The sequence below is a fragment of the Yersinia alsatica genome (genome assembly GCF_025133195.1).
GTDB lineage: Bacteria > Pseudomonadota > Gammaproteobacteria > Enterobacterales > Enterobacteriaceae > Yersinia > Yersinia alsatica.
This window is the reverse complement of sequence record NZ_CP104006.1, coordinates 4,374,238-4,489,580: the sequence shown is the minus strand read 5'-3', so window position 1 is coordinate 4,489,580 and position 115,343 is coordinate 4,374,238. Positions and strand designations below refer to the sequence as shown.

Below are 115,343 nucleotides of genomic sequence, written 5' to 3'. Positions count from 1 at the left end.
ATCGACTTCCTGCTGCAACACTTCTTGCAGGGCGAAGTTGCTCTGTAACTGATAATAAACCGATGCGACTGAGCTGGTGAGCGTCAGAGCAGCTTGCTGCTGTTCTGCACGGGCTGCATTAACCTGCGCATTGGCGGCATTAACCCGATTGCGGTATTTGCCCCACCAATCAAACTCATAGCTGAGATTCAGGCCAAGTGTATTGGCGGTCTCATACAGCGGTTTGCTTGGATAAGCCTGCAAGAAGGGTTGCAGCGTATTTTGTGCGATTTTTTCCCGCGTACTGCTAGCGGCTAAATCAATATTAGGGCCATTAGCCGCATCGGCCTGGCCCATCACACTTTGTGCTTCCCGCACTCGCGCTGCTGCTTGCTTGAGTGACGGTGATGTCTGCAAACTTTGCGACATCAAAGCATCCAGTTGGGGATCTTCCAGTACCCGCCACCACTGAGGACTTAACGCCAACGAACTGACCTTGGGTTGTGCCAATTGTAGTTGTTGGTTATCCAGCATTTGAGACTGAGGAGCAATATTATCGCTTGAGGCACAGCCCGCCAGTAAAAATACGACGGACAAGGGCGTGAGTCTCCAGCTATGTGGGGATGACATAGTTATTTACCTGGACAGCTATTTATCTGGATAGAAACAGTGGAATTACTGTTCCGGTATTTCTATTTGGTCCAAACGTGCCAATAACTTACGCGTCAGCGTTTCAAGCTGTTGCTGTTCGTCGGCGTCAAGTGTTGACCAAAGAAAATGCAGACACTTATGTTGTGGGGGTAGCAGCTGATTTAAAAACTCAACGCCAGCCTCGGTCAGATGCAAATGCAAGCAACGGCGGTCATTGTGGCTTTCACGGCGTTCAATCCAGCCTTTCTTTTCCAGCTCGTCAGCAATACGCGTGGCATTAGTACGCGAAGAACCCAGTGCAGCACTTAATTCCGACGGTTGGATACTCCGGCTTTCCTGCGCATCCAGCGTAATTAATGCCATAAACAGGGTCTCGTTAATCCCTTGCGCTTTCAGCATTTTGTTGCGGTTTTCTAGCAACTTACTGTGCATATGCATACACAGGCGCGTCAGCAGAATTTCCTGATAAGGGAAATCTTTCTGGCGTTTTGCACGAAAATTAAGCATCTGTTCGATGGGACTAAACGAACTTTCCATTATAAGGAGCCTCATTAATTTCAAATGGTACAGTAACGATAGTGACTAATAATGTAAACGTTATAATTACAGAAAAATTTAGCAATTCGTGTTATTCAGTCACTGTTTGTAAGTAGTTAGTATCACTAAATGTAAGGATATTGTGTGTTAGCTCACGATTCAGGCAAATTGTTACGCCAAAATCATTAGTAGTTTGAATGTCAGGCCGTAGCTGAGTGCGCCGAGTAAGGTGGCGAAGATAATGCTGTTGGTTTTATAAAAGCATCCACAGATAACCAAAAAACCAATAAGTGTAGGAATTAATTTCTGTGGGTTATGCATGATTTCCGGCGTACTGGAAACCACCAATAAGGCACAAATAGAAGCGATACCGATGCTGTCTAGCAGCAGGGACATTTTGCCCCGTTGCAGGCCTACTTGTTTACGTGCTGGCCCTAGCCGCAGCGGCAAATAACGAAACAGATAATTTACGGTTCCTACCACTAAACCAATCACCAGAACATCAGTATTCACGGTGTCTGCTCCTGTTCATTATTCTCATTCGGTTCTGTAGTCACTTCTGGTGCGGGTTGGAGCAGCGCCGCCAAACATCCGCCTCCAATGCCAGCTAAGATAGCGACCGGAATGGAGAACAACAGTACGCCGAGCAAAGCACCCATCAGTGAGGCGATAACCGTCAGGCTGTATTGGCGTTTAAATGCTGCTAATAGGAAGCTGAGGAACAACGCGGGCAGCATAAAGGAAAGGGAAGCTTCAATGGCGGGATAATTTTCCAGCGGGCCATTGCCAAACATTGCGCCGATGGCGGTACCTACCACCCAAGATAGCCAAGAGGTGAACGCGATGCCGAGCATCCAGTTCTCGCTCCAGCGGCGCTGGTCTTTCATTAACTTGGTCGTTGCGGCGGCAAACACTTCATCGGTCAAGCCAAAGGCCCATAGCGCGGTTTTTTTACCGGACAGCTTTGCCAGAATGCGGTGCTTAAGTGCGGGGCCGTACAAAATATGGCGGATATCCATCGCCATGACCGTCAGGGCGGAAACCCACAATGACATCCCTGCGCTGAGTAGGGCGGTGATAACGAATTGGCTGGCTCCAGCATAAATAATGCAAGAGAAGAAAATAGCTTCCAGCGGAGTGAAGCCAAGTTTTACCGAACTTAAACCAAAGGCAAAAGCCACCGGCAAGTAGCCAATAACAATGGGCAGGCTATCAGTTATGCCTTCTACGAAGGTGGCTGTCGACTTGGTCGCCGTAGGCGCGTCGGTGATTTGGCTTTGCATAAAGTCAGCTTTGGGTTGCAGGGTAAAATAACAAGTTAGGTAACATTACCAGAGTAGTAATTGTCTTAATACCCTATAACCCAATTTTATATCTAGATTGATTAGTAGTTAGCTAATTAACAACCTAGGGTAATATCTTTCTAAATATCTAATAGCCCTGCATCTTAAAAGAGGCAGGGTATGTTAGAAATCACTCGACAGGCTGGTTTGCGGGAGGATCAAATCGTTTGCCCGCTAACCAGGTGGTAATATTCAAGATACACAACACTAAGCCGGCGATTGCCACGCCATACCAGCCTGCATGTTGATATGCTGCGGCTGATATCAGTGAACCCAAAGCCCCACCAATGAAGTAGCTGGTCATATAGCCTGCGGTTAACCGATTTCTGGCTTCCGGCATCATGCGGTATATCACGCTCTGATTGGTGACATGAACCCCTTGAACCGCCAAGTCCAACACAATTATCCCGATAATCAGCGCAAGAATTGAGTGTTGCCCCAAGGCGATGGGTATCCACGACAGCAGCAGCAATACCAAGCCGACGCTGGTGGTAATGCGTGCTTTACCTTTATCAGCTAACTGACCTGCTTTGGTCGCCATCAATGCTCCCGCAGCCCCGACCAAACCAAATAACCCGATAGCCGCTTCTGAATAGCCATACGGCGGTGAGGCCAGCAAAAAGGCCATTGAGGTCCACAACACACTGAAGTTAGCGAAAGATAGCGCGCCAAGTAAGGCGCGGGTGCGCAGTACTGGGGTACGGATAAAGAGAGAGAATATCGAGCTGAGCAACTGGCCGTAATTCAGGCCAGTATGCTGCTTATAGCGCGGCAGATAGCGCCATAATGTCAGAGCCATGATTATCATTAATACGCTGGCGACCCAATAGATGGTGCGCCAGCCGCCAATGGATGCCAATGCCCCCGCCACCGTCCGTGCCAGCAAGATGCCCAGTAACAGGCCGCTCATGATTATGCCGACCACTTTACCGCGCTTTTCCGGTGCAGCCAGTGTAGCCGCCAATGGCACCAGTAATTGCGCCACGACAGAGAACAGGCCGGTGAGGGCGGTGCCGACAATCATCATGGTGAGGTTTTGCGACAAAGCGGTAATCAACATGCCACCCGCAGCCAGCAAAGTCATGCCGACAATTAATCCGCGGCGTTCAAACATATCTCCTAGTGGAACCAGGAACATCAACCCGACGGCGTAGCCCAACTGGGCTGCTGTCACGATAAAACCGGCCTGATTGACCGAAAGATTAAAAGCTTGGGCGATGGTTTCCAGCAGTGGCTGGGCATAATAGTTGCTGGCAACCGCCAGTCCGGTGGCGACTGACATCAATACAATCAATGCTGGGCTTAAACCGGGGATTTCGGTTTTTTGTGTCATGGGAAATTATTCTGAATTGAAAAGTGTGACAGTATTAGATAAATGGGAATGATAAACCAATGGATAATTTTCAAGTGATTAATTTCGGATCGGGTTTCGGTTGATAATCGTTCGGCAGTTATCTGTTTCCCGCCATCTCAACCGAAACCCGAGCCGATAGTAAATTCTGAACATAAGAATTGAATCAACTCCCTGATTCCAAAAGCCCCTTTGGTAAAAAACTACTCTGAAATCAAACTCACATGTGCTGCCACAATCCGCCAGCCGCAGGGCAACTTAACCCACGTCTGCATTTGCCTGCCAACCCGTGAACTGCCTTCGCGATAAAACTCGGTGCTGGCTACTGCCATATCCTCACCAAAAGTGGTGATTACGGTATTCTCTAACCGGCGATCCAAACTTTGTGAAGGGCGTTTTTGGCGAAATTCCCTGATGGCATCAATGCCAAACAGATCCTCTCCAGCACCAAAACGCACGGTGCGGTCGTCGTGCCAAAACAGTTCGTCCAAAACAGGAATATCGTTACTGATCAATGCTTGTTCATAGCGATAAAATGCCGCATTCACTTGCGCAAGGATCGCCGGGCGATCAATAAACTCATTTTTCATTGTCTTATTCTCATCGGAAAAAGTTCTTATTAGATGACGGAGCTGACTGGCGCGCTAACCAATCCTTGTTGTTCTAATGCATAAGCAGCCCGTAAACAGAGGTCTTCTCGCCATGGTGCTGCAATCAGTTGAATACCTATCGGCAACCCTTCCGCGGTTTTCAGGGGCACGGTGACGACGGGCAGGCCGAGGAAAGAAATAGGTTGAGTCAGCATCCCCATACTGGCGCGAATAGGTAAGTCGCTACCATTAATATGCATGATTTCCTGACCAATCAGTGTGGCGCTACAAGGGGTGGCGGGGGCAATCAAGATATCCCAGTGCTCAAATAGTGGCAGAATTTTTTGCCGGAAATGATGGCGAAAACGCTGGGCTTGAACATACCAACTTGCGGGTAGCATGGCTCCCGCTAATAGTCGCTCACGGGATAGTGGTTCAAAGCGCTGAGGGGATTTTCTCAGTGCCGGTAGATACTGATTTCCGCCCTCGGCAGCACTGATAATGAATGCGGCTGAACGAGCTAAATCACTCTGTGGCATCTCGATTTCAGCACTGGCTTCTAACCCTTTGGCTACAGCTTGTAGCGCAGCTTTAGCATCATCGTCGCACCATTGATGGAAATAGCCCCCCAAAACAGCACTTCTCAAACCTTGTTGCCCGCGTGGCAGTTGGCTAAGACAGGGCGTAACGGGTTTCTCCGATTGAAAACTGTCATTTATATCCGTGCCTTGCATGGCATCATAGACTGCCGCCAGATCTTGCGTGCAGCGCGCCATCGGGCCGATATGGTCCAAACTGGCGACAAATGGATGAGTACCCGTGCGTGATAGCCGGCCAAAGGTCGGTTTCAACCCAAAAATGCCACACAATGAGGCTGGCACCCGAATCGAGCCATTGGTATCGCTGCCAAGTGAAAAATTCACTAGCCCTGCGGCAACCGCTGCCGCCGAGCCTCCTGAGGAGCCACCCGCGATGCGGCTGAGATCCCGAGGGTTGCGAGTGGCACCATAGTGGCTGTTTTCGGTAGTAAAACCATAGGCATAGGCATCCATATTCAACATGCCGGAGAGCATCGCTCCTTGGCGGGCCAAACGCGAAATAACCGCCGCATCTTGTTGGGCTGGTGCCCGTTCGCAAAACAGGCTGGCACCGGCCAGTGTCGTTTGTCCCTCAACATCAAACAGATTTTTCACGGCATAAGGGATAGCCGCCAGTGCCGGTAAGCTTTGGCCTTTGGCGCGCAAAGTATCGAGCCGATAAGCTTCGCTGAGCATGCGGTCTGCAGTGACTTGGGTATAGGCATTGATGGCAGGATTGGCTGCGCTGATGGTATCGAGTGTCTGTAGCGCAATCTCCTGTGCAGAGAGTTCGCCGCGATTTAGGGCCTGTTGGATCTCGCTGATGGTCAGGGTTGGAATCTGTTTCATAGCCGATATACCCCGGCTATCTCTTGTTTTTCATCCAGGGGCACTGCCATTAATGGGCCAGCCATGGCGGCAATACGTTCAAATTGCACTAGCAATGCGGCGCGGCGGGTGTCATCCAGCTCTAATGCCAACAAGACTTCCATTTGCTGAATATAAGCAGCCCAATCCATTGCGGCTTTTTCTGATGTTTTCTTCATAACAATTCCTGTTCTAAATTGTGGTGAAATCAATAACCGGCGGCGCTGCCATTACTGCGCGGATCAAATGCGCCTTCCAACATGCCGTTGCTGTGGCGCACGATGGCACCCGCGTGGCCGACAGCCTCACTGAAGTCGGGTAACAGCTCAACTTGATGCCCGCGTTGGCGCAGGTAGGTGAGAGTTTCTGCTCCGATGCGCGCTTCTAATTTCAGTGAGTCTGAACTTTCTCCCCAAGTGCGGCCCAGCAGCCAGCGTGGTGCGGTGATGGCTTGTTGCAACGAGAGTCCTTGTACTATGTGGCGAACAAATACCGCCGCCTGAGTTTGTGGCTGACCATCGCCGCCCATGGCGCCATACACCAGTGTTCGGCCATCAGTTAGCCGTGCGGCAGCAGGATTGAGTGTATGAAATGGTTGCTTGCCCGGAGCTAACGCTAACAGATGCTGTGGATCAAGACTGAAAGATGCCCCACGGTTTTGCCAAACAATACCGGTTGTTGGCAGTAATACTCCGCTGCCAAATTCATGATAAATACTCTGGATGAAAGAGACTGCCAGACCGTTGTTATCAATGACGCCGAGCCACACGGTATCACCCGGCCCACGGCCATGGCCCCAATCGGCAGCCTGTTCATCATTGATATAAGCCGCCAGCTGGTCCAATGGTTCTTTTTCCAGTAATGACTGCGGGCAATGCTCCATCCACAGCGGATCGGTAATCACTTGATCACGTAGGCTAAAAGCTAATTTGGTCGCTTCCACGAGAGTGTGAATGGTTTGGCCTTCACTCATTTGGGCGACTGGTTTGCGGTCAGCTAGCCCGAGGATCGCCAGTGATACCAGCCCTTGGGTCGGCGGCGTCAGGTTGAATATCTCACCTTGTTGGTGCTGTAACCGCAGTGGCGTGCGGCGTTTGGCACGATACTCCGCCAGATCTTGTGCGGTTATCGGCATTCCAGCGGCAGTCATATCCATGATGATTTTTTCGCCCAGTGGGCCGCGATAGAAACTGCTCAACCCCTGTTCAGCCAGCGCAGTTAGAGTTTGACCTAACTGTGGCTGCACAAAACGTTCGCCAGCATGGGGAATTTTGCCCTGTGGCATAAAGACATCGGCGAAATGACGAAAGTGAGCCAGCTCATGATATTTGGTCTGAGTGGCGGCGGCTTGTGATGGTGTGACCGGGATGCCCCGCGTTGCATAGCTAATGGCATCAGCTAACAGACGGTGCAGTGGCAAAGTATTATTGCTCAGTTCGCTGGCGACATTCAGAGCTTCTTCCCAGCCGCCGACAGTACCGGCAACCGTCAATGCAGCGGCGGGGCCACGGTGTGGGATCTGTTGATATTTACTGTAGCGCTCTAAGGTGGCGAGCGATCCCGCGGATCCGCTGGCATCAATAGCAATCGGCTCCCCTTGCGCGGGAACAATAAGCCAGAAGCCATCGCCGCCCAATCCATTCATATGCGGGTAAACCACGGCAATGGTGGCAGCGGCCGCGACCATCGCTTCAATAGCATTACCGCCTTCACGTAGCACCGCCAAAGCACTTTCACTGGCTAAATGATGCGGGGTGACCGCCATTCCTTGCGGTGCCATATTGCTGTTGATCATCTGGCTTTCCTTCTTATTCATTTACTGAAACAGAAAAACTGCGGTAGCAGAAGCTAAGCAAGAGGCGTTCCAGAATGTCGGGTTTGCTGCTGAGAATGAAAATTCTCATATTATCCGCGAGGGCTTATGTGCTATGTTCCGCAAAAATAGCTATGCTGAAACGATAGTTTCATCGGCTGGAGAAAGGTGTGAAACAGATTGATGAGCGCTTGCGGGCGCATTATGCGCAATTAACCCCGCAGGAACAGCGCGTTACCGATTTTATCTTTGACCATTTTGATGATCTGATCAGTTATAACAGTGCCGAGCTGGCGCGGCTGAGCGGCGTGTCTAAGGCCACGGTCAGCCGGTTGTTTAAGCGGCTGGGCTACAGCAGCTATCGCGAGATGCGGGACGAGGTGCGCACCTTACGCCAAAGCGGCATGCCATTGACTGATAACCGTGATGCTGTGCAGGGGAATACTTTGCTGGCGCGCCATTATAAGCAGGAGATGGCGAATCTGACTCACTGGGTCAATCAATTAGATAGCCAGCAATTTGGTGAGGTCATCAGCGCGCTGGTGCAAGCACCGCGCATCCTGTTGTTGGGGTTGCGTAATAGCTATCCGGTGGCGCTACATTTGCGTCAGCAACTGCTGCAAGTCCGTCCGCATGTCCAGCTCATACCGCAAGTGGCGCAGACATTGTCTGAGGAACTGGTGGATATCAGTCAGCGCGACGTGGTCATTGTGGTGGCCTTCCGCCGACGGCCTACAGTTATTCGCGAGATTCTACTGCACATGCAGGTGCTGGGTGTGCCAACACTGCTGATTTGTGAGCCGCAGGCCCAGTCTTTGCTGCCGCTAGCGCGCTGGCGCTTGACCACGCCACTCGACAGTGTTTCTGCTTTTGATAGCTACTCTTCGGCAATGAGTTTGGCCAATTTACTGAGTAATGCGTTATTGCATGAGATACTGGCACAAGGGCGACAGAGAATTCATCAAATTGCTGATCTGTATGACTCTTTTGGTGAATTAGAACAGCGCTAATCTCTTGTCTCTGGCGATACAGTAGGTTTCTTCCTCTTGGGTGACCTGATGCTCTTTTATGGTGCATTTTGATGATTGATTTGCACCTTTGTTGTGATTCTCCTTCCTTTATTAATTCCCTTAATTCTAGCTAACCCGGCTAAATATCGGCCATTTCGCCTCAATGATCATTGGCACAGTAGTTGCAACGATGGTTTCAGTAAATCAACTCTAAGAATCTATCGTTTCATTACTGACTTATCGGAGATATGCTATGAACATGAAAAAGCGGATGTTGGCCTGGTTGGGTGCTGCATTGATATTGGTTCAGGCACCTGCTGTTTTAGCCGATCAATTAGAACAAATTCAGCAACGTGGCGTATTACGTGTCGCGGTTCCGCAAGATTTTCCCCCTTTTGGTTCTGTGGGGACCGACCTTCAGCCCCAGGGCTATGACATCGATATGGCCCATTATCTGGCCGATAAGATGAAACTAAAGTTGCAACTGGTGCCAGTGACCAGTGCGAATCGGGTGCCCTATCTGCAAACCGATAAAGTGGATTTAGTGATTTCAAGCTTGGGCAAAAACCCGGAGCGAGAAAAAGCCATCGCCTTTAGCCGGGCTTACGCGCCGTTTTTCCTTGGGGTATTTGGTGCGAAAGACGATGCGCTAAAACAACCTGAGCAATTGGCGGGGAAAACAGTCGGCGTCACCCGCGGGGCGGTTGAAGACATGGTGCTGAGTGAGTTAGCGCCCAAAGAGGCTCAAATAAAGCGCTATGAGGATAACAACACCACATTGTCAGCTTATTTGTCGGGCCAGGTTGATTATCTGGCGACCGGCAATCTGGTGGTCAGTGCATTAGCTCGCCAGAACCCGGCTCATGCGCCAGTGGCAAAATTTATGCTGAAAGATTCGCCTTGCTATATCGGCTTACGCCAAGGTGAACCGGCACTGAAAGCGAAAGTGGATGCCCTGATTGAGGAAGCATTGCAGGACCAGACGCTCAACGGCTTGTCAGAAAAATGGTTAAAGGCTCCGTTACCTGCTGCTCTTGGCGCATAACAGGAGCGGGCTATGACCTATCAGCTGAATTTCTCTGCTCTGTGGCCTTACTTACCCGAATTATTGTCGGGCCTGTTGACCACCATTGAGCTAACGGCCATGGCGACGATTGGCGGCATGGCACTGGGGATTGTCGGTGCGGCGATCCGCTGTAGTGACAATAATGCGAGCGGTAGTGTCATCTTGCGGCGTGTGTGGGGCGGTTATGTGGAAATAGTGCGTAATACCCCATTTGTTGTGCAGCTATTTTTTATTGTTTTCGGTTTACCGGTGCTAGGGCTAAAGCTCAGTGCCGGGCAAGCCGCTGTGCTGGCGATGATAATAAATTTGGGCGCTTACAGTACCGAAATTATCCGCGCTGGGATTCAGGCCAGTGCTAAAGGCCAATGGGAAGCCGGACGGGTGCTGGGGTTGAGCCGCAGTCAGACATTTTTCCGCGTGATCTTGCCGCCATCTCTACAGCGGATTTATCCGGCGCTCGTTAGCCAGTGCATTATTGTCATGCTCGGTTCTGCGGTGGTATCGCAAGTGGCATTTGAAGAGCTGACCTTTGCCGCTAACCTGATTCAGTCGCGCACATTTCTCAGTTTTGAGGTCTATCTGGTGACCACATTGCTGTACTTGCTGTTGTCCATTGCGATGCGCCAATTGCTACTGGCGGCCGGGCGTCGCTTCTTTGGGAGCCATGCCTCATGATGTTTACTGACTGGGATATCATCCGCAACCTGCTACTGGCGGCCCGCTGGACACTGTTGCTGTCACTGACCGCCTTTATTGGCGGCACTCTGGTGACACTGCCGCTGATGTTAATGCGCTTGAGCCGTTGGCGTTGGTTGGCACGTTTTGTTCGTGGTTATACCGAATTATTTCAAGGCACGCCCTTGCTGATGCAGCTATTTCTGGCCTTTTTCGGTTTGGCACTGTTTGGCATTGATGTGAGTCCGTGGACGGCGGCGGCGATGGCATTGACCTTATTTACCAGCGCATTTCTGGTGGATATCTGGTGCGGCAGTATTGATGCGTTGCCAAAAGGTCAGTGGGAAGCCTCTCGCTGTTTGGGGCTGAGCTTCAGTCAAACACTGCTGCGGGTCATTGCTCCGCAGGCGCTGCGCATTGCCATTGCACCTACCGTGGGGTTTTCAGTGCAAGTGATTAAAGGTACGGCGCTGGCATCAATCATTGGTTTTGTTGAACTGACCAAAGCGGGCACCATGCTCAATAATGTTACTTATCAGCCTTTTAAAGTCTTCGGGCTGGTGGCGCTAGGCTATTTCCTGATGTGTTACCCCTTATCGCGCTATAGCCACTATCTGGAGAGGAAATTCCATGCCGCTGATCACCATTAATCAGGTTCAAAAATACTATGGTCAGAACCATGTGCTGAAAGGCGTGGATCTGGATATCGAGATGGGGGAGGTTATCTCGATCATTGGCCGCAGCGGTTCCGGTAAAAGTACTTTACTGCGGTGTATCAATGGCCTGGAGGAGTATCAGGACGGCAGTATCAAACTGGGCGGGATGACGGTGACTCATCGAGACTCTCAGGCACGGGAGATTAGCCGCTCAGTCGGGATGGTATTCCAGAGCTTCAATTTATTCCCTCATATGACGGCGCTGGAAAATGTGATGCTGGCGCCGCGTCGGGTATTGAAAAAGAGTGCCGCCGCGTGCCGCGAACTGGCAACCGAGATGTTGACCAAAGTCGGGCTGGCAGATCGGATGGATTACTACCCGGCCAATCTTTCTGGCGGCCAGCAGCAGCGGGTGGCGATTGCTCGGGCGCTGGCAATGCAGCCCAAAGTATTGCTGTGTGATGAGATAACCTCCGCGCTGGACCCAGAACTGGTGGGTGAAGTATTGAAAGTCCTTGAACAGTTGGCAGCGGAGGGGATGACGCTGATTCTGGTGACCCATGAGATGAATTTTGCACGCGAAGTGGGTGACCGAGTGGTGTTTATGCATCAGGGGCAGGTATGGGAGCAGGGCGAAAGTCGCGCCCTATTTGCCAATCCGCAGACAGCAGAATTGCAGCAGTTTGTTGCGTCGGTTCGCGGTTTATAAAAAACTTTACTGATTTAGAAAAAATGGAGATTCATTATGTCAGTGCTCAGTCATAACTCGCTGTTTAGTCAGATTAATCCGCCGGCACGGTTGCTGATGGGGCCGGGGCCGATCAATGCTGATCCGCGGGTGCTGCGCGCGATGTCCAGCCAATTGATCGGGCAATACGATCCGGCAATGACTGACTATATGAATCAGGTCATGGCGCTGTACCGCGGGGTTTTCCGCACTGAAAACCCATGGACAATGTTAGTGGATGGTACATCTCGTGCCGGTATCGAGGCGATTTTGCTGTCGGCCATTCGCCCCGGCGATAAAGTGCTGGTGCCGGTTTTTGGTCGATTTGGTCATCTGCTGTGCGAAATTGCCCGCCGTTGCCGCGCCGAGGTGCATACCATTGAAGTGCCGTGGGGCGAAGTTTTCAGCCCGGACATGATTGAAGATGCTATCAAACAGGTGCGACCGCGCTTGTTACTGACAGTGCATGGCGACACCTCGACCACCATGTTGCAGCCGTTGGCCGAATTGGGCGAGATTTGCCGTCGCCATCAAGTATTGTTCTATACCGATGCCACGGCTTCACTGGGCGGAAATATTTTGGAAACTGATGCTTGGGGGCTGGATGCTGTTTCGGCGGGATTGCAAAAGTGCCTCGGTGGGCCATCAGGCAGCTCTCCAGTGACCCTCAGTCCACAATTCGCTGAACAAATTCGTCGTCGTAAATGTATCGAGCAGGGCATCCGCACTGAGGATCACGCTGACGGCGACGAAGAGATGATTTACTCCAATTATTTTGATTTGGGCATGATCATGGATTATTGGGGGCCAGAGCGGCTCAATCATCACACTGAAGCCACCAGTATGCTTTTTGCGGCGCGAGAATGCGCGCGGGTGATGCTGGAAGAGGGGTTGGATCATGGGATTGCCCGTCATGCTTTACATGGCTCGGCGCTACTGGCGGGTATTCAGGGCATGGGGCTGGCGGTGTTTGGTGACTTAAAACATCGGATGAACAATGTGCTGGGTGTGGTGATTCCAACCGGAATTGCTGGGGAACAAGTACGCCAACTGATGCTAAATGACTTTGGTATCGAGATTGGCACCTCATTTGGCCCGTTGAATGGCAAAATTTGGCGCATCGGGACCATGGGATATAACGCCCGCAAAGATTGCGTGATGCAAACGCTGGTGGCATTGGAGGCGGTATTGAACCGTCTGGGATTTGCCACTGTTCAGGGGGCGGGCTTGCAAGCAGCCTGGAATATTTATCAGGCCGACAGTAATAAGCCGGTTACTGACCAATCCTGTGGAGCAAGATAATGGCCGTTACCCTGCCTGATGCCGAGGCAGAGCAAGCCGCATTACGGGTTTTGGCCCGTTGTGATGTGCTGGCGGCAATCAGTGAGTCGGCGGAGATGCTAACGCGGGTGTATCTGTCTCCTGAACATTTGCGAGCAAATCAGCAAGTGGGGGAATGGATGCAAGCCGTCGGCATGCGGGTCTGGCAAGACTCTGTGGGTAATATTTGTGGCCGTTATGAAGGTTTGCAATCCGATGCACCCGCCATATTGCTGGGCTCCCATCTTGATACTGTGCGCAATGCGGGCCGCTATGATGGCATGCTCGGGGTATTAAGTGCATTGGAAGTGGTGGGATATCTGCATCAACAGCAGCGGCGGTTACCGGTTGCCATTGAAGTCATTGGTTTTGCTGATGAAGAGGGAACACGCTTTGGTATCACTTTGCTGGGCAGCAAAGGCATTACCGGGTGTTGGCCAGCTGACTGGCTAAGTAAAACGGATGCCGAGGGTATCAGTGTGGCGCAGGGATTGGAAAATGCCGGTTTTGACCCGGCGGCGGTGGGGGCATCACAGCGGGCAGTTAGCGATTTCTGTGCTTACCTTGAGCTGCATATAGAGCAAGGCCCCTGTTTGGAAAACGCTGATTTAGCCTTGGGGGTGGTGACTGCCATTAATGGTGCTCGCCGCTTAAATTGCCAATTTACCGGGCTGGCGGGCCATGCCGGAACGGTGCCCATGGGCCAGCGACAGGATGCATTAGCCGGTGCTGCTGCCTGGATTTGCGCTGTTGAAAATTTGGCTGAGAGTTACGGCGAGCATTTAGTCGCGACCGTAGGGACGCTGACATGCTTACCCGGCGCGGTAAATGTCATTCCGGGGGCGGTGAAGCTGACACTGGATATTCGTGGCCCGCAGGATAGCGGCGTAAGCCATTTGTTAGCCCGCTTATTGGCTGAAGCCGAAGTGATAGCCGCCCGCCGTGGTCTGACTTTCTCGGCCGAAGAGTTTTACCGTATCAATGCAACCCGCTGTGACGATAATTTACAGCAACGTATCAGTGACAGTGTGCGCCAGACACAAGGGCGTTCGTTAGCCCTGCCGAGCGGCGCAGGCCATGATGCGATTGCCGTTGGCGAATGTTGGCCGGTGGGAATGTTGTTTGTTCGCTGCAAAGGTGGCGTGAGCCATCATCCAGATGAATCAGTGGCTAGCAATGATATAGCCAGAGGCATCCAGGCATATCTGGAAACGGTATTGTCATGGGCTGAGTGAATCATTTGGCTGAGTCATCGGGTTAACGTGCCCTGCGGCACGCTTTCCCATCTACAGTAATAAAAACTTATCGGCATCATGGTAAGCAGGGAAGGCTTCACGATAACTTTGCAGTGTTTCCAGCGATAACTCAGCATCCAATTGTGCCGCTTGCCCGGGGGCGGCTTGTGCTAAAACCTCACCTTGTGCATCCAGAATCAGGCTATCACCTTGATAGTGATGGCCATTATCATCATCACCAACACGATTACAGCCAGCAACGTAAGCTTGATTTTCTATCGCACGGGCTGCCAGCAAGGTTTGCCAGTGCTTGGCACGCGCCGCAGGCCAGTTAGCCACATACAGGGCTAAATCATAATCCTGCTGATTACGTGACCACACAGGAAAGCGCAGGTCATAACAGACTTGCGGCAGAATGCGCCAGCCACGCCATTCCACAACTTTGCGCTCTTTCCCCGCCTGATAATGATGGTGTTCACCTGCCATGCGGAATAAGTGGCGCTTATCATAACGATGGATTTTTCCACTGGGTTCAACCAGCAGAAAACGGTTAACGGCCCCCTCTGCGGTACTTAGCGCCACACTGCCACCGATGAGGGCATCGGTGCGCGCCGACCAATGGCGCAGCCAGTCAATGACTTCAGTTTCCGGCAAGGCATTTTCTGCCGCGTTCATGGCAAAACCGGTGGTAAACATCTCCGGTAGCACAATCACATCTCGCTGCGGCAAAGATTCCAACAGCATGTCGAAGTGACGCAGATTAGCCTGTGCATCCAACCACACCAGCGGCTGTTGCAGTAGAGTCAGTTTTAAAGTTGACACAATCGCTCCGCAGCGGCGTCCAGCGTAGCATCCTGTTTGGCGAAGCACAGCCGGATAAGTTTATGGGGGAAGGGGCCTTCACAGAATACGGATAAAGGTATTGCTGCTACGCCCACATGCTCGGTCAGCCATTTGCAAAACTCCACATCATCAAGATCTGAAATCGCACTGTAATCAGCCAGTAGGAAATAGGTTCCCTCGCTGGGTAGGATTTTCAGACGGCTGGCAGACAATGCATTGACGAAACGGTCACGGCGAGCGCGGTAAAACTCTGGCAATTGCTGCCAATGCTCCGGCTCAGCATTCAGCATATCCGCCAGTGCCAGCTGCACCGGAGTGCATACCGAAAAGGTCAGATATTGGTGGATTTTTCGCACTTCAGCACTGATAGCGGCAGGGGCGATGCAATAACCCGCTTTCCAGCCAGTCATGTGGAAAGTTTTGCCAAAAGAGGAAACGGCGATAGCCCGCTCCCGCAACTGTGGATGGGCTAATACACTGGCATGGCCGGCGGCGCTAAAGCAGATGTGTTCGTACACTTCATCACTGAGCACATAAATATTGCGCTCAGCAATCACTTGCCACAATTGTTCAAAATCATCAGCGCGCCACACGGTGGCCGAAGGATTATGCGGCGTATTCACAATGACCAGACGGGTGCGCTCAGAAACCAGATCGGCAAATTCGGCCCAGTCAGTGGCGAATGCTGGCGGTTTGAGTGCGATGCGTTTGAGTACGCCGCCCGCCAGTTTGACCACTGGCGCATAGCTGTCATAGCTGGGATCAAAGCAGATCACTTCGTCGCCGGGGCGAACCAAAGCAGTAATTGCCGCAAATAAGGCTTCGCTGGCCCCGGTGGTGACAGTGACTTCGCTGTCTGCATCGGGCTGCCAGCCGTAGATTTTAGCGGTTTTCTCTGCAATGGCATGGCGCAGCGGAGCTACACCGGTCATTGGGGCATATTGGTTAGCACCTTGGCTGACGTGATAGGCCAATTGTTGCTTTAGATAATCAGGGCCATCGAAATCCGGGAAGCCCTGCGACAGGTTAATCGCTTGGTGTTTTTGCGCCAATGCACTCATTTGCGTAAAGATTGTGGTGCCTTGTGCAGGCAATTTACTGTCTGGAATAAAAGATAAAGTGCTCATGGCAGGTGAATACTCCTGGCGCTGTATGTTGCCGTCAATATAACACGATGTTAATATTTGGCAATCAAGACGCTTAGATGTTTAAACGGCTAAATGACGTAATTTGCTAAGCATAGATGAAATTGTGCTAACAATAATTGTTAGGCCGATAGCGGTGGCAACATGCCATGGCAACCAACACCACAACAGGGATATGCAATGTCAGAAAATGTACAACTCGGCGCGCTGTTAGCTGCCTGCCACTGGATCGGAGAGAAGGGCTGGTGCCCGGCGACCGGCGGTAATATGTCCCTGCGTCTGGACTCAACGCAATGTTTGGTGACGGAATCTGGCAAAGATAAAGGCAGCCTGACTGCCGATGACTTTTTGCTGGTGGAAACTGCCAGTAATCATGTCCCGAGTGGCCGAACACCGTCGGCAGAGACTGGCCTGCATACCTTACTTTATCGCCTGTACCCTGAAATCAATGCGGTTTTACATACTCACTCGGTCAATGCCACGGTGCTGTCACGGGTAGAGCGCAGTCATGAATTGGTATTGCAAGGTTATGAGATGCAGAAATCACTATCAGGGCAGCGTAGCCACCTTGATTCTGTGGTGATCCCTATCTTCGATAATGATCAGGACATTCCGGCGCTGGCACAGCGGGTTGCCGCGTTGGCGGATAACTACCCACTGCGTTATGGCTTTTTAGTTCGTGGCCACGGCCTATATTGCTGGGGGAATAGCGTGTCTGAAGCCCGCCGTCATTTGGAAGGGCTGGAATTCCTGTTCCAGTGTGAGCTGCAACGGCGTTTGTTTGACGTAAACCCTTAAGGCTGGAGGCCACATGATTCAGGCAATTGTTACCGATATTGAAGGCACCACCACTGACATTCGTTTTGTTCATCAAGTGCTGTTTCCTTATGCCAGAGAGCGGCTGACGCCATTTCTACATGAACATCAACAAGATGAAGAGGTTGCCGCCGCTCTGGCTGATTTACGCCGCGAGATTGAGCAACCCGAAGCGGATATCGAAAGCTTGATTGCCGCTTTGCACCGTTTTATGGATGAAGACCGCAAATCTACTGCCTTGAAAGCTATTCAGGGCATTATTTGGTGCAGCGGTTATCTGCACGGGGATTTTCGTGGCCATTTGTACCCGGAAGTGGCCGGGCAACTGGCTGACTGGCAACAGCAAGGGTTGGGTCTGTATGTCTATTCCTCTGGCTCGGTCGATGCGCAGAAATTGCTATTCGGTTACAGCGATGCCGGGGATTTACGCCCACTATTCAGTGGCTATTTCGATACCCACGTAGGGGCCAAGCGCGAAGTGAGTGCTTACCAGAATATTGCCAGCCAGTTGGCGATCGCGCCGCAAACATTGTTATTTTTGTCTGATATTCGCCAAGAATTAGATGCTGCACAGCTGGCTGGCTGGCATACCTGCCAGCTGATTCGTGACCTTCCTGATAACGAAAGTCGTCATTTACAAGTAAACCGCTTTGATCAGATAGATTTAGCGCGTTTTAAATAAAAACTGAGGATTTTACAGTATGAGCGGATTAACTATTTTCAGTGAAAAACAGCCGGAACAGCCGCTGTGGCAAAGCTTCAATGCTGATGAAATCCAACAACAATTGACGGCCATTGGGGTGCGTTTTGAACGCTGGCAAGCCGATCGTGAGCTAGGCGAAAATCCACAACCTGAAGCAGTGATTGCCGCTTATCAGCATGAAATTGACCGGCTAGTGGCTGAGAAAGGCTATCAGAGCTGGGATGTGATCAGCATGCGCCCCGATAATGCGCAGCGTGAAATCTTGCGCGAGAAATTTTTATCGGAACATACCCACGGTGAAGATGAAGTGCGTTTCTTCGTGGAGGGAAGCGGGCTATTTTGTTTACATTTGAATGGCAAAATTTATCAAATTCTGTGTGAAAAGAATGATTTGATATCCGTCCCTGCCAATACGCGCCATTGGTTTGATATGGGTTCTGCACCCAATTTCACTGCTATTAGAGTATTTGATAATCCAGAAGGTTGGGTGGCGCATTTTACCGGCGATAAGATTGCTGATGCTTATCCTCGACTGAATTAAACGGTGGTCAACCTCAGGCGGCAGTACCGCGACCTGAGGTTCATTTCTAATTCTGCGGTTGGAAAAAACCGGCTGCAACTTGCTCAGGCGTGATAACGCCACTGTCTAACACCCAGCCACTGATTAATGCCGCCGGGGTGACATCAAACGCCGGGTTATACACTCTCGCATCCTGTGGCGCCCATTGGCAATGCCCAAAACTCCCTGATACTCCGGTGACTTCACTGGCCGCACGCTGCTCTATTGGGATGGCGACACCATTAGGACAAGCTGGATCATGGGTGGTATGGGGGGCCGCAACATAGAATGGAATGCGATGATAATGCGCCAATACAGCCAAGTTATAGGTGCCAATTTTATTGGCGACATCACCGTTGGCGGCAATGCGATCTGCACCGACCCAGATGGCATCTACCTGACCTTGGGCCATCAGGCTGGCGGCCATTGAATCACAAATCAATTGATATGGAATACCCAGTTCCCCGAGTTCCCATGCGGTTAAGCGACCACCTTGCAGCAAAGGGCGGGTTTCATCGACCCACACTTGGCGGATTTTGCCTTGCTGATGAGCGCGCAATAATACGCCGATAGCGGTACCGATACCCGCCGTCGCCAGACCGCCGGTATTGCAGTGAGTCAGCAAATTACTGCCGGGTTTCACCAATGCCGCACCATGCTGGGCAATACGCTCACATAATTCGCGGTCTTCCTCTACCAGACGCAATGCTTCGCGGGTCATGGCTTCAACCCAGTTGGCTTGCAATAACGCCTGCTGCATCCGCGCCAAATTATTCATCAGATTAACCGCGGTTGGCCGTGATTCCCGCAGGGCCATGAGCGCTTGCTCAAGTTGAGCTTGCGATAAACCCCGTTCAGCTAGCAACGCCAACAAAAGACTGGCAGATAAGCCAATCAGCGGCGCACCGCGTACCCGTAGCGCTTGAATATGCTCAATCAGCAACTCCACGGTATCCGCTGACAACCATTCCTGGCGCTGTGGCAAAGCTTGCTGGTCAAGGATCCACAGCTGCTTATCAATGATTTTTAAGCTGGTGGTCTGTAAGTCGAGCGTGTTAAAGGTCTGCATTGTCAGTTAAATCCATGTTGCGTTATTGCATCTGGTTTCTTATTCTGCCAACATATCTTACGGATGTGTAGACGTCTATATGGTTTTACGCCTAAATACGGAATTTTTTTGCTCTAACAGGGAATAATTTCACAGCTAAGCAAATGGTTGGCGGTGAGTGAATCAGAATCAGATAAAGAATAAAGAGGTTGAAAATGTCGCGCTACCATACATTTACTGCTGCGGATGCTGTTGAATATGCTCGCCAATTTGGCCAGGTGGCCGACCCACTGACATTAATATCAGCGGATGAAATTGGTGATGGAAATCTCAATCTGGTATTTAAAATCCGTGATGCAGCGGGCGTTAGCCGGGTGATTGTCAAACAAGCGCTACCTTATGTGCGGTGTGTCGGAGAGTCTTGGCCCTTAACCTTGGATCGTGCCAGAATTGAAGCTGAAACTTTGCTGACACACAGCCAATTCTGCCCACAGCATACTGTCAAGATATTGCACCACGATGCAGAGCTGGCAGTAATGGTGCAAGAGGATTTATCTGATCACCATATTTGGCGCAGTGAGTTGCTGGCAGGAAAATACTATCCGCAGGCTGCTGGGCAACTGGCTGAATATTTGGCGCAAACCTTATTCCACACTTCAGATTTTTATCAGTCAGCACAAGCTAAAAAAGCGGCAGTAAGCCAATATACCAATCCGGAATTATGCCAAATAACGGAAGATTTATTCTTTACTGATCCTTATATCGACCATGAGCGTAACAATTTTGATCCGGCGCTATTATCGGATGTGCTGGCACTACGCCAAGATAATGCACTTAAACTGGCGGTGGCTTCACTGAAGCACGGCTTTCTGAGTAAAGCAGAGGCATTACTTCATGGCGATATTCATAGCGGCTCAATTTTTGTCGCTGATGGTCGCTTGAAAGCTATTGATGCGGAATTTGGCTTCTATGGCCCGATTGGCTTTGATATAGGAACTGCACTGGGCAATTTACTGCTGAACTATTGCGGTTTACCGGGGTTGGCAGGTCCGCGAGATGCTGCTGCCGGTCGGGAGCTGCGACTGAATGATATCCATGTTCTCTGGGAAACTTTCGCCAAGCGCTTCTTGGCATTAAGCCTGGAAAAAACGCAAGACTCCGTTCTGGCAACTGAGGGTTACGCGCAGCTGTTTCTACAACATGTTTGGCAAGATGCCATCGGTTATTGCGGCAGTGAGTTAATCCGGCGCACCATTGGTTTAGCACATGTTGCTGATCTGGATAGCATTACTGATGATGAGATGCGTAGAGCATGTCAGCGCCATGCGTTGAGTTTAGGACAAACATTGATATTGGCAGCACCACACATTGGTACGGTTGATGATTTGATTGCTCGTATCAGACAAAATGGATAATTAAAGTTATTCTCGGATCTGCATTTTAATCATTCCCATCAAAAAATAGAAACCCCGCAGAGTTATGCGGGGTTTTATCTTATTTAAAATATAATTGATGCTAATATGATATTTACTTTTATATAAATAGAGTTGTTTCTGTTAGTGTAATTTAATCTGTTTTTGTTTTTTTTAATTACTTATTTGTATATTGGAATAATATTCCTAGTCTTACTTTAATTGGTTTGTTTTTTTAATTTATATTTTTCATGTTGTTATGGGTTTACTTTGTTATTTATATATTTATATATAACATATAAAAATTATTATTTTTTATAACTTACTATTATTTTGAGTTGAATATCACCATTTTAGCAAAAAAAACTATTTGTGAGAAAGATATCGCTCCTACTAGGCTGTTTCAATAATGTGTGGATAGTGTTCTGGTAACAAACATACGTTTTGGTTATTGCTTATGTTTTCTATTTTTCTTTAACTGTTACTAGTGAATAATAAGTTACGTGATGATGAAAATAATTAACCCTGCGATCCAGTTTTAAATAATGAGCATTGTTGTTATTTTTTGCTGGAGTCATCCCTATTTAAATGGGCATACTTTATGCGACATTTTTATTATTTAGTAGCATCATTAGGCCAATCAAAGATAAATTCAACCTTGTTTATTGCTTGTTCTTACTCCGTACTGTTTTACATTTCACCCCTTATTGCAGCGCCTAAAATAAAGAATGTACCCAATGCCGGTGCTATTGGTAATGAAATTAGGCAAACAATAATAGAGCCGCAGTTTGTACCGCGTGAAGCAGAAATTCAACTACCCAAATTAGCCCCGCCAGCGTCAGAACGCTCGGTCGCATCGGGTTATATTACCTTACGAGAAGTGAAGCTCGAGGGGGAAAGCAGCATCCTGAATAGCAATAATAAGGATCTGCAAGCTATTTTAAATCCTTGGCTCGATCGGTCATTAACATTTTCTGATTTGCAGAATATGACGCTGGCGATAACACGTTTCTATCGAAATCAAGGATGGGTAGCTGCTCAGGCAATATTACCACCGCAAACTGTTCATGATGGAATTATTCTAATTAAGGTTATTGCTGGCAGATTAGATAAACCAGAAGTGAATAACCAGAGTCGGCTGAATACTCAATTCGCGATAGCTATGATTGAAAGTAATAGTTGTAGTAAAGAAGTTGGGATCTTCGGGGGAAAAGAGTGTTCTGCTTCCCCAGCGGAGTTATCCCGTTTGGAACGTACTGCTCTTATTCTTAATGAAATTCCTGGTATTGACGCTTCTCTGGCATTAAAGCCAGGTTCCCAAACAGGAATGACGCGGATTTATGCTGATATAACCCCGGGGCAGTTAGCAACAGGGTATCTCGGTGTTGATAACCAAGGTAATGATTACTCTGGGCATAATAGGCTATTAGCGGATGGTACACTTAATAACCTGACGGGCTGGGGCGATCAATTACGAGCAGATTTAATTTTATCCAGCTCGACAGATGTTTTTAGTGGCCTACTCGATTACAGCTTTCCAATTAACAGCTATGGTACTCGCGCAGCAATTAATTATAGCCACTTGAATTATACCTTGACTGGTCCATTTGAGGTGCTGGATGCCCATGGGCATTCTGACACTTGGGGCATTGATTTACGTCATCCGTGGATACGTAATTCTCAGGTTCGGATTAATGCTAATACTGCCTATTATCAGGCCAGAATGCGTGATTCCCTCATTATGTTGCCAAAGCAAAAGAGAAATCTGGATGCTGCTGAATTGGGCATTGATGGTGGGTTTAGCGCATTACCTGGCGGGCTTAGTCATTTCAATTTTCTCGGCACTGCGGGGCATCTCTCGCTGGATGATGAATTTAGTCAAAGCATCAATACTCTTACTGGAATTAGCGGCTCTTTTGCCCGCTTTAACTATCGTGCTGGTCATGATCAGGGTATTGGCCCCTATTTTTCATTCTTTAATCAATTTACTGGTCAAATGGCCAGTAAGAATCTTGATAGTTCGCAAAAGTTATTACTGGGAGGGCCGTTGGCGGTTCGCGCTTATGGCATCGGTGATGGTGCGGTGGATAAAGGCACCATTTTTACCTCGGAGTTACGTACTCATTGGCAGCCGATATTTCCTGTATGGGCAGGCGTGGGGAATCAAATCACGGTAGCTGTATTCTTTGATCAAGGATGGGGCGCTTATTCTCGCCAGCCGATTGAGGGATTGTCGGGAAATAATATCAACACATCTGGCTTTGGCGCTTATATCACATTCGCTCGTCCGGCAGATTACTCCTTAAATATGACTTGGGCACATCGTACAGGTCAGACAATAACGCGCAATCAGAATAACGATCAACTGTGGCTCAGCGCTTATAAGATGTTTTAGCACTTTCCGACATATTTGTTAGATTTAATGGACGTGAATAATGAACAGTAAATTATACAAACTTGTTTTTTGTCATCGGTTGGGATGCTTGATTGCTGTGGGCGAATTTACCCGAGCCTATGGTAAATCCTGTTCAACTACCGGTCGGAAAATAATTAAAGGGAACCCTGCCAGAGTATTAAATTGTCTAGCCATTATGACTGGGTTAGCTCTTGGCACTCTCCCCTTATTAGTCTTAGCCCATCCTTCATTACCGGTTAACGGCAAAATTGTGATCGGCCAAGGTGCGCTGGATATCAATAACACCACTCTGACGGTGACACAGCAAAGCGATAAATTAGCGATAAATTGGCGCAGTTTTGATATCGCACAGGGGAGTAGTGTTATTTATAACCAGCCCGGAGCCCAAAGCATCGCACTGAATCGTGTGTTAGGGCGTAATGCATCTGAAATATATGGCAGCCTCAAGGCAAACGGTCAGATATTCCTGCTTAATCCGAATGGTGTTCTGTTTGGTCGAGGGGCAGAGGTTAATGTCGGGGGATTGGTGGCCACCACTAAATCAATGTCTGATCAGGACTTTTTTAATGGGCGCTATACACTGACAAGCCCGAAACAGGAAGGTCGCGTAATTAATCAGGCCAATTTACGTGCTGCTCCGGGAGGTTATATTGCGCTAGTGGGGCAGCAGGTTAATAACCAGAATTCTGGTGCCATTAACGCCCCTAAGGGGAGGGTAATATTAGCGGGTGGGCAACGTGTCACACTTAATTTAGATCACGGACAATTGCTAGGTGTGCAAGTTCGTGGGGAGCAGGTTGCTGCCCTAATACAAAATGGTGGCCTGATTCAGGCTGACGGTGGCGTTATCCAATTGACGGTTCGTGGCAAAGATATGTTGATGAATACCGTAATTGATAATACCGGTATTTTGCAGGCTAACGGGCTGTCGGAAAAGAATGGTGTTATCCAGCTTGATGGTGGTGATGACGGTGTTATAAGACAGCAAGGAGTGGTTAATGTTGCTCATCCACAGGGACGTGGCGGGGATGTTACCCTCCAAGGTAAAAATATTCATTTGGTTGCAGGCAGTAAAATAGATGCGCGCGGCGCTGACAGTGGCGGCCAAATATTGGTCGGTGGCGGCTGGCAGGGTAAAAATAAGCAGATAAGAAATGCCCATTCAGTTGTTATGGATAAAGGTGCTGAGATTGATGCGTCCGCTACCGGCAAAGGGCATGGTGGTAGCGTGGTGCTGTGGTCGGAAAATTACACCGGTTTCTATGGTGATATTAAAACCAGAGGAGGGCCAGAGTCAGGGAGTGGCGGAAAAGTTGAAACATCCAGTAAGCGCAATTTACAAGCTTTTGGTCAGGTTGATGCTACCGCTATTGGTGGAGATCCTGGGGTATGGCTACTGGATCCGGCAGAGGTAAATATTGTTGGCAGTGGTGATGGACGTGATTCAATGCTTCAAACGGGGGATATCCCTGCTGGATATGTAACCAATGCACAGATTTTTATTCCAACAGCCAATATTGCACAAATATTAAATAGCAGTATCAATTCCCAGCTTGATAGCGGCACAAATGTGACTATTACTACCAGCAATAGTAGTTTATTGAGTTGCCGGTGGTGCAATATTACACTGCAAGCCGATATCAATAAAACGGCAGGGGCAGATGCAACTCTGACATTGCATGCTGATGGCAATATTGTCGCTAACAATAATATTACAGCCAACGCCGGAAAACTGAATCTTAACTTATTGTCGGGTAATCTAACGGTAGACTCAGTTATTACTTTAAATAACAGTGAGGTGCTATTAAATGGTGGGGGTTTAGTTGCAAGACATGCAAATGAAAATAATACAGCGCGTATCAGTATAATTGGAGGGCGCTACAATGTTGGCAATCTAACATTGGAAGGTAATACGGGAGTTGCTTCACTGGTAGGGGTAAATATCAGTAATGCTGCCAATATAACAGTAGCAGGTGAAACTCGTATATCTGGTGAGAGCAGTAATTCTAATGGGCAAGGGTGGCGTAGTATTGAAATTTCCGGTAATTCAACCCTTGTCGGAAAGGGAAATATAACCTTTACTCTGATTTCTAACTCTAAGACTGCATGGATGGGATCTTTCTCGAATACAATAATTACCAGTGATAACAATATATTATTCCAAGCTAATGGTACGGCATCGGGCGGGCTGGCTTTTAATTCGAGTAAATTAACCTCATCATCAGGTAATGTCGCTATTAACTTAAATGGCACTATTATTACGGCATCAAGTCAAGGTATTAATTTTAATAATGGCTCACTGGTCAGTGGACAACATGTTAATGTTGAAAGTCATATTACTGGTGCTGATAGTTTTTTATTGGCTAACAGCCGTATTGTCGCCACTGCGGGTGATATAAATGCTAATAGTACTACAACCAATAAGGGGATGTGGATCTCAGGAAATAGCCGTTTAAATGCCAGCGGCAATGTTGTCTTGCAGGGAGTCACCACTGGGGCACTTGCGGGAGCTGATGGTATTAAAATTAGTGGTAATTCCACTGATTATGCCAATATTACTGCGGGTGGCAATATCTCAATGAATGGGCGTCATTTAGGTAAAGAAGCTGGAATGAGCATCATTGTTGATTATGCCAAGATAGAAAGCCTAAATGGCGATTATAATTTAAATATCACTGGGACCAAAACAAGCAATATTACCAACTCAAACATTAGTGCTAATAACATTATTCTCGATGGAAATATTACTGCTAGTGATGCTTTAATATTAACCAATGTGTTTTTAGCTGCTAAATCAGGGAATATAAGCGCTAACTTAAGCTCGGTGTATAAAAGTCTGTGGTTCAAAGGTAGCAGTGGAATGACGGCAAGCCAGAATATTATTTTGCATGGTAACAGCACCAAAAGTACAACAGCCAGTACCAGTGGGGGGATTGATGCTATAAAAATGAGTGGAATTTCAGGAGATAATAGAATTAATATCATGGCGGGGAATAATATATTTATAACTGCAAATAATAATGCTACCGCCGCAGGGACTAATATTAATATTGAAAATGTCGATATCAAAGCGAATAACGGAAGCTTTAACACCAATACAAGCGGACTTAAAAGTACATGGTTTACCAATACAAATATCACTGCAAATGATATTGAAATGACTTCAGATCCTGCTGGCTTGGGCGGAGTAGTGTTATCAGGGGCTAATGTAACCTCGACTGTTGGCGATGTTAATATTAATACAATAGCGACAAATAAAGGGATTTGGATTAAAGCCAACTCATCATTGAATTCTAACCGAGATATTACATTGAATGGGGAGGTAAATAGTGCAGGGGAGGGGGTTGTTATTCAAGGTGTTTCAAATTCTTCCCGCAATGTTATTACAGCCAAACGGAATATTACCTTAAAAGGAAATAATAGTAATGCTAGTGCTCAGAACCCATCAATTAATTTAAGCAATGTTAATCTAGAATCAGAAACTGGCGACATTGCCATTAATGGCACTGGGTTGGGAAATGTGAACTTTACTAACGTTGAGCTAAATGCTACTGCGGGTAATATGGCTGTCTATGCTGAGACAGCAGCAGCTTTAACTTCAGCGGCAAGCTCAGCATTAAGTCTGGGGGGTAATAATACCATAAAGGCGCAGAAAGGCATGGTGGTTGGTAAAGCGTTAAATACCACCCAAGGCGCGGGTATTGGTTTTAGAGAAAATAATATTTTATCCGTTGAAGGTAATATTGCTTTTCAGGGTGAAACGGAAGGTACAGGAGTTACCAGAAAAGGTATTGATTTTTATGGTGCAAATACACTTAATATCGCCAAAGGAAGCCAACTCTCTTTAGTTGGCGAAAATAAAGGTGCGCAAGATACCGTCGGTGGCAATGGTATCACCCACTCAGGTCCGGTAAATCTCGCTATTAATAATAATGGCTCTTTAATAATGGAGGGTCGTTCAACCAGTGGTTCGGGAATTAACTTCCCAAGTGGTAATAATACAGTAATATTAAATGGTGAAGGTGACACGCTGATTAAAGGCAATAGTACCACTGGTAGCGGGGTGGCTATTTCCGGGGTGGTAAATAACAGTACCGGCCCAGTCACAATAGAAGGTATTAGCAGTGATGGTTCTGGGGTTCACCTTTTCAGCGCTGAACATCAAATTAATAAAATTAGTATTACTGGGAATTCTACCCACGCCGAGGGGCTGAGAATTAGTGGTAATGCGACAATTACGGATACCAAGCTTAATGGCAGCTCAATTAATGGCAGTGGTGTGAAGATTGACTCACTCCCCAGCTCTAATGTTGCCACCCGTACGGTATTGGATAATGCAACACTCAGTGGCATCAGCACTAATGGCAAAGGGGTAGAAATAACCAGTGAGGTGAAGGGCATTCACCACAGCACCGTCAATGGAACAATTAATGGTACTGGTTATGCTCTTGATATTGCTGAAAATGTAAATGTGACGGGCACCAGTGAAACTGATTTACTTACCCTAAAAGGTGCAGCGACGACCGGGACAGGCACGGGTATAAAACTTAATGGTAATAATGACTTAAGCAATACTAGCTTAAATGGTTCTGCTGTAGATGGTATTGCATTAGATATCGGTGGCCCACTGACCAACAGTGGTTATACAGCATTAAATGGCACAGCTTCCGGTATCGGTACTGGTGTGTATATTAACGGGGCGCTAAATAACTATGTGGTTAATGGCACTTCAGCCAGTGGCATTGGTGTGAATATTAATGGCTCGCTTATCGATAGTCGTATTAATGGAACTTCAGCTAGCGGCAATGGAGTGAAAGTTGATGGGGATACGGTTCTCAATAATACCGCACTGGTGGGTAATAGCACTGACGGTAAAGGGGTGGAAATTGCAGGTAATCTGACTGGTAACCAGACCAGCCAGGTGCGGGGTGATTCAGTTAATGGCATAGCCGTGATGATTAATAATGACGTCTCTCTCATTGGTGGCGGGGCTGGCGATCCACTGGCAATCAGCGGCAATGCCAGCGGAGATAAAGGCACCGGTATACAACTGGAGGGCAATAATACCCTCGATAACACTTCGTTAGCGGGCAATACCACCGATGGGTATGGCGTAGAGATCACTGGGCCAGTGACCAATAAGGGTAATAGCACCATTACGGGGAATGCCTCTAACAATGGCTATGGGGTGCATGTTGATGGTCCGGTCACAGGTGGTGTGATAAATGGCACTTCCGGCAATAACCACGGTGTTTTCCTTGATGATGATGCTGAACTGACTGAGCTTGCGGTTATTGGCGCAGGTAAAGCGCCGGTGCATATAACATCACCAGAACTTATCCGTGAGAATGTCACGATTAACGGTAAATTGGTCGATAAAAACACACCTTTAAACCTTCGGGGACGTGACGACGAAAATCCAAATACCACGAAAACCAGACCAGACCCTATATCAGGTGGAAAAATAACAATCGTTCCGCCACCTAGCAGAGAGCCGGAGTCGCTGTTGATTAAACGTGAACAAATTCTCAGCTCCCTTGAAGAATATCCATTAACCCCATCTATCGTGGCCGAGTCTGAAAAAGCTATGACCGCCAATATCAGTATCTCGCTTTGTATACCGCAGGATGTTTCTCCTGAACTGCAACCTTGTGACGAGCATCTTTTGGGGCGATGGGTGCCAGCGACTCAAACCGAACAGTAGAAAGAGTCAATTGCCAGGGAGAGCAGGTGATGGTGAAAAAAACGAGTGAAATAACACCGCGAGCCGAGGATGCCACGGTATTTTCACTGCCTTATTTTGAGTTTTTAGTCTGTACCCGTCGTTATGAGGAAGCGGGGCGCATATTAATACTCATGCTGGAACAATTAGATACCCATTATGGTCGTTGGGATGTTTTTTCACTGAATAAACCGTCAATACGGCAGCAAGAACATTATTGTAATAGGTTGGCTGCCGCCATTGGGAATCTATTCTCCGATCCCGGATTTGTGCTCTCGGAAAAAGGATTTTTGCAGTTAATCAATTTCCATCGCTGGATCGCTTTGATCTTTGCCGCCTCACCTTTTGGTCATGCCGATCATGTTATTACTAACCTCAACCAGGCAGGGGAGGGTTGTGCCCATCCTCTGCGATTTGAGCGAAATAATTTTCTTAAATTCTGTGTCATGTATTTGCCTGAATCAGAGATTCCTCTTCAGCCCGATATATTGTGGCAATTTAATCCGCATGCTGCAGCGGCACTATTTTTGGCTTTATTATCACCGCGGATTTTACCCAGCGCAGTCGGGCACGCAAAACGTGAACTGCTCTTGGCGTGGTTACCAGAAAAGCTGTTAACGCTGGATAGTCTTGAACACTTACCGGAACGAATTCTGCACGATGTTTATATGCATTGCAGTTATGCCGATATGACACAAAAACATGCCATAAAGCGCAGCATTAACTTTCACCTGCGCAAGACTCTGCTGCACAATGGATTATCTGATAACCACTTGCCAGCGCCGCCACGCCATAAACCATTGATGCTGGTTATCCTTGAGTGGTTTAACAGTGGCCATTCTATTTATCGCACCCACTCCAGCACATTGCGCGCAGCGCGTGAGCATTTTTCTACCCATGGCGTCACGATTATTGAAGCAACTGATGCAATAACGCGCGAGGTATTTGACGATTTCACCGCGGTTAATCGCGCCGGAGCTGTCGAGGCGATCGTGACGTTAGCTCAGCAACTGCTTCCCGATGTGATTTATTTCCCCAGTGTTGGCATGTTCCCACTGACCATCGCGCTGACCAACTTGCGTTTGGCTCCGCTACAGATAATGGCATTAGGCCATCCGGCGACGACGCACTCAGATTATATTGATGCGGTTTTGGTGGAAGAGGATTACTTGGGGAATATTGCGTGTTTTTCCGAGCCGGTGGTTTCATTACCCAAAGACTGTCTGCCCTATGTCCCCCCCGCCAATATCAGTCAACCGGAACCTATATTGCATTTTGATGAGCGGCCAGCGGTGCATATTGCTGTCTGCGCATCAGCAATGAAGATCAATCCGCGCTTTCTCACTACCTGCGCTGAAATAGCTCAACGGGCGTCGACACCGGTGGTATTTCATTTTCTGGTCGGTTTTTGCTGGGGTATCACCCACCGAGTAATGGAAAAAGCGGTCAATGACTGCATTGCCCAAGCCAAAATCTATGAACATTTGGGCTATCTGGAATATTTACAGGTTATTAATCAATGTGACCTATTCATCAATCCGTTTCCTTTCGGCAATACCAATGGCATCGTAGACACTGTGCGTCAGGGGTTGCCCGGTGTGTGCCTGAGTGGGGCAGAAGTCCATGAACATATTGATGAAGGGCTGTTTCGCCGCTTGGGATTGGCTGAAGAGCTGATTGCGTATAATTTGGCTGAATATATCGCGGTGACAGTCCGGCTGATTGACGATAAAAAGTGGCGTGATAGTTTGCGCCGCCAGCTACTACAGACTCAACCTGATAATGTTTTGTTTACGGGCAAGCCTGAGCAGTTTGGCGTGATTGTTCGCCGCTTGTTGGCGGATAAAAAAAGCCTCCAGTAATTGGAGGCTTGGGGAGTAGACACTCACATCAATAAGGCAAAATATTAAGCGGCTTCAGTATGCCGTGGTTTGGCTACCGGTTTTACTGCTGGCTTGGTGGCCAGTGCATCAGCATCAAACTCATCAACATTAATAGAGCGCAGACGGCTCTCTTCTGCTTTGGTCAGTATTGCGGCCTCTTCAGCATTGATTTTACCTTCAGCCAAGGCACGTTTCGCCAACTGATCCAGCCGGGTAAATGGCAGGCTCTTACCTGCTTCTTTACTTAGGCGTTTATGAATTGGCTCAGCGGCAATCACGTCCTGCAATGCGGCTTCCAGCAAACCAACCGGGTTAAACTCGCTCGGTGTCAGATACTGACCACGGCCAATGCGGCTGCGGGTGGCTGATGGCACTTGTAGCAATTGGGCTAACTGGTGATCCAGTCGGTCCGACGGTGCTGTATGTGCACGGCCCAGTGGGAAGATGCCAAACCGCATGACGCCAGCAATAAATTTGTTCGGGAAGTTACGCAGCAAATCATCCAGCGCAATTTCTGCCTGATTCAGGGCATCTTGTACGCCCCAATGCACCAGCGGCAAATCTTCTTTCTGACGGCCTTCATCTTCATAGCGTTTCAACGTGGCAGATGCCAGATACATTTGGCTGAGAATATCCCCCAAGCGGGCAGAAATTCGTTCGCGACGTTTCAGGCTACCACCCAGTACCCCCATTGAGACATCAGACATCAATGCCAGGTTAGCACTCAGGCGATTCAGGTGCTGGTAATAGCGGCGTGTGCTGTCTTTTACTGGAGTAGCGCTGGTGCGGCCATTGGTCAGTCCTAACCAGAAGCTGCGCACTTTGCTGCTGCCCACATGGCCCAAATGACCAAACAGTGCTTTATCAAATGCAGAGACATCATTGGATTGCGCAGCAGCCATTTCATCTAACACAAATGGATGGCAGCGAATAGCACCCTGACCGAAGATAATCATGCTACGTGTCAGGATGTTAGCGCCTTCCACGGTGATACCAATAGGCGCACCTTGGTAGCTGCGGGCGACAAAGTTGGTTGGGCCAAGACAGATACCTTTACCCCCGGCGATATCCATCGCATCCATTACGGCGCGCTGACCACGGTGAGTACAGTGATATTTCACAATGGCGGATAACACCGCAGGTTTCTCGCCCAGCATAATGCCGCTGGTAATCAAGGTCGCCGCCGCATCCATCACATAAGCGTTACCGGCAATGCGGGCTAATGGCTCTTCAATCCCTTCCATTTTACCGATTGAGATTTTGAACTGGCGGCGAATATAGGCATAAGCACCGATACCCATCGCCACACTTTTCAGGCTACCCGTAGCGTTGGATGGCAAGGTAATGCCACGGCCAACCGACAGGCATTCCACCAGCATCCGCCAGCCCTGACCGGCCATTTTTGGCCCGCCGATAATGTAATCAATCGGCACAAAAATATCGTTGCCGCGTGTCGGGCCATTTTGGAATGGCACGTTCAGCGGGAAGTGGCGGTGACCAATTTCTACCCCTGGGGTGTTGGTTGGGATCAGCGCACAGGTAATGCCGAGATCAACGGTCTCACCCAGCAGATGCTCAGGGTCAGACAGCTTAAATGCCAGCCCGAGCACTGTGGCGATCGGCGCCAGAGTAATATAGCGTTTGTTCCAGGTCAGGCGCATGCCCAAGACCTGTTTGCCTTGCCATTCACCCATACAAACAGTACCGGTATCTGGAATTGCACCGGCATCAGAACCAGCTTCCGGGCTGGTCAGGGCGAAGCAAGGAATTTCGTCGCCACGGGCCAATCCCGGCAGATAATGATTTTTTTGCTCTTCAGTGCCGTAATGTTGCAGCAATTCACCGGGGCCGAGGGAGTTAGGTACACCCACGGTGATGGCCAATATGCCAGAGACACCAGACAGTTTTTGCAGCACCCGTGCCTGAGCATAAGCAGAGAATTCAAGGCCGCCATACTCTTTCTTAATGATCATCGCAAAGAAGCGATTCTCTTTTAGATATGCCCAGAGTTCTGGCGGCAAGTCTGCCAGTTCATGGGTAATCTGGAAGTCGTTAGCCATGCGGCAAGCTTCTTCAACCGGCCCATCAATAAAGGCCTGTTCTTCCGCGGTTAATTGCGGTTTTGGATAGTTGTGCAATTTTTTCCAGTCTGGTTGGCCCTGGAATAAATCGCCTTCCCACCAGGTGGTACCTGCATCAATCGCTTCTTTCTCGGTGCGTGACATCGCTGGCATGACTTTGCGGAACATGCGCAATGCCGGAGCAGAAAACAGAGATTGACGCAGCGGCGTTAGTGTTAGTGGCAGCAGAACAATCACCAGCGGCAATAATGCCCAGTATGACCATAACTGTGTTGCCCCCATGGCGGCGGTATAAACCACGAGGATCAAACTACTGAGATACAGGTTCACCCGGTGATAGAACAACACACCAATAAGAACCAGCAAGGCAACAATGCTAAGAACCATCATAATGAAGCTCCTGAGATGTAGGAGGTCTGACCTGTTGAGTGATACATTTGTTGTAGTTCATCTCATTCTATTTATCAATACCATTACATGTCATTTACAACTCATCTCACAAATTGTTTGCATTAAGGGCTAAAACCGCATTGTCGAATTCATAGTGATCTCGCTAATGCATCACAGTACTTCTCGCAGTTTATGCTATCCGGTACACTGGCGCAGGAAGAACATTGATGCCATAGGACTATTAAAGAGGCTCCCATGTACCACGATTTAATCCGCAGTGAACTGAACGAAGCAGCAGACACGCTGGCCAACTTTCTCAAAGATGATGCCAATATTGATGCCATCCAGCGCGCAGCCGTATTACTGGCTGACTCTTTTAAAGCTGGCGGTAAAGTCTTGTCATGCGGCAATGGCGGCTCCCATTGTGATGCCATGCATTTTGCCGAAGAGTTAACCGGCCGCTATCGTGAAAACCGCCCAGGTTATCCGGCGATTGCTATTTCCGATGTTAGCCATCTCTCTTGTGTCAGTAATGATTTTGGTTATGACTATGTTTTCTCTCGCTATGTTGAGGCCGTAGGCCGTGAAGGGGATGTGCTGTTGGGCATTTCTACTTCAGGTAATTCAGGTAATATCATCAAGGCGATTGCAGCGGCTCGCGCCAAAGGCATGAAAGTCATCACTCTGACCGGCAAAGACGGCGGTAAAATGGCGGGCTCTGCGGATATAGAAATCCGGGTTCCTCATTTCGGTTATGCTGATCGTATTCAGGAAATTCATATCAAAGCGATTCACATCTTGATTCAGTTGATTGAAAAAGAGATGGTAAAAGCTTGAGTTAGGTCGAGTTAGTTATTGGCCGGTGGTGTATTTATTTATACCCTTCATCATTGCAAAATGAAGGGTATATTCGGGAGGCAGGTATGTGCGAATTGCTCGGGATGAGCGCAAATGTTCCTACGGATATTTGCTTTAGCTTTACCGGCCTGGTGCAACGAGGCGGGGGAACTGGGCCACATAAAGATGGCTGGGGAATTACTTTCTATGAAGGTAATGGCTGCCGCACGTTTAAAGATCCTCAACCCAGCTTTAATTCTCCCATTGCTCGGCTGGTGCAAGATTATCCGATCAAATCCTGCGCGGTGGTGTCCCATATTCGCCAGGCGAACCGCGGTGAAGTCGCATTAGAAAATACTCATCCATTTACCCGCGAAATGTGGGGGCGCAACTGGACTTATGCTCATAACGGTCAGCTTAAGGGCTACCGCCAATTAGAGACCGGCACTTTCCGTCCCATTGGTCAGACTGATAGCGAATATGCTTTCTGCTGGCTGCTGAATCAATTGGCAAAACGCTACCCTCGCACACCAAGCAACTGGCCTGCGGTATTTCGCTATATTGGCACCTTATGTGAGCAACTGCGTGCCAAGGGGGTGTTTAATATGTTGCTGTCGGATGGGCGTTTTGTGATGGCGTTCTGTTCGACCAATTTATATTGGATAACCCGCCGTGCGCCTTTTGGCAAAGCCACGCTGTTGGATCAGGATGTTGAAATTGATTTTCAGCGCCAGACCACCCCCAAAGATGTGGTCACGGTGATTGCGACTCAGCCCCTGACAGGCAATGAAACCTGGCACAAAATTGCACCAGGCGAATTTGCATTATTCTGTTTTGGCGAGCGTATTTGATTGAAGCATTGAACTCGGTTTGGTCGAGGCATACTGCGACGCCGGCTCACTAGAAACAGGTGGGCGGCTCAATACATACTGCCCGTTTATCACGGAAACAGATGGTGGCATCCGGTTCTTGGCAAAGTAAGCATAGCCCGGCTGCAACTGACGCCAGAAGTTGTAATCTGAAGAGTTACGGTGGCGCTGCATATTTTGTTCAGTCATGCGGAATGGATAGATACTGATATCCACTTTTTCCTGCCCGAAGATAAATGCAGTTTGCACGTAGTTAAATATCTCGTCCATATAGGCATCTGTCATCGCATAACAGCCGATTGATTTGCAAGCGCCATGGATCATCAGATATTTCCCTGAATAACCTTGCGACTTATCATAATCATTTGGGAAGCCAATATTGATTGCCCGGTAAAACTTACTGTCAGGTTTTAAATGGCGCATATCAATAGTGTAAAAACCTTCTGGGCTCTTAAAATCCCCTTCACGGCGTTTCGGGCCAAGGCCACCTGAGAATTCGCAGATGCGATAGCTTTGTACCAAACGATACTCACCTTGTAATCTGGCATATAATTCCAGAGTACGTTCTTCTTTGAAAATCTGAATATAGACCGATGACCCTAGTAATTGCTGTTTTAGCTCTTTGGATACCGCCACAGGCTCACTGGCTGCGGTGGTGAAGGAGACTACAGGCAAACAAATTATCATCGCAAACATTATCACCGCAAAAAATGGCGTGATTTTGCGCATTTATTATTCCCACTTATATTTATAGATGCCACTGACTTTTCTGATTTATAGGCGCAGATTATCAGTCAGAAAATTTTTAGCAATATATGTTTTGTATAAAATAAATACAAAATCGGTAAAGATGAATTAAGAGAACGATTTTACCGAATATATACAAAATTTAGCAGTAAATTATTTGTGTTTGCTTGACGTAAGTCACTGCATTTGTCAGACAGTGCGGGATGGAAATGCTAAAATTGCCGGCGGCTGATGACCTGCTCAATTAATGGTTATTCTTTCCATTGTTGGCCTTAGTGACATTCAATATGATATCAGCATTAATTACTGGGCTTTCTCAGTTGGTATTTATGTGCCTAACTAGCTGAGTATTTAATCGTCGCTTAACAGAACCATGAAAGTATATTCTCTTTGCGTGGCTGTACTCTCTGGGCTAAGTACAGCATTTGATATAACCAATAAAGTTGTTCAACTCTATGATTAAAATAAAGAAAGGTCTAGACCTTCCTATCGCTGGAGTACCTGCACAAGTGATAGAGGATGGTCCTGCTATTCATCATGTAGCTTTGCTCGGTGAAGAGTATGTGGGCATGCGCCCCTCAATGTTGGTCCACGAAGGTGATTGGGTTAAGAAAGGCCAGCCGCTGTTTGAAGATAAAAAAAATCCGGGGGTGCTGTTCACCGCCCCTGCCAGTGGCAAGGTCAGTGCGATCAATCGTGGTGAGCGTCGGGTGCTACAATCTGTCGTGATTGAAATCGAAGGAGATGAACAAATCCCTTTCGAACATTATGCCGAAGCAGATCTCAATCAACTGAGCAATGAACAAGTCCAGCGCCACTTGCTGGCGTCCGGCTTATGGACTGCACTGCGCACTCGCCCTTTCAGCAAAACTCCGGTTCCAGGTAGCAGCCCTCGCGCTATTTTCGTCAGCGCGATGGATACCCAACCTTTGGCTGCTGACCCTCAAGTGATTATTGCGACTGAACCCGAGGCTTTCAACCAAGGCTTAACGGTATTGAGCCGCCTGACGGAAGGTAAAGTGCATGTTTGTCATGCACCTGGGCAAGTCGTGGCCAGCCATCAGAATGCGCAGGTTACTTATAATGAGTTCTCCGGCCCGCATCCAGCAGGTCTGGTGGGGACTCACATCCATTTCCTTGAGCCAGTGAGCCTGAACAAAATTGTTTGGCACGTGGGCTATCAGGATGTTATTGCCATCGGCAAATTATTTACCCGTGGTGAGCTGTGGACTGATCGTGTCGTCGCGCTGGCGGGCCCACAAGTGAATCAGCCGATGTTACTGCGCACCCGGGTCGGAGCCAGTTTATCCGAACTGACGGCTGGTCGATTGAAAGAGGGCGATAACCGCATTATTTCAGGCTCAGTGCTTAGCGGCACGGCTTTCTCAGCCACTCATGGCTATCTGGGGCGCTTCCATCAACAAGTGTCGGTTATCCGCGAAGGGCGAGAAAAAGAGCTATTCGGCTGGGTGATGCCAGGGCGCGATAAATATTCGATTACCCGCACCACGCTGGGGCATTTCTTCAAACACAAATTGTTTGCTTTCTCGACCGATATGAATGGTGGGGAGCGCGCTATGGTGCCGATTGGTAACTATGAACGTGTTATGCCACTGGATATTCTGGCGACGCACCTGCTGCGTGATTTGCTATCCGGGGATACCGACAGCGCACAAGCTCTGGGGTGTCTGGAGTTGGATGAAGAAGATTTGGCTCTGTGTACATTTGTCTGCCCCGGTAAGTACGAATACGGGCCAGTATTGCGCGACATACTGACCAAGATTGAGCAGGAAGGATAACTGATGGGCCTGAAAAGTTTTCTTGAGAAAATAGAACATCACTTTGAAGCGGGTGGAAAACTAGAAAAGTATTATCCACTGTATGAAGCTGCTGCCACCATTTTCTATACGCAAGGTAAAGTGACTCCGGGTGCCTCTCATGTTCGAGATGCCATCGACCTAAAACGTATGATGATTTTGGTATGGCTGGCGGTATTCCCCGCGATGTTCTGGGGTATGTACAACGTAGGGGGACAGGCGATTCCGGCCTTGAATCAACTCTACAGTGGTGCAGAACTGCAACAGATTATTGCCGGTGACTGGCACTATCGGTTGGCACAAATCTTGGGGGCATCATTGGCACCCGATGCCGGTTGGGTCAGCAAGATGGTGCTCGGTGCTGCCTATTTCCTACCGATTTATGCCGTGGTATTCGTGGTGGGTGGTTTTTGGGAAGTGGTCTTTTCCATTATCCGCAAACATGAAATCAACGAAGGTTTCTTTGTTACCTCGATTCTGTTTTCCCTGATTGTTCCGCCAACGTTGCCATTATGGCAAGCGGCACTGGGGATCTCTTTTGGGGTGGTGATTGGTAAAGAGATCTTTGGTGGTACCGGGCGTAACTTCCTCAACCCTGCTCTGGCGGGGCGTGCTTTCCTGTTCTTTGCTTACCCGGCTCAGATATCGGGTGACCTGGTTTGGACTGCAGCTGACGGTTTCTCTGGTGCGACGCCTTTATCGCAGTGGAGTGTTAATGGTAGCCACAGTCTGGTCAATACGATTAGCGGCCAACCCATCACTTGGATGGATGCTTTTCTCGGTAATATCCCCGGCTCTATTGGTGAAGTTTCCACGCTAATGATCCTGATTGGCGGTGCCATTATCCTCTTTGGCCGGGTGGCATCCTGGCGCATTGTTGCTGGGGTCATGATCGGCATGATGGCAACGGCCTATCTGTTTAACTGGATCGGCTCCACAACAAACCCGCTATTTGCTATGCCGTGGTACTGGCATTTAGTGCTCGGCGGTTTTGCTTTCGGCATGATCTTTATGGCGACGGACCCGGTTTCAGCTTCCTTTACCAATAAAGGGAAGTGGTGGTATGGCGGTTTGATTGGCGCGATGTGTGTCTTAATCCGCGTAGCAAATCCGGCTTATCCGGAGGGAATGATGCTGGCAATCCTATTTGCCAACCTGTTTGCGCCACTGTTCGACTATGTGGTTGTTCAGGCCAACATCAAGCGGAGGAAAGCCCGTGGCAAATGATAAACCAAGAAATAATGATAGCATCGGCAAAACACTGCTGGTGGTGATTGTGCTGTGTCTGGTGTGTTCTGTTGTGGTCGCGGGTGCGGCTGTAGGATTGAAAGCCAAACAGCAAGAGCAGCGCCTGTTGGACAAGCAACGTAATATTCTGGCAGTGGTGGGTTTGCTGCAACCAAGAATGCCCGCGGAAGAAGTCCAACGTGAGTTTGCTGAGCGCATTGAACCGCGCTTGCTGGATTTACAAAGTGGCGAGTTTATTCAACAAGATCCAGCAACATTTGACCGTACGGCAGCATTGCGTGATAACCAAATGAGTATCGCGCTGACACCTGCGCAGGATATTGCCCGTATTCGTCGCCGGGCTAATATCGTTGAAATTTATCTGGTGCGCGCTGAAAGTGGGCAGATCAATAAAATCGTGTTACCGATTTATGGCTCTGGTTTGTGGTCAATGATGTATGCCTTTGTTGCCATTGATACTGACGGTAAGACGGTTCGTGGTATCACCTATTATGATCAGGGCGAAACGCCGGGGCTAGGTGGCGAAGTTGAAAACCCGATTTGGCGTAACCAGTGGATTGGTAAGCGATTATTCGATGATCAGGGGCAGCCGGCTATCCGTGTTGTTAAAGGACGTGCGCCTGCTAACGATCCCCATGCAGTAGATGGTTTATCAGGGGCGACACTGACCTCCAACGGGGTACAAAATAGCTTTGATTTTTGGCTTGGTGAAAACGGCTTTGGCCCGTTCCTGAAAAAAGTGCGCGAAGGGGCGTTAAAAAATGGCTGATAGCAAAGAGATTAAACGGGTTTTATTCGGGCCGTTATTTGATAACAACCCGATTGCGTTACAGATCCTTGGGGTGTGTTCAGCACTGGCTGTCACCACCAAACTGGAAACGGCTTTAGTGATGACACTGGCGGTAACCTTGGTGACCGCGTTTTCCAGTTTCTTCATCTCACTGATTCGTCACCATATTCCAAACAGTGTACGAATCATTGTTCAAATGGTGATTATCGCCTCACTGGTTATTGTAGTGGACCAGATCCTACGCGCTTATGCCTATGAGATATCCAAACAGTTATCAGTATTTGTCGGCCTGATTATTACCAACTGTATTGTGATGGGGCGTGCCGAAGCTTATGCAATGAAATCCCCACCGATTGAAAGTTTCATGGATGGTATCGGCAATGGCTTAGGCTATGGCGTGGTGCTGGTACTGGTGGGCTTTGTCCGTGAACTGGTGGGCTCAGGGAAATTGTTCGGCGTGCCGGTATTGGAAACGGTTCAGAATGGCGGGTGGTATCAGCCAAACGGATTGTTCCTGCTGGCACCTAGTGCATTCTTTATCATCGGTTTGCTGATTTGGGGTCTGCGAACCCTGAAACCTGCGCAGATTGAGAAGGAGTAATTGACGATGGAACATTACATCAGTCTGTTTGTCCGCGCAGTGTTTGTCGAGAATATGGCGTTAGCCTTCTTTCTGGGAATGTGTACTTTCCTAGCAGTCTCCAAGAAAGTAGCGACAGCCTTTGGTCTGGGCATTGCGGTAACCGTGGTATTAGGTATTTCAGTTCCTGCGAACAATCTGGTTTATAACCTGGTGTTACGCGACAACGCTTTGGTCGAAGGTGTGGACCTGAGTTTCCTGAACTTTATTACCTTTATCGGTGTTATCGCGGCCATTGTGCAGGTACTGGAAATGATCCTTGATCGATATTTCCCGGCACTCTACAACGCCCTTGGTATCTATCTGCCACTGATCACGGTGAACTGCGCCATCTTTGGCGGCGTGTCGTTTATGGTGCAACGTGACTACAATTTCCCAGAATCCATTGTTTATGGTTTTGGTTCCGGCATCGGTTGGATGCTGGCAATTGTCGCGCTGGCGGGTATTCGCGAAAAAATGAAATATGCCAATGTGCCTGCGGGCTTACAGGGGTTAGGGATCACCTTTATCACCACCGGATTAATGGCATTAGGGTTTATGTCTTTCTCCGGTGTGAACTTATAAAGGCAGGAATAATTGATGGAAATAATTCTGGGCGTAGTAATGTTCACCCTTATCGTGCTGGCATTGACGGTGATGATTTTATTCGCCAAATCAAAGCTGGTGAATACGGGTGATATTACCATTGAAATCAATGATGACGCGGATAAAAGCTTTACCGCGCCAGCTGGGGATAAGTTGCTCAACATGCTCTCCAGCCACGGTATTTTCGTTTCTTCAGCTTGTGGCGGCGGTGGTTCTTGTGGGCAGTGCCGTGTAAAGATTAAAGAAGGTGGTGGAGATATTCTGCCGACCGAGTTGTCTCATATTTCTAAGCACGAAGCCAAAGAGGGCTGCCGGCTGGCTTGTCAGGTAAGCGTGAAGCAGAATCTGAAAATTGAGTTGCCGGAAGAAATCTTTGGAGTGAAGAAGTGGGAATGTGAAGTTATCTCTAATGATAATAAAGCCACATTTATCAAAGAATTGAAGCTGAAAATTCCTGACGGTGAAGTGGTGCCATTCCGCGCGGGTGGGTTTATTCAAATTGAGGCCGAACCGCATACAGTGAAATACGCTGATTTTGATGTGCCAGCGGAATATCGCGGTGATTGGGATAAATTCAATCTGTTCCGGTTTGAGTCAGTGGTGACCGAGCCAACCGTGCGGGCTTACTCCATGGCAAACTACCCGGAAGAGCGCGGTATTATCATGCTGAACGTGCGTATTGCCACGCCTCCACCTTCAGTGCCTGATGCGCCACCTGGGATTATGTCGTCCTATATCTGGTCGCTGAAACCCGGCGATAAGGTAGTGATTTCAGGGCCATTTGGTGAGTTTTTTGCCAAAGATACCGACGCAGAAATGGTCTTTATTGGCGGAGGCGCGGGTATGGCACCTATGCGCTCGCACATCTTTGATCAGCTTAAACGGCTGCATTCAAAACGCAAAATCAGCTTCTGGTATGGCGCTCGCTCACGGCGTGAAATGTTCTATGAAGAGGATTTTGACCAGCTACAAGCTGAAAATGAGAATTTCCGTTGGCATGTTGCTCTGTCTGATCCGCAACCTGAGGATAACTGGACGGGCTATACCGGCTTCATTCATAACGTTTTATTAGAGAATTATCTTAAGAATCATCCTGCACCTGAAGATTGTGAATTCTATATGTGTGGTCCACCGATGATGAATGCGGCAGTGATCAAGATGCTGAAAGATCTTGGTGTGGAAGACGAAAATATCATGCTCGATGATTTCGGTGGCTGATGAGTCGTCACTCAAGCTTTTGCCGTGAGTGAAAATATCCGCAAAGGGCTTGGAGTTGCAGCTAATAGCGCTGTAACTCTAAGTGCCATAGGGACAAAAAAATTGAGGATATCGTGCACAGACATATAATGCATTGGATGATGGCGGCGGTAGGTTTTTTACTGCTTACAGGATGTGGTCCTGAGCAAATCAATCTCGAAGGTAAAACCATGGGCACCTCATACTCAATTAAGTATGTGAGTGACTCATCAACCCCCAGTCCTGAAAAATTACAACAGGAAATAGACCGCGAGCTGGAGCAGGTTAATGACCAGATGTCGACTTATCGACCAAACTCCGAATTAAGTCGCTTTAACAAAAGTCAGAACGTGGATACGCCTTTTCCTGTTTCAGTGGCTACAGCCAAAGTGGTCCGCGAGGCTATTCGTATTAACCGCCTGACAGACGGTGCCTTGGATGTGACTGTCGGGCCTTTGGTTAACTTATGGGGTTTTGGCCCTGAAGGTCGGCCAAATGTTACCCCTACCGAGGCAGAGATTGCTCAGCGCCAGGAGTGGGTTGGTATTGATAAACTGGCCGTAAAAAAGGGTGCTTTAATTAAGCATATTCCTGAGCTGTATGTCGATCTTTCTGCTATAGCTAAAGGTTATGGTGTCGATGTTATTGCTGAATATTTGGAAGCGCAAAATATTGACAATTATATGGTCGATATTGGTGGCGAAGTCCGAACTCGTGGTAACAATGGTAAAAATAAACCTTGGCGCATTGCGATAGAAAAGCCGGTGGTGGGTTCAGCGCAAAGCGCGCAACAAATTATCGAACCTGGCCGCCTGGCCGTTGCCACTTCAGGGGATTATCGTAATTACTTTGAGCAGGATGGTGTCCGTTACTCTCATACCATTGATCCTGAGACTGGTCGGCCAATCAACCATCGGTTAGTGTCAATTACCGTGTTAGATCCGAGCTGTATGACGGCGGATGGGTTATCTACCGGGCTAGGTGTGCTTGGGCCTGAGCGGGGTATGGCACTGGCTAATTTACTGGGTATTCCGGTATTTATGATAGTCAAAACCGATAAAGGTTTTGAGGAACAGTATTCTGAGTCGTTCAAGCCTTATCTACATCAGCGGCCTTAGTAGGAGAGAATATGTTGACTGTTTTTATCGCGTCCTTTGTCTTTTTTCTCTTGGTCATCGTAGGGATGTCGCTGGGGTATATCGTCAAACGTAAAACCTTGCAGGGTAGTTGCGGCGGAATTGGGGCTTTGGGAATGGAGAAGGTCTGTGATTGCCCAGAACCTTGTGATTCGCGCAAGAAGCGGTTGGCGAAAGAGGCTGCACGGCAGAAGGCTCTGGATCAGTATCGTATTCTATAACCATAATCTAGATTGTTTCATGGTATAGATAATGAATAATTGTTAAAGCCCCAGCCAATTATCTGTTGACTGGGGTTTTATCTTTTTTGAACTTATTGTTGCTATATTGAGCTTAGCTATAAGTTATCTATATATTTTCACTTGCTGTTATTTAATAATTTTTTGAATAATGCCGGAGAATCAACCATTACACCATTAGCGCCTAATTTTTTGGCTTCATCATAATCTTCAATTTTGTTAATGCCAAAGAAGATAATATGTGCATTTTTATTTTTACGGAAACAATCAACCGCTTCCTTATCCCAGCTTAATATGGCCTGAGATCTCCCTTCGCCTAGGGTGTATTGTTCTATCACTTCGACTTTACGGTGTAATTCCAGACCATACCAGCGCTCTATATCATCGACCGGTAATTCACATTTATGATCCATAGTAATGTTGAGCAACTGTGTGCGGGTAAAATCGCGGCTTTCGAAACGCTCTATTTTATGTTTTTTATCAAGGTCTTGATTTACCACATCCAGTGCATTTAAATAATTATCATCAGTTGAGTAGACGCGGGTTCGGGCTAGTCGATTGTTTTCGCCTTTAGTGGTTGCTGTTAGCGTTTTTTGCAAGGCTTTGGCGAATACTGCAGGGTTGGCATCTGGTGATTTAATATCGAGGTAAAAGGTTGTGGTAGGGAATGCTATCAATGTTTCATCAAGGGTAGGAATACTAACTCGTGAACCTGGTTCAGGGTGAATGTTATGATTTTTATTATAATCGACACTGGCATCAACTTGAGCAAGTTGTTTTGCTGTATAGGCCGAAATCTTCCCGGTCTTATTCGTTAACACTTTGAGATCTGAAGGACGATACAGCACCAGAACATTATCTTTTGATAGCTGTAATGTGACCCAAATTGCATTCGCGCCATTATCCAATGCTTTTTTGATGGCAGGCAGTGTATTTTCAGGGGCGTCGGCAGTTCCACCGCGATGGGCAATAATCTGTGGTGGATCGATAGCGGTGGTTGATGTGGTCGAATTAGCATTTGTTACAAAACTAGTAGAGAGTAATATAGTAGCCATTATATAATTTCGCATGATATTTGGTTTCCATCCATTGATTGATAATGAATTTTTCTAGGGCGTGTTAATCATATAGATAATGTTCTTCTGCTTTGTCGAATTTAATGATTTTTTATTAAAAATAAATGACAAAAAGTATAAATATACTAACAACAGAATTCAGTTCTGTTATTTCGAAAATTGTATTGCATTTTGATTAGGATAATTACGATCTTTACCTGTTGTCGCTTAGGGTTGAGAAAATTCTTTAGGAATCTTAAAAAGCATTAGTTAAACAGACAAAAATTGTATTAGTGTTATGGGTATTGGTTGCCCTAAGTACCGGGTCTTAAGAAGGAATACAGTGTGTCGAAATTGCGGGTTGGAGTAATTTTTGGTGGTAAGTCGGCTGAACATGAGGTGTCCTTGCAGTCAGCAAAAAATATCGTAGAGGCGATTGATAAAGAAAAATTTGATGTGACGCTGTTGGGTATTGATAAACAAGGGCAATGGCATGTTAATGATGCATCCAGTTATCTGTTAAATGCAGAAAATCCTGCATTAATCTCTCTAAATCATTCCAACCGAAATGTCGCCTTGATCCCCGGTCAAGCCAGTCAACAGCTCATTACTACCGATAATGCCTCTGCGCTGGCTCAGTTGGATGTTATTTTCCCTATTGTACACGGTACGTTAGGCGAGGATGGCTCCTTGCAGGGCTTGCTGCGTATGGCAAATATTCCTTTTGTTGGCTCGGGTGTGGTCGGTTCCGCGGTCAGTATGGATAAAGATATTACTAAGCGCTTACTGCGGGATGCTGGGCTGAATATTGCGCCCTTTATTACACTGACACGGGCTAACAAAGAGCATTACAGTTTTGAGCAGGTCACGGCAAAACTTGGCTTGCCACTCTTTATTAAGCCCGCGAACCAAGGCTCTTCAGTTGGCGTCAGCAAAGTTCGTAATGAGGCTGAATATCAGCAGGCAGTTACGTTAGCGTTTGATTTTGACCACAAAGTGCTGGTGGAATCGGCTATTGTTGGGCGCGAGATAGAATGTGCCGTTATGGGGAATGACAATCCACAAGCCAGTTTGTGTGGTGAAGTGGTCATTAGTGATGAGTTTTATTCCTATGATACTAAATACATTAATGAAACTGGCGCACAGGTCATTATTCCGGCGGCGATAGACACCGATGTCAGCGATCAAATCCGTGCGGTGGCATTAGCCGCTTTTCGTGCTCTTGAATGCTGTGGTATGGCGCGAGTTGATGTCTTCTTAACGCCTGATAACCAGATAGTTATCAATGAAATAAATACATTACCTGGCTTTACTAATATCAGTATGTATCCCAAATTATGGCGCGCCACTGGGGTGGGTTCAACCGAGCTGATCACCCGGCTTATTGAACTGGCTTTAGAGCGCTATCAGCAAGATAAAGGGCTGAAAAGCTCCATTCTTCAATAACGCTCCCTGCTGTCATTTCGATCAAAAAATAGCTGCCGTGCGCAGCTTTTTTTATTGCCTTTATTTGCAGATAACTTGATTGACAAAATGTCATAAAGTGACAATACTTCATTTATGAAACTTACAGAAGACCAACTCCTGTTACGGGAGAGCAAAAAAATCGTTGAGGCACTGGGCAAAACTTTTGCACCTTTGGTGGAATTTGTTTTGCACGATCTCACGCAACCAGAACATGCCATTGCGGCGATTTCCAACAATTTATCCGGTCGAGAAGTGGGTGAACCCGCGACTGAACTGGGTTTGAGCCGCATTGCTGATCCCAATTTTCCCGAGGTGATCCTCAATTATCCGAACCAGTTTCCTGATGGTCGCCCGGCGAAAAGTACCTCAATTGGCCTGAAAAATAGTAAAGGAGAGTTCATTGGGGCACTTTGCCTCAATATGGATATCTCGCTGTTTTCGGCCGTTAGTGCCAGTTTGTCTCAATTGACACAAACCACGCCAACAGAGGTTCAGGAGTCTCTGGCATCACCTCGCCTTGAGATGTTGCGTACTGAACTGGAGCAGTTTGCTGCCGCTCACAACACCACCCCACGCGCACTTAACCCAGCACAGCGGCGTGAGATTGTGCGCCAACTGGCACAAGCGGGTCTGATGGACCTGAAAAATGCGCAGACTATCGTTGCCAATAATCTGGGTGTCGCCCGTTCTACGGTCTATACCTATCTCCCGACTGAAGGAAGCTGAAGATGGCCCCATTAGCAATCTGTTATGACGATATTGTTCAAGCACATCAGCGGCTTGCTGGTTTTGCGCTAAAAACACCGGTTTTGACCTCATCCACCGCAGATGAGCTAACGGGAGCACAGCTGTTTTTTAAATGCGAAAATTTCCAGCATATGGGGGCATTCAAATTCCGCGGAGCCTATAACGCGTTAGTGAAATTATCGCCGGAACAGAAAGCTAAAGGGGTGGTGGCTTTCTCCTCGGGAAATCATGCGCAAGCTATTGCTTTGTCTGCTCGCAAACTGGGGATCCGCGCCATTATTGTTATGCCAGAGGATGCGCCTGCGGCCAAAATTGCCGCCACGCGAGGCTATGGTGGCGAGGTGGTGCTGTATGACCGCTATCGCGAAGATCGCGAAGCCATTAGCAATAAACTCGCGCAGGAACAGGGGCTAACCTTAATTCCGCCTTATGACTATCCAGATGTGATGGCGGGGCAAGGCACCGCAGCACAAGAGTTATTTGATGAAGTTGGTGAGTTGGATGTGCTGCTGGTGCCACTAGGGGGCGGGGGATTGCTCTCTGGTTGTGCCACAGTTGCCAAAGCGCTCTACCCAAATTGCCAGGTTATTGGGGTAGAACCTGCGGCTGGCAATGATGGTCAACTCAGTTTCCGTAGCGGCAAAGTGGTTAAAATAGCCACACCCACCACGATTGCTGACGGTGCTCAAACCCAAGCTCTGGGCCACTATACCTTCCCGGTGATTCAGGAGCGGGTTGATAATATTCTGACTGCAACTGATGAGCAGCTTATCTCGGCAATGAAATTTTTCACCAGCCGAATGAAAATCGTGGTTGAACCCACGGGGTGCCTAGGGGCGGCGGTCGCTTTTGGCGCTGAACTTGATTTGCGTGGTAAACGGGTCGGCGTGATTATTTCTGGCGGCAATGTTGATTTAGCCCGTTTAGCCACTTTTATTGGTGAGGCTTGCTGATGCCAGAGATGGTGTTGGTTAATGCGACCCAGGGCCAGCCTCCAGCGGGCCATTATAGTCATGCAGTTTGTGCGGGCGGAATGGTTTATCTTTCCGGCCAGTTGCCCGTGACCATGCAAGGGGAGGCATTATCAAACCAGCCTTTTGATATTCAGGCGCGGCAGGTTTTTGCCAATATCGAGGGCGTTTTGGCTGACTGTGGGTGCAGTAAAATCAGCTTGATTCAGGTGCGGGTCTATTTATGTGATGTGGCATTATGGCCAGATTTTAATGCGCTTTATGCTGACTGGCTGGGGCCACACCAACCGGCACGTTGCGTGGTGCCAGTGCCTGCCTTGCATTATGGTTTAGCCTTAGAAATTGAAGCTGTGGCTCTGTTATCCGCTTAGCTTTTCGATATAGCGACATGACCATAGCTACAAATTAGGATAATCTTGAATTCCTCCAATCAGACTGTATACTTATACAGTGGTTGGTTGGGGGGAATATGCGAAAAATTATTCATGTCGATATGGACTGCTTCTTCGCGGCAGTCGAAATGCGCGACGATCCCAGCTTGCGTGATATTCCCATTGCGATTGGCGGGAGCCGGGATCGGCGTGGAGTGATCAGCACGGCGAACTATCCGGCGCGGCGCTATGGTGTGCGCAGCGCGATGCCGACAGCCATGGCGCTTAAACTGTGTCCACAGCTAAAAGTGATCCCCGGGCGAATGGCGGCCTATAAAGAAGCTTCGCTGCATATCCGCGAGATCTTTGCTCGCTATACTCCTTTGATTGAACCGCTGTCGCTAGATGAAGCTTATCTGGATGTGTCTGACTGTCCGGCATGCAGTGGCTCTGCCACCTTAATTGCACAGGAAATCCGCCAATCCATTGCTACTGAGCTTAATTTAACGGCCTCTGCCGGTGTTGCCCCCATCAAGTTTTTGGCCAAAATAGCCTCTGATTTAAATAAGCCCAATGGTCAGTATGTGATAACCCCAGACAAGGTTTTGCCCTTCCTGCACGATTTGCCGCTGAGTAAAATTCCGGGGGTGGGTAAAGTGACCGCCAGCAAACTGCAAGAGTTAGGATTGCTAACCTGTAGTGATGTACAAAATTTCTCACAGGCTGAACTATTAAAGCGTTTTGGTAAGTTTGGTCATGTGCTGTGGGAGCGCAGCCACGGCATTGATGAGCGCGAGGTTTCGCCAGATCGTTTGCGCAAATCAGTGGGTGTCGAGAGAACCTTGGACGAGGATATTCATGATTGGCAAAGCTGTGAATCCTTGATTGAGCAGCTATACACGGAGCTGGAAATCCGCTTGCGCAAGGTAAGGCCCGATCTGCATATTGCCCGGCAGGGGGTAAAACTGAAATTTCATGACTTCCAGCAAACCACACAAGAGCATGTTTGGCCGAAGCTGAATAAAGACGATTTACTGCAAGTTGCACGCACGGCATGGAATGAGCGGCGCGCCGGGCGAGGTGTGCGGCTAGTAGGGCTGCATGTCACTTTGCTCGACCCACAACTTGAGCGGCAATTGCTGCTGAGTTGGGAATAGCCGCAAAATGAGATAAGAAATGGCGGGTCAGTCAGACCCACCATCATTGCTACGGCCATACTCTAAATCATTCGAACAGCTAGAAGTATGACGAGTATTATTGGCGCTCAGGAATCGCTTTCAGCAGCGCGGTCAGCAACTGCCAATATTGACCTACACTCTCGATATGAACTTGTTCATCCGGTGAATGTGGCCCGGTCATGGTTGGCCCAATGGAGACCATATCCATATCTGGATAAGGTTTTTTGAACAAACCACATTCCAGACCGGCATGGATAACCATGATATTTGGCGTTTTGTTAAATAACTTCTCGTAGGTTTCCCGCACTAGCGCCATCACGGGTGAGCTAGGGTCCGGTTGCCAGCCTGGGTAGCCGCCTTTGGGTGAAGTTTCAGCGCCAGCCAACTGACCAATCGCTGTCAGCATGCTCACCACGTAATCTTTACCGCTGTCGATCAGAGAACGAATCAGGCAAATGATTTCTGCTTCGTTTTCATTCATGGTAACCACACCCACATTCAGTGAGGTTTCAACCACGCCCTTTACTGCATCACTCATGCGGATCACGCCATTTGGCGTCGCATTCAATAATGCCACCAAGCGCTGCTGAGTCTCTTTGGTCAGTGCTTTTGCTTCGGTAGAAACAGGCTCAAGCACGATGGTCAGATTCTTTTCGACGGCGGACAGTTCGTTTTTCAGTGTTGCCAGATAATCTTGGCTCAAGCTTTTCAACTGATCGACTTTATCTGCGGCAATCGCCAGAGTAACCGAACCTTCGCGTGGGATAGCATTACGCAGCGTACCGCCATTCAGATCCAATACCCGCAGGTCTAAATCTTTGGCTTGTTCAAACAGGAAGCGGGCCAGCAGTTTATTGGCATTGCCTAATCCCAGATGAATATCAGCACCAGAGTGACCGCCTTTCAGGCCTTTAATGGTCAGTTTCAACGTCTGGTAACCTGCAGGGATAGCTTCCCGCTGCAGTGCCATACGGGTGATAAAATCAATACCACCGGCACAACCCATATAGATCTCACCCTCCTGCTCGGAGTCGGTGTTAATCAGAATATCGGCTTTTAACCAATTAGGTTGCAGGCCGAATGCGCCGTCCATGCCCGCTTCTTCGGTCATGGTCAGCAGCACTTCCAACGGGCCGTGCTCGACGCTATCGTCAGACAACACTGCCAGCGCGGAAGCCATACCAATGCCGTTATCCGCACCTAATGTGGTGCCACGGGCTTTAACCCATTCACCATCGATATATGGTTGAATCGGGTCTTTGGTAAAGTCATGTACCGTATCATTATTCTTCTGCGGAACCATATCCAGATGGGCTTGCAGTGCCACGGGCTTACGGTTCTCCATCCCCTTGGTAGCAGGCTTACGCAGCAGGATATTACCGACCTGGTCACGCTCGGCATGCAGGCCTTTTTCTTTGGCCCACGTCATAATATGTTGTGCTAGCGCTTCTTCATGGTAAGACGGATGAGGGATAGAGCAGATTTTTGCGAAAATATCCCACAACGGCTGAGGCGAAAGTTGAGACAGTTCAGACACTGTAAGTCTCCTGTAATAGCATTCCTATACCGGCAACTCACAAAGGAGCTGTCAAAGATGCTATTGGGTTGATGACTAAAGATTTTAGGGGTAGTGACAAACCGCCATCAAGATGGCGAGATAGTTTGAGAATATCACTTTCATTAGCGTTACGCGCGTACCGCAGCACAATTACTGCGTCTAACCTGATTAATTAGCCAGATAATTGCTGGTTTTTATCCGGCTGGCTCTCTATAATCTCGCGCAACCTTTTTTCCCCTTCTGATACATGGCAAGCCACTTCTATACTGGCTGGGATTACACTTTATGAGCGAAAAATACGTCGTTACCTGGGATATGTTGCAAATTCACGCCCGCAAACTGGCACAGCGTTTACTGCCAGCCGAGCAATGGAAAGGTATCATCGCGGTGAGCCGTGGTGGGTTGGTACCGGCTGGTATTCTGGCGCGTGAGCTGGGTATTCGTTATGTAGACACCGTTTGCATCTCTAGCTATGACCATGATAATCAACGTGATCTTAAAGTCTTAAAGCGCGCAGAAGGCGACGGTGAAGGTTTCATCGTGATTGATGATCTGGTTGATACCGGTGGCACCGCGAAAGCGATTCGCGATATGTATCCGAAAGCACATTTTGTCACAATTTTTGCTAAACCTGCTGGTCGCCCATTAGTTGATGACTATGTAGTTGATATTCCTCAGAACACATGGATTGAACAGCCATGGGATATGGCGGTAACTTTCGTTGCCCCACTGAGCAGCAAGTAATCTAGCAAGCTTCAGAGCGCCCGATGTACCTCAATGACACCGGGCGTTTCATTTTCCCCGCAGTATGAGTACACTTGTCCCCATCTGATCAGCCCTTGACGGGCCCGACGGCTTATGGAGGCTATTGTTATCATGGCACAAGCCAACCTTTCTGAAATTCTGTTTAAACCAAAATTCAAGCACCCTGAAACCTCAACTTTAGTGCGGCATGCTCATTGTAACCATCCTATGAGTGTTCACTCGGCACTGGATGGCGACACCGCCAGCCATTGGTATCGTATGATCAACCGCTTAATCTGGACTTGGCGCGGTGTCGATCCATTGGAAATCGAAGAGGTATTGTCACGTATTGCCTGCTCGAAAGCAGAACATAGTGATAACGAATTGCTGGATACCGTGGTGGGCTACCGCAATGGTAACTGGATTTATGAGTGGGCCCAGCAGGGGATGCAATGGCAGAAAAAAGCCATGGAAGAAGCCGACCCAATGAATGCCGGTCAGTATTGGCTGAATGCGGCCAATTTATACAGTATTGCTGGCTACCCACACCTAAAAGGGGATGAGTTGGCCGAGCAAGTCGAGGTGTTGTCTAACCGGGCTTATGAAGAGGCTGCTCATCATCTGGCTTATACCTTAAAAGAACTGAATTTTACTCTTTCAGATGGCGGTACTCTCTCGGGGTTCCTGCATATGCCAACAGAGGGCAGTGCACCGTTCCCAACGGTACTGATTTGCGGTGGGCTGGATACCTTACAAAGTGATTATCATCGTCTGTTCCGTGACTATCTGGCACCTAAAGGGATAGCCATGTTGACCATCGACATGCCCTCTGTTGGGGCCTCTTCTCGTTGGAAACTCACCCAGGACACCAGCTTCCTCCATCAGCAGGTGCTACATGCGCTGCCGGATATTCCGTGGGTAGACCATCAACGCGTCAGTGCATTTGGTTTCCGTTTTGGTGCCAATGTCGCGGTACGTTTGGGGTATCTGGAGCCGCAGCGTGTGCGAGCTGTTGCTTGCCTTGGGCCGATTGTTCATCATCTTTTGTGTAATGCAGATAGCCAGCGCAAAGTGCCGGATATGTATATGGATGTGATGGCTAGCCGCTTGGGTATGGCAGATGCATCAGATGAAATCCTTAGAGCAGAAATGAACCGTTACTCGCTGAAAACTCAGGGGTTGTTGGGGCGGCGTTGCCAAACACCGATGCTGGCAGGTTTTTGGGAAAATGATCCTTTTAGCCCGAAAGAAGAATCCAAGCTCATTTGTTCTTCTTCTGCTGACGGCAAACTGTTGGCTATACCATCAACACCACTGTATGACAATTTCCATCGTGCATTATTGCAAACCAGCCAGTGGTTAGAAGATAAAATGCGTTAATGAGTTGCTAATTTTTAACAGTTTGCTAAAAAGGTGCGTCTACATAAGGAGATTTAAGAATGACGTCAACCAGTGCTCATCCTAAAAGCAAGCTTATGAAACGTTTTGCAGCTTTAGGGCCATACCTGCGTGAAGGGCAGTGCCAGAACGACCGGTTCTTTTTTGATTGTTTAGCTGTGTGCGTCAATGTGAAGCTGGCTCCAGAGAAGCGTGAGTTCTGGGGATGGTGGATAGAGCTGGAACCAGCGACTGACCATTTCACCTATGTTTACCAGCTCGGCCTGTTTAATAAAGATGGCAACTGGAAAGCGGAAAAGATTAAAGATCCTGAAGTACAAGAGAAGCTGGAGACCACTTTGCGTGGTTTCCATAAGCGCCTTGCCGATATGCTGACATCGATCGAAATGAGGCTGGAGCCCGCGCAGGACTTTAGCGACCAACCTGTTAAGCTATCCGCCTAAAATATATTTATTAATAAGCAATATAAGAAGAGAAATTCCCCTTTAGCACAATAAAAAGGGGAATTTCTTGTCATGCCTGTTGGCATAATGCCTCGCGCCTGCTAAAACGATCCCTGAATCATTTCTTTTATTCATCTCAATGGCAGAAAAATTATGAGTGGCAGCCAGACATTGGTTGTGAAATTGGGAACGAGTGTTCTGACTGGCGGCTCCCGTCGTCTTAACCGTGCCCATATTGTTGAACTGGTGCGTCAATGTGCCCAGCAACACGCAAAAGGTCATCGTATTGTTATTGTTACCTCCGGGGCGATTGCCGCTGGGCGTGAACACTTGGGTTACCCTGAATTACCCGCCACCATAGCCTCGAAGCAGCTATTAGCGGCAGTCGGGCAAAGTCGGCTGATTCAGCTTTGGGAACAACTGTTTTCTATCTATGGCATCCATGTGGGGCAGATGCTGCTGACTCGCGCTGATTTAGAAGATCGTGAACGGTTCCTCAACGCCCGCGACACTATGAATGCTTTGTTGGATAACCGCATCGTCCCGGTTATCAATGAAAATGATGCTGTGGCTACCGCTGAAATAAAAGTCGGCGATAACGATAATCTTTCGGCACTGGCGGCGATCCTTGCCGGTGCTGATAAGCTGCTATTACTGACTGATCAGGCGGGTTTATACACCGCCGATCCGCGAAATAATCCTGAAGCAGAATTAATCCGTGAAGTGCATGGTATTGATGATGCTTTGCGCGAGATTGCGGGCGACAGTGTTTCTGGCCTTGGTACTGGCGGCATGGCGACCAAATTGCAAGCCGCGGATGTCGCGTGCCGTGCGGGTATTGATGTGGTCATCGCCGCAGGCAGTCAAGTGGGTGTCATTGCTGATGTCATTGAGGGAACGCCAGTAGGCACTCGATTCCATGCACTGGAAACACCACTGGAAAACCGCAAACGCTGGATTTTCGGTGCTCCGCCAGCCGGTGAAATTACCGTCGATGATGGTGCGGTTGCCGCTATTATGGAGCGGGGTAGCTCGCTGTTGCCAAAAGGCATCCGTGATGTAAAAGGGAATTTCTCGCGCGGCGAAGTGATCCGTATTCGCAATCTCAGTGGGCGCGACCTGGCCCATGGTGTGTCGCGCTACAATAGTGATGCCTTACGCCTGCTGGCGGGGCACCATTCGCAACAAATCAGTGAAATCCTCGGATATGAATATGGCCCGGTGGCAGTCCATCGTGACGATATGATTGTCAGCTAAGGAGCAAGCATGAACATGTTGGAACAGATGGGGAAAGCCGCAAAACAGGCTTCCTGGCAATTGGCGATGCTGAGCACCGCGAAGAAAAATCAGGCGCTGGCCGTGATGGCTAATCTGCTGGAGTCTGAAAGTCAGACTATTTTGCAGGCTAATGAACAAGATATGAAGGTCGCGCGTGACAGTGGTATGAGTGAAGCGCTGCTTGATCGGCTGTTGCTTAGCCCGGCACGTCTGGCGGCGATTGCTCATGATGTGCGTCAGGTATGCCGCCTGAATGACCCGGTAGGCCGGGTGATTGATGGGAGTCTGCTCGACAGCGGCTTAAAATTGGAACGCCGCCGTGTTCCTTTGGGAGTGATTGGTGTCATTTATGAAGCTCGCCCTAATGTAACGATTGATGTGGCTAGCCTATGTCTTAAGACCGGCAACGCCGTTATTTTGCGTGGCGGTAAAGAGACTCACCATACCAATCAGGCAACAGTGAAAGTGATTCAACAGGCACTGGAACAGTGCGGTTTACCCGCAGCGGCAGTGCAGGCGATTGAAAGCCCGGATCGCGAGTTGGTCAATCAATTACTGCGGATGGACAACTACGTTGATATGTTGATTCCCCGGGGCGGAGCTGGCTTACATAAACTGTGCCGCGAGCAATCAACGATCCCGGTCATTACTGGCGGTATCGGTGTTTGTCATACTTTTGTCGATGAAAGTGCTGATTTCGAAAAGGCACTATTGGTTATTGAAAATGCTAAAGTTCAGCGGCCAAGTGCCTGTAACTCACTGGAAACATTACTGGTTCATCAGGCCATCGCCAAGCAGTTCTTGCCGGTGCTGAGTGCTAAAATGCACGCCCTTGGTGTGACACTGCATGCCAGCCCACAAGCGATGCCGTACTTAGCGGAAGGTAAAGCTAAAGTCGTGGCAGTAGAAGCGGCTGATTATGATGATGAATGGCTATCGCTGGATCTTAATGTGGATATTGTTGCCGATATTGATGCCGCCATTGGTCATATCCGCGCACATGGTACCAGCCATTCTGACGCCATTCTGACTCGCTCACTCAGTAGCGCCGAGCATTTTGTCCGCGCGGTTGATTCGTCGGCGGTTTATGTTAATGCCAGCACGCGTTTCACCGATGGCGGCCAATTTGGCTTGGGTGCAGAAGTGGCGGTCAGTACGCAAAAACTCCATGCCCGTGGCCCAATGGGGCTAGATGCATTGACGACTTATAAGTGGATTGGCTATGGCGATGATTTAGTGCGCAGCTAGCTAACCCACCTTATTAAAATACCTACTGGGTATCGAAATAGGCATATTAAAGCGACATTGGCTCTGCGCTAATGTCGCTTTATTTTTTTTATGCATCACTTTCCCACATAAAAAGTAATGAAATAAATCTAATTAAGTGTGAAATAGATCATTATTCGATGAAACGCCTTTATCCTCATTCATCATTTTAGTTCCTGAAAAATAGACAACCCAACACTTGTTTGGTTATTTCCTTCTAGACTGTTATCTCGTTGATTCTCTATCTTTATTTTTAGCTCAATATCCTGCCATTAGGAATCTTGCTATTTAAACACATTTTAATTAGAGAGATTCCTTGAGTGACCTCACAAAAAATGCACTGTAACTGCTTGAAAACACGCTTACGATCGCTATCCCAACTTTGAAACAGATTAATAAAATACGCTTTACTCTATTTAATCAAAATAATAAAACAGACACATGTTTAAAAACAAACAAGTGTCCATTATGACCAGCCGAGAAAAACAAATATTGCAGCTTCTGAGACGAGATCCATTGATCCCCCAGCAAGAAATTGCCGATATTCTAGGCATTAGTCGCTCGGGTGTTGCCGGTCACATTATGAATCTGATGCAGAAAGGCTATATCAAAGGGAAAGGATATATATTATCTGAGCACAGCTACGTGGTGGTGATTGGTTCGGTCAATATGGATGTTTGTGGTTATGCCGCCAGTAAGCTTATTTATGAAGACTCTAATCCGGGAAAAATAAAATGTACGCCGGGTGGTGTAGGGCGAAATATTGCCGAGAATATCGCGTTATTGGGCAAAGAATGTCATTTGATCTCTGTTGTCGGTGATGATTTTTATGGTGCTACCCTGATTGATGAAGCCAAGCGGGCTGGTGTCAATGTCAGTAACTGCCACAGCCTGCATGGGGAAAACACCTCAACCTATGTTTCATTACTGGATAATAGTGGTGAAATGTTGGTGGCAATTAATGACATGCGCATTTTAGAAAAACTCACACCCTCATTATTGGCCACCACCAAGGAATTAATTCAGCACGCTGGAATATTAGTGGTTGATTGTAATTTAACGGAAGAGTCCCTTTCATGGATATTTACCAATGCCGGTAATGTCCCGGTATTCGTAGATACTGTCTCAGCATTTAAAGCCCCCAGAATTAAAAATTGGCTATCTCATATTCATACCTTGAAACCTAATCGTCTGGAGGCGGAAATACTCAGTGGCATGAAGATTAACAGCCACAATGATATTCCGGCAGTCGCGAGCTGGTTCCATCAGCAGGGTGTCCAACGCCTGGCGCTAAGTATGGGGAAAGATGGCGTTTATTTCAGCGAAGTTGACGGACAGACTGGCTGGTCGCTGCCACTGAATATCAACATTGTAAATGTGACCGGTGCCGGAGACGCCATGATGTCAGGACTGGCAAGTTGCTGGCTGGATGATATGGAATTTGCTGAGAGTATTCGTTTTGCTCAAGGCTGTTCAGCATTAACACTCTCTTCGGAACTGACCAATAACCCTAATCTGTCAAATGGCAGTGTTAAAAAACTATTGGAATTACAACCATGAAAAATAATGCAATGGCACAATCTTACTTAGATATTTCACCGGAAGTTGCGCAGGCCTTGGCGCAAAATAAAGCCGTGGTGGCATTGGAATCTACCATTATTTCTCATGGGATGCCTTATCCACAAAACGTAGAAACAGCCTTACTGGTTGAACAGAAAATTCGTGAAAATGGCGCAGTTCCTGCCACTATTGCGGTTATAAATGGCCGGATGAAAGCGGGCTTATCGAGAGATGAAATAGAATTGCTGGGCAAAGAAGGCCACAGCATTATGAAAGTTAGCCGCCGCGATTTACCTTTTGTGGTTGCTAATGGACAGCATGGTGCAACAACAGTGGCTTCTACCATGATTATTGCGGAAATGGCCAAGATTAAGGTCTTTGCCACCGGCGGTATTGGCGGGGTGCACCGTGGTGCAGCAACCACCTTTGATATTTCCGCGGATCTACAGGAACTGGCAAAAACCAATGTCACCGTCGTATGTGCGGGCGCGAAATCTATTCTAGATTTAGGCTTAACCACTGAATATCTGGAAACCAACGGTGTTCCAGTCATTGGCTATCAAACTCGCTCACTACCGGCATTCTTTTGCCGAACCAGTCCATTTGAGGTCAGTATTACATTAGACAGTGCTGAACAAATTGCGGCGGCAATGAATGCCAAATGGGGTATGGGGCTACGCGGAGGAATGGTGGTTGCCAATCCAATTCCTGAACAATATGCACTATCAGAAAATATGATCAATGCCGCTATTGAACAGGCAGTTAGAGAATCAGAAGAGCAAGGGATTATCGGCAAGGAAAGTACACCATTCTTGCTGGCCCGAGTTGCTGAATTAACCGGTGGCGACAGTTTAAATGCCAATATCCAACTGGTATTTAATAATGCGAAATTAGCAGCGAAAATCGCCTGTTCATACCAGAGTATTATTTAATTTGTAGAACGGTAATACGCCTTAAATAGTGTCCTTATTACAGTTGCTAAATAATAGCTCATATCCTTGAGGTGCCCTGACACATTTGTTGTCCAAGGGGCACCTTTTCGAGCATGGGCTTATTATAAATACTTCGGGGGATTTATGGATTTATTGCGTAGTTTGGCGGGGATGTGCATTTTATTGCTTATCGCCTATATTTTCTCGGTAAACAAAAGAAAAATAAGATTAAGAACGGTGGGGGCAGCGTTATTGCTGCAAATCACACTAGGTGCGGTCATGCTTTATGTCCCCGCTGGCAAGTGGTTTATCTCCTCTATCGCTAATGCTGTGAATCGAGTTATTTCTTATAGTGATGCAGGTAGCGCATTTATTTTTGGCGGCTTAGTTAGCCCAAAAATGAATGAGCTATTTGATGGTGCAGGATTTGTTTTCGCTTTCCATGTGTTACCTGCCATTATTTTCATCACTTCGCTAATTTCTATTCTTTATTATCTTGGCATTATGGGCTGGTTGATAAATATTCTTGGTTCTATATTTCAAAAATTACTGGGTATCAGCAAGGTAGAGTCATTTGCGGCAGTAACAACCATTTTCCTTGGTCAGAATGAAATACCCGCAGTGGTAAAGCCCTTTATTAATAAGATGAACAGCAATGAGTTATTCACCGTGATTTGTAGCGGTATGGCATCCATCGCCGGCTCTATGTTGGTGGGATATGCTGGCCTTGGGGTGCCTATTGAATATTTGTTGGCCGCGTCATTGATGGCGATCCCCGGCGGGATACTATTTGCACGAATTATCAGCCCTGCAACGGAAGAGTCAAAAGTAGAATTTAATGAAATGACCTTCAGTGATAAACGTCCTGCCAGTATTATCGAGGCGGCGGCGAATGGCGCGATGTTGGGATTGAAAATAGCGGTAGGGGTAGCCACTGTAGTGATGGCCTTTGTGGCGTTGATTGCATTAATTAACGGTATTATTGGTGGCATCGGCGGCCTATTTGGTTTTGAGCATCTGAGTCTGGAAAGCATCCTTGGCTATGTGTTCTCACCTTTGGCTTATATTATGGGCGTGTCTTGGGAGCATGCCTCACTGGCAGGCGGCTTTATCGGCCAGAAGCTAGCCATTAATGAATTCGTCGCTTATCTGAGTTTCTCCCCTTATTTGAAAGAGACAATTGGCACATTGGATGTCAAAACCATTGCAGTTATCTCTTTTGCACTGTGCGGTTTTGCCAACTTTGGCTCAATTGCTGTTGTGGTCGGGGCATTCAGTGCTGTGGCACCAGAAAGGGCATCTGAAATTGCTCGCTTAGGGTTCCGTGCATTACTGGCGGCAACATTATCTAACCTGATGAGCGCCACTATTGCTGGTCTGTTTATTGGCTTAGGGAGCTTACTGCCTGGCTAGGATTAATAGCAATTTAATCAGTTCAATATAGCTCTGGTGCATTAATCCGGCGAGATAGAGATTAATGCACCACCCCATCATTTAATCGAGAGGGTGGCGCTTAAGATAGTAACTAATTTTGTAATCTACCGGATTAAAGGTAATCACCGAAAAATCCACAATCACCCCATCAGTTGTATTGGATACGGCTAATAATTGCAGCAATAGGGTACGCGGGTCGCAATGAAGTTGTAGAGCAAACTCTTGGCTGGCCACAATAGGTAAAAATGTCTGTCGGCAACCTTCTATTTGGTAATGAGCGTGTTTCTCAATAAAGTCATACTTTGATGATTCAAGGTGATGGTAAGTTAAATCGGGCATCAGAGCGACCGGTAGATAACTCTCCTCTATCTGAATAATCTGTTTATCAGCGTAGCGTAATCGCTTGATATAATAAGTTTTGTCATCTGGTTGAATATTCAACTGGCTGGCTATCGCTTGCGGTGCTCTGATAATTTTGAATTCAGATACTTCAGTATGAGGGGTTTTACCCAGCATTTTCATATGTTCGGTAAAACTGTTCAGATGATTATTATCATGTTTAAGATCTTTTCCGATAATAAATGTTCCCCGACCTTGCTGTCGTTCCAACAAGCCATCCTGAATTAAAACATCCAATGCTTTTCTGACCGTCATCCGTGATGCGCCAAAACGCTCAGCTAGCTGAATTTCAGACGGCAAGCAGTCACCGACAGAAATATCCTGATGATTTATTAACTTTCGGATATTGGTGACTAGATTTTTATATACCATTTTTATACCTATTTTGAGGGTGATGTTTATCACGAATAATTTTTTAATCTATTGATAATTAATTATTAAAATTTACCCAGTATAAAAAATAGCTTAAATGTCTAATTTTAGACTGAATAATATACAAATCTGTTTGGCGATTTAATGCAGTCCCGATCACAAATTTTTATCAATCGTCAGGTCATAAACGGGCGATTCCATAGAGTGATGATTGTTGATACTCACGAGGGAAACGATCATGTTTAGTTCGTTTAATAGATTTGGCGGGGCAATGCTCGGTGCGGTGCTACTTTTCCCTTTTGCTGGGATGGTCGTTGGCATATCGCTGGTGTTGCAAAATCCCACCTTTGCCAGTCCAGATAGTTTATTTTTCCAATTAATGAAAATTATTGAATCCGGTGGTTGGACTGTATTTAACAATATGGGACTACTGTTTGCTGTCGGCTTACCGATAAAATTAGCCAATAAAGCACCGGCTTCTGCTTGTCTGGTTTCTTTAATTACTTACCTGACCTTTAATGCCTTTCTTGGTGCAATGTGTGAAGTATGGGGTGCACATTGGGGCGTTAATTTTGCGCAAGAAACTGGTGGTACCAGCGGGTTGGCAACCATTGGCGGGATTAAGACACTGGATACCAGTGTGATTGGCGCCATCTTATGTGGCAGTTTGGTCACTTGGATACACAACCGCTATTACTCCACCAAACTACCTGACTATATTAGTATTTTTCAGGGAGCCGCTTTCGTTAATATCCTCGGCTTCATTGTTATGTTGCCGCTGGCCTTCATTACACTGATGTTATGGCCAAAAGTGCAGTTAGGTATGATTTCATTACAAGGCTTTATTTTGCATGCCGGTAATTTGGGTATCTGGTGCTATATCTTCTTGGAAAAGATCTTATTACCTACAGGTCTGCACCATTTTGTTTATAGTCCTTTCCAATATACCGATGTTGCGGTACCCGGCGGCACTACATTGTACTGGTTGACTCATTTACAAGAATTCAGTCAATCCACTGAGCCGCTAAAACAACTTTTCCCAGCCGGTGGTTTTGCTATGCAGGGGAATGGGGCGGTATTTGGTGGTTTAGGTATGGCCTTGGCGATATACAGTACGGCGAAACCGGAAAATAAAGCCAAAGTTGCCGGGTTACTGATCCCTGCAACCATTACCAGCATGTTTATCGGTATTACTGAGCCGCTAGATTTCACCTTCCTATTTATTGCTCCGGCACTGTTTGTGGTTCATGCCATGCTTTCCGCCACCATGACAGTCGTCATGTATAGCTTGGGTGTGGTGGGGAACTTTGGTTCCGGGATTCTTGAGTGGGCGACGCAAAACTGGATTCCAATGTTCAGTAACCATGCCAATGTGATGATTACTCAGATTATTGTCGGTCTCATATTCAGTGGTGTCTATTTCCTGATATTCCGTATTTTAATTCTCAAATTTAACTTCAAAACCTTGGGCCGCGAAGATAGCGATCTCAAGCTTTATTCAAAGCAAGACTACAAACAAAAAGGTGACAATCAAGGGAATGAATTCCAACAACGCGCCAGCGCTTATTTAGAGGCTGCTGGTGGGAAAGACAATATCGCCAGCTTCACCCACTGCTTTACCCGCTTAAGATTAGTTGTAAAAGATATTAGCCGAGTTCAACCGAGCACAGCATTTAAGGCCTATTCCGCGATTGAAGTTTATAAAAATGGCAATGATGTGCAGGTGATTGTTGGCAACAATGTGACGCATATTTATGAACAATTTGCAGAGTTGATGAATTAAGGAGTTTTTTAGATGAAGAAATCATCCATTTTGATTGCTGGTGGTGGTTCAACCTATACCCATGGCATTATTCTTATGCTGTTGGATAATTTACATCGTTTCCCTATTTCGGAAATAAAACTGTATGACAATGACGGGCCGCGGCAGGAAGTTGTGGCTAAAGCCTGTGAAATTATTCTGCGTGAACAATCCAGCGGAATAAAATTCTCCTATACCACAGACCCTAAAGTCGCTTTTAGTGGTGTTGATTTCGTGATGGCGCATATTCGGCAAGGTAAACTGCCGATGCGTGAAAAAGACGAAAAAATCCCAATGAAATATGGCTGTGTTGGGCAGGAAACCTGTGGGGCTGGTGGGATTGCTTATGGCATGCGATCCATTGGCGGTGTGCTGGAGATTCTTGATTATATGACGGAATATTCGCCAAAGGCTTGGATGCTAAATTACTCTAACCCGGCGGCTATTGTTGCTGAAGCAACACGGCGCTTACGGCCAACAGCACGTATTTATCATATTTGTGATATGCCTATCAGTATTGAAGAGGCAATGGCAAAAATACTGCACTATCCTTCGGCGGCAGATTTGGAAACCCGCTATTACGGCCTTAACCATTTTGGTTGGTGGAATTCTGTGCGTGATAAGGTCACCGGCGAGGATTTAATGCCGCGACTGGCAGAACATGTACGGCAATATGGTTATGCTGATGAGCAAGGTGAAGGTAAAGAGGAAATAAGCTGGAGTGAAACTTTTGCCAAAGCCCGTGATAGCTTCGCATTAGATCCCAGTAGCTTCCCGAATACCTATTTGCAATATTATCTGTATGGCGATGATATGGTGGCGCACGCCTCACCGGATCACTCACGAGCAAATGAAGTGATGGAAGGCCGGGAAAAATTTGTTTTTGATGAGTGTCGTAAAATTATTGCGGAGGGCAGTGCGGTAAATACTCAACTTAAGATTGATGAGCATGCGTCTTATATTGTTGATTTAGCACAGGCCATTGCATTTAATACTAAGCGCCGTATGTTGCTGATTGTGCCTAATAAAGGCGCTATCAGTAACTTTGATGACGATGCTATGGTTGAAGTGCCTTGTTTGGTTGGAACTGAAGGGGTTGAGCCATTAGCTATTGGCGATATTCCTACCTTCCAGCGTGGGTTGCTGTATCAGCAACATGCGGTAGAAAAGTTGGTTGTTGATGCTTGGGTTGAAAAATCTTACCAAAAGCTGTGGCAAGCACTGACATTATCTAAAACCATTCCGAGTGCAAAAGTTGCAAAGTTGATTTTAGATGATCTAATCGAGGCTAATAAATCCTATTGGACGCTGAACTAGCTCTGACTAAACACCGCTCTGGTCTGTAGCGGTGAGTTAGACGCACAGTTTATAAAAGAATAATTAAAGTATTGTCGCCACCTGCCGATAACAATGTCTGATATTTATATGCTTTTTAATAATAGTCTGGCTAGCCAGAGCAATAAATTAAAGATGGGGAATGGCAGGTGAGCGAAGCGTCTAAAGAGAATTTTGTAAAAACCAATAAATTAGCGATCTGTGCAATTCTTCGTGATTTAAAGAAGAACGATACCGCAGTGATGGTGATTCATGCCCGTGGGCAATTTATTAGCCGTATCTTGGATGTCGTACCTGAAACTAATCAGTTTATTTTTGATTTTGGTAGCGTAGCTCATGAGAATATCTCGGCTCTTGCTGCCAACCAACTGACTGTTATTGCAGAACCTACCGGTGCAAAAATCGAGTTCACCTGTAATCATCTGAAAGAGATAAAATATTTATCATTACCCGCCTTTAGCACCGCTATTCCAGAAAACCTTTACTTCATCCAACGTCGAGAGTATTTCCGCGTAAATATCCCTCAGTGGCCAGCTTATTACTGCTCAGGGAAATTCGCAGATGGCAGTAAATTTTCCTATACCTTGGCTGATGTCTCTTTGGGCGGAATGGGGTTGTATGCAGTAAAAGGCAGTGAATTCCCGGTCCAGGGGTGTGGCATTCTGCGTGATGTCGCGGTTGATTTATGTGGTTTTGGTATTTTTAAACTGGATTTGCAGTTTATCCGGGCGATCGATAAGCAGGTTGTGAATAACAAAGGTGAAACGCTTACCGTACAGCGCTTGAGTTTTAAATTTCCTCGTTTAAGCCCAATCCAAGAAAAGGGATTGCAGCGTGCCATCTTTGAACTGGAAAAGCAGCAAACAGCCAAAGCGAGAAAATTTCAAGACAGCCTGTAATCTTTGAAGGTATATCCTAATTTTATTTATACTCATTATTGCTACTACAGCGGCGATCATCGCCGCAATGTGAAATAAAATGGATAGTCAATCAGCGCTATCTGGACTGAACAAAATAAAAGCTGAAAAATATGTTGAATTATCATGCAACTGCCCCAATATTATAAGCTTGTCACTAAGGAGGATTAAGTATGGGGATCAGCGAAGAAGAGAGTATCCGCCGTTTGACTGATGAGAAAAACTCTATTGGTCATACGGCTAAATGGGTAGCAATTATTTCTGCTGTCTATTTTGTTATTATGTTGTTTTATCAGCATGAATTGGGTGTATTAACCTTGGCTGGTGGGATTTTTGTGGTGTCATTTTCTATCTGGATGAAGAAACGCCAGAAAGTGAAATCCTATAAAGATCAACTGCAACAGATGGGCGATGATAAAATGGTTTAAGCCAAAACTAACACGCCGATTAGCCTGATTTATCAGAGGAACAGCAGGAATAGTACCTGATGAACTGTTCGTCCGATTTTCAGCCTTTTGCTTCTTTTCGTTTGCAACTCTGTAAGCGCCTTCCGAATATTGCTTTTATCTCTATGATGATTTGTCCGCCGGCTTGAACGATTTGGACATATTAAACCCCGTCACGACGAATGCCATTTGCTCATACAATCTTTTGGCTTGTGGATTATCGGCCGCAACTCGCAGTTTTATCTCAAATATACCCTGTTCAACCAACCGCTTTTCCAATTCCTGTAAACAGGATGAACCATAACCTTTGCGCTGATACTGTGGTAACACGTAGAAATCTTTAATAAAGGCTGCACTGTCATTTTCAGCCAAGCCATACCATAAATAACCAACCCGTTGCTCTTGGCCCGAGTCGGCTTTATTTTCGATACAATATAAGTGGTCATTTGGGCTATTAATACCTTGCGGTAGATAGCCATCAAAGCTGTGTGTCGCATGCTCCACGGCTTGCTCGTGGCTATAACCACTATTGGATGATAAATCCTGTGCATATTCTGCGATAAATAAATTCCGATAATCGGCGAGCTCCTCAGAACACATTGCTCGGAGTGTTACCATGATATTTTCCTTAATAAAATTGCACTATTGAGATATTTCAGTCTATCTATAACTTCAATGACTTTGGGTATATAGTGAATTGAGTTCAAGATAAACATATTAACGTTTTGCAGGAAATAAGATACATAAAGTAAATCATAAGGTTAACTATAAACGGGGATGTAATGACAACACAAAATAGCCATAAAGATGCAGTTGAAAGGCAGTTTGGTGATCAGGCCAATGCTTATTTAACCAGTGCGGTCCATGCTCAGGGTAAGGATTTACAGCGCCTGACAACACTACTGCAACCTCATGGCGATGCCCGTTTACTCGATCTCGGATGTGGTGCCGGACATGCCAGTTTTACTGCTGCGGCGGTGGTTAAGTCAGTAGTTTCTTATGATCTTTCAGCGCAAATGCTGCAAGTGGTTAGCCAAGCGGCAGCGGATAAAAAACTGACTAATATAGAGGTGAAACAAGGCCTCGCTGAGTCATTGCCGTTTGATGATCAGAGTTTTGATATTGTCATTAGCCGGTACTCTGCTCATCACTGGCACGATGTTGGTCAGGCTTTACGCGAAGTTAAGCGGGTATTACGTCCCGGCGGCAAAGTTATTTTTATGGATGTGGTCTCCCCCGGTCATCCAGTGTTAGATATTTATCTACAAACGGTGGAAGTTTTACGTGATACCTCACATGTACGAAATTACGCCCCGGGTGAATGGCTAGCGCTGTTTACTGATGCTGGGTTGGTCATTAATGAAGTGACCTCCGATAGACTGCATTTGGAGTTCAGTAGTTGGATTGCCAGAATGCGCACACCAGAATATTTCGCTATCGCGATCCGTGAACTGCAAAAATCAGCCTCTGATAGTGTGATTAATCATTATGAGATTCAAGCTGATGGTTCATTTACCAGCGATATTATGATGATTGTTGCAAAGCGTAACTGAGTATTTATTAATGTGGGCGGTGTTGGTAATATACATCCGTCCGCACTTTAGTATTTTCTGTTCATTTTTCTTGTGACATAAATATATTTATTTCCTCCTTATTCCATCCACAATGATTGATTTTCTTTACACAGCATTACGTCCCCTTGCATTGCCCCACCCATAATTAACTTCACAAAGACATTACATATAACCTGTCAGTTGGAGCACATTATGAAACTATTACCTGTCATCGCTGCTGCACTTATTGCTACTGCTTCATTCGCCACTATGGCTGCACAAGAAGTCAGCCCAGAACAAGCAACTAAGTTACAAAGTATGGGTGTGATTTCTCTTTCCAATATCAGTGGTTCTCCGATGGATGTGGAATCAGCACTTAACGCGAAAGCTACCGCTGATGGCGCAGGCCACTACCGGATTATTGGCATGAGTAACCCTGGAGACTCCAGTGACTACAGTGCCAGTGCTGAGATTTATCATTGATTTGTCACAATAAGTGATAATTAATGAAACAGTTAGATACAGTATTAATATTGATCACTAGCGCAATATGACAATAGCGCGTCATTGTTATATTGCGCTTGCTTATTTCAATATTGTTCATATCCATACAGTCAGTTTTTTTCTATTTATCTGCCGAAAATAATTAACTCTTAGAGCAATCTTAATGATAACTTCAGGAATATAAGGTGTTATTGTAGTCCATCCGGGTTTCCGAGGAGCGGCTATGTTAAACACTGTCCGGCGTAATTTTAAAAGTCAGTTCTCTTATTTGCAGCGCTTTATTGCCTCCCCCCGTACTGTTGGCACATTGGCTCCTTCTTCGCCTTGGTTGTGTCAGGCGATGTTAAATCAGGTCGATTGGAGACAAGACCTTAATATTGCTGAGTTAGGTGCTGCTGATGGGGTGCTGACAAAGCGTATTTTGTCACATATGTCGGAGAACTCCCGCTTACAGGCGTATGAGATTCAGCCACATTTCGCACACGCATTACACCAGATAAACGACTCGCGCTTGCAGGTCGCGTTCCGGTCAGCTGAGCAGTTGGATCAAGATTACGATGCCGTATTTTGTTGCCTACCACTGCTGTCGATCCCAACCAAGATCAGCATCAAGATATTACAACAGGCCCAGCAGCGCTTACGTGCAAACCATGGGGTTTTGGTCCTGTTCCAATACAGCCACCTTTCCGAACCCTTATTATCCCGCTATTTTACGTGGAAAAAAATACGGGTGGTGCGCAATTTCCCTCCAGCATTAGTCTATATTTGTCAGCCTCGCTAAGGCTCAATACACTTCTGTTCGCTGTGCTATAACCTCTGGTTTACCAGAGGCTTATTAGCTCAGTATCTATCCCAGACAAGCTTGGCGGCCTCTTTCAGAAATTCTTCTGACTTATCCAAACACATAACCAATTCAATTGAAAATACCAATGATAATGATTATCATGCGCGATTGTTTTTTTCTGATTGTGTGAAGTGAATGCGCCATTTTCAAGCTCTATTGGTTTTCTGTCTGCTGATTGTCTCATTCGATGGGCTGACAAAAACTGTTACTGATATTCTGGGGCGTCAGGTCAACGTACCGGATAACCCACAGCGTATTATTCTGGGTGAAAGCCGGATGTTATATACGCTGGCATTATTGGAGCCTGGAAATCCAGCACAGCGCGTGATTGGTTGGCCCGCAGATCTTGAGCGTTTCGATGCACAAAGCTGGCAGCTTTATACCCAGCAATTTCCTGAAATCGCTCAAATCCCAATAATTGGCAGTGGAAATATTCGTCAGATAAACGTTGAGCGACTGATCCAGTTACAACCCGATCTGATTATTTTGCCACGATTTGCCCGTGCTGAAGGGGATGATGGAACACTGGCGGGTTTAACTAAAGCGGGTATTCCGGTTATCTATGTGGATCTGCGGATCGATTTGCTAAATCACACGGTCCCCAGTATTAAATTATTAGGCGAAGTGCTTAATCGTCAGGATCGTGCTGAGCAATTTATTAATTTTTATCAGCAACATATGCAGCTAATTCAACAACGCCTGGCACAGCATCAAGGGCGAAAACCGACCGTTATGCTGCATTTACACCTTGGGCGACGGGAAAGCTGCTGTACCACGGCCTCCAAAGGCAATCTTGGCGATCTAATTGCTTTTGCTGGTGGCGATAATATTGCTGCTTCACGTATTAATAGCGTTTATGGTGAGCTGAATCCTGAAAACGTGCTGCAAGCGAATCCGGATATCTATATTGCCACTGGCATGGCGGGGCCAACAGGCAAGCGTTTTTCCAGCTTACAGCTGGGGCCATTAGTTAATGCTGAACAAGCACAGCGCAGCTTTCAGCAACTGTTATCAGACCAACCTATTCTTTCTCACCTCGACGCGGTGGCTCAAGGGCGTGCCTACAGTATTTGGCACAACTTTTACCTTAGCCCTTATCACGTCGTAGCAGTAGAAATGTTTGCCAAGGCGTTTTATCCACAGCTCTTTGCCGACATCAATCCCCAACAAACATTCCAACAATTATATCAACAATTTTTGCCGTTACCTTTCTCAGGGATTTATTGGAGTCAGTTCAAGAATGAAAATAATTAAGCGCCAGCATGCTTACTGGTGCAGCCTGCCTATGCTTGCAATGGGGTCGGTCGCCCATGGCGCAGACGATCTTACAGCAGATAAAAATAGCGAAGAAAAAACCAAAATCGTGGTCGTGGGTCAGCAGCGCGAAGCCGATACCCAAAGCTATCAGCCGACAACTTCGGTGACCGGCACTCGCACTAATACCAATCTGTTGAATGTACCGCAGGCAGTCAATGTTGTGCCACGGCAAGTACTGCGCGATCAGGCGGTTAGAAATATTGACGAAGCCTTATATAACGTCAGTGGGATTACACAGTCGAATACATTAGGCGGCACTCAGGATGCCATTATAAAACGTGGATTTGGTGATAACCGCGATGGTTCCATTCTGCGTGATGGTGTTCGCTCGGCGCAGGCACGTAATTTTACGCCAACTACGGAGCGGGTTGAAGTTCTTAAAGGCCCGGCATCGATGCTATATGGCATGGGGGAACCGGGTGGGGTAATCAACATGATTACCAAGAAACCACAGCTAGTGCAGCAAACTCATATTGAAGGTTGGGGCACCAGTTTTAAAGGGGGCGGCGGTCAGTTGGATGTCACCGGCCCGCTCGGCCAATCCGGCTTTGCTTATCGAATGATTGTTGATCATGATGAAACCGATTACTGGCGCAACTTTGGTCGTAACCGCCAAACGGTAGTCGCGCCCTCGGTTATGTGGTTTGGTGAAACGACCGCGGTGCGGCTGGCTTATGAGCATATGGAGTATCTCACTCCCTTCGATCGCGGCACAATTATTGATAGCCGCACAGGGAAGCCAGTTGATACTCCACGAGATCGTCGTTTCGATGAGCCCTATAACGCGACTCGGGGTGATCAGGACAATATCACGCTGCAAGTGGATCAGGTGCTTAATGATAACTGGAAGAGCTCACTGACCTATGCGTACAACCGCAATCGTTATAGTGATAATCAGGCCCGCGCGTTGTTACTTGATCCCGTTACCGGCGTATTGAGTCGACAGGCTGACTCGACAGCCAGTGCTGTTAGCCGGGCCCAGGCGGTGCAGATGACACTGAATGGCGACCTTGATTTGGCAGGAATGGGCCATCAGATGCTGTTTGGTTTCGATTATGAAGATAACCGTACATATCGTGGCGATATGATTCGTGGTAAAAAGAACTCAAATTTCAATATCTACCATCCGATATACGGTTTGATGCCAACCTCGACCGCAGTCAGTGCCAAAGACAGCGACCAGCGCGAAAACCTGAAAAGTTATGGCTGGTTTATGCAAGATTCTGTTGAGTTGACGGATAAATGGATTGTACTGGCAGGTTTACGTTACGATCATTTTGATGTTTTCGCGGGTAAAGGCCGGCCTTTCATCACTAATACCGATAGCTCTGACAGCAAATTGATTCCACGAACTGGCGTGGTTTATAAACTGACGCCAGAAGTCTCTCTTTACGCCAGCTACAGTGAGTCCTTCAAGCCTAATTCCTCTATCGCCACACAGATAGATTCATTGCCACCGGAGCAGGGGCAATCTTGGGAAATGGGTAGTAAGGTCGAGTTAGTCAATGGGGTTACCGGCACACTGGCACTGTTTGATATTGCTAAGCGTAATGTCATGGTGAATGAGTTAGTTAACGGTGAAACAGTGACTCGAACTGCGGGTCGAGTACGTTCGCAAGGGGTAGAATTTGATGTGGCTGGGCAATTGACTGACAGCTTAAGTGCAATAGCGACCTATGCTTATACCGATGCCAGAGTGACGGAAGATCCTGATAATAAAGGTAATCAAATGGCTAATGTCGCCCGAAATAGCGCATCATTATTCTTGGCGCAGGCATTGGGCTCTACGGGGTGGCAGGGCGGTGATGATTTGCGCGTTGGCGCTGGTGCACGATATGTCGGGCGGCGTGCGGGTGATGCTGCTAATAGTTTTACCTTAGATGATTACACCGTAGCTGATGCTTTCATCTCATATTCATTACCCATTAATAATTATCGGGTGAAATGGCAGCTCAATGTGAAAAATATCTTTGATAAAACCTATTATCCTTCTAGTGGTGGCAATTTACGGGTTGCTGTTGGAGAACCTCGACAGTTTGTTCTGCGGGCTAGTGTCGATTTCTAATTAGGGTTATCAATCGATACTGATTAATGCCGTGAGCCGGATGGTGATGCAATATCATTCATACTTGGTGTATAGTTAATTTTACATGACTGTAAAGTTTGCACTACTCTCAATTATAGGTATGATTTGCATCTACAGCCTGGAGCTGGAAGTTAATCCTGTTTAACCGGTCAACAAGGGTGGCCGGTTTCTTGATGGCGAGAATTTATCCTCAGAAGTTGATGCGAAAGGACTTTCAAGTAATGACACAGACTATCTTCATGGTAGGTGCGCGCGGTGCGGGTAAGACAACAATAGGGAAAGCGTTGGCGCAAGCGTTGAGGTATCGGTTTATTGATACCGACCTATTTATGCAGCAAACCTTGCAGTCCAGTGTTGCTGAGCTTGTCGCCCGTGAGGGATGGGATGGTTTTCGCTTGCGGGAAAGTATGGCCTTACAGACCGTAACTGCCGCTAAAACTGTGGTAGCAACCGGTGGTGGCGCAGTATTGTCTCAAGATAATCGTATTTTTATGCGCAATCATGGGCTGGTTATTTATCTGCGGGCCTCTGCCAATGTGCTGGCTGGGCGGTTAGCAGAAGATCCAGAAGATGCCCAGCGACCAAGTCTTACTGGTAAACCTATTGTTGAGGAAATGCTGGACGTGTTGGCGAGCCGAGAGGCGTTATATCAAGAGGTTGCTCACCATGTATTGGATGCAACTCAGTCGCCAGAAGAGGTGGTTGAACATATTTTGCAGATTTTATCTGATGAGAAAGTGAAGTAGCGGGGTGTTTCTATTTGTAGGATGAATAATTAGCCCATCTGATTGCCCGATAATTGTACGAAGCGTATAATGATAACCTACGTAATCATTTTGACGTAAATCATTTACGTTGACTCATGCCACTCAAGGCAAGGCCATTCAAGGCGGGCCGATGAAAACCTTCAAATTATTTATCCACCAACACACCAATTTTATGCCTGCTTTCTGGTCAATTTTGATTGTGGTTTTTGAAACGTCGCTGGCGCTGTATATTTTACGTAACCTCTAATTCCCCTTACTCGCTTCTTGCCCATGAACCTTCACCTATGTTGTGAAGGTGTTTGCTATTGATGGTTTTACCCGAATAGCCTCTTTTCTGGGTCGAAAAATCTGTCCGTTGCCTGAAAATCGTACGCTTTCTCGGCAACTTTGCCGGTGAATCCGGTTATGATCCCAATTCACCATAATAATCAGTGACAGAGCGTTTACAGTGACTCTAATATGAAAGCTCAATCTTGATTAAGACGCGGGTGCAAAAACTATGCTGAAATTTAATGAGTATTTTACCGGGAAAGTGAAATCTATTGGTTTTGACAGTGACAGCATTGGGCAAGCTAGCGTTGGGGTGATGGAAAAGGGCGAGTACACATTCAGTACGGCTAAAGCGGAAGAGATGACAGTGATCACCGGTAGCCTAAAAGTACTGATTCCTGGTTCATCAGGTTGGGAAGTCTTTAAGCCAGGCGAAACTTTCTACATCCCTGGGGAAAGTGAATTTAACCTGCAAGTTGCTGAGGCATCTTCATATTTGTGTAAATATTTGAGCTAATTGCTTCCTTGAATTTTGCCCTCTCCATGCCAGAGAGGGCGATATATCTCTTTAAGCGACAGTGTGTTAGTGCTGCGCCTCGCCACCTAAGGCTTCAATCAGGTTTTTAATCAGAGCGGCCAATTCACTGGTCATCAGAATAAAATCGGCATCAAAGCGCTGAGCAAAATCTTCCCGATCAATATCTTCATTCTGTTCACGCAGAGTGTCTGAGAATTTCAGGCGTTTCAGTGAGCCATCATCGGACAGCACCAATTGGATGCGCTCTTGCCAATCCAGCGCTAATTTGGTGACCAACTTACCGGCTTCAATGTGCACTGCAATTTCATCGCTGAACAGATCCTGCTTCTTACAGCGGATCACGCCGCCCTCTTCTAGAATGGCCTTTAATTCGGCTTCATCCATTAAGGTAAAACCTGCAGGCAATTCTTTGCTACGTACCCACTCGGTTAGGGTCAGCTCGATAGGATTTTCTAATGTCAGCGGCACAACTGGTAATGAACCCAAGCTTTTACGCAGTAAAGCCAAGGTATCTTCGGCCCGCTTGGCACTGGCTGCATCGACCATAATTAGGTCGTTGACAGTATCAATCCACAAGAATGTCTGATTAAAGCGACTGAATGCCCGTGGCAATAAACTGTGCAGAACTTCATCTTTTAATGAGTCTTTTTCAGTTTTTTTCAGCTTGCGATGTTGTTCACCTTCCAGCCGTTCAATTTTTGCCTGCAATTCTTGCTTAATCACCGGTGATGGCAAGATTTTCTCTTCTTTGCGCGCACAAATGACGATTTGACCATTAACCGTATGAGTTAATGCATCGCTGTGTGACCCCATCGGTGATACCCAACCGGTTTTAGCCATATCCTGACTGCCGCATGGCGTGAAGCTCAGGGCGCTTAACTGTTTTTCCATTTCGTCCGCAGACAGTGAAACTTCCCGGCTCAAACGGTAAACCATTAAATTCTTAAACCACAGCATAGTGTTATCCCTGGCTCGGGCGCGCCTGGAGCGCGCGAGTTAATCAAACGCAGGGCGGCATGATAACGAATTGAGGCGTCGGCCCCTAGTAAAAAGAATAAGAAAAAAAGGGAGCCAGCTAGCAATTCATTGAAGATTATTGCTATCTGAAGAGATTCAAACGCCACAGAATGCAAAAATGCGGGTGACAAAGATTGTGTCGCAGCGAGGTATTGTCCAAACTGAGTGAGAGGATTTGTATTAGTGCCAAAAACCCTAATTGATAGAATCTTCTGTCAAAAATATATTTGCCGATAAATTTTCTGTCTATAAAACAGAGAGCAACCCTGTCAATGAGGTGAGGCGCTATGCGCATTGGTATAGATTTAGGTGGCACCAAAATTGAAGTCATTGCTTTAGCTAATGACGGGACAGAGCTTTTCCGCAAGCGGGTCGATACTCCGCGCCATGATTATCAACAAACTTTACTGGCGATTGCGGATTTGGTTATGGATGCTGAACAAGCCATTGGGGAGCAGGGCAGTGTTGGTGTGGGGATTCCAGGCACGCTTTCTCCTTTTACCGGCAAGGTAAAAAATGCCAATTCTGTATGGTTGAATGGTCAGGTGCTAGATAAAGATTTGTCAGAGTTACTCTCTCGTCCGGTACGTCTGGCAAATGATGCTAACTGTTTGGCTGTATCGGAGGCCACCGATGGTGCCGGAGCCGGAAAACATCTGGTGTTTGCGGCTATTATTGGCACGGGCTGTGGGTCTGGTATTGCTATTGATGGGCGCGTACATGCTGGTGGTAATGGCATCGCCGGTGAGTGGGGGCATAATCCGTTACCGTGGCAAAATGATGAAGAGCGGCAGTATCAGCAAGAAGTTGCTTGTTATTGCGGTAAAAAAGGCTGTATTGAAACCTTCGTTTCCGGCACTGGCTTTGCCACCGATTACTTCCGTTTGAGCGGTAAACCTCTTAAAGGTCATGAAATTATAACCTTGGTTGAGCAAGGTGATGCGGTTGCTGAACAAGCTATTAGCAATTATGAACAGCGGTTGGCAAAATCACTGGCCCATGTAATAAATCTGTTTGATCCCGATGTGGTGGTATTGGGCGGAGGGATGAGTAATGTCGACCGATTGTATAAAACATTACCGAGGTTAATCAGCCCTTGGGTCTTTGGTGGTGAGTGCGAAACGCCAATCCGTAAAGCATTGCATGGGGATTCGAGTGGGGTGCGTGGCGCCGCCTGGCTGTGGCCTGCAATTACCCTTCGCCCTTGACGCTACAGCGTTGTTAGCTGCACTCACTTACCCGAATCACTTACTTGAGTAAGCTCATCGGGATGCGTTCGTTTGCTGCCTAGCTGTAACGCCAATGACTTTGGGTAATTTCTTACCCTGCGTTTTGAGAGCCCGAGAGTGTTGGCTAGGCCCACTTACCCGAATCACTGACTTGAGTGAGCTCATCGGGATGCGTTCGTTTGCTGCCTAGCTGTAACGCCAATGACTTTGGGTAATTTCTTACCCTGCGTTTTGAGAATCCGAGAGTGTTAGCTAGGCCCACTTACCCGAATCACTGACTTGAGTAAGCTCATCGGGATGCGTTCGTTTGCTGCCTGGCTGTAACGCCAATGGCTTTGGGTAATTTCTTACCCTGCATTTTGAGAGCACGATGGTGTTAGCTAGGCCCACTTACCCGAATCACTGACTTGAGTAAGCTCATCGGGATGCGTTCGTTTGCTGCCTAGCTGTAACGCCAATGACTTTGGATAATTTATTTAGCCTGCGTTTTGAGAACCCGAGAGTGTTGGCTAGGCCCACTCACCTGAATCACTGACTTGAGTAAGTTTATCGGGATGCGTTCGTTTGCTGCCTGGCTGTGGCCTGAATGACTTTGGGTAGTTTCTTACCCTGCGTTTTGAGGGCACGATGGTGTTAGCTAGGCCCACTCACCTGAATCACTGACTTGAGTAAGTTTATCGGGATGCGTTCGTTTGCTGCCTGGCTGTGGCCTCAATGGTTTTGGGTAATTTCTTCCCCCTCGTTTTGAGAACCCGAGAGGGTTGACTAGGCCCACTCACCCGAATCACTGACTTGAGCGAGCTCATCGGGATGTGTTCGTTTGCTCCCTGGCTGTGGCCTCAATGACTTTGGGGGCTTATATTTGTCCTGCGGTTTTGAGGCCGTAACAAGGGCGAGCTGTATTGGCTTAGTCTTGATTTACCCTAAAAATATTATCCAGGCGGCTAACACCCAGCCCGTTGATTTTTTTCACTTTAATTTGCACTGGGATTCGGTCTTTCATTGCCTCAACATGGCTAATAACCCCGATGGTTTTGCCCGACGCATTCAGGCTATCCAGGGCATCCAGTGCGGTATCCAGTGTCTCAGCATCCAACGTACCAAAACCTTCATCAAGGAACAGTGAGTCAATACTGGTTTTATGGCTGACCAAATCCGATAGTGCCAGAGCTAAGGCCAAACTGACCAAAAAGCTCTCTCCCCCAGATAGTGTGCGGGTATCACGTATAGCATCTGCCTGCCAGGTATCCACTACTTGCAGCTCTAGTGCATCGCTGGTTTTTCGTTGCAGCTGATAGCGGCCATGCAAACGACTAAGCTGGTTATTTGCCAGATAGACCAAATGGTCGAGTGTTAGACCCTGCGCGAACTTGCGGAATTTATCGCCTTCTTTGGAGCCAATTAAGTGATTGAGATAGCTCCAATCATCATATTGTTGTTGGCTACGTTCAATTTGCTCAAACAGCGCGTGCTGATTGCTACGACGAACGGCGTCGCTCTCTAGCTGATTGCGTAATTCACCTTGACGCAATGTATTGGCTTTTAACTGTGCCAGTAGTTGCTCTGACTGCTGCTGTAATAGTGTCAATTCAGAGGTTTGAGACACACCGGCAGGGCAAGCTTGGAGATATTGCTCCAATGCTTCATTGGCTTGTTGTAGTCGGATATTGGCTTGTTGCTGGCGCTCGCTCAATTGTTGCTGCCATTGCTGCAAACGTTGCCTTTCTTCTTCGCTTAGTAATGCTGCGGTTAAGGCTGCTTCATCAATGAACTCACTGTTTGCCAGTGCTTGCTGTAATTCAGTTTGGGCGGTGGCGGCGCGCTGCTGATTTTGTTGCTGCTGCTGCTCTAAACCTGCCAGTTCACCGGATATCAGGTGAAGTTGGGATTGAGCTTGTTGCAGGGCCGTCGCTGCATTCTGTTGTGCTAATTCTACTTGCTGCTGTTGCTGGCGTAGTCGCTGACGTGCCTCGGTCACATTGTCGTCGCCAAATAGGGCGTGGCGATGCTGATTGTGTTGTTGCAGCAGGATTTCAGCTTGTTGATGTTGCAGGCTAAGGACTGATAATTGGTCGACATATTCTTGCAAGTGGCGACGCTCATTTTCAATCTGCGTTTCCAGTGCTTTTTGCCCAAGTTCCAGTTGTTGTTGCTCTTGTTGATACTGATGCCAGCGCTGATTTTCTGCTTCGCGTTGTGCCAGCCAACTTTCCTGCTGACTTGTTTCAGGTATTGATAGCGAAACTGCCGCCAGAGCATCGCTGAAACTTTGGCGCATTTTTGCCAACTCATCTTGCTGGCGCTGATGTTGGGCAACCAATTGTTGGTGGGATTGCTGGGTATCTTGTTGACGCTGAAGCACCAGTGATAACTGTTGTTGATGCTTTTGTTGCAGTTGCTCTGCTTGGGCCAGCATATCTTTGGCTTGTTGATGTTGCTGGTTCAGTTGTTCATATTCGGCCAGTTTTTGCTGGCAGAACTGTTCAGACTGCTCCTGTTGTTCCAGCCAGATTGTTAACGCCGCCACGTCATTTAATGCCAATGTCAGCGCCAACGGTTTTGTCAGTGTTTGCCAGCGTTGGTGATAATCCGCCAGTTGCTGCTGGCTTTGTTGTAGCTCTTGTTCCAGACGCAACTGCTGCTGTTGGGTATTTCCTACTTGTGTACGTAATTCTGTTCCGGCGGTGAAGAGTTGTTCAACCTGAAGGCGCAGCGCCTCAACTCGTACCGCAGTTTCTGATGGTTTTACCGCTTGATACTCAGTAATCGCCGGGTGATCCACTGCGCCACATAGTGGGCAAGCATCACCTGGTTGCAGTTTGGCCCTTTCTGCTTCTAGGCGGACTATCTGCTTTTCGCGATCCAGAAGGGCTTCCAAATCCGTCAGATGCTGTTTTTGTTGTTTATATCGTTGACGTTTTTCGGCTAACTGCTGTTCCAGTTGCTTTAGCTGCTGTTGCTGACTAATTAACTGTTGCTGCTGTTTATCGTGCTGTGTCTGAACTTGCTGCGCTAGAGGGGATAATGCCGCTAATTGCTGTCGCACTGCCCGCTGTTGCTGGAGTTCACTCAACTGGTGGCGTAACTGTGCCGAGGGGTGCAACTGCTCAAGTGCCGATAGTTGTTGCTGGATGCTGCTTGCTTGCAAGTTGGCTTGCACTAATGCCGCTTGCTGCTGTTTATCCTGCTCGTTCAGTGTGGCAGTTTGCTGTTGCAAGTTGTTGAGCAACGTAACCAGTTGCTGTAACTGTTGCTCGCTTTCAACGGATTGTTGTTGCTGTATATGTAACTGACGGAATTGCTCACGCCACAAAGGTAGATTTTTTTCCCAATGTTGATGGTGAGCATTAATATGTGCATATTCAGCCAGTTGTTGCAGGCGTTGATGGGTTTGTTGCAGTTGCCGCTCATTGAGTTCTAGCTGTTGTTTACTTTGTTGCTCTTTACCTCGCAGTTGCTGTAGCTGTGTCGCAAGCTGCGCCAAGAGATGCTGTTGCTGGGTAATAAGGTTATCCAGTGGCACCACTTTTTGTTCAATTAGTGTTTCTTGCTCATGCTGTTTGGTAGCTTGCTGCTGGCGAGCTAAGTTGGCTTGCTCCAGTGCTTCAGCCAGCGGGGTAAGTTGCGCCTGAAGTTGTTGCTGTTGTTGGGCCAGAGTAGTGACACGCAGTTGTATTTGTTGCAAATCTTGCTGGCTGCGTGAACATTCTCGCAGCAAAGGACGTAGTTTTTCTGCGGGCTCACTACGGGCCAGTCGTTGCAACTCCGGCTGAGCCTGTTGGTATTCTTGCTCAATGAGTTTTTGCTGTTGCTGAAATTCCAGCAGATTTTTTTGCTGCTGCTGCCAACCGACTAGCCAGTTTATCTGTTTCTGATTGGTTTGTTGCTCTGAGGTGAGTTGCTTTTCTTGTTCGCCAAGAGCATCAATTTGTTGCGCCACAGCCAGGCGCTGCTCTTCATTCAGCAGTTCAATGCCACTGGCACGCTGATGTAAAGCATCCAGCGAGATCTTAGCCTGCTTATGTTGCTCAAATACATGCTCAGATAGCCGCCCATAGATGTCGGTGCCGGTTAACTCTTCTAATAATTCCGCACGATCATTGGCATCAGCATTGAGGAACGCAGCAAATTGCCCCTGCGACAGCATCATGGATTTGGTAAAACGGCCAAAATCCAGCCCAGTGATTGCCGCCACCATATCCAATTTGTCACGTACTTTATCCGCCAGAATTTTGCCGTCTTCGCAGAGCGCCAATTCAACTTTAGGGGCTTGCAGATTCCCTTCTGGGCTATTTTTAGCGCGGCGCTGGCTCCAGAATGCGCGGTAGCGGGTGCCTTTTACCTCAAACTCAACTTCGGCCAGTGACTCCGCTGTATGGCGGGTCATTAATTCATTCTGGCTGGGCGTGACATTCAGCCGTGGAGTCTGGTGGTACAACGCAAGACAAATTGCATCCAACAGTGTGGTTTTACCGGCGCCAGTGGGGCCAGTGATCGCGAATAATCCGTTGCTGGCAAACGGCTCAGCGGTGAAATCTATCTTCCACTCGCCTTGCAGAGAGTTAATGTTTTTCAGACGCAGGCTTAAAATTCTCATATAGATTGCTCCTCTGCGGCATCTTTGCCTTGCGTTACGTCTTCAATAACTTGATGAAACATTTGGCGCATACGCTGTTGGCGCGGCTCGGCTAAATCGGCCTCCAGTGCCAGTCTGCGCTCAAATACATCAGACACACTCAGCTCATTGAGGGTCTCTTTTTCTTGCCGGTCTATTCCGATATTGCGTTGCTCTTTACTGCGGCGTAATAACACCACTTCAACTGGGAGTTCCGCAGTTAGTGCTTGAATTCGTCTTTGGATATCAGTGAGATAGTCTTGAGTGGCAACCTCGATATCCAACCATACCGGTAAACCTTGGTGGTCAGCGAATTTAGCCAACTGTTGCTCTATCTGCGGTAAATCACCTTTGACTAGCTGCATTGGCTGAAATTGTGGAATAAACAGTGGGGTAACTGACGACAATGTTTGTTGCGTAAATTCCACCAGATAGACGCTTTTCTCCTTGCTTAACTCATCAAAACTCAAGGCGATTGGCGAGCCGCTGTAACGAATATGTTCAGTTTTGGCCACTTGCTGAGCACGATGGATATGACCCAAAGCAATATAATCCGCAGGAGGGAAAGCTTGCGCCGGGAAAGCATCCAATGTGCCGATATAAATATCGCGAACCGAGTCACTGGTCGTCACACCAACAGTAGTCAGGTGCCCGGTGGCGATAATCGGTAAGGGTAAATTTAGCTCGGAACGCCGTTCAACAGCTCGCTGATATAGCGCCTGATAGTGAGCCGCGATTGCTTCTTGCAATGCCAGTTGCTTTTGCCCGCCAGATTCACCTGCCTGACTGGTCACTAAATCACGGGGTCGTAGAAAAGGAATGGCGCACAGCAGTGCTGCGGGCTGGTGCTGGCGGTCTTTCAGAATAATGATTTGCTGATCCAGATGGCTGCTGGCACAGGAAATTACAGTGGTATTTAGATAGGAAAGCAAACCCCGTGATTCATTCAGTGTTGAGACTGAATCGTGGTTCCCCCCCAGCACCACCAACTGGCAGCCAGTGGGTTGGAGCTCGACCACAAAACGATTATAAAGCTCGCGGGCATAACTGGGAGGCGAGCCAGTATCAAATATGTCACCGGCAACGATTAGCGCATCCACCTGATTATCTTCAATTTGCTCAATAAGCCAATGCAAAAAAGCCTGATGTTCAGCAGCACGGCTTTTGGTGAAGAAATGTTGGCCTAAATGCCAGTCAGAGGTGTGAATAATGCGCATAAAACTCCCGCTATGGCAGGTTATCTTTCATAGAATGGCGCTGATTATAAACGCTGTTTGCGGGATGTCGCGGCTAAAAAGAAGCTATGGGAGAAATCTCCGAGAAGCTTCGCAAATTTGAGTGCTGTATTTTGCAATTAACATGAAATTTATCACTATGCTTATTGCTTATGATAGCGTGATGTTTTTCATAAAAATGTCACAAAACTGACGCATAATGGCTCGCGACATAACATAGTGACCACTAACTTACTGGCAGGGTTGATGATGGCAAGACGCATACTTGTGGTGGAAGATGAAGCACCAATCCGTGAGATGGTGTGCTTTGTGTTGGAACAGAATGGTTACCAACCGTTAGAAGCCGAAGATTATGACAGCGCGGTAACGCGTTTGTCGGAGCCTTTCCCTGATTTAGTGCTGTTGGACTGGATGTTGCCCGGTGGCTCAGGTATTCAGTTTATTAAGCATATGAAACGCGAAGCGCTGACTCGAGATATTCCAGTAATGATGTTGACTGCCCGTGGTGAAGAAGAAGACCGAGTGCGTGGTTTGGAAGTGGGTGCCGATGATTATATTACCAAGCCTTTTTCGCCAAAAGAGCTGGTGGCGCGCATTAAAGCGGTTATGCGCCGGATCTCACCAATGGCTGTAGAGGAAGTGATTGAAATGCAAGGATTGAGCCTTGACCCTTCCTCGCACCGGGTGATGGCCAATGAACAGGCGCTTGATATGGGGCCAACCGAATTTAAACTGCTGCACTTCTTTATGACCCATCCTGAGCGGGTATACAGCCGTGAGCAGTTGCTTAATTATGTCTGGGGCACTAACGTTTATGTAGAAGATCGCACGGTTGACGTGCATATTCGTCGGTTACGTAAGGCGCTTGAAGTTAATGGTCATGACAGAATGGTACAAACCGTCCGGGGAACTGGATATCGTTTCTCAACGCGCTACTGAGTTTTCAGTGCCGGAGAATTCGTTGTGTTAGAACGTTTATCGTGGAAAACGCTGGCTCTAGAGCTGGCTCTTTTTTGTCTGCCTGCATTATTGTTAGGTGCCTTTATCGGCTACCTTCCTTGGCTATTACTGGTTTCAGTAGTAGCGGCACTGGTCTGGAATTTCTATAACCAACTCAAATTATCTCACTGGCTGTGGTTAGACCGCAGCATGACTCCCCCCGCCGGGCGCTGGAGCTGGGAGCCTTTATTTTACGGCTTATACCAGATGCAGTTGCGAAATCGTCGGCGTCGGCGGGAATTAGCCTTGCTTATCAAACGTTTCCGCAGTGGTGCAGAATCATTACCTGATGCGGTGGTGATTACCACCATTGACGGCAATATTTTCTGGTGTAATGGATTGGCCCAGCAACTGTTGGGGTTCCGTTGGCCGGAAGATAATGGTCAGCATATTCTCAACTTATTGCGCTACCCGGAATTTAGCCAATATCTGCAACAACAAGAGTTTTCTCGCCCCCTGACCCTGCAATTGAATAATGGTTATTACGTTGAGTTCCGTGTGATGCCTTATTCTGAAGGGCAATTACTTATGGTCGCCCGAGATGTTACCCAAATGCGCCAGTTGGAAGGTGCTCGCCGTAACTTTTTTGCTAATGTCAGCCATGAACTGCGTACCCCACTGACAGTGTTGCAGGGGTATCTGGAAATGATGCATGACCAAGAGTTGGCTGGCCCATTACGTGAAAAAGCCTTAGGGACGATGCAGGAACAAACCAAGCGGATGGATGGGTTGGTAAAACAACTATTGACGCTATCACGAATTGAAGCCGCACCTAATGTGGATCTAAATGAGCAGGTGGATATTCCCCGCATGCTGAAGATGCTACAGCATGAGGTTCAGGCATTGAGTAATGGGCGTCATGAGATTACGTTTCGAATTAATGAGCAACTGAAGGTCTTCGGCAATGAAGACCAATTGCGCAGTGCGGTTTCTAACTTGGTCTATAACGCAGTCAACCACACACCTGAAGGGACTAAAATTGAGGTGTGTTGGCAGCAAACGCCGCAGGGTGCACAGTTTCAGGTTAGTGATAATGGGCCGGGTATTGGTCCTGAGCATGTTCCGCGCCTTACTGAACGCTTCTATCGGGTGGATAAAGCACGTTCAAGGCAGACTGGCGGCAGTGGGTTAGGGTTGGCCATTGTGAAGCATGCATTGAGCCACCACGATGCCCGTCTGGATGTGATGAGTGAAATCGGTTTGGGGACGCGATTTATTTTTACCTTGCCGAATCGGTTGATTGTTCCGACGGTTTTAACCGAGAATGCAGTCAAATCCTAAGACGGCACGGATACTAAATTGATGAGATGGGGAAAACTGGCGCTATTGAATGCTATGCTGTGGTTTAGCTATGGCGTTTTAGCGCAACCGACGGCGCTAGCGCCTGTGGCGAGCGGGCTGCCATCATCGTCGATTTCTGCCAGTCATACATTATCCGGTAATCTTTCCAGTGTCGGCTCTGACACTTTGGCCAATCTGATGTCTTTGTGGGCCGAAGATTTCAATCATCATTACCCCGGCGTTAATTTGCAAATACAGGCGGCGGGTTCCTCTACGGCTCCTGCGGCATTGGCTGCGGGGGCCGCCCAACTTGGCCCGATGAGTCGGTCAATGAAAGCGGCTGAAATTAATGCATTTACCCAGCGTTATGGTTATCCCCCCCTTGCCATACCTGTTGCCGTTGATGCATTAGTGGTGTTTGTTCATCGAGACAACCCATTGAATAAAATAACGTTGCCTCAGCTTGATGCTATTTTCTCGCAGAATCGCCGCTGTGGGGAGCCTCATCGCATTGTTCGTTTTGGTGAGTTGGGATTGGGGGGACGCTGGACGGATCGTTCACTGCAACGCTATAGCCGAAATTCAGCCTCGGGAACCTATGGTTTCTTCAAGCACCGAGTATTGTGTGATGGTGATTTTGTTAATAATGTCAATGAATTGCCCGGTTCTGCATCCGTTGTGCAAGCCGTGGCTGGTTCATTAAATGGCATTGGCTATGCCAGCATTGGTTTTCGTAACAGTGGGGTTAAACCGCTGGCATTGGCGGTGAATGGTCAGGATTTTGTGATGCCAACCGCTGAAAACGTCAAAGACGGTAACTATCCGTTGGCGCGTTATTTGTACATCTATATTAATAAAGCGCCGGGCCAACCGCTGGAACCTTTAACCGCAGCCTTTCTTGAGCGTGTTTTATCACCCGAAGGGCAACAACGGGTCACTCACGATGGTTATTTGCCATTGCCCCCCGAGGTGCTTAGCCATACCCGAAAAGAGCTAGGTTTTGCTGATTAAAATGTTAATGGGTGGCTATAAATGATACAAATCATATGGCGTGTATTTCTCTAAATCTGGCATGATTGACTGGTTTGAAAAGATTGTCTGGATGAAGACTCTGCTTTTGTGATCCTGACTTGCCTTTCTCCGCTATAAACGGTCTACTTACCGCCGTTGTTGGCCTATTCCACCTGCAAATAACTTCAAAAACACTGCATACTGACGAAATAGATTGCTTATTAACCGCCGGAGTTTGCGTTTATCAGAGCTTTATATCGTTTCGATCACATCGGAAAGGCCACAACGTAGAACTTTTTCTTTTGGTCATTTAACTAGGCAACACACACCACTATGAGTCATCGTTTATCGTCTAAAGATATTATGGCATTAGGTTTTATGACCTTTGCCTTATTCGTTGGAGCTGGCAACATCATCTTCCCACCGATGGTTGGTTTACAATCGGGTGAACATGTTTGGTGGGCTGCTTTGGGCTTCCTGATTACTGCGGTTGGATTACCGGTGATTACCGTTATCGCACTGGCTCGTGTGGGCGGCGGTATCGATGCCCTGAGTACGCCAATTGGCCGTGGTGCGGGTCTGGTTCTGGCTACCGTCTGTTATCTGGCTGTCGGACCCCTGTTTGCGATCCCGCGTACCGCCACTGTTTCCTTCGAAGTGGGTATTGCACCTTTGACCGGTGATGGCCCGCTGCCGCTGTTTATCTATAGCGTGGTTTACTTCGCGCTAGTTATTGGAATTTCGCTGTATCCGGGGCGTTTACTGGATACCGTCGGGCATATTTTGGCCCCGCTGAAAATTTTGGCGCTGGCTATTTTGGGTATTGCCGCCTTGATTTGGCCTGCTGGCCCGTTGATTCCGGCAACTGATGCTTACCAACAAGTGCCATTTTCCTCAGGTTTCGTTAATGGCTATTTGACCATGGATACCTTAGGTGCTCTGGTCTTCGGGATAGTTATCGTCAATGCCGCGCGTTCACGTGGTGTTGTATCCCCGAGGCTGTTGACGCGCTATACCATCTGGGCGGGCTTAATTGCCGGTGTGGGTTTGACACTGGTTTACCTGAGCTTGTTTAAGTTGGGTTCTGGCAGTGGCAGCCTGACACCTGATGCCCAAAACGGTGCCGTGGTATTGCATACTTATGTTCAGCATACTTTCGGTGGCTTGGGGAGCGTGTTCCTGGCAGCGCTGATTTTCATCGCCTGTATGGTCACTGCGGTTGGCCTGACTTGCGCCTGTGCTGAATTCTTTGCTCAATACCTGCCATTGTCATACCGGACGCTGGTCTTTATCCTCGGTATCTTCTCAATGATGGTATCGAATCTGGGGCTGAGTCATCTGATTCAGATCTCTATCCCAGTGCTGACGGCGATTTATCCACCTTGTATTGTGCTGGTACTGATGAGTTTCACCTTGCGTTGGTGGCATCACGCCTCACGTATTGTGGCGCCAGTCATGTTGGTCAGCTTGCTGTTTGGTATTCTGGATGCGGTAAAAGCGTCCACATTCGCGCATTTCCTGCCGGAGTGGACCCAGCATCTACCATTGGCTGAACAAGGTCTGGCATGGTTATCGCCTTCACTGCTGGTATTCGTCGTCGTAGGGTTGTACGATCGGCTCTGCTGTCGCCAGGAAGTTGCTGCCAAGCAATAACTGCACAGTCATAGGATATTTTTAGCCACGGCTCATCCCCGTGGCTTTTTGCTGAAAAAAGACGGGACAATGTTCATGGAATTACCAGTCAAAAATAAGCTGAAACGCGGCCTGACGACACGCCATATCCGTTTTATGGCATTAGGGTCTGCAATAGGTACCGGCTTATTCTATGGTTCGGCTGATGCAATAAGAATGGCTGGGCCCAGTGTATTATTGGCATATCTTATTGGTGGCGTGGTGGCATTCATCATCATGCGTGCCTTGGGCGAAATGTCAGTCAATAATCCGCAAGCCAGCTCTTTCTCTCGTTATGCACAAGATTACCTTGGGCCAATGGCGGGTTATATCACCGGTTGGACCTATTGTTTTGAGATCCTGATAGTCGCTATTGCCGATGTGACTGCCTTCGGTATCTATATGGGGGTCTGGTTTCCAGATGTACCTCATTGGGTATGGGTATTGAGTGTCGTCCTTATTATTGGCGCTATCAATATGATGAGTGTCAAAGTATTCGGCGAACTGGAATTTTGGTTCTCATTCTTTAAAGTTGCCACCATCATCATCATGATTCTGGCCGGTGTTGGCATCATTATTTGGGGTATTGGCAACGGCGGGCAGCCGACCGGTATTCATAATCTATGGACCAATGGCGGCTTCTTTAGTAACGGTTTTGTTGGCATGATCCTGTCATTGCAACTGGTGATGTTTGCCTATGGCGGTATTGAAATTATCGGTATTACTGCCGGTGAAGCCGAAAACCCGAAAAAATCCATTCCCAAAGCGATCAACTCCGTGCCGTGGCGTATTCTGGTGTTTTATGTCGGTACACTGTTTGTCATCATGTCTATTTATCCGTGGAACCAAGTCGGCACGAACGGCAGCCCATTTGTTCTGACCTTCCAGCACATGGGAATTACCGTGGCGGCGGGTATCCTGAACTTTGTGGTTATCACCGCTTCGTTATCTGCCATTAACAGTGATGTGTTCGGTGTTGGGCGCATGCTGAATGGGATGGCTGAACAAGGCCATGCACCAAAAGTCTTTGCGGCCATCTCCAAGCGCGGCGTACCGTGGGTCACGGTGTTGGTCATGATGTTTGCCATGTTAATTGCGGTCTACCTCAATTACATCATGCCAGAGAATGTGTTCTTGGTTATTGCCTCGCTGGCGACCTTTGCTACTGTCTGGGTGTGGATTATGATCCTGTTCTCCCAGATTGGCTTCCGTCGTTCGCTGAGTAAAGATCAAATTAAGGCACTGGATTTCCCGCTGCGCGGCGGCACTTTTACCTCAGTGCTGGCAATCATTTTCCTGGTATTTATTATCGGCCTGATTGGTTGGTTCCCAACCACCCGCATTTCACTGTATGTCGGGTTGGTGTGGATTGCAGTGTTGCTGGTGGGCTATTACTTCAAAGTCAGTCATCAGAAGAAACAAGCAATCGCCGTGAAAGAAGCTGAGTAAGACTAAATTAAACTCAATTTAAAGCCGGGAGATTTCCCGGCTTTTTCTTATCTCCGCCACCTTGAAGTTCACTGAGTCTCTAGTTTTTGTCTCTCTGATATCCTAATCAATCTCTCTCCGCCCCCGGCCTCATCCCTGATATTTATGCCGACAGATGATGGGCTGCATCCAATAACATGGCACTGTTTATATCGATTAATTATTTTACGGGTGAATGTGTCGCGGCGCTAATGTCTGCACCAGATAGCCTTAACAGGAATGGTTTTGGTTAAAGCAGGAGAGTTTTATGCTTAGTGGTTGGCATTTACCGGTTACGCCTTTTGTTCGTCAGCAAGGCGACGCATTACACATTACTTTATGGTTGCAGGGTGACAATTTGCCCGAGCAGGTTTTCTTACGCTGTGAGCCAGATAACGAAGAGTGGCTGCTTAGCATGAAGGGGCAGCAACGTGATGGCTTTTGGTGTTATCGCGCGAAACTAGCTTTACACGAAGGCCAGCCGACACGGCGCTATTGCTTCAAACTGTTGTGGCATGATGATCAGCAGTGGTTCGGCCCGCTGGGCTTTTCAAAAGTACCGCCCGCGCAATTGGCCCAGTTTGCCATCGATCTGCCTGACAGTGGCCCGGATTGGGTCGCTGACCAGATTTTTTATCAGATATTCCCCGACCGTTTTGCCAGTAGTCAGGGTGAACATGGCGTGCAGGAGGGCAGCTATACCCACCATGCCGCCGGTGTTTCCGTCTCACGCCGTGAATGGCAACAGCCATTGGATGATACCAATGCGGCCTCGACATTCTATGGGGGTGATTTGGCCGGTATCAGTCAAAAAATCCCGTATTTGCAGCAATTAGGTGTTACTGCGCTGTATCTGAACCCGATTTTCACCGCCCCCAGTGTCCATAAATATGACACACAAGATTATTACCAGGTTGACCCTCATTTCGGGGGCGAGCCAGCTTTTCTACAATTACGCCATGCCACGCGTGAGGCCGGGATCAAGTTAGTTCTTGATGGCGTGTTTAATCACACCGGCGATTCCCACCATTGGTTTGACCGTCATCAGCAAGGTGAGAATGGCGCTTGCCACCATCAGGATTCGCCTTATCGCGGTTGGTTTAATTTCTTCCCTGATGGGCGGGCGCTGGATTGGAAAGGCAATGCCAGCTTACCAAAGCTCAACTTTGCCAATGAAGGTGTGGTGAATCAAATTTATCGTGGCGCAGATAGTGTGGTTCGCCATTGGTTAAAACCGCCATACAGCATTGATGGCTGGCGGCTGGATGTGGTGCATATGCTGGGGGAAGAGGGCGGAGCAAAAGGCAATTTACGCCATCTGGCCGGTATCTATCAGGCCGCGAAAGAAGAGAATCCTCAAGCTTATATGTTGGGGGAACACTTTGGTGATGCCCGTAACTGGTTGCATGCCGGAGTGGAAGATGCGGCAATGAACTATATGGGTTTTGCCTTGCCGGTGCGCGGCTTCTTGGCTGGTCAGGATGTTGCCTATCATCCGATAAAACTGCAGGCTGAAGATTGCGCCTATTGGATGGATGAATATCGTGCTGGATTGCCTCATGGCCATCAGCTGCGTGCATTTAACCAGTTAGACAGCCATGATACCGCCCGTTTTATCACGCTGCTCAATGGTGATAAAGCCCGCATGCAAATGGCGCTAGTATGGTTGTTTAGCTGGATTGGTGTGCCTTGCTTGTTTTATGGCGATGAGATTGGCTTGGATGGCGGCAATGACCCGTACTGCCGTAAACCTTTCCCGTGGGATAAAGCGCTATGGCAAGAGGACCTGCTGAAACTGTGCCAGCGAATGGCGGCCTTGCGACACAAAAGTATGGCGCTGCGGCGTGGAGGATGTCAGGTTATTCATGCCAATGGAGATTCTCTGATATTTATTCGTAGCTATCAGCGTGAGCGGGTGATGGTGGCCATACAACGTAGCCGCGATACCGATATTTTATTGCCGCGCTCGCCATTACTTAATGTTACTCAATGGCAGTGCATTGAAGGTTCATCTGAACTGAATATCACAGACGGCGGTATCAATTTGCGGCTGTGTGGCGAGAGTGTCACATTGTGGCGCGGGGTTGGTGAGCACTAACTTAAGAACTGTTACCAAAGTGCGAGATATTAAAAGCGGCCAAGCGCCGCTTTTCCTTTAGGTGAGATACTATATATAAGACAGTTGTAGAGAGTTATAACAGGTAGAAATTGTTGCCAGCTAACTTCACCGAAGGGAAAATGATATGAGCACAACTAAAAGACAGGCATTGATCATTGGAGCCTCTCGGGGCTTGGGTCTGGGTCTGGTTGATGAACTTAATCGCCGTGGATGGTCAGTGACTGCGACAACACGTGGTGCAGCGAAAGATACCAGCGCGCATGCGGCTCACTGGTTGACATTAGATATCAATCAACCTGAAAGTATTAAAGAGTTTTTACCCCAAGTTGAGGGCCAGAAGTTTGACCTGATATTTGTTAATGCGGGCATTTCTGGGCCAGAGCATCAATCTGCGATTGAGGCTAAACCAGAAGAGATCCTCGAATTGTTCCAAACGAATGCAGTTTCACCCATTCGTATTGCCCAACTTCTGCTAGCACAACGTAATCCAACCCACAGTGTATTGGCCTTTATGTCGTCTCAATTAGGTAGCCTTGATCATAATGCTTCCGGTCATAAGCCTTTATATTCAGCAAGTAAGGCTGCATTGAATATGATGACGCGTAATCTGGTTGCCGAGGTGGCCGACCCATCGCTAACCGTTTTATCCATTCATCCGGGGTGGGTAAAAACTGATATGGGAGGAGATGCCGCGCCATTGACCATTGCTACCAGTGTGAAAGGGGTGGTTGATCAAATTGAACACGCTTCCGGTAAGGGTGGGCATGGCTTTATTGACTATCAGGGGCACACATTGCCTTGGTGATATAATTTGCGGGTAAATTCCCCCATCGATGCATTGATGGGGGATGAGTCATAATTTACATATTAGTAACCGATAGCAGCCCCAGCCGGGCGACGGACATCATTGGCTCCATACAAATAGCCTTCACGGACTTTGCCGGAGACGGCAGAATCATTCCCTGAGTTGGCAGGACTCACCCCTTCAACACCAGCCAAACCGACTAAAATCAGCTCAGCAGCGCCCCATGGATTCTGCTCAACCATTTTATATCCCATTGTTTTCAGCAGATTAAGGCTATCTGCGGAAACACCGCGCTGCTCGTAGTAAACCTCGTCTGGTAACCACTGATGATGGATACGTGGCGCATCCACTGCCTCTTGTGGTGCCATACCGTGGTCAATTACGTTCAATGCTGTTTGCAGGGTTATTGTAATGATCCGCGAGCCACCTGGTGACCCTAAAACCATAAATGTCTTACCATCTTTGGTCACTAACGTTGGGCTCATCGACGATAGTGGGCGCTTACCGGGGGCGATGGAGTTGGTTGCTCCCTGAACTAAACCATACATATTTTGCTCGCCGACTTTGACCGTAAAGTCATCCATTTCATCATTCAGGAAAAAGCCAGTACCGGGGGCAATCACCACGGCACCAAAGCGGCCATTAACTGTGTAGGTGGTAGATACTGCATTACCTTCATGATCGACAATCGAATAGTGGGTTGTTTCCGGTTTTTCATGCGGCTGCATACCCGGCTGAACTTCTACTGATGGCGTCGCTTTATTGGCGACAATTTGCTTACGAATATCAGCGGCATAACTTTTGCTCAGCAGGTGGTCAATTGGGTTCTTAACAAACTCCGGATCGCCGAGGAAAGTATTGCGATCCATATAGGCATGGCGCATGGCCTCTGTCAGCGTATGAATGTAAGCCGCAGAGTTAAAGCCCATGCTTTTCAGGTCATAGCCCTCAAGGACATTTAATGTTTCACATAATGTCACCCCACCCGAGCTAGGCGGCGGGGAAGAGACGAATTTATAGCCACGATAACTGCAAGTGATAGGGGCGGTTTCGGTGATTTTATAGTTGGCGAAATCGGCTGCGGTAAGAATGCCGCCGCCTTTTTTAGCCGCTGCTTCAACTGCTTGCGGTATTTTCCCCTGATAGAAAGCATCCGGTCCTTTTTCAGAAATAGCCGTCAGAGTCTCTGCCAGATCCGCTTGAATCAGGCGATCTCCCGGTTGCAGCGCTTCTCCATTTGGGCGCAGGAAAATTCGAGCAGATTCAGGGTCTTGTCGGAAACGTTTGACGGTTGTGTCCAGAATGTCAGTATCGGCACGAGTCAATATAAAGCCCTCGCGGGCCAGTTTGATTGCTGGAGCCATCACTTGCTGACGTGTCAATTTGCCGTATTTCTGCTGGGCACTGTCCATACCCAACACGGTGCCCGGCACGCCTGCGGCCAAATAGCCATATAAACTGGCATCTTTGGTGACTTTGCCCTCTTTATCCAGATACATATCAGCACTGGCTGCGGCAGGTGCAGTTTCACGGAAGTTTATAAATGTGTCAGTTCCATCGGCTAGGTGAATGGTCATAAAACCTCCCCCGCCAATATTGCCGCAGCAGGGATTCACCACCGCCTGTGCGTAACCCACAGCCACCGCAGCATCAACCGCATTGCCACCCATTTTTAAAATATCCGTCCCAACCTGTGAAGCCAGATACTGGGAGGTTACCACCATGCCATTTTTTGCCTCTACCGCCGGTGTTGAGGCCGCATGTAGCGTACCACTGACCAACAAAGCCAATATAGCCAAGGGTTTGTTCCATTTTTTTAAATGCATTCTGACTCCTGTTATTTCCTGTCCGCCAGGGATTACCCGGTCATTTTTGTCTGGCAGCTTAAAAGTGCTGCTTATGGAATGTGCGAAACACATACCAGTAATAATTAATAGCAGAATAAATGTTTGTGGCAGCTAATTAATTGGCGGCGGAAGGTGGCTGAGTCAGTTATGCACGAGCTAATAGGTTGATTTTTGCTCAGTGAGAATTAAATTAAATGAAAACAACTGATTGAAAATAAAGCGATCTGCTTAAGGAAGATAAGGTGGGATTAGAACTAATAATTATATAGACTTCGTGGCGGGTGCTTGAAGCTGTCTGCTTTAGGTGCTTATTTCAGGTTGAGAGTAGACAGAGAAAAGCCCCGTATCAATGTTAATTAATACGAGGCTCTCTGTAATACCCAGCAGTATTACGGTAGCCTTTTCCCCGCCGAAAGGCAAGGCAAGGAGGCTTGATATGTTGCCACAAAATACGCTTGTTTGGTGCCTATTGATTGTTTGCATAACAGTTCTGGCATTTACATTAATTACGCATAAATCACTGTGTGAATTACGCCTAAAAGATGGAAACAAGGAAGTTGCGGCCATTTTAGCTTACGAATCTGAAAGGTAAGGCAACTGGGCGGGGAGTGATTCCCGCCCTTCGTTGTCAGGGTAGCCATTTTATGGTTGGTTGCAGCTTTCAAGCACCCATTTTAATGTTTATGAACTTAAGTTATATCAAAATAAAAAAGCCAGTCAGCGAGAACTGACTGGCTTTATATCCCCCGAATAAATCAGGGGAGGCATAAACTGTTATTACAGTTTAGAGGCGTTTTCTGACAGATATTTAGCAACGCCATCTGGAGATGCGCCCATACCTGCTTTACCTTTTTCCCACTGAGCAGGGCAAACATCACCATGTTCTTCGTGGAATTGCAGCGCGTCAACCATACGCAGCATTTCGTCAATGTTACGGCCCAGTGGCAGGTCGTTAACCACTTGGTGACGAACTACGCCGTTTTTGTCGATCAGGAAAGAACCACGCAGTGCAACGCCAGCATCTGGGTGCTCAATACCGTAGGCTTTCTGAATTTCACGTTTGATATCAGCAACCATTGGGTATTTAACTTCACCAATACCGCCTTTATCTACTGGGGTTTTACGCCATGCGTTGTGTACAAACTCGGAGTCAAAAGAAACACCTACAACTTCAACGCCACGTTTCTGGAATTCTTCGTAACGGTGGTCGAAAGCGATCAACTCTGAAGGACAAACGAAAGTGAAGTCCATTGGCCAGAAGAACAGGACGGCAGGGCGGCCGTTCAGGTGTTTTTTCAGGTTGAAGTTTTCAACGATTTCGCCGCTACCAAGAACAGCAGCTGCTGTAAAATCAGGGGCTTGACGAGTTACCAGAACCATAAATTACTCCTGTTAATAGGGATGGATTAACCAGTTGTCTTAAAAGTATCGGCACAGCATAGGTATTTAAGCTCAATGAATAAAGGGATAAATACCGATTGCTGTGATAGCTTTTACCTATTGTTACAACGATTTTAGTTTCGTAGTCTTGCTAAGATACCCATTCTTGCAGAAAGAGCAAGTGACTTAGCGTTAATAGCCACACAAACTAAAATGTTTTAATCTATATCTGCTTGTGTTGTGCCTGCACCATCATGGCAGGATAAAATGCCCAGAACAGTTGTTCTAGCGGCTGATAGTGTTGTTCTATGTCGTGAAAAGAACCCGCGAGGGCTGCCAGCTTAGGTCGTCGATTTGCCATACCTTGTAACACATCAGCTATAAAGGGTAGCTCAGCGTAGCGCTCCAGCCAACGCTCAGGCCACAGATAAGCATTTAGGTTCTGGAAACGCGCCGGTGTCTGCGGCAAATGCGGCAAAATTTGGTGTTGCGCGTGTTCAATAAAATCGGGTAAAGAGTAACCAGGCACCAGTTTATCCCAGTTGCGGGCAAGAAAATGATCCCACAAAACATCCAGAGTAATAGGGGCCACCCGACGATAATCAGCGCTGAAATAGCCACGGGCTTCTTTCACCAACGGCAAGGTATCGGTCATAACATCAACGCGACGATGCATCATTATGCCAGCGACAATGTCAGGGGAATATTCACCCTGTGGATTACCGCGGACAAAGTCGGCCAATAAATTGCCCAATAAAGAGCTGTCAGCCAATGTTGCGAGATGAAGGTGAGCGAGAAAATTCATGAACGGAGTATATACCTTTATTACTTTAAGTTGCAGCCTGCCCTTGGGGGCTCTAGACTAGCGGCCTGTTTTTATGAACCGCCCCATCATTCTTGTTGGCCGGGTCTGTCCTTATATTATGAAGTGGAAAGCCATGCGTGTTGCCGATTTTTCTTTTGAGCTCCCGGAATCTCTGATTGCCCATTACCCCCAGCCCCAGCGTAGCGGTTGCCGCTTATTATCGCTGGATGGCCCTACGGGAAGGTTAACGCACGGTATTTTCACCGATTTGCTGGATAAGTTGGAGCCAGGCGATCTGCTGGTATTCAATAATACTCGGGTTATTCCCGCGCGCCTGTTTGGTCGTAAAGCCAGTGGTGGCAAGCTGGAAGTGCTGGTAGAGCGGGTTCTGGATGATAGCCGCGTGCTGGCCCATGTAAAAGCCTCGAAAGCGCCTAAACCCGGTGCTGAGTTGCTGTTGGGGGATGATGAAAGCATCCGAGCGACTATGGTGGCGCGCCATGACACTTTATTTGAGCTACGTTTTGACGATGAGCGGGATGTTTTCACCATCCTGAATCTGGTCGGTCATATGCCCTTGCCTCCTTATATTGATCGCCCTGATGAAGATGCTGATCGCGAACTGTACCAGACAGTATACAGCCAGCGTCCAGGGGCCGTCGCAGCACCAACCGCCGGGCTACATTTTGATGAGCCGCTGTTGGCAGCGTTGCGTGAGAAGGGTATTGAGATGGCCTTTGTCACCTTGCATGTTGGCGCCGGGACATTCCAGCCAGTGCGGGTCGATACCATTGAAGAGCATATTATGCACTCCGAATATGCAGAAGTGCCTCAAGAGGTAGTAGATGCAGTTCTGGCCTGTAAGGCTCGTGGTAATCGTGTGGTCGCTGTGGGTACCACATCAGTCCGTTCATTGGAAAGTGCCGCTAAGGCCACCGAGAACGGCCTTATTTCCCCTTTCTTTGGTGATACTCGCATCTTTATTTACCCGGGATATCACTATCAGGTCGTGGATGCTTTGGTCACCAACTTCCATTTGCCTGAATCAACATTGATAATGTTGGTTTCTGCTTTTGCTGGTTATAAAAATACCATGAATGCTTATCAGCAGGCAGTTGCAGAACAATATCGCTTTTTCAGTTACGGTGATGCAATGTTCATCAGCCGTAATCCACGGGCACCGGAAGAGACGGTCAACCCGTAAATTTTAGGTCACACTCGCTGTGTGATCCGGCAAAACAACATTGGACTGTTTTTCCGATGCTGGAGGTTATGTGAAGTACGAATTACAAAAAACTGACGGGCGTGCTCGTCGTGGTCGTCTGATATTTGAACGTGGTGTCGTTGAGACTCCGGCATTTATGCCAGTGGGTACTTATGGCACCGTAAAAGGGATGACGCCGGAAGAAGTCAAAGAGACGGGCGCACAGATCTTGCTGGGCAACACCTTCCACCTTTGGTTGCGTCCGGGCCAGGAAATCATGAAGTTACATGGTGACTTGCATGATTTTATGCAATGGCATGGCCCTATTCTGACTGATTCAGGCGGCTTCCAGGTATTCAGCCTGGGTGCGATGCGCAAAATCAAAGAAGAGGGGGTGACGTTCCAGAACCCAATCAACGGCGATAAAGTATTCCTTAGCCCAGAAAAATCGATGGAAATTCAGTACGATCTCGGCTCCGATATCGTGATGATTTTTGACGAATGTACCCCATACCCTGCAGACTGGGATTATGCCAAGCGCTCGATGGAAATGTCACTGCGCTGGGCTGCCCGTAGTCGCCAACGCTTTGATGAACTGAACAATAAAAATGCCTTGTTCGGTATTATTCAGGGTGGCGTTTACGAAGATTTACGAGATGTGTCAGTAAAAGGGCTGGTAGATATCGGTTTTGATGGTTACGCTGTGGGCGGCTTGGCGGTAGGTGAGCCAAAAGAAGATATGCATCGTATTTTGGAGCATGTTTGCCCGCAGATTCCAGCGGATAAACCACGTTACCTCATGGGCGTGGGGAAACCTGAGGATTTGGTTGAAGGTGTACGTCGTGGCATCGACATGTTCGACTGTGTAATGCCGACACGTAACGCTCGTAACGGCCATCTGTTTGTCACCGACGGTGTAGTAAAAATCCGTAATGCCAAGCATAAGAGTGATACTGCAACGTTGGACGAACACTGTGATTGCTACACTTGTCGCAATTATAGTCGTGCCTACTTGCATCATCTCGACCGTTGCAACGAAATACTGGGTGCACGGCTAAATACCATTCATAACCTGCGTTACTACCAACGCTTAATGGCGGGTTTACGTCAGGCTATTGAAGAGGGTAAATTAGAGAGCTTCGTCGAAGATTTCTATGGCCGAATAGGGAAACCTGTTCCACCATTATTATCTTCAGAATTAAGCGTTTGATTTTAAAATTATTTTCTTTGTATTTATAGATTGAGCAGTTACGATTTGCTGTTACTGATTCTATCGCACTGATTTCACACTGATATTGATAACAATGAGGGAATTTTAATGAGTCTTTTCATTTCCGATGCTGTCGCATCCGCTGGGGCTCCAGCTCAGAGCAGCCCGTACTCCCTGGTGATTATGCTGGTGGTATTTGGTCTGATTTTCTACTTCATGATCCTGCGTCCACAGCAAAAACGTGCCAAAGAACACAAAAAACTGATGGATTCTATTGGTAAAGGTGATGAAGTGCTGACCACTGGTGGTTTGCTTGGTCGTGTTACTAAAGTAGCGGAAACGGGTTATATCGTAATCGCACTGAACGACACCACTGAAGTGATGATCAAACGTGACTTCGTTGCTGCCGTTTTACCGAAAGGTACAATGAAAGCTCTGTAATTTTCGATTTTCCCGAAGGGAATTGCCGTGTTAAACCGTTATCCTTTGTGGAAGTATCTGATGTTGATCGTTGTGATCTTCGTCGGTCTGCTATATGCACTTCCCAACCTTTATGGTGAGGATCCGGCTGTTCAAATCACTGGTGCGCGAGGAATCGCCGCCAGTGAAACAACGCTGGTCCAAGTCCGTGACGTTTTAGAAAAAGACAACATAGCGAGCAAGTCTATTGCGCTGGAAAACGGTGCAATCTTGGCTCGCTTTAGAGATCCTGACGTCCAGCTGCGCGCCCGTGAGGCACTGATGGCTGCGATGGGGGACCAATACGTAATCGCCTTGAACCTGGCTCCAGCAACGCCTTCTTGGCTTGCTAGATTAGGCGCAGAGCCGATGAAACTTGGGCTTGACCTGCGTGGTGGTGTGCACTTCCTGATGGAAGTGGATATGGATACCGCACTTAGCAAGCTGCAAGAGCAAACGATGGATACCCTGCGCACCGATTTGCGTGAGAAAAATATCCCGTATGCCACTGTACGTAAACTCGACAACTATGGTGTTGAAGTGCGTTTCCGCGATGATCAAACGCGCGATGACGCTATCAGCTACCTCTCTTCTCGCCACCGTGATCTGGTGATTGGCTCCAATGGCAGCAATACATTAAAAGCTGTGATGAGCGATGACCGTCTGCGTGAAGCGCGTGAATATGCTGTTCAGCAAAACATTACTATTCTGCGTAACCGGGTTAACCAATTAGGTGTAGCCGAGCCGTTGGTTCAGCGCCAAGGTTCAGATCGTATTGTGGTTGAATTACCGGGTATTCAAGATACCGCTCGTGCTAAAGAAATTCTTGGTGCGACTGCAACTCTAGAATTCCGTCTGGTAAACAGCAATGTTGATGCCTCTGTGGCGGCTTCCGGTCGTGTGCCGGGTGACTCTGAAGTCAAAAATACCCGTGAAGGTCGTCCGGTTGTCTTGTACAAGCGCGTGATCCTGACTGGTGACCATATTACCGACTCAACTTCCAGCACCGACGAATATAACCAAGCTCAGGTTAATATTTCGCTCGACAGTGCCGGTGGTTCATTGATGTCTAATTTTACCAAAGACAATATCGGCAAGCCGATGGCGACTTTGTTCGTAGAATATAAAGACAGCGGTAAGAAAGATGCCAATGGCCGGGCGATTCTGGTTAAGCAAGAAGAAGTTATCAACGTCGCGACTATTCAGTCTCGCTTAGGTAACAGTTTCCGCATTACTGGTATTGATAACCCAGCTGAAGCTCGTCAGCTTTCCCTGTTGCTGCGTGCTGGTGCATTGATTGCACCAATCCAGATCGTGGAAGAGCGTACCATCGGGCCAACTTTGGGTTCACAGAACATTGCTCAAGGTTTGGAAGCTTGCTTGTGGGGCTTGGCGGTTTCTATCCTGTTTATGGTGATTTACTACCGTAAGTTTGGTGTGATTGCCAGTACTGCATTGTTGGCTAACCTCGTGTTGATCGTGGGTGTGATGTCCCTGTTACCGGGGGCGACATTAACCATGCCGGGTATTGCCGGGATCGTATTGACGCTGGCGGTAGCAGTTGATGCTAACGTACTGATTAACGAGCGAATAAAAGAAGAGTACAGGAACGGGCGGACGATACAGCAAGCGATTCATGAAGGGTACAAAGGTGCCTTCTCAAGTATCGTCGATGCAAACGTAACGACACTTATCACAGCAATCATTCTTTATGCTGTGGGTACCGGTTCGATTAAAGGCTTTGCTATTACAACGGCAATCGGTGTTGTAACGTCAATGTTCACCGCAATAGTCGGTACTCGTGCCATCGTCAACCTGCTTTACGGCGGCAAGCGCATTAACAAGCTGTCTATTTGAGGAGTACGTTGTGGCACAGGATTATACTGTTGAACAACTGAACTATGGCCGTAAAGTCTATGACTTTATGCGCTGGGATTACGTTGCTTTCGGCATCTCACTGCTGTTGTTAGTGGCATCCATTGTGGTGATGTCTACTAAAGGGTTTAACTGGGGTCTGGATTTCACCGGTGGTACGGTGATTGAAATTAACCTGGAGAAACCTGCGGATCTGGATCAACTGCGTGACACTCTGGAAGCAGCGGGCTTTGAATCGCCAATCCTGCAAAACTTTGGTAGCACTCGAGATGTAATGGTACGTATGCCACCTGCAACCGGGACTGCCGGGCAGGAGCTGGGTAACAAAGTCATCTCAGTCATCAATGAGTCAGTTGATAAGAATGCATCAGTAAAACGCATCGAATTCGTCGGGCCAAGCGTGGGCAGTGATTTAGCTCAAGCGGGTGGTATGGCGCTGTTAGTCGCGTTGCTCTGTATTCTGGTTTATGTTGGTTTCCGTTTTGAATGGCGTTTGGCGCTGGGGGCGGTTATCGCTCTGGCACATGACGTGGTCATTACCATGGGGATCTTGTCGTTATTCCATATTGAGATTGACCTAACCATCATCGCTTCATTGATGTCGGTTATTGGTTACTCACTTAACGACAGTATCGTGGTCTCGGACCGTATTCGTGAGAACTTCCGCAAGATTCGCCGCGGTACGCCTTATGAAATCATGAACGTGTCCCTGACCCAGACTTTAAGCCGTACTATCATGACATCTGCAACCACGCTGATGGTGGTATTGATGCTGTTTATCTTCGGTGGTGCGATGCTGCAAGGCTTCTCACTGACGATGCTGATCGGTGTTTCCATCGGTACTGTTTCATCCATCTACGTAGCGTCTGCGCTGGCGTTGAAGCTGGGTATGAAACGTGAGCATATGTTGCAGCAGAAAGTTGAGAAAGAAGGTGCTGATCAGCCTTCAATTCTGCCGTGATAGCTTAGTCTAAGGTAAGCCCTGATACCGCGATTGTGGCATCAGGGCTTTTTTTTGCCGCTACATTTGTCATTTTCCCTGCCACTCTCCCGCAGTAACAAGACTCGTATTACTTTATCTTGATTTTTGACTCTTAAAGTTTGTTTAAACTTATTTTGATGGCATTGAGGCAAACCATCCTCCTAGTGGTCGTATTTTTTAAAATCATAAATATAAATTTTTAATGAAAATAAAAGATCAAATAACACTGTTTTATAAAATAGTGCTTTGATTTGATAGTTATCACATTAGTCAGGCGCTATCGTTATTTTTTTTGAAGTCAATACTTCAATTTTTTCTTGTTAGGGGGTTTAATGCGAACATCATCAATTAATTCAAGTGATAGTATTCATGTTGATTATATTATGTCAGAGTCAGAAGGACAGGATTGCAATAATATATTTAATGAAATAAAGATAAAAATAGTTAATAGTTTATACATCGAAAAAGAAAAATATCCCTATTTTTTTGAAAGTATTAAAAATAGCTCTTCTTTAAATGATCTAATAAATAGCATCAATGTTTATCTTGAGGGGAATAAAAGTAAAAATGGCTGTTCATCTTTCATTGAGATGATTCGGCAGGATGAATTTTCAAAAATTAATGAGAAATATGAAATAAAAGAAATTCACGGTCACTTCTATCCAATACCTTGGAGTAATAAAGGTGCAGGAGAAGTAAGTTCAGTGAATGAGTCGACTAATCCATTTGATGAAATACCCCCAGAGGTTGAAAGATTGCTTGAGTTGTACCGGACTAACGTCATCGGAAAGTATAAAGGGGGAAAAGATATTGAATTGGGAAGTGATATTTTAACTGTAGAAGGACTTTGTCATGAAATTAATAAAGTCTATGGCCGTATAAATTCTAAAACACGTAGTAATCTTAAACCTATATTAATTGATTTCGCTAAACATGACGATGTTAGGGACGTCATAGGAACGCAGAAAAAAAATAGTTTTTTCTACCAGCTAATTGATAAAGAACACCAGATTATAAACGAAATAAATGACAAATGTTTTACTCAAGATAATATTCATTATTTCAACTCGCAACCAACAGTTGCTAGAACCGAGCCCATATATTTAAAGCCAGATGAATTAACAGCCTCCACTGTGCCCAATCAACGGCAAGTTGCAGTAAGGCCTAGTGAAGCTCATGGCAATCCTTTTTTAGCTCCTGAACCGAAGATTGAACAACTAATAAATCTGTATAACGAGAAAGTTGTTAATGCCTATAACGGTAAGAAAGATATTACTCTAGCAGGAAGTATCGACACAATAGAGCGTTTTTGCCAAGAAGTTAATAGAATAAAAAATAGTACTAGCCAGTCACCGCAAAGTTCACGATTTAACTTATTAGTTGATTTCTTTAAAAATAAAGAAGCCGAAGATCTGTTTGGAAAAATGCGTGGTTACCCAGAGGATTTTTATGTTAAAGGCAGCGAGGTAACTTGTGACAATGGGCTGTTACTTCAGAAAATACTCAATGAATATGTAAATGGCCCAGATAAAAATAAATCTCTACTACAACCAGAGCATTATAAGAAAATAAAATCTGATTTGAGAAACTTAACCCCCAGGAGCACTGCATCAATTGAATTGGAGAGTAATGGGAATATTATTATCAGAAATTTTCCTGAGAGTAACGAAAAGATAGCATTAATGCTGACTGAACTGCTAAAGAAGCACAAGTCGAATGGATCATTTAGTGAAAAGATAGCTGAGTATTTGAAAGTGTCTCGTCTTGGCGCACACATGCAATTACAGCCATTATTAAATGGGGATAATGTGCATGTGGCTTTAAATCAAGATACAGAGGAGTCGATAAGAGATAAAATAACGCATTTAAGTGACTTAATGGATTTTATTGGCAAGCATCTAAAATATGTTAATACTCAATTAAATGACTTTCCTGCATTACCGGCTAAAGGTATTTCCCTTAAAGAATTGCAAGAGTACTATTTCGACCAAGCTCTTGCTTTTGATATTCATCCCTCCCTGTACACCGAACCACAGGGAATGTTTATTTCAGCTAAGCGGTGGTTAAATGTTAAATGGGGGAACATCATTGGAAATGTAACTACGAAGACTTATTTGGGTGGGGAAAATGATAAACCCATAGATACGATAAGAAAGTTAAGAGAGATACTCAATAGAAATTTAAACAATCAAAACTATGAAAAAACTGTTTTAAATAACTATAAATACCAAGTAATTAACGAGGGACTTAACCGAATAGAAAAACAGGCTGAAACATTAGATTATTTAATATCAAATCGTCTGCTCTCGGTAGATATGGCCAAAAAAGTGACTTTTGCCTTTTGCTATTCAGTGGCATCGGAATGTGTTGATCTTAAGCAACAATCAAAATCAATCAATTTTAATAAATTCTTAACCAGAGTTAAGGTTGTTGCTCCTTTAGCTGCGGTGCTTTCTGTGGGGGTGCTGGTTGCCGGTATTGGCGGTGCGGCTTTGGCCCCGGTACTTGCTATCGGAATCTGTTGTGTCGGTATCTTCTATCTCTTTATAAAGTGTAAACCCAAGTTGGAAAAAAGTGAGATGAGCAAACAACTGACTGATGCGATGTCAGGCTTGGTTTACCAAAAAGACTTTTACCTAGATAGCCACGATGTCAGTTGGGGAGAAGCATGGAAATATCGTAAAGGTGCGATTAAATCTTGGTGGTCTGGGGAGCAGGCAGCTGCGCCAACCCTATCTGAACCGTCAAATAGCGCTTTGATACACAACACTGACTGATCCGGCCTTTGTTGTCGCGGCAGTTCGCGGTAAACTGTGGCTAAGTTTAAGCTCACCAATCAGGAAGCGCTATGCATTGCCCGTTTTGTGCCGCTGTGGATACCAAAGTCATTGACTCCCGTCTGGTGAGCGATGGTTCGCAAGTGCGCCGTCGCCGCCAGTGTTTAGATTGTAATGAACGCTTTACCACTTTTGAAGTGGCTGAATTGGTGCTCCCGCGCGTCATTAAAAGTGATGATGTGCGCGAGCCATTCAATGAAGATAAATTACGGCGCGGGATGCTAAAAGCATTAGAAAAACGGCCCGTCAGTTCTGATGATGTCGAAACCGCCATCAGCCATATTAAATCCCAACTGCGCGCCACTGGCGAACGCGAAGTCCCGACCAAAATGGTGGGTAACTTGGTGATGGAAGCATTGAAACGCTTAGATAAAGTTGCCTATATCCGCTTTGCCTCGGTCTATCGCAGCTTTGAAGATATTCGCGAATTCGGTGAAGAGATTGCCCGTTTGCAGGATTAGTCGGCGTATCAGTAAAGCTTTTAGCACAGTATTGCAGCATAAAAAGTAAGGAAAACCATGCAGCCCGATGAGTTCTATATGGCCCGCGCCTTTGAATTGGCGCGGTTGGGGCGTTTTACTACGTCGCCTAACCCTAATGTCGGGTGTGTTCTGGTGCGCGATGGCGAGATTGTTGGCGAAGGTTATCACCTACGTGCCGGAGAACCCCATGCGGAAGTCCATGCGCTGCGTATGGCGGGTGAGAAAGCACGGGGAGCTACAGCCTATGTCACCCTTGAACCCTGTAGCCATCATGGGCGCACGCCGCCTTGTGCCGATGCACTGGTGGCGGCAGGAGTGGTTCGTGTGGTCGCGGCCATGCAAGACCCCAATCCTCAGGTTGCCGGGCGTGGATTATATAAGCTAAAGCAAGCAGGGATTGCAGTTGATCACGGTCTGATGCTGGCTGAAGCCGAAGCCGTTAATCTTGGTTTCCTGAAACGGATGCGCACCGGTTTTCCCTATTTGCAATTGAAAATGGCGGCATCGCTGGATGGTCGTACGGCGATGGCCTCGGGTGAAAGCCAGTGGATTACTTCGCCACAGGCGCGCCAAGATGTGCAGCGTTTTCGTGCCGAAAGCTCGGCGATCCTCAGTACCAGCGCCACTGTTCTGGCTGATGATCCTTCTCTGACGGTACGCTGGCAGGAGCTAGATGCTGAGACTCAAGCGCGGTATTCCCAAGATACCTTGCGCCAGCCGACCCGTATTATTCTTGATAGCCATAACCGTGTGACGCCCGAGCACCAAGTTATACAGCAAGAGGGTGCATGCTGGTTGGCTCGGGTTGAGGCGGATGAACAGCCATGGCCTGCCAACGTCGAGCAACTTTTGTTACCTCGTCATGGCAATGGCGTGGATTTGGTTTTATTGATGATGCAACTGGGTAAACGGCAAATTAACTCGGTGTGGGTTGAAGCTGGGCCGCAATTGGCCGGGGCATTGTTGCAGGCGGGTGTGGTTGATGAGTTGATTCTTTATATCGCGCCAAAACTATTAGGCAGCGATGCTCGTGGCTTGTGCCAGTTAGCAGGATTAACCCATTTATCGCAAGCCCCAGAATTTGAATTCAGTGATGTGCGTCGGGTGGGGCCAGATCTCCGCTTGCGTTTGAAACCGAAGTATTAATGACATTATTCGGCTGAGATCCCCAAAGCCCAATCACAGCCTTGCCCGCGTTTTACAAATGCGCAGGGGCGGGGCACGAAAGAATATGATAGAATCCGCCCCCCTGCGGGGTATGAACCCATATTGAGGAAAGCTATGAACGTTATCGAAGGTGTTGTTGCTACTCCTAATGCCCGCGTGGCGATTGCAATTGCGCGTTTTAACAACTTTATCAACGACAGCCTGCTGGAGGGTGCCATTGATGCCCTTAAGCGCATTGGCCAAGTCTCGGACGACAACATTACTGTTGTTTGGGTGCCGGGTGCCTATGAGTTGCCGCTGGTTGCCAATGTGTTAGCAAAAACAAATCGTTACGATGCGGTAATTGCGCTAGGTACAGTTATCCGTGGGGGCACTGCGCACTTTGAGTATGTTGCTGGTGAAGCAAGTTCTGGTCTATCAAGTGTTGCCATGAACAGTGATATCCCAGTCGCTTTCGGTGTGCTGACCACAGAGAGTATTGAGCAAGCAATTGAGCGTGCCGGTACTAAAGCGGGTAATAAAGGTGCAGAAGCTGCCCTGACCGCGCTTGAAATGATTAATGTAATCAAAGCTATTAAAGGCTGAATTTAGTTAAGTTAAGGGGAATTCCGTGAAACCTGCTGCTCGTCGCCGCGCTCGTGAGTGCGCTGTTCAAGCGCTTTACTCTTGGCAGTTGTCTAAAAACGACATCGCTGATGTTGAATTACAGTTCCTGTCGGAGCAGGATGTCAAAGACGTAGACATCGCCTATTTTCGCGAATTGCTGTCTGGGGTTGCTGTTAATGCTGCATCTCTGGATGCGTTGATGGCGCCAGTTCTTTCCCGCCAGCTCGAAGAATTAGGCCAGGTTGAAAGAGCGGTTCTGCGTATTGCTCTGTTTGAACTGAGTAAACGCAATGATGTCCCTTATAAAGTGGCAATCAATGAAGCGATCGAACTCGCCAAAACTTTCGGTGCGGAAGATAGCCATAAGTTCGTCAACGGAGTGCTCGATAAGATAGCTCCGATGGTACGTAAGAAAAAATAATCTTGTTATACACCTTGGTACTTGAAGCTACAGGACTATTAGCTCCCTGCAACTTGAAGCTATTTGGGCTATACCTGAAGTAGTTTGAATTAAGGCCGGTTTCCGGCCTTAATCATGTATCGGCAAACATTTCTGGAATTGTATTATGGCATGTGGCGAATTTGACCTCATTGCCCGCTACTTTGACCGGTTCAGAAGTAATCGCCGGGATGTAGAGTTGGGTATTGGAGATGACTGCGCACTTCTTACAGTGGCAGATAAACAGCTGTTGGCCATCAGTACAGATACACTGGTGTCCGGTATTCATTTCCTTCCGGATATTGATCCGGCTGATCTTGGTTACAAATCTTTAGCGGTAAACCTTAGCGATTTAGCTGCAATGGGTGCCGATCCTGCTTGGTTATCTCTCGCACTGACTCTCCCTAATGTTAATGAAGATTGGTTGCAAAAATTCAGCGATAGCTTGTTTGATCAATTGAATTATTACGGTATGCAATTGATTGGTGGCGATACCACGCGTGGGCCACTGAGTCTGACATTAACTATTCAGGGCTTAGTACCAGAAGGGCGGGCATTGACTCGTGCAGGGGCGCGGATTGGTGACTGGATTTATGTCACCGGCACCCTGGGGGACAGCGCTGCTGGTTTAGCTATCTTGCAAGATGAACTGCGGGTTGATAATGAATCAGACCGTGCGGCGTTAATTCATCGCCATTTACGACCACAGCCACGCATATTGCAGGGGCAAGCATTACGTGATCTTGCCAGTTCCGCGATTGATATTTCGGACGGGCTGATTTCTGATCTGCAACACATTTTGAAAGTCAGTCATTGCGGGGCACGCATTGAACTGGATGAATTACCCTATTCTGATGCATTAACACGGCAGGTGGATGCTGAACAAGCCCTGCGCTGGGCATTGAGTGGCGGTGAAGATTATGAACTGTGCTTCACTGTACCGGAGATAAACCGCGGTGCTCTGGAAGTCGCACTGAGTAACACCGGCGCTGGTTATACTTGTATTGGCCAGATTGGCCCGCAGTCGGAAGGGCTCAAGTTTTTCCGCGAAGGTAAAGCTGTTGAGTTGGATTTTCAGGGTTTTGACCATTTCTCAGTAGGTAAATCCCATGGATGAAGCCAAACGTCGTCTGCGGCTATCTAACCCCTGGCACTTGTTGGCAACCGGCTTTGGCAGCGGGTTGTCTCCGTGGGCTCCGGGCACCATGGGGTCGATTGCTGCTATCCCATTCTGGCTGTTATTAATTCAGTTACCTTGGCAAGTTTATTCTCTGGCAGTGATGTTTAGCATCTGTATCGGTGTCTATATCTGTCATCGTACTGCCAAAGATATGCGAGTTCATGACCACGGCAGCATCGTGTGGGATGAATTTGTCGGAATGTGGATTACCTTGATGGCCTTGCCAGTGAATGATTGGCAATGGGTCGCCGCCGGTTTTGTGGCATTCCGTATTTTTGATATCTGGAAGCCTTGGCCGATTCGCTGGTTTGACCGCAATGTCCATGGCGGCATGGGGATAATGATTGATGATATTATCGCTGGTGTAATTGCTGCCGCGATTATTTTTGTTATTGGGCATTATTGGCCAATAGATTTGTTTTACTGATACCCGTCATCTTTCAAGTTACAGGTGTGTTGGCTGCGCTTAATAACCCGAATCACTTACTGATGTCAGCTCATCGGGATTATCTCGCTTGCCGCCTTCCTGTACCTTGAAATCTATAGGGTATCTGTGCGGCCATCTTTCAAGTTGCAGGTGTGTTGGCTGCGCTTAATAACCCGAATCACTGACTGATGTAAGCTCATCGGGACTATCTCGCTTGCCGCCTTCCTGTACCTTGAAATCTATAGGGTATCTGTGCGGCCATCTTTCAAGTTGCAGGTGTGTTGGCTGCGCTTAATAACCCGAATCACTGACTGATGTAAGCTCATCAGGATTATCTCGCTTACCATCTTCCAAGTTGCAGGGGGAGTTGGCGGTGCTGAATAGAATAAAGGCATAACCGCGTGGTTATGCCTTAAATTGAGTTATCACGCCAGCCATGCTTCAATCTGGCGCTGTATACCTGCGGCATCCAAACCAAATTCAGCCCGCATTTCATCTTGTTCACCTTGCGGAATAAAGTGGTCAGGTAAACCAAGGTTGAGCACTGGGACTAACTGCCGTTTAGCCATCAGCAACTCATTCACACCACTGCCCGCACCGCCCATAATGGCATTTTCTTCCAGCGTGACTAATACTTCGTGGCTGGCTGCCATCTCCAATATTAGCTCTTCATCCAATGGTTTGACGAAACGCATATCTACCAACGTGGCATTAAGGTTATCGGCGACAATCTGTGCTTGGGCCAATAACGTACCGAAGCACAAAATGGCAACTTTTTCACCTTCACGGCGCACAATTCCTTTACCGATAGGCAAGATCTCTAATGGCTCCAGTACTGCCCCGGTGCCATTGCCTCGTGGGTAGCGCACTGCTGCTGGCCCATTGTGGTGATAACCGGTGTGTAGCATTTGGCGGCATTCGTTCTCATCACTTGGAGTCATGATGACCATATTAGGAATGCAGCGCATGAATGAAAGATCGAACGCGCCCTGATGGGTTTGACCATCGGCACCCACCAAACCACCACGGTCAATAGCGAATAATACCGGCAGATTCTGGATGGCAACATCATGAATCAACTGGTCGTAAGCTCGCTGTAGGAAAGTCGAATAGATCGCCACGACAGGTTTATAGCCACCAATAGCCAAGCCTGCTGCAAAAGTGACAGCGTGCTGTTCCGCTATCGCAACATCAAAATACTGCTGCGGGTATTCGCGCGAGAAGCGCACCATACCGGAACCTTCGCGCATGGCCGGGGTAACGGCCATTAATTGACTGTCTTTAGCGGCAGTTTCACATAACCATTCACCAAAAATTTTGGAGTAAGTCGGCAAGCTGCCCTGACTCTTCGGTAATGTGCCGGAGGCCGGATCAAATTTAGGCACCGCATGCCAGCCGATCGGATCTTTTTCTGCCGGGGCGTAGCCTTTGCCCTTTTTGGTCATGATATGCAACAGTTGCGGGCCTTTCAGGTCGCGCATATTTTTCAATGTTTGCGTCAATGCCTGCACATCGTGACCATCAATCGGGCCAATATAATTGAAACCCAACTCTTCAAATAAGGTGCTAGGCACGACCATGCCTTTAAGGTGTTCTTCAGTACGTTTCAGCAAATCTTTAATTGGCGGTAAACCGGAGAATGCTTTTTTACCCCCTTCACGCAGGCTAGCGTAGAGCTTGCCAGATAATAACTGAGCCAAATGGTTGTTCAGGCCGCCTACGTTTTCTGATATAGACATTTCGTTATCATTGAGGATAACCAGCATGTCAGAATGAATATCACCGGCATGATTCATCGCCTCGAAAGCCATACCGGCAGTAATCGCCCCGTCACCAATGACACACACGGTACGCCGCCCTTTACCTTCACGTTCAGCAGCAACCGCCATCCCCAAACCCGCACTGATGGAGGTTGAGGAGTGACCGACAGAAAGCACGTCATATTCACTTTCACCGCGCCACGGGAAAGGATGCAAACCATCTTTTTGGCGAATAGTGCCAATTTGCTCGCGGCGACCCGTCAATATTTTGTGCGGATAAGCCTGATGGCCCACGTCCCACACCAGATGATCAAATGGGGTGTTGTAGACGTAATGCAACGCGACAGTGAGCTCGACCACACCTAGCCCGGAGGCAAAATGCCCACTGGATCGGCTGACAGAGGCGAGCAAATACTGCCGGAGTTCATCACATAACTTCGGCAGACTTTCTTTCGGCAACATGCGCAGTTCTTCAGGATTCTCCGCAAGTGCCAATGTCGGGTATTTGGCTATATCAAGACTCATTCGATGCTCATATCAAAAATGGTAAGTAGGCATTCACGGACTGCCAGTATATTTCTAGTTATCGCGCTCAATAATAAAACAGGCTAACGCCTGCAACGGCGCTATGTTATAGGATTGCTCTGACAACGCATTCAGGGCGCTAATGGCTTCCTGATAAAGATCCATGGCTTTAGCTTTGGCGCAATCCAATCCCAAAAGTGCGGGATAGGTACTTTTTCCCAGTTGCTGATCTGAACCCTGGCGTTTACCAATTGTAGCGGTATCGCCGATAACATCTAAAATATCGTCCTGTACCTGAAAGGCCAGACCGATGGCATCAGCGTAACAGTCAAGCAATGGCAATGCTTCACGCCCAGGAGTTCCTGCAGCCAGTGCGCCAAGGCGAACAGCGGCGCGGATCAACGCACCGGTTTTGTGGCGGTGGATCTGCTCGAGATCAGCCAGTGAAATTTGGCGTGCCTCGGCTTCCAAATCCAATGCCTGACCGCCACACATCCCGGCGACACCACTGGCATAGGCTAATTCGGCAATCATCGACAAGCGATCTTTATCTGCCACGTCGGGCATTGGGGCTTCTGACAGTATAGAGAAAGCCAAAGTTTGTAGCGCGTCACCCGCCAAAATGGCATTGGCTTCGCCAAACTTCACATGGCAAGTTGGCTGCCCACGACGTAAATCGTCGTCATCCATTGCCGGCAAATCATCATGCATTAATGAATAAGCATGGATACATTCAATTGCCGCTGCTGGAGCATCCAAATTAGCCAGCGACAAACCAAACATTTGGCCGGTGGCATAAACCAGATACGGGCGTAGCCGTTTACCGCCGAGCACAGCACCATAGCGCATGGCTTTGACTAAATCACTGTTCCCAAAGGGAAGGGGGGCGATAAAGTCCAGTATGGCCTGATTAACTCGTTGCTGGTGTGCAGTAAGTTGCTGGCTGAAATCAACAGTTGAGTGGGCGTTAGACATAAGGCTACTCAGCATCCGGAGTAAAAGGAACTAATGGGGCGTCGGCATCATCACTCAGAAGAACTTGAACACGCTGTTCGGCTTGCAGCAAGGTTTGTTGCCCAAGGCGTGCCAACTGTACACCGCGCTCAAACTCGTTTAATGCTTCTTCCAGCGGGAGTTCACCTGACTCCAGGCGAGTAACAATTTGTTCCAGTTCACTGAGCGATGTCTCAAAACTGGCGGCTTTGGTTTCGGGTGATGCGGCTTTTTTCGGCATAGTTTTTATTTGACTCGATATCTTTTATGAAACGTAACCTTGATGGCGCGTAATGTCTTCCTGCTTGCTGAAAGCAACTTTTCAGGTCTGAAACTTATTACCGGCTATTCTAGCGGATAATGCAGGGGAAATCGTGGCGTTTAAGTCTGGTTTTTAGTACGCAGCGGCACCTCATATAGTGATATACTCCACGGCTTGCATGTTTTCGCTAACACCTTTGACTGTTGCTAATCGATAGCGACGCCATCACTCCATAACCAGACAACTAAAGACCGCCATGAAGTTTATCATTAAATTGTTCCCAGAAATCACCATCAAGAGTCAATCTGTGCGATTGCGCTTCATTAAGATCCTCACAACCAACATTCGCAACGTACTGAAAAACCTTGAGGATGACACCCTTGCGGTGGTCCGTCATTGGGATCATATTGAAATCCGCACCAAAGATGACAATCTTGGCCCACAGATTTGTGATGCGCTGACCCGCGTGCCGGGGATTCACCATATTCTCGAAGTGGAAGATCGCAGCTACACCGATATGCACAATATTTTTGAGCAAACGCTGGAAGCTTACCGTGAAACACTGGTCGGGAAAACTTTCTGTGTGCGTGTGAAACGCCGTGGTAAACATGAGTTTTCTTCTGGCGATGTTGAGCGATATGTCGGTGGCGGCCTGAATCAACATATTGAAAGTGCCAAAGTTAAACTGAACCACCCACAAGTGACCGTTCATCTGGAAATTGATCAAGATAAACTGACACTGATCAAAGCTCGCCATGAAGGGTTAGGTGGCTTCCCGATCGGCACGCAAGAAGATGTTTTATCTCTGATTTCCGGTGGTTTTGACTCCGGTGTCTCCAGCTATATGCTGATGCGTCGTGGTTGCCGCGTGCACTATTGCTTCTTCAATCTTGGTGGCTCCGCCCATGAAATTGGCGTGAAGCAAGTGGCGCATTATCTGTGGAATCGTTTTGGTAGCTCCCATCGAGTGCGTTTTGTTGCCATTGATTTTGAGCCAGTGGTTGGCGAGATCCTTGAGAAAGTCGAAGACGGCCAGATGGGCGTGGTCTTGAAACGCATGATGGTGCGTGCAGCGTCTCAGGTTGCTGAGCGCTATGGTGTGCAGGCTTTGGTTACTGGTGAAGCTCTGGGGCAGGTTTCCAGTCAGACACTGACTAATTTGCGCTTAATTGATAATGCTTCTGACACCCTGATTCTGCGCCCACTTATTTCGCATGATAAAGAACACATTATTAATTTGGCGCGGGAAATTGGTACCGAAGATTTTGCGAAAACCATGCCAGAATATTGTGGCGTGATCTCAAAAAGCCCGACGGTGAAGGCGGTTAAGGCCAAAATTGAAGAAGAGGAATCTCATTTTGATTTCTCTATTCTGGACCGCGTGGTCAGTGAAGCTAAAAACGTCGATATTCGTGAAATCGCTGAGCAAAGCCGCGAGCAAGTCATTGAAGTTGAAACGGTTGCAGAGTTGGCAGATACCGATGTGCTACTGGATATCCGTGCACCCGATGAACAAGATGAAAAGCCGCTGAAATTAGACCGTGTTGAAGTTCGCCCTTTGCCTTTCTATAAACTGAGCACGCAATTTGCCGATTTGGATCAGAGCAAGACTTACCTGCTGTATTGCGATCGCGGGGTGATGAGCCGTTTGCAGGCACTGTATCTGCGCGAGCAAGGGTATTCTAACGTGAAAGTCTATCGCCCTTAGTTTTTGAGTTGTTGACGGCTACTGCGCTTTGCCATTCAGGGATTGCGCAGTGCTCGCGGCTGTCATGTACATTCCGTTGGGCGTACCCAGACTGACTTCGCTCGCTACGCCTCTTAGGGGAACGCTAGGGATAAAGTGAATCGATACTGTCCCGCCTTCAAGCCCTAATCCTAATAACGGTAATCTTTTTTATCGATGCCATATTTTTTCATCCGCAAATAGAGTTTCTTACGTGGCACCTGCAAATACTCCGCGACATCGTTAATCCGCCCTTGATGAATATTTAGCGCCTCATTAATAATCCGACACTCATACTGTTCAATTCGCTCATCCAGAGGGGTGCAGTCGGTATCATTAGCCAGTTCTCCCGCGGTATCCGCCAGTGGCATAACGCCGACGGCAAATAATTCAGCTGCATTAAGTAATTCGCGGATATTGCCCGGCCAAGGACGACGGCATAAGCTCTTCACGAAAGCGTCGGTGAGCTGAGGGCGTTGGCGGCTTAGTCGGGTGCAAGCATTTTCCAGATAATGGCGGAAGAGCACTTCAATATCACCTGGGCGTCGGGACAGCGGCAGGCACTCAATATGGCTCAGTGAGAAACGATAATAGAGCTCCGGTACCAATTGTTGCTGTGTGGCTAGCTGGGTTGCTGGGGTATGGCTCAAGGCAATCAGGCGGAAACAACAATCGTCTGGACTTTGCTGCTGAGCCAATGAACGTTGCTGTTGCTGGTTCAGTAACTCGATGTTTTTAATCACTAAAGTGCCGCCTGATGCCTGTGCTATCCAACTCTCCAGTTGTACACCCGCTTCACTGGCAGGGTCTGCTATCAGTAACGGCTTATCTCTACGGCGGCTCAATTGATGCAGATAACGTGCGGCCAGTGTGCGCCCGGTTCCCAGTTCACCATAGAAGAACACCGGCACATCCACATCGGCCAGCATCTGTAATCGTTCACGCAATTGCTTCACCCAACCACTGTTACCCAGTAAGTGCTCACTTAGCTGCTCACGCTGCCAGCAGCGCCGGGTAATCAGCGCATGGCGGTCAGCAAGTGCTTGATTCACCGTGAACAGTAGTTTTTCTGGATTAACCGGTTTTTCTAAAAAATCATATGCCCCTTTTTTAACCGCTTCGACCGCCATAGGAACATCGCCATGACCGGTTATCAGCAAGATGGGCAGGTGGCGATCTTGTTGCAGTAAGATTTCCAGCAGTGCCATTCCTGATAATCCAGGCATACAAACATCACTGATCACCATGCCGCGCCAGTCTGGCGGCACCATCTCTGCTGCGGCGGTGGGTGAGCTACAGGGATAAACTTGGTATCCCTCTTGCGTCAGCATGTGGTGATAAGCCTCCAGCACATCCGCGTCATCATCGATCAGTAGAATCTGATGCTCATGAGTTAATGGCGAGGGTTTGTCATTTGACATGGTCAAGGCTCCTGAATTGCAGGATCACCATGGCATGGCGATCCAATGTCGAGGCCAGCCGCAGCTCTCCACTGCACTGTTCCATAATTGACTGGCTAATGGATAATCCAATCCCCAGACCCACTTCCTTGCTGGTGGTAAAAGGTTGTAGCAAGCGATTAGCCAATGCGAGGGGCCAACCCTGACCATTATCACTGAGTATCAATAACAGGTAATCCGGCTGTTCATCCAAGCAGACGGTAATGACTGGGGCAGCTTGCGGGCTGGCTTCTAACGCATTGGTCAGTAGGTTCACCAGTACCTGTTGAATGCGAACTTCATCGCCATAGACCAGGGGAATACTCTCCGGGGCGATAAGGCGCGCATTGAGTGGCTGATGACGTAAGGCGAGTAAATCCCACGCATCATTCAGGCTGCGGTTAAGGTCGATCGGTTGTAATTTTTGGTCTGCATCGCTACGCCGTGAGAATTGACGTAATTGTTTGATGATATTGACGATCCGCAGATTAAGCCCCTGCATCTTGGCTAAATTACTCTGTAGCGTCTGCTTATCATCGCTTTGTAGCGCGCGTTCACTACTGAAAATATAAAGTGATAACGCATTGAGTGGCTGATTGATTTCATGGGCCAGAGTGGTCATGGTTTGCCCAACCACGGCCAGTTTTGCCGCCTGTATCAGCTCATCCTGAGCCGTGCGCAAATTATTCTCAATGACCATTCGTTCGCTGATTTCTTGTTTTAACTGATTTTTTTGCTGATTTATCTGGCCGATAGTCCGCCGCAGTAAACCGGCAATTCGCCCAAGCTCATCACCGCCGTAGACCGGGATAGTCGTGTCTAATTCTCCACATCCCAGGCGGGCGACGGATTGATTCAGTAGTGTGAAGCGCTTGATTAAGCGGGAGCGAATATAGAAATGATTAAGAATAAAGGCAAACAGCAGTGCCAGCAGGGTGGCAATAGCAATCAACAGGCCACTGATGCTCATGATATGTCCGAGCCGTTGATTAAATGTTTGTAATTCTTGATGGCTGCTACCGAGCTGGTTTTCTATTTGGGTACGAAACCGGCTGAGTGTCTGCTCCTTGGCGTCGATGGTTTGCTCCAGTAGCGCCAGTGCAGCCGCGCGCTCTTGCAAAATAGCCGGCATTTTCTTATCAGCGATACCGAGGCTGAGCAGTTCATCAATAGTCTGG

At 47.5% G+C, this 115,343-nt stretch carries 99 protein-coding genes (2 of these 99 only partly in view); 70 read left to right on the top strand and 29 right to left on the bottom strand.

Annotated features, from left to right (window positions below):
* From N0H69_RS20300 to N0H69_RS20260, 9 genes are all read right to left on the bottom strand, one after another.
* On the bottom strand, positions 1–609 hold the 5' portion of the coding sequence (locus N0H69_RS20300) for an efflux transporter outer membrane subunit (protein ID WP_050110097.1). The gene continues 858 nt to the left of window position 1, outside the view; the window shows 609 of its 1,467 coding nt (coding positions 1–609); it begins with the start codon at positions 607–609; its stop codon lies off the left edge, out of view.
* A 45-nt stretch (positions 610–654) separates the two neighbouring features.
* Positions 655–1,167, bottom strand: coding sequence for a transcriptional repressor MprA (gene mprA / locus N0H69_RS20295; protein WP_050110096.1), 513 nt, complete (start codon positions 1,165–1,167; stop codon positions 655–657).
* Positions 1,168–1,338: 171 nt separating this feature from the next.
* Entirely contained in the window at positions 1,339–1,680 is a 342-nt protein-coding gene (gene ygaH, locus N0H69_RS20290) for an L-valine transporter subunit YgaH (protein ID WP_050110095.1), read from the bottom strand.
* On the bottom strand, positions 1,677–2,450 hold the full coding sequence (locus N0H69_RS20285) for an AzlC family ABC transporter permease (protein ID WP_050110094.1): 774 nt from the start codon (positions 2,448–2,450) through the stop codon (positions 1,677–1,679). Before N0H69_RS20285 ends, ygaH begins: the two co-directional genes overlap by 4 nt.
* A gap of 190 nt (positions 2,451–2,640) precedes the next feature.
* Positions 2,641–3,843 carry an MFS transporter gene (locus N0H69_RS20280; protein WP_050110093.1) on the bottom strand — a complete coding sequence of 401 codons (1,203 nt, stop codon included), beginning with the start codon at positions 3,841–3,843 and terminating at the stop codon, positions 2,641–2,643.
* Between the two features lie 221 nt (positions 3,844–4,064).
* The gene (hpxZ, locus tag N0H69_RS20275; RefSeq protein ID WP_050110092.1) at positions 4,065–4,451 is read right to left on the bottom strand and encodes an oxalurate catabolism protein HpxZ; all 387 of its coding nucleotides are present in this window, start codon (positions 4,449–4,451) and stop codon (positions 4,065–4,067) included.
* A gap of 29 nt (positions 4,452–4,480) precedes the next feature.
* Positions 4,481–5,878, bottom strand: a complete 1,398-nt coding sequence (locus tag N0H69_RS20270) for an AtzE family amidohydrolase (protein WP_050122569.1) — start codon at positions 5,876–5,878, stop codon at positions 4,481–4,483.
* On the bottom strand, positions 5,875–6,075 hold the full coding sequence (gene hpxX, locus N0H69_RS20265) for an oxalurate catabolism protein HpxX (protein ID WP_050144856.1): 201 nt from the start codon (positions 6,073–6,075) through the stop codon (positions 5,875–5,877). The genes N0H69_RS20270 and hpxX overlap by 4 nt, the downstream gene beginning before the upstream one ends.
* 29 nt (positions 6,076–6,104) lie before the next feature.
* On the bottom strand, positions 6,105–7,691 hold the full coding sequence (locus N0H69_RS20260; RefSeq protein ID WP_050152435.1) for a gamma-glutamyltransferase family protein: 1,587 nt from the start codon (positions 7,689–7,691) through the stop codon (positions 6,105–6,107).
* A 188-nt stretch (positions 7,692–7,879) separates the two neighbouring features.
* On the opposite strand from N0H69_RS20260, the gene N0H69_RS20255 reads away from it, so the two are divergent.
* From N0H69_RS20255 to hpxK, 7 genes are all read left to right on the top strand, one after another.
* Positions 7,880–8,719: a MurR/RpiR family transcriptional regulator gene (locus N0H69_RS20255; protein WP_050133658.1), complete on the top strand. Its 840-nt coding sequence runs from the start codon at positions 7,880–7,882 to the stop codon at positions 8,717–8,719.
* Between the two features lie 253 nt (positions 8,720–8,972).
* Positions 8,973–9,764 (top strand): transporter substrate-binding domain-containing protein, encoded by a 792-nt coding sequence (locus N0H69_RS20250; RefSeq protein WP_050110087.1) that lies wholly within the window; start codon positions 8,973–8,975, stop codon positions 9,762–9,764.
* 12 nt (positions 9,765–9,776) lie between these two features.
* A complete protein-coding gene (locus N0H69_RS20245) occupies positions 9,777–10,460 on the top strand; it encodes an amino acid ABC transporter permease (RefSeq protein WP_050122573.1) in 684 nt (227 codons plus the stop codon).
* A complete protein-coding gene (locus N0H69_RS20240; protein WP_050110085.1) occupies positions 10,457–11,110 on the top strand; it encodes an amino acid ABC transporter permease in 654 nt (217 codons plus the stop codon). The genes N0H69_RS20245 and N0H69_RS20240 overlap by 4 nt, the downstream gene beginning before the upstream one ends.
* On the top strand, positions 11,091–11,825 hold the full coding sequence (locus N0H69_RS20235; RefSeq protein ID WP_050110084.1) for an amino acid ABC transporter ATP-binding protein: 735 nt from the start codon (positions 11,091–11,093) through the stop codon (positions 11,823–11,825). The genes N0H69_RS20240 and N0H69_RS20235 overlap by 20 nt, the downstream gene beginning before the upstream one ends.
* Before the next feature lie 36 nt (positions 11,826–11,861).
* The gene (locus tag N0H69_RS20230) at positions 11,862–13,145 is read left to right on the top strand and encodes a (S)-ureidoglycine--glyoxylate transaminase (RefSeq protein ID WP_050152434.1); all 1,284 of its coding nucleotides are present in this window, start codon (positions 11,862–11,864) and stop codon (positions 13,143–13,145) included.
* Complete coding sequence (gene hpxK / locus N0H69_RS20225) at positions 13,145–14,398, top strand: allantoate amidohydrolase (protein WP_050152433.1); 1,254 nt, start codon at positions 13,145–13,147, stop codon at positions 14,396–14,398. Before N0H69_RS20230 ends, hpxK begins: the two co-directional genes overlap by 1 nt.
* A 51-nt stretch (positions 14,399–14,449) precedes the next feature.
* Here the strand turns inward: hpxK and N0H69_RS20220 are convergent, their stop codons facing one another.
* Complete coding sequence (locus N0H69_RS20220; protein ID WP_050110081.1) at positions 14,450–15,220, bottom strand: amidohydrolase; 771 nt, start codon at positions 15,218–15,220, stop codon at positions 14,450–14,452.
* Positions 15,208–16,368, bottom strand: a complete 1,161-nt coding sequence (locus N0H69_RS20215; RefSeq protein WP_050110080.1) for a pyridoxal phosphate-dependent aminotransferase — start codon at positions 16,366–16,368, stop codon at positions 15,208–15,210. Before N0H69_RS20215 ends, N0H69_RS20220 begins: the two co-directional genes overlap by 13 nt.
* A 198-nt stretch (positions 16,369–16,566) precedes the next feature.
* Between N0H69_RS20215 and N0H69_RS20210 the strand changes: the two genes are divergently transcribed.
* Genes N0H69_RS20210 through N0H69_RS20200 form a run of 3 tightly spaced genes read left to right on the top strand, consistent with a single transcriptional unit; the run spans position 16,567 to position 18,446 of the window.
* The gene (locus N0H69_RS20210) at positions 16,567–17,184 is read left to right on the top strand and encodes a methylthioribulose 1-phosphate dehydratase (RefSeq protein WP_050122582.1); all 618 of its coding nucleotides are present in this window, start codon (positions 16,567–16,569) and stop codon (positions 17,182–17,184) included.
* A 13-nt stretch (positions 17,185–17,197) separates the two neighbouring features.
* Positions 17,198–17,884: an acireductone synthase gene (gene mtnC / locus N0H69_RS20205; RefSeq protein WP_050133641.1), complete on the top strand. Its 687-nt coding sequence runs from the start codon at positions 17,198–17,200 to the stop codon at positions 17,882–17,884.
* Positions 17,885–17,903: 19 nt separating this feature from the next.
* The gene (locus N0H69_RS20200) at positions 17,904–18,446 is read left to right on the top strand and encodes a 1,2-dihydroxy-3-keto-5-methylthiopentene dioxygenase (protein WP_050152432.1); all 543 of its coding nucleotides are present in this window, start codon (positions 17,904–17,906) and stop codon (positions 18,444–18,446) included.
* 46 nt (positions 18,447–18,492) lie between these two features.
* Here N0H69_RS20200 and mtnA read toward each other — a convergent pair whose 3' ends face one another.
* Positions 18,493–19,533 carry an S-methyl-5-thioribose-1-phosphate isomerase gene (gene mtnA, locus N0H69_RS20195; RefSeq protein ID WP_050152431.1) on the bottom strand — a complete coding sequence of 347 codons (1,041 nt, stop codon included), beginning with the start codon at positions 19,531–19,533 and terminating at the stop codon, positions 18,493–18,495.
* A gap of 194 nt (positions 19,534–19,727) precedes the next feature.
* Between mtnA and mtnK the strand changes: the two genes are divergently transcribed.
* From mtnK to N0H69_RS20175, 4 genes are all read left to right on the top strand, one after another.
* Positions 19,728–20,927, top strand: coding sequence for an S-methyl-5-thioribose kinase (gene mtnK, locus N0H69_RS20190; RefSeq protein ID WP_050152430.1), 1,200 nt, complete (start codon positions 19,728–19,730; stop codon positions 20,925–20,927).
* Positions 20,928–21,525: 598 nt separating this feature from the next.
* A complete protein-coding gene (locus tag N0H69_RS20185; RefSeq protein ID WP_072077748.1) occupies positions 21,526–23,319 on the top strand; it encodes a ShlB/FhaC/HecB family hemolysin secretion/activation protein in 1,794 nt (597 codons plus the stop codon).
* 40 nt (positions 23,320–23,359) lie between these two features.
* Positions 23,360–29,044, top strand: coding sequence for a two-partner secretion domain-containing protein (locus N0H69_RS20180; RefSeq protein ID WP_050152429.1), 5,685 nt, complete (start codon positions 23,360–23,362; stop codon positions 29,042–29,044).
* A gap of 29 nt (positions 29,045–29,073) precedes the next feature.
* Positions 29,074–30,924 carry a hypothetical protein gene (locus N0H69_RS20175; RefSeq protein ID WP_050152428.1) on the top strand — a complete coding sequence of 617 codons (1,851 nt, stop codon included), beginning with the start codon at positions 29,074–29,076 and terminating at the stop codon, positions 30,922–30,924.
* Positions 30,925–30,968: 44 nt separating this feature from the next.
* On the opposite strand, the gene fadE is transcribed toward N0H69_RS20175, so the two are convergent.
* Positions 30,969–33,416, bottom strand: a complete 2,448-nt coding sequence (gene fadE, locus N0H69_RS20170; protein ID WP_050152427.1) for an acyl-CoA dehydrogenase FadE — start codon at positions 33,414–33,416, stop codon at positions 30,969–30,971.
* Positions 33,417–33,671: 255 nt separating this feature from the next.
* Between fadE and lpcA the strand changes: the two genes are divergently transcribed.
* On the top strand, positions 33,672–34,253 hold the full coding sequence (gene lpcA, locus N0H69_RS20165; protein ID WP_049617167.1) for a D-sedoheptulose 7-phosphate isomerase: 582 nt from the start codon (positions 33,672–33,674) through the stop codon (positions 34,251–34,253).
* Between the two features lie 86 nt (positions 34,254–34,339).
* Complete coding sequence (locus tag N0H69_RS20160) at positions 34,340–35,104, top strand: class II glutamine amidotransferase (protein ID WP_050110071.1); 765 nt, start codon at positions 34,340–34,342, stop codon at positions 35,102–35,104.
* Here N0H69_RS20160 and dpaA read toward each other — a convergent pair.
* Positions 35,078–35,851: a peptidoglycan meso-diaminopimelic acid protein amidase gene (gene dpaA / locus N0H69_RS20155; RefSeq protein ID WP_050110070.1), complete on the bottom strand. Its 774-nt coding sequence runs from the start codon at positions 35,849–35,851 to the stop codon at positions 35,078–35,080. The genes N0H69_RS20160 and dpaA overlap by 27 nt on opposite strands.
* A gap of 473 nt (positions 35,852–36,324) precedes the next feature.
* On the opposite strand from dpaA, the gene N0H69_RS20150 reads away from it, so the two are divergent.
* The 8 genes from N0H69_RS20150 to nqrM all read left to right on the top strand — a co-directional run bounded on the left by N0H69_RS20150 (position 36,325) and on the right by nqrM (position 43,542).
* The gene (locus N0H69_RS20150) at positions 36,325–37,668 is read left to right on the top strand and encodes a Na(+)-translocating NADH-quinone reductase subunit A (RefSeq protein ID WP_050110069.1); all 1,344 of its coding nucleotides are present in this window, start codon (positions 36,325–36,327) and stop codon (positions 37,666–37,668) included.
* Between the two features lie 3 nt (positions 37,669–37,671).
* Positions 37,672–38,913 carry an NADH:ubiquinone reductase (Na(+)-transporting) subunit B gene (locus tag N0H69_RS20145; protein WP_050110068.1) on the top strand — a complete coding sequence of 414 codons (1,242 nt, stop codon included), beginning with the start codon at positions 37,672–37,674 and terminating at the stop codon, positions 38,911–38,913.
* Positions 38,903–39,703: a Na(+)-translocating NADH-quinone reductase subunit C gene (locus tag N0H69_RS20140; RefSeq protein WP_050110067.1), complete on the top strand. Its 801-nt coding sequence runs from the start codon at positions 38,903–38,905 to the stop codon at positions 39,701–39,703. Before N0H69_RS20145 ends, N0H69_RS20140 begins: the two co-directional genes overlap by 11 nt.
* Positions 39,696–40,325: an NADH:ubiquinone reductase (Na(+)-transporting) subunit D gene (locus N0H69_RS20135; RefSeq protein ID WP_050110066.1), complete on the top strand. Its 630-nt coding sequence runs from the start codon at positions 39,696–39,698 to the stop codon at positions 40,323–40,325. Before N0H69_RS20140 ends, N0H69_RS20135 begins: the two co-directional genes overlap by 8 nt.
* Positions 40,326–40,331: 6 nt before the next feature.
* On the top strand, positions 40,332–40,928 hold the full coding sequence (nqrE, locus tag N0H69_RS20130; protein WP_050110065.1) for an NADH:ubiquinone reductase (Na(+)-transporting) subunit E: 597 nt from the start codon (positions 40,332–40,334) through the stop codon (positions 40,926–40,928).
* A 15-nt stretch (positions 40,929–40,943) separates the two neighbouring features.
* Entirely contained in the window at positions 40,944–42,167 is a 1,224-nt protein-coding gene (nqrF, locus tag N0H69_RS20125) for an NADH:ubiquinone reductase (Na(+)-transporting) subunit F (protein WP_050144880.1), read from the top strand.
* A gap of 128 nt (positions 42,168–42,295) precedes the next feature.
* Positions 42,296–43,303 carry an FAD:protein FMN transferase gene (locus N0H69_RS20120; protein WP_050144882.1) on the top strand — a complete coding sequence of 336 codons (1,008 nt, stop codon included), beginning with the start codon at positions 42,296–42,298 and terminating at the stop codon, positions 43,301–43,303.
* 11 nt (positions 43,304–43,314) lie between these two features.
* On the top strand, positions 43,315–43,542 hold the full coding sequence (gene nqrM, locus N0H69_RS20115) for a (Na+)-NQR maturation NqrM (RefSeq protein WP_050101622.1): 228 nt from the start codon (positions 43,315–43,317) through the stop codon (positions 43,540–43,542).
* A gap of 137 nt (positions 43,543–43,679) precedes the next feature.
* Here nqrM and N0H69_RS20110 read toward each other — a convergent pair whose 3' ends face one another.
* Positions 43,680–44,630: a glycerophosphodiester phosphodiesterase family protein gene (locus tag N0H69_RS20110; RefSeq protein WP_050152426.1), complete on the bottom strand. Its 951-nt coding sequence runs from the start codon at positions 44,628–44,630 to the stop codon at positions 43,680–43,682.
* 330 nt (positions 44,631–44,960) lie between these two features.
* On the opposite strand from N0H69_RS20110, the gene ddlA reads away from it, so the two are divergent.
* From ddlA to dinB, 5 genes are all read left to right on the top strand, one after another.
* The gene (ddlA, locus tag N0H69_RS20105; protein ID WP_050152425.1) at positions 44,961–46,061 is read left to right on the top strand and encodes a D-alanine--D-alanine ligase; all 1,101 of its coding nucleotides are present in this window, start codon (positions 44,961–44,963) and stop codon (positions 46,059–46,061) included.
* 114 nt (positions 46,062–46,175) lie between these two features.
* A complete protein-coding gene (locus N0H69_RS20100; RefSeq protein ID WP_050110060.1) occupies positions 46,176–46,808 on the top strand; it encodes a helix-turn-helix transcriptional regulator in 633 nt (210 codons plus the stop codon).
* 2 nt (positions 46,809–46,810) lie between these two features.
* Positions 46,811–47,782, top strand: coding sequence for a threo-3-hydroxy-L-aspartate ammonia-lyase (locus N0H69_RS20095; RefSeq protein WP_050110059.1), 972 nt, complete (start codon positions 46,811–46,813; stop codon positions 47,780–47,782).
* Positions 47,782–48,171: a RidA family protein gene (locus N0H69_RS20090; protein ID WP_050152424.1), complete on the top strand. Its 390-nt coding sequence runs from the start codon at positions 47,782–47,784 to the stop codon at positions 48,169–48,171. Before N0H69_RS20095 ends, N0H69_RS20090 begins: the two co-directional genes overlap by 1 nt.
* Before the next feature lie 98 nt (positions 48,172–48,269).
* Complete coding sequence (gene dinB / locus N0H69_RS20085) at positions 48,270–49,328, top strand: DNA polymerase IV (RefSeq protein WP_050152423.1); 1,059 nt, start codon at positions 48,270–48,272, stop codon at positions 49,326–49,328.
* A 97-nt stretch (positions 49,329–49,425) separates the two neighbouring features.
* Here the strand turns inward: dinB and pepD are convergent, their stop codons facing one another.
* Positions 49,426–50,886 carry a beta-Ala-His dipeptidase gene (gene pepD, locus N0H69_RS20080; RefSeq protein ID WP_050122606.1) on the bottom strand — a complete coding sequence of 487 codons (1,461 nt, stop codon included), beginning with the start codon at positions 50,884–50,886 and terminating at the stop codon, positions 49,426–49,428.
* Positions 50,887–51,192: 306 nt separating this feature from the next.
* Between pepD and gpt the strand changes: the two genes are divergently transcribed.
* The 8 genes from gpt (at position 51,193) to N0H69_RS20040 (ending at position 59,941) form a co-directional block, all read left to right on the top strand.
* Positions 51,193–51,651, top strand: a complete 459-nt coding sequence (gpt, locus tag N0H69_RS20075) for a xanthine phosphoribosyltransferase (RefSeq protein WP_004707460.1) — start codon at positions 51,193–51,195, stop codon at positions 51,649–51,651.
* A gap of 132 nt (positions 51,652–51,783) precedes the next feature.
* A complete protein-coding gene (gene frsA, locus N0H69_RS20070; protein ID WP_050110055.1) occupies positions 51,784–53,031 on the top strand; it encodes an esterase FrsA in 1,248 nt (415 codons plus the stop codon).
* Between the two features lie 59 nt (positions 53,032–53,090).
* The gene (gene crl, locus N0H69_RS20065) at positions 53,091–53,492 is read left to right on the top strand and encodes a sigma factor-binding protein Crl (protein WP_050110054.1); all 402 of its coding nucleotides are present in this window, start codon (positions 53,091–53,093) and stop codon (positions 53,490–53,492) included.
* Between the two features lie 153 nt (positions 53,493–53,645).
* Complete coding sequence (gene proB / locus N0H69_RS20060) at positions 53,646–54,749, top strand: glutamate 5-kinase (RefSeq protein WP_050101676.1); 1,104 nt, start codon at positions 53,646–53,648, stop codon at positions 54,747–54,749.
* Positions 54,750–54,764: 15 nt separating this feature from the next.
* Positions 54,765–56,018, top strand: a complete 1,254-nt coding sequence (gene proA, locus N0H69_RS20055; RefSeq protein WP_050152436.1) for a glutamate-5-semialdehyde dehydrogenase — start codon at positions 54,765–54,767, stop codon at positions 56,016–56,018.
* Positions 56,019–56,477: 459 nt separating this feature from the next.
* A complete protein-coding gene (locus N0H69_RS20050; protein ID WP_050110053.1) occupies positions 56,478–57,596 on the top strand; it encodes a PfkB family carbohydrate kinase in 1,119 nt (372 codons plus the stop codon).
* Entirely contained in the window at positions 57,593–58,528 is a 936-nt protein-coding gene (locus N0H69_RS20045) for a pseudouridine-5'-phosphate glycosidase (protein WP_050152422.1), read from the top strand. Before N0H69_RS20050 ends, N0H69_RS20045 begins: the two co-directional genes overlap by 4 nt.
* A gap of 144 nt (positions 58,529–58,672) precedes the next feature.
* On the top strand, positions 58,673–59,941 hold the full coding sequence (locus N0H69_RS20040; RefSeq protein WP_050110051.1) for a NupC/NupG family nucleoside CNT transporter: 1,269 nt from the start codon (positions 58,673–58,675) through the stop codon (positions 59,939–59,941).
* Between the two features lie 81 nt (positions 59,942–60,022).
* Here the strand turns inward: N0H69_RS20040 and N0H69_RS20035 are convergent, their stop codons facing one another.
* Entirely contained in the window at positions 60,023–60,733 is a 711-nt protein-coding gene (locus N0H69_RS20035; protein ID WP_050110050.1) for a GntR family transcriptional regulator, read from the bottom strand.
* Positions 60,734–60,971: 238 nt separating this feature from the next.
* Between N0H69_RS20035 and N0H69_RS20030 the strand changes: the two genes are divergently transcribed.
* The 4 genes from N0H69_RS20030 (at position 60,972) to N0H69_RS20015 (ending at position 65,214) form a co-directional block, all read left to right on the top strand.
* Positions 60,972–62,516 (top strand): alpha-glucoside-specific PTS transporter subunit IIBC, encoded by a 1,545-nt coding sequence (locus N0H69_RS20030; protein WP_050110049.1) that lies wholly within the window; start codon positions 60,972–60,974, stop codon positions 62,514–62,516.
* Between the two features lie 12 nt (positions 62,517–62,528).
* A complete protein-coding gene (locus tag N0H69_RS20025) occupies positions 62,529–63,851 on the top strand; it encodes a 6-phospho-alpha-glucosidase (protein ID WP_050122609.1) in 1,323 nt (440 codons plus the stop codon).
* A gap of 167 nt (positions 63,852–64,018) precedes the next feature.
* Positions 64,019–64,768 (top strand): flagellar brake protein, encoded by a 750-nt coding sequence (locus tag N0H69_RS20020; protein ID WP_050110047.1) that lies wholly within the window; start codon positions 64,019–64,021, stop codon positions 64,766–64,768.
* A gap of 191 nt (positions 64,769–64,959) precedes the next feature.
* Positions 64,960–65,214 carry a hypothetical protein gene (locus N0H69_RS20015; protein WP_050110046.1) on the top strand — a complete coding sequence of 85 codons (255 nt, stop codon included), beginning with the start codon at positions 64,960–64,962 and terminating at the stop codon, positions 65,212–65,214.
* A 141-nt stretch (positions 65,215–65,355) separates the two neighbouring features.
* On the opposite strand, the gene N0H69_RS20010 is transcribed toward N0H69_RS20015, so the two are convergent.
* Positions 65,356–65,850 carry a GNAT family N-acetyltransferase gene (locus N0H69_RS20010; RefSeq protein ID WP_050152421.1) on the bottom strand — a complete coding sequence of 165 codons (495 nt, stop codon included), beginning with the start codon at positions 65,848–65,850 and terminating at the stop codon, positions 65,356–65,358.
* A 164-nt stretch (positions 65,851–66,014) separates the two neighbouring features.
* Between N0H69_RS20010 and N0H69_RS20005 the strand changes: the two genes are divergently transcribed.
* From N0H69_RS20005 to ppnP, 7 genes are all read left to right on the top strand, one after another.
* A complete protein-coding gene (locus N0H69_RS20005; RefSeq protein ID WP_050152420.1) occupies positions 66,015–66,785 on the top strand; it encodes a class I SAM-dependent methyltransferase in 771 nt (256 codons plus the stop codon).
* Between the two features lie 213 nt (positions 66,786–66,998).
* Entirely contained in the window at positions 66,999–67,268 is a 270-nt protein-coding gene (locus tag N0H69_RS20000; protein ID WP_050110043.1) for a YdgH/BhsA/McbA-like domain containing protein, read from the top strand.
* Positions 67,269–67,512: 244 nt separating this feature from the next.
* Positions 67,513–68,070 (top strand): class I SAM-dependent methyltransferase, encoded by a 558-nt coding sequence (locus tag N0H69_RS19995; protein WP_050110042.1) that lies wholly within the window; start codon positions 67,513–67,515, stop codon positions 68,068–68,070.
* 198 nt (positions 68,071–68,268) lie between these two features.
* Positions 68,269–69,387: an ABC transporter substrate-binding protein gene (locus tag N0H69_RS19990; RefSeq protein WP_050110041.1), complete on the top strand. Its 1,119-nt coding sequence runs from the start codon at positions 68,269–68,271 to the stop codon at positions 69,385–69,387.
* Positions 69,374–71,515, top strand: coding sequence for a TonB-dependent siderophore receptor (locus tag N0H69_RS19985; RefSeq protein WP_050152419.1), 2,142 nt, complete (start codon positions 69,374–69,376; stop codon positions 71,513–71,515). Before N0H69_RS19990 ends, N0H69_RS19985 begins: the two co-directional genes overlap by 14 nt.
* Positions 71,516–71,757: 242 nt before the next feature.
* A complete protein-coding gene (aroL, locus tag N0H69_RS19980; protein WP_050110039.1) occupies positions 71,758–72,282 on the top strand; it encodes a shikimate kinase AroL in 525 nt (174 codons plus the stop codon).
* Between the two features lie 520 nt (positions 72,283–72,802).
* On the top strand, positions 72,803–73,090 hold the full coding sequence (ppnP, locus tag N0H69_RS19975) for a pyrimidine/purine nucleoside phosphorylase (RefSeq protein WP_050110038.1): 288 nt from the start codon (positions 72,803–72,805) through the stop codon (positions 73,088–73,090).
* Between the two features lie 66 nt (positions 73,091–73,156).
* On the opposite strand, the gene rdgC is transcribed toward ppnP, so the two are convergent.
* Positions 73,157–74,068 carry a recombination-associated protein RdgC gene (rdgC, locus tag N0H69_RS19970; protein ID WP_050110037.1) on the bottom strand — a complete coding sequence of 304 codons (912 nt, stop codon included), beginning with the start codon at positions 74,066–74,068 and terminating at the stop codon, positions 73,157–73,159.
* Between the two features lie 347 nt (positions 74,069–74,415).
* Here rdgC and mak point away from each other — a divergent pair, with 347 nt between their 5' ends.
* Complete coding sequence (gene mak, locus N0H69_RS19965) at positions 74,416–75,336, top strand: fructokinase (protein ID WP_050110036.1); 921 nt, start codon at positions 74,416–74,418, stop codon at positions 75,334–75,336.
* A gap of 928 nt (positions 75,337–76,264) precedes the next feature.
* Here the strand turns inward: mak and N0H69_RS19960 are convergent.
* Positions 76,265–79,954, bottom strand: a complete 3,690-nt coding sequence (locus tag N0H69_RS19960; protein ID WP_050151572.1) for an AAA family ATPase — start codon at positions 79,952–79,954, stop codon at positions 76,265–76,267.
* Positions 79,951–81,189, bottom strand: a complete 1,239-nt coding sequence (gene sbcD, locus N0H69_RS19955; protein WP_050151571.1) for an exonuclease subunit SbcD — start codon at positions 81,187–81,189, stop codon at positions 79,951–79,953. Before sbcD ends, N0H69_RS19960 begins: the two co-directional genes overlap by 4 nt.
* A 267-nt stretch (positions 81,190–81,456) precedes the next feature.
* Here sbcD and phoB point away from each other — a divergent pair, with 267 nt between their 5' ends.
* The 7 genes from phoB to N0H69_RS19920 all read left to right on the top strand — a co-directional run bounded on the left by phoB (position 81,457) and on the right by N0H69_RS19920 (position 90,560).
* Positions 81,457–82,146 carry a phosphate response regulator transcription factor PhoB gene (phoB, locus tag N0H69_RS19950; RefSeq protein ID WP_050108991.1) on the top strand — a complete coding sequence of 230 codons (690 nt, stop codon included), beginning with the start codon at positions 81,457–81,459 and terminating at the stop codon, positions 82,144–82,146.
* Positions 82,147–82,170: 24 nt separating this feature from the next.
* Positions 82,171–83,487, top strand: coding sequence for a phosphate regulon sensor histidine kinase PhoR (phoR, locus tag N0H69_RS19945; RefSeq protein ID WP_050108990.1), 1,317 nt, complete (start codon positions 82,171–82,173; stop codon positions 83,485–83,487).
* Positions 83,488–83,508: 21 nt separating this feature from the next.
* The gene (locus tag N0H69_RS19940; RefSeq protein WP_050151570.1) at positions 83,509–84,498 is read left to right on the top strand and encodes a PstS family phosphate ABC transporter substrate-binding protein; all 990 of its coding nucleotides are present in this window, start codon (positions 83,509–83,511) and stop codon (positions 84,496–84,498) included.
* 333 nt (positions 84,499–84,831) lie between these two features.
* Positions 84,832–86,151 (top strand): branched-chain amino acid transport system II carrier protein, encoded by a 1,320-nt coding sequence (gene brnQ / locus N0H69_RS19935; RefSeq protein WP_050151569.1) that lies wholly within the window; start codon positions 84,832–84,834, stop codon positions 86,149–86,151.
* Positions 86,152–86,226: 75 nt separating this feature from the next.
* The gene (proY, locus tag N0H69_RS19930) at positions 86,227–87,618 is read left to right on the top strand and encodes a proline-specific permease ProY (RefSeq protein WP_050133599.1); all 1,392 of its coding nucleotides are present in this window, start codon (positions 86,227–86,229) and stop codon (positions 87,616–87,618) included.
* A gap of 286 nt (positions 87,619–87,904) precedes the next feature.
* Positions 87,905–89,734, top strand: a complete 1,830-nt coding sequence (gene malZ, locus N0H69_RS19925) for a maltodextrin glucosidase (protein WP_050151568.1) — start codon at positions 87,905–87,907, stop codon at positions 89,732–89,734.
* 145 nt (positions 89,735–89,879) lie between these two features.
* Positions 89,880–90,560, top strand: a complete 681-nt coding sequence (locus tag N0H69_RS19920) for an SDR family oxidoreductase (protein WP_050108985.1) — start codon at positions 89,880–89,882, stop codon at positions 90,558–90,560.
* A gap of 62 nt (positions 90,561–90,622) precedes the next feature.
* Here the strand turns inward: N0H69_RS19920 and ggt are convergent, their stop codons facing one another.
* Positions 90,623–92,386, bottom strand: coding sequence for a gamma-glutamyltransferase (ggt, locus tag N0H69_RS19915; protein ID WP_050108984.1), 1,764 nt, complete (start codon positions 92,384–92,386; stop codon positions 90,623–90,625).
* Between the two features lie 457 nt (positions 92,387–92,843).
* Here ggt and N0H69_RS19910 point away from each other — a divergent pair, with 457 nt between their 5' ends.
* Complete coding sequence (locus tag N0H69_RS19910) at positions 92,844–92,999, top strand: type I toxin-antitoxin system Hok/Gef family toxin (RefSeq protein WP_050099201.1); 156 nt, start codon at positions 92,844–92,846, stop codon at positions 92,997–92,999.
* 185 nt (positions 93,000–93,184) lie between these two features.
* On the opposite strand, the gene N0H69_RS19905 is transcribed toward N0H69_RS19910, so the two are convergent.
* Together N0H69_RS19905 and N0H69_RS19900 are read right to left on the bottom strand one after the other, a co-directional pair.
* Positions 93,185–93,787: a peroxiredoxin C gene (locus N0H69_RS19905; protein WP_004707520.1), complete on the bottom strand. Its 603-nt coding sequence runs from the start codon at positions 93,785–93,787 to the stop codon at positions 93,185–93,187.
* Between the two features lie 223 nt (positions 93,788–94,010).
* Positions 94,011–94,592: an acyl carrier protein phosphodiesterase gene (locus tag N0H69_RS19900; RefSeq protein WP_050108983.1), complete on the bottom strand. Its 582-nt coding sequence runs from the start codon at positions 94,590–94,592 to the stop codon at positions 94,011–94,013.
* Positions 94,593–94,725: 133 nt separating this feature from the next.
* Here N0H69_RS19900 and queA point away from each other — a divergent pair, with 133 nt between their 5' ends.
* From queA to pgpA, 12 genes are all read left to right on the top strand, one after another.
* Positions 94,726–95,796, top strand: a complete 1,071-nt coding sequence (queA, locus tag N0H69_RS19895; protein ID WP_050109010.1) for a tRNA preQ1(34) S-adenosylmethionine ribosyltransferase-isomerase QueA — start codon at positions 94,726–94,728, stop codon at positions 95,794–95,796.
* Between the two features lie 70 nt (positions 95,797–95,866).
* The gene (gene tgt, locus N0H69_RS19890; RefSeq protein WP_050108982.1) at positions 95,867–97,006 is read left to right on the top strand and encodes a tRNA guanosine(34) transglycosylase Tgt; all 1,140 of its coding nucleotides are present in this window, start codon (positions 95,867–95,869) and stop codon (positions 97,004–97,006) included.
* 108 nt (positions 97,007–97,114) lie between these two features.
* Entirely contained in the window at positions 97,115–97,447 is a 333-nt protein-coding gene (gene yajC / locus N0H69_RS19885) for a preprotein translocase subunit YajC (protein WP_005166605.1), read from the top strand.
* Positions 97,448–97,474: 27 nt separating this feature from the next.
* Complete coding sequence (gene secD / locus N0H69_RS19880) at positions 97,475–99,322, top strand: protein translocase subunit SecD (protein ID WP_072077566.1); 1,848 nt, start codon at positions 97,475–97,477, stop codon at positions 99,320–99,322.
* 10 nt (positions 99,323–99,332) lie between these two features.
* Positions 99,333–100,301 carry a protein translocase subunit SecF gene (gene secF, locus N0H69_RS19875; protein WP_050108980.1) on the top strand — a complete coding sequence of 323 codons (969 nt, stop codon included), beginning with the start codon at positions 99,333–99,335 and terminating at the stop codon, positions 100,299–100,301.
* A gap of 353 nt (positions 100,302–100,654) precedes the next feature.
* Positions 100,655–103,099, top strand: a complete 2,445-nt coding sequence (locus N0H69_RS19870; RefSeq protein ID WP_253272119.1) for an MFS transporter permease — start codon at positions 100,655–100,657, stop codon at positions 103,097–103,099.
* Between the two features lie 71 nt (positions 103,100–103,170).
* The gene (gene nrdR, locus N0H69_RS19865; protein WP_004707531.1) at positions 103,171–103,620 is read left to right on the top strand and encodes a transcriptional regulator NrdR; all 450 of its coding nucleotides are present in this window, start codon (positions 103,171–103,173) and stop codon (positions 103,618–103,620) included.
* A 57-nt stretch (positions 103,621–103,677) separates the two neighbouring features.
* Positions 103,678–104,787, top strand: coding sequence for a bifunctional diaminohydroxyphosphoribosylaminopyrimidine deaminase/5-amino-6-(5-phosphoribosylamino)uracil reductase RibD (gene ribD, locus N0H69_RS19860; protein WP_050108979.1), 1,110 nt, complete (start codon positions 103,678–103,680; stop codon positions 104,785–104,787).
* A 135-nt stretch (positions 104,788–104,922) separates the two neighbouring features.
* The gene (gene ribH / locus N0H69_RS19855) at positions 104,923–105,393 is read left to right on the top strand and encodes a 6,7-dimethyl-8-ribityllumazine synthase (RefSeq protein WP_050108978.1); all 471 of its coding nucleotides are present in this window, start codon (positions 104,923–104,925) and stop codon (positions 105,391–105,393) included.
* A gap of 25 nt (positions 105,394–105,418) precedes the next feature.
* Positions 105,419–105,835: a transcription antitermination factor NusB gene (nusB, locus tag N0H69_RS19850; protein ID WP_050108977.1), complete on the top strand. Its 417-nt coding sequence runs from the start codon at positions 105,419–105,421 to the stop codon at positions 105,833–105,835.
* 145 nt (positions 105,836–105,980) lie between these two features.
* Positions 105,981–106,970 (top strand): thiamine-phosphate kinase, encoded by a 990-nt coding sequence (gene thiL, locus N0H69_RS19845; protein ID WP_050108976.1) that lies wholly within the window; start codon positions 105,981–105,983, stop codon positions 106,968–106,970.
* The gene (gene pgpA / locus N0H69_RS19840; RefSeq protein WP_050108975.1) at positions 106,963–107,460 is read left to right on the top strand and encodes a phosphatidylglycerophosphatase A; all 498 of its coding nucleotides are present in this window, start codon (positions 106,963–106,965) and stop codon (positions 107,458–107,460) included. The genes thiL and pgpA overlap by 8 nt, the downstream gene beginning before the upstream one ends.
* Before the next feature lie 425 nt (positions 107,461–107,885).
* Here the strand turns inward: pgpA and dxs are convergent, their stop codons facing one another.
* The 3 genes from dxs to xseB are packed head-to-tail and all read right to left on the bottom strand — an operon-like array spanning position 107,886 to position 110,979.
* A complete protein-coding gene (gene dxs, locus N0H69_RS19835) occupies positions 107,886–109,745 on the bottom strand; it encodes a 1-deoxy-D-xylulose-5-phosphate synthase (RefSeq protein WP_050108974.1) in 1,860 nt (619 codons plus the stop codon).
* A 54-nt stretch (positions 109,746–109,799) separates the two neighbouring features.
* Entirely contained in the window at positions 109,800–110,720 is a 921-nt protein-coding gene (gene ispA, locus N0H69_RS19830) for a (2E,6E)-farnesyl diphosphate synthase (protein WP_050108973.1), read from the bottom strand.
* Between the two features lie 4 nt (positions 110,721–110,724).
* Positions 110,725–110,979 carry an exodeoxyribonuclease VII small subunit gene (gene xseB / locus N0H69_RS19825; RefSeq protein ID WP_050108972.1) on the bottom strand — a complete coding sequence of 85 codons (255 nt, stop codon included), beginning with the start codon at positions 110,977–110,979 and terminating at the stop codon, positions 110,725–110,727.
* A 277-nt stretch (positions 110,980–111,256) separates the two neighbouring features.
* Here xseB and thiI point away from each other — a divergent pair, with 277 nt between their 5' ends.
* Entirely contained in the window at positions 111,257–112,708 is a 1,452-nt protein-coding gene (thiI, locus tag N0H69_RS19820; protein ID WP_050108971.1) for a tRNA uracil 4-sulfurtransferase ThiI, read from the top strand.
* Positions 112,709–112,878: 170 nt separating this feature from the next.
* Here thiI and pgtA read toward each other — a convergent pair whose 3' ends face one another.
* Positions 112,879–114,147, bottom strand: a complete 1,269-nt coding sequence (pgtA, locus tag N0H69_RS19815) for a two-component system response regulator PgtA (RefSeq protein WP_050144905.1) — start codon at positions 114,145–114,147, stop codon at positions 112,879–112,881.
* Positions 114,137–115,343, bottom strand: partial view of a two-component system sensor histidine kinase PgtB gene (gene pgtB, locus N0H69_RS19810; RefSeq protein WP_050151567.1) — the 3' portion only. Its footprint extends 776 nt past the window's final position; the window shows 1,207 of its 1,983 coding nt (coding positions 777–1,983); its start codon lies beyond the right edge, outside the window; its stop codon occupies positions 114,137–114,139. The genes pgtA and pgtB overlap by 11 nt, the downstream gene beginning before the upstream one ends.

Bases quoted from the DNA above. Each gene is read 5' to 3' on its own strand.
- N0H69_RS20135 (WP_050110066.1), top strand. From the start codon at position 39,696: ATGGCTGATAGCAAAGAGATTAAACGGGTTTTATTCGGGCCGTTATTT.
- lpcA (WP_049617167.1), top strand. From the start codon at position 33,672: ATGTACCACGATTTAATCCGCAGTGAACTGAACGAAGCAGCAGACACG.
- ribD (WP_050108979.1), top strand. From the start codon at position 103,678: ATGCAGCCCGATGAGTTCTATATGGCCCGCGCCTTTGAATTGGCGCGG.
- N0H69_RS20245 (WP_050122573.1), top strand. From the start codon at position 9,777: ATGACCTATCAGCTGAATTTCTCTGCTCTGTGGCCTTACTTACCCGAA.
- mak (WP_050110036.1), top strand. From the start codon at position 74,416: ATGCGCATTGGTATAGATTTAGGTGGCACCAAAATTGAAGTCATTGCT.
- N0H69_RS20090 (WP_050152424.1), top strand. From the start codon at position 47,782: ATGCCAGAGATGGTGTTGGTTAATGCGACCCAGGGCCAGCCTCCAGCG.
- N0H69_RS20095 (WP_050110059.1), top strand. From the start codon at position 46,811: ATGGCCCCATTAGCAATCTGTTATGACGATATTGTTCAAGCACATCAG.
- N0H69_RS20120 (WP_050144882.1), top strand. From the start codon at position 42,296: ATGCATTGGATGATGGCGGCGGTAGGTTTTTTACTGCTTACAGGATGT.
- pgtA (WP_050144905.1), bottom strand. From the start codon at position 114,147: ATGTCAAATGACAAACCCTCGCCATTAACTCATGAGCATCAGATTCTA.
- N0H69_RS20200 (WP_050152432.1), top strand. From the start codon at position 17,904: ATGAGCGGATTAACTATTTTCAGTGAAAAACAGCCGGAACAGCCGCTG.
- yajC (WP_005166605.1), top strand. From the start codon at position 97,115: ATGAGTCTTTTCATTTCCGATGCTGTCGCATCCGCTGGGGCTCCAGCT.
- nqrE (WP_050110065.1), top strand. From the start codon at position 40,332: ATGGAACATTACATCAGTCTGTTTGTCCGCGCAGTGTTTGTCGAGAAT.
- thiI (WP_050108971.1), top strand. From the start codon at position 111,257: ATGAAGTTTATCATTAAATTGTTCCCAGAAATCACCATCAAGAGTCAA.
- queA (WP_050109010.1), top strand. From the start codon at position 94,726: ATGCGTGTTGCCGATTTTTCTTTTGAGCTCCCGGAATCTCTGATTGCC.
- xseB (WP_050108972.1), bottom strand. From the start codon at position 110,979: ATGCCGAAAAAAGCCGCATCACCCGAAACCAAAGCCGCCAGTTTTGAG.
- hpxZ (WP_050110092.1), bottom strand. From the start codon at position 4,451: ATGAAAAATGAGTTTATTGATCGCCCGGCGATCCTTGCGCAAGTGAAT.
- mtnA (WP_050152431.1), bottom strand. From the start codon at position 19,533: ATGCAGACCTTTAACACGCTCGACTTACAGACCACCAGCTTAAAAATC.
- thiL (WP_050108976.1), top strand. From the start codon at position 105,981: ATGGCATGTGGCGAATTTGACCTCATTGCCCGCTACTTTGACCGGTTC.
- frsA (WP_050110055.1), top strand. From the start codon at position 51,784: ATGGCACAAGCCAACCTTTCTGAAATTCTGTTTAAACCAAAATTCAAG.
- nqrM (WP_050101622.1), top strand. From the start codon at position 43,315: ATGTTGACTGTTTTTATCGCGTCCTTTGTCTTTTTTCTCTTGGTCATC.
- N0H69_RS20270 (WP_050122569.1), bottom strand. From the start codon at position 5,878: ATGAAACAGATTCCAACCCTGACCATCAGCGAGATCCAACAGGCCCTA.
- N0H69_RS20150 (WP_050110069.1), top strand. From the start codon at position 36,325: ATGATTAAAATAAAGAAAGGTCTAGACCTTCCTATCGCTGGAGTACCT.
- aroL (WP_050110039.1), top strand. From the start codon at position 71,758: ATGACACAGACTATCTTCATGGTAGGTGCGCGCGGTGCGGGTAAGACA.
- N0H69_RS20005 (WP_050152420.1), top strand. From the start codon at position 66,015: ATGACAACACAAAATAGCCATAAAGATGCAGTTGAAAGGCAGTTTGGT.
- pgpA (WP_050108975.1), top strand. From the start codon at position 106,963: ATGGATGAAGCCAAACGTCGTCTGCGGCTATCTAACCCCTGGCACTTG.
- phoB (WP_050108991.1), top strand. From the start codon at position 81,457: ATGGCAAGACGCATACTTGTGGTGGAAGATGAAGCACCAATCCGTGAG.
- mprA (WP_050110096.1), bottom strand. From the start codon at position 1,167: ATGGAAAGTTCGTTTAGTCCCATCGAACAGATGCTTAATTTTCGTGCA.
- N0H69_RS20230 (WP_050152434.1), top strand. From the start codon at position 11,862: ATGTCAGTGCTCAGTCATAACTCGCTGTTTAGTCAGATTAATCCGCCG.
- N0H69_RS19995 (WP_050110042.1), top strand. From the start codon at position 67,513: ATGTTAAACACTGTCCGGCGTAATTTTAAAAGTCAGTTCTCTTATTTG.
- mtnK (WP_050152430.1), top strand. From the start codon at position 19,728: ATGTCGCGCTACCATACATTTACTGCTGCGGATGCTGTTGAATATGCT.
- N0H69_RS20280 (WP_050110093.1), bottom strand. From the start codon at position 3,843: ATGACACAAAAAACCGAAATCCCCGGTTTAAGCCCAGCATTGATTGTA.
- dxs (WP_050108974.1), bottom strand. From the start codon at position 109,745: ATGAGTCTTGATATAGCCAAATACCCGACATTGGCACTTGCGGAGAAT.
- N0H69_RS19910 (WP_050099201.1), top strand. From the start codon at position 92,844: ATGTTGCCACAAAATACGCTTGTTTGGTGCCTATTGATTGTTTGCATA.
- rdgC (WP_050110037.1), bottom strand. From the start codon at position 74,068: ATGCTGTGGTTTAAGAATTTAATGGTTTACCGTTTGAGCCGGGAAGTT.
- N0H69_RS20160 (WP_050110071.1), top strand. From the start codon at position 34,340: ATGTGCGAATTGCTCGGGATGAGCGCAAATGTTCCTACGGATATTTGC.
- N0H69_RS20015 (WP_050110046.1), top strand. From the start codon at position 64,960: ATGGGGATCAGCGAAGAAGAGAGTATCCGCCGTTTGACTGATGAGAAA.
- gpt (WP_004707460.1), top strand. From the start codon at position 51,193: ATGAGCGAAAAATACGTCGTTACCTGGGATATGTTGCAAATTCACGCC.
- N0H69_RS20025 (WP_050122609.1), top strand. From the start codon at position 62,529: ATGAAGAAATCATCCATTTTGATTGCTGGTGGTGGTTCAACCTATACC.
- N0H69_RS19900 (WP_050108983.1), bottom strand. From the start codon at position 94,592: ATGAATTTTCTCGCTCACCTTCATCTCGCAACATTGGCTGACAGCTCT.
- N0H69_RS20000 (WP_050110043.1), top strand. From the start codon at position 66,999: ATGAAACTATTACCTGTCATCGCTGCTGCACTTATTGCTACTGCTTCA.
- N0H69_RS20250 (WP_050110087.1), top strand. From the start codon at position 8,973: ATGAACATGAAAAAGCGGATGTTGGCCTGGTTGGGTGCTGCATTGATA.
- N0H69_RS19940 (WP_050151570.1), top strand. From the start codon at position 83,509: ATGAGATGGGGAAAACTGGCGCTATTGAATGCTATGCTGTGGTTTAGC.
- N0H69_RS20045 (WP_050152422.1), top strand. From the start codon at position 57,593: ATGAAAAATAATGCAATGGCACAATCTTACTTAGATATTTCACCGGAA.
- N0H69_RS20050 (WP_050110053.1), top strand. From the start codon at position 56,478: ATGTTTAAAAACAAACAAGTGTCCATTATGACCAGCCGAGAAAAACAA.
- N0H69_RS19960 (WP_050151572.1), bottom strand. From the start codon at position 79,954: ATGAGAATTTTAAGCCTGCGTCTGAAAAACATTAACTCTCTGCAAGGC.
- N0H69_RS20040 (WP_050110051.1), top strand. From the start codon at position 58,673: ATGGATTTATTGCGTAGTTTGGCGGGGATGTGCATTTTATTGCTTATC.
- N0H69_RS19920 (WP_050108985.1), top strand. From the start codon at position 89,880: ATGAGCACAACTAAAAGACAGGCATTGATCATTGGAGCCTCTCGGGGC.
- ribH (WP_050108978.1), top strand. From the start codon at position 104,923: ATGAACGTTATCGAAGGTGTTGTTGCTACTCCTAATGCCCGCGTGGCG.
- ispA (WP_050108973.1), bottom strand. From the start codon at position 110,720: ATGTCTAACGCCCACTCAACTGTTGATTTCAGCCAGCAACTTACTGCA.
- N0H69_RS20110 (WP_050152426.1), bottom strand. From the start codon at position 44,630: ATGCGAAATTATATAATGGCTACTATATTACTCTCTACTAGTTTTGTA.
- N0H69_RS20180 (WP_050152429.1), top strand. From the start codon at position 23,360: ATGAACAGTAAATTATACAAACTTGTTTTTTGTCATCGGTTGGGATGC.
- proB (WP_050101676.1), top strand. From the start codon at position 53,646: ATGAGTGGCAGCCAGACATTGGTTGTGAAATTGGGAACGAGTGTTCTG.
- hpxK (WP_050152433.1), top strand. From the start codon at position 13,145: ATGGCCGTTACCCTGCCTGATGCCGAGGCAGAGCAAGCCGCATTACGG.
- N0H69_RS20285 (WP_050110094.1), bottom strand. From the start codon at position 2,450: ATGCAAAGCCAAATCACCGACGCGCCTACGGCGACCAAGTCGACAGCC.
- sbcD (WP_050151571.1), bottom strand. From the start codon at position 81,189: ATGCGCATTATTCACACCTCTGACTGGCATTTAGGCCAACATTTCTTC.
- N0H69_RS20240 (WP_050110085.1), top strand. From the start codon at position 10,457: ATGATGTTTACTGACTGGGATATCATCCGCAACCTGCTACTGGCGGCC.
- dinB (WP_050152423.1), top strand. From the start codon at position 48,270: ATGCGAAAAATTATTCATGTCGATATGGACTGCTTCTTCGCGGCAGTC.
- N0H69_RS20185 (WP_072077748.1), top strand. From the start codon at position 21,526: ATGCGACATTTTTATTATTTAGTAGCATCATTAGGCCAATCAAAGATA.
- N0H69_RS20175 (WP_050152428.1), top strand. From the start codon at position 29,074: ATGGTGAAAAAAACGAGTGAAATAACACCGCGAGCCGAGGATGCCACG.
- hpxX (WP_050144856.1), bottom strand. From the start codon at position 6,075: ATGAAGAAAACATCAGAAAAAGCCGCAATGGATTGGGCTGCTTATATT.
- mtnC (WP_050133641.1), top strand. From the start codon at position 17,198: ATGATTCAGGCAATTGTTACCGATATTGAAGGCACCACCACTGACATT.
- ppnP (WP_050110038.1), top strand. From the start codon at position 72,803: ATGCTGAAATTTAATGAGTATTTTACCGGGAAAGTGAAATCTATTGGT.
- nqrF (WP_050144880.1), top strand. From the start codon at position 40,944: ATGGAAATAATTCTGGGCGTAGTAATGTTCACCCTTATCGTGCTGGCA.
- nrdR (WP_004707531.1), top strand. From the start codon at position 103,171: ATGCATTGCCCGTTTTGTGCCGCTGTGGATACCAAAGTCATTGACTCC.
- dpaA (WP_050110070.1), bottom strand. From the start codon at position 35,851: ATGCGCAAAATCACGCCATTTTTTGCGGTGATAATGTTTGCGATGATA.
- N0H69_RS20030 (WP_050110049.1), top strand. From the start codon at position 60,972: ATGTTTAGTTCGTTTAATAGATTTGGCGGGGCAATGCTCGGTGCGGTG.
- crl (WP_050110054.1), top strand. From the start codon at position 53,091: ATGACGTCAACCAGTGCTCATCCTAAAAGCAAGCTTATGAAACGTTTT.
- N0H69_RS20145 (WP_050110068.1), top strand. From the start codon at position 37,672: ATGGGCCTGAAAAGTTTTCTTGAGAAAATAGAACATCACTTTGAAGCG.
- fadE (WP_050152427.1), bottom strand. From the start codon at position 33,416: ATGATGGTTCTTAGCATTGTTGCCTTGCTGGTTCTTATTGGTGTGTTG.
- N0H69_RS19990 (WP_050110041.1), top strand. From the start codon at position 68,269: ATGCGCCATTTTCAAGCTCTATTGGTTTTCTGTCTGCTGATTGTCTCA.
- proY (WP_050133599.1), top strand. From the start codon at position 86,227: ATGGAATTACCAGTCAAAAATAAGCTGAAACGCGGCCTGACGACACGC.
- brnQ (WP_050151569.1), top strand. From the start codon at position 84,832: ATGAGTCATCGTTTATCGTCTAAAGATATTATGGCATTAGGTTTTATG.
- N0H69_RS20235 (WP_050110084.1), top strand. From the start codon at position 11,091: ATGCCGCTGATCACCATTAATCAGGTTCAAAAATACTATGGTCAGAAC.
- N0H69_RS20010 (WP_050152421.1), bottom strand. From the start codon at position 65,850: ATGGTAACACTCCGAGCAATGTGTTCTGAGGAGCTCGCCGATTATCGG.
- N0H69_RS19870 (WP_253272119.1), top strand. From the start codon at position 100,655: ATGCGAACATCATCAATTAATTCAAGTGATAGTATTCATGTTGATTAT.
- N0H69_RS20260 (WP_050152435.1), bottom strand. From the start codon at position 7,691: ATGATCAACAGCAATATGGCACCGCAAGGAATGGCGGTCACCCCGCAT.
- malZ (WP_050151568.1), top strand. From the start codon at position 87,905: ATGCTTAGTGGTTGGCATTTACCGGTTACGCCTTTTGTTCGTCAGCAA.
- N0H69_RS19985 (WP_050152419.1), top strand. From the start codon at position 69,374: ATGAAAATAATTAAGCGCCAGCATGCTTACTGGTGCAGCCTGCCTATG.
- N0H69_RS20100 (WP_050110060.1), top strand. From the start codon at position 46,176: ATGAAACTTACAGAAGACCAACTCCTGTTACGGGAGAGCAAAAAAATC.
- N0H69_RS19905 (WP_004707520.1), bottom strand. From the start codon at position 93,787: ATGGTTCTGGTAACTCGTCAAGCCCCTGATTTTACAGCAGCTGCTGTT.
- N0H69_RS20035 (WP_050110050.1), bottom strand. From the start codon at position 60,733: ATGGTATATAAAAATCTAGTCACCAATATCCGAAAGTTAATAAATCAT.
- N0H69_RS20215 (WP_050110080.1), bottom strand. From the start codon at position 16,368: ATGAGCACTTTATCTTTTATTCCAGACAGTAAATTGCCTGCACAAGGC.
- N0H69_RS20210 (WP_050122582.1), top strand. From the start codon at position 16,567: ATGTCAGAAAATGTACAACTCGGCGCGCTGTTAGCTGCCTGCCACTGG.
- ggt (WP_050108984.1), bottom strand. From the start codon at position 92,386: ATGCATTTAAAAAAATGGAACAAACCCTTGGCTATATTGGCTTTGTTG.
- proA (WP_050152436.1), top strand. From the start codon at position 54,765: ATGTTGGAACAGATGGGGAAAGCCGCAAAACAGGCTTCCTGGCAATTG.